General features: G+C 67.6%; 99 protein-coding genes, 1 tRNA gene and 2 riboswitches (2 of these 102 cut by a window edge). Of the genes, 44 read left to right on the forward strand and 56 right to left on the reverse strand.

Going from position 1 to position 115,343, the window contains the following annotated elements; genetic code table 11:
• From QLQ15_RS01510 to QLQ15_RS01535, 6 genes are all read right to left on the reverse strand, one after another.
• Positions 1-703, reverse strand: partial view of an O-antigen ligase family protein gene (locus tag QLQ15_RS01510; protein WP_283211097.1) — the 5' portion only. Its footprint begins 599 nt before the window's first position; 703 of the gene's 1,302 nt are visible here — the first part of the coding sequence; it begins with the start codon at positions 701-703; its stop codon lies beyond the left edge, outside the window.
• Positions 687-1,811, reverse strand: a complete 1,125-nt coding sequence (locus tag QLQ15_RS01515) for a glycosyltransferase (RefSeq protein ID WP_283211098.1) — start codon at positions 1,809-1,811, stop codon at positions 687-689. Before QLQ15_RS01515 ends, QLQ15_RS01510 begins: the two co-directional genes overlap by 17 nt.
• A gap of 48 nt (positions 1,812-1,859) precedes the next feature.
• Positions 1,860-2,060 carry a zinc-finger domain-containing protein gene (locus QLQ15_RS01520; protein ID WP_283211099.1) on the reverse strand — a complete coding sequence of 67 codons (201 nt, stop codon included), beginning with the start codon at positions 2,058-2,060 and terminating at the stop codon, positions 1,860-1,862.
• 70 nt (positions 2,061-2,130) lie between these two features.
• Positions 2,131-2,832 (reverse strand): pirin family protein, encoded by a 702-nt coding sequence (locus QLQ15_RS01525; RefSeq protein ID WP_283211100.1) that lies wholly within the window; start codon positions 2,830-2,832, stop codon positions 2,131-2,133.
• Positions 2,833-2,906: 74 nt separating this feature from the next.
• Complete coding sequence (locus QLQ15_RS01530; RefSeq protein WP_283211101.1) at positions 2,907-3,488, reverse strand: YceI family protein; 582 nt, start codon at positions 3,486-3,488, stop codon at positions 2,907-2,909.
• Between the two features lie 24 nt (positions 3,489-3,512).
• Positions 3,513-4,121, reverse strand: coding sequence for a malonic semialdehyde reductase (locus tag QLQ15_RS01535; RefSeq protein ID WP_283211102.1), 609 nt, complete (start codon positions 4,119-4,121; stop codon positions 3,513-3,515).
• Positions 4,122-4,227: 106 nt separating this feature from the next.
• Between QLQ15_RS01535 and QLQ15_RS01540 the strand changes: the two genes are divergently transcribed.
• A complete protein-coding gene (locus QLQ15_RS01540) occupies positions 4,228-5,238 on the forward strand; it encodes a mitochondrial fission ELM1 family protein (RefSeq protein WP_283211103.1) in 1,011 nt (336 codons plus the stop codon).
• Between the two features lie 27 nt (positions 5,239-5,265).
• Here QLQ15_RS01540 and glnE read toward each other — a convergent pair whose 3' ends face one another.
• The 6 genes from glnE to groES all read right to left on the reverse strand — a co-directional run bounded on the left by glnE (position 5,266) and on the right by groES (position 13,571).
• Positions 5,266-8,109, reverse strand: coding sequence for a bifunctional [glutamate--ammonia ligase]-adenylyl-L-tyrosine phosphorylase/[glutamate--ammonia-ligase] adenylyltransferase (glnE, locus tag QLQ15_RS01545; RefSeq protein WP_283211104.1), 2,844 nt, complete (start codon positions 8,107-8,109; stop codon positions 5,266-5,268).
• 114 nt (positions 8,110-8,223) lie between these two features.
• Entirely contained in the window at positions 8,224-9,588 is a 1,365-nt protein-coding gene (locus QLQ15_RS01550) for a S8 family serine peptidase (RefSeq protein ID WP_283211105.1), read from the reverse strand.
• 356 nt (positions 9,589-9,944) lie between these two features.
• A complete protein-coding gene (locus tag QLQ15_RS01555) occupies positions 9,945-10,553 on the reverse strand; it encodes a DUF6445 family protein (protein WP_283211106.1) in 609 nt (202 codons plus the stop codon).
• Between the two features lie 51 nt (positions 10,554-10,604).
• A complete protein-coding gene (locus QLQ15_RS01560) occupies positions 10,605-11,363 on the reverse strand; it encodes a hypothetical protein (protein WP_283211107.1) in 759 nt (252 codons plus the stop codon).
• A 166-nt stretch (positions 11,364-11,529) separates the two neighbouring features.
• Positions 11,530-13,167: a chaperonin GroEL gene (gene groL / locus QLQ15_RS01565; RefSeq protein ID WP_283211108.1), complete on the reverse strand. Its 1,638-nt coding sequence runs from the start codon at positions 13,165-13,167 to the stop codon at positions 11,530-11,532.
• 116 nt (positions 13,168-13,283) lie between these two features.
• On the reverse strand, positions 13,284-13,571 hold the full coding sequence (groES, locus tag QLQ15_RS01570) for a co-chaperone GroES (RefSeq protein ID WP_158984179.1): 288 nt from the start codon (positions 13,569-13,571) through the stop codon (positions 13,284-13,286).
• Between the two features lie 486 nt (positions 13,572-14,057).
• On the opposite strand from groES, the gene QLQ15_RS01575 reads away from it, so the two are divergent.
• Positions 14,058-14,465: a helix-turn-helix domain-containing protein gene (locus QLQ15_RS01575; RefSeq protein WP_283211109.1), complete on the forward strand. Its 408-nt coding sequence runs from the start codon at positions 14,058-14,060 to the stop codon at positions 14,463-14,465.
• Positions 14,466-14,471: 6 nt separating this feature from the next.
• On the opposite strand, the gene QLQ15_RS01580 is transcribed toward QLQ15_RS01575, so the two are convergent.
• Positions 14,472-14,915: a hypothetical protein gene (locus QLQ15_RS01580; protein WP_283211110.1), complete on the reverse strand. Its 444-nt coding sequence runs from the start codon at positions 14,913-14,915 to the stop codon at positions 14,472-14,474.
• Between the two features lie 105 nt (positions 14,916-15,020).
• Between QLQ15_RS01580 and cutA the strand changes: the two genes are divergently transcribed.
• The 7 genes from cutA (at position 15,021) to QLQ15_RS01615 (ending at position 21,756) form a co-directional block, all read left to right on the forward strand.
• Entirely contained in the window at positions 15,021-15,362 is a 342-nt protein-coding gene (gene cutA, locus QLQ15_RS01585; protein WP_283211111.1) for a divalent-cation tolerance protein CutA, read from the forward strand.
• Between the two features lie 70 nt (positions 15,363-15,432).
• Entirely contained in the window at positions 15,433-17,739 is a 2,307-nt protein-coding gene (locus QLQ15_RS01590) for a protein-disulfide reductase DsbD (RefSeq protein ID WP_283211112.1), read from the forward strand.
• Positions 17,739-18,335: a TlpA family protein disulfide reductase gene (locus QLQ15_RS01595; protein WP_283211113.1), complete on the forward strand. Its 597-nt coding sequence runs from the start codon at positions 17,739-17,741 to the stop codon at positions 18,333-18,335. Before QLQ15_RS01590 ends, QLQ15_RS01595 begins: the two co-directional genes overlap by 1 nt.
• 128 nt (positions 18,336-18,463) lie before the next feature.
• Complete coding sequence (gene aroQ, locus QLQ15_RS01600) at positions 18,464-18,919, forward strand: type II 3-dehydroquinate dehydratase (RefSeq protein WP_283211114.1); 456 nt, start codon at positions 18,464-18,466, stop codon at positions 18,917-18,919.
• Positions 18,920-18,970: 51 nt separating this feature from the next.
• Positions 18,971-19,441, forward strand: coding sequence for an acetyl-CoA carboxylase biotin carboxyl carrier protein (gene accB / locus QLQ15_RS01605; protein WP_283211115.1), 471 nt, complete (start codon positions 18,971-18,973; stop codon positions 19,439-19,441).
• A 75-nt stretch (positions 19,442-19,516) separates the two neighbouring features.
• On the forward strand, positions 19,517-20,884 hold the full coding sequence (gene accC, locus QLQ15_RS01610) for an acetyl-CoA carboxylase biotin carboxylase subunit (protein ID WP_283211116.1): 1,368 nt from the start codon (positions 19,517-19,519) through the stop codon (positions 20,882-20,884).
• Between the two features lie 62 nt (positions 20,885-20,946).
• Positions 20,947-21,756 (forward strand): energy transducer TonB, encoded by an 810-nt coding sequence (locus QLQ15_RS01615; protein WP_283211117.1) that lies wholly within the window; start codon positions 20,947-20,949, stop codon positions 21,754-21,756.
• Between the two features lie 20 nt (positions 21,757-21,776).
• Here QLQ15_RS01615 and QLQ15_RS01620 read toward each other — a convergent pair whose 3' ends face one another.
• Together QLQ15_RS01620 and QLQ15_RS01625 are read right to left on the reverse strand one after the other, a co-directional pair.
• Positions 21,777-22,184, reverse strand: a complete 408-nt coding sequence (locus QLQ15_RS01620) for a hypothetical protein (RefSeq protein WP_283211118.1) — start codon at positions 22,182-22,184, stop codon at positions 21,777-21,779.
• Entirely contained in the window at positions 22,181-23,173 is a 993-nt protein-coding gene (locus tag QLQ15_RS01625) for a hypothetical protein (RefSeq protein ID WP_283211119.1), read from the reverse strand. The genes QLQ15_RS01620 and QLQ15_RS01625 overlap by 4 nt, the downstream gene beginning before the upstream one ends.
• 167 nt (positions 23,174-23,340) lie before the next feature.
• Between QLQ15_RS01625 and prmA the strand changes: the two genes are divergently transcribed.
• From prmA to purD, 8 genes are all read left to right on the forward strand, one after another.
• Positions 23,341-24,261 (forward strand): 50S ribosomal protein L11 methyltransferase, encoded by a 921-nt coding sequence (gene prmA, locus QLQ15_RS01630; RefSeq protein ID WP_283211120.1) that lies wholly within the window; start codon positions 23,341-23,343, stop codon positions 24,259-24,261.
• A gap of 34 nt (positions 24,262-24,295) precedes the next feature.
• Positions 24,296-25,189, forward strand: coding sequence for a DUF3426 domain-containing protein (locus QLQ15_RS01635; protein ID WP_283211121.1), 894 nt, complete (start codon positions 24,296-24,298; stop codon positions 25,187-25,189).
• Between the two features lie 96 nt (positions 25,190-25,285).
• Positions 25,286-25,561 carry a DNA-binding transcriptional regulator Fis gene (gene fis, locus QLQ15_RS01640; protein WP_283211122.1) on the forward strand — a complete coding sequence of 92 codons (276 nt, stop codon included), beginning with the start codon at positions 25,286-25,288 and terminating at the stop codon, positions 25,559-25,561.
• A 162-nt stretch (positions 25,562-25,723) separates the two neighbouring features.
• Entirely contained in the window at positions 25,724-26,911 is a 1,188-nt protein-coding gene (locus QLQ15_RS01645) for a S1 family peptidase (RefSeq protein ID WP_283211123.1), read from the forward strand.
• An 11-nt stretch (positions 26,912-26,922) separates the two neighbouring features.
• Positions 26,923-27,570 (forward strand): hypothetical protein, encoded by a 648-nt coding sequence (locus QLQ15_RS01650; protein WP_283211124.1) that lies wholly within the window; start codon positions 26,923-26,925, stop codon positions 27,568-27,570.
• 72 nt (positions 27,571-27,642) lie between these two features.
• Entirely contained in the window at positions 27,643-29,226 is a 1,584-nt protein-coding gene (gene purH / locus QLQ15_RS01655; RefSeq protein WP_283211125.1) for a bifunctional phosphoribosylaminoimidazolecarboxamide formyltransferase/IMP cyclohydrolase, read from the forward strand.
• Positions 29,227-29,629: 403 nt separating this feature from the next.
• Positions 29,630-30,124: a GNAT family N-acetyltransferase gene (locus QLQ15_RS01660; protein ID WP_283211126.1), complete on the forward strand. Its 495-nt coding sequence runs from the start codon at positions 29,630-29,632 to the stop codon at positions 30,122-30,124.
• Between the two features lie 145 nt (positions 30,125-30,269).
• The gene (gene purD, locus QLQ15_RS01665) at positions 30,270-31,574 is read left to right on the forward strand and encodes a phosphoribosylamine--glycine ligase (protein ID WP_283211127.1); all 1,305 of its coding nucleotides are present in this window, start codon (positions 30,270-30,272) and stop codon (positions 31,572-31,574) included.
• Positions 31,575-31,687: 113 nt separating this feature from the next.
• On the opposite strand, the gene QLQ15_RS01670 is transcribed toward purD, so the two are convergent.
• A complete protein-coding gene (locus QLQ15_RS01670) occupies positions 31,688-31,960 on the reverse strand; it encodes a hypothetical protein (RefSeq protein WP_283211128.1) in 273 nt (90 codons plus the stop codon).
• 234 nt (positions 31,961-32,194) lie between these two features.
• On the opposite strand from QLQ15_RS01670, the gene QLQ15_RS01675 reads away from it, so the two are divergent.
• Positions 32,195-32,866: a hypothetical protein gene (locus QLQ15_RS01675; protein WP_283211129.1), complete on the forward strand. Its 672-nt coding sequence runs from the start codon at positions 32,195-32,197 to the stop codon at positions 32,864-32,866.
• 58 nt (positions 32,867-32,924) lie between these two features.
• Here the strand turns inward: QLQ15_RS01675 and QLQ15_RS01680 are convergent, their stop codons facing one another.
• A complete protein-coding gene (locus QLQ15_RS01680) occupies positions 32,925-33,710 on the reverse strand; it encodes a TSUP family transporter (RefSeq protein ID WP_283211130.1) in 786 nt (261 codons plus the stop codon).
• 279 nt (positions 33,711-33,989) lie between these two features.
• On the opposite strand from QLQ15_RS01680, the gene QLQ15_RS01685 reads away from it, so the two are divergent.
• The 4 genes from QLQ15_RS01685 to QLQ15_RS01700 all read left to right on the forward strand — a co-directional run bounded on the left by QLQ15_RS01685 (position 33,990) and on the right by QLQ15_RS01700 (position 37,477).
• A complete protein-coding gene (locus QLQ15_RS01685; protein WP_283211131.1) occupies positions 33,990-34,184 on the forward strand; it encodes a hypothetical protein in 195 nt (64 codons plus the stop codon).
• Between the two features lie 493 nt (positions 34,185-34,677).
• Positions 34,678-36,582, forward strand: a complete 1,905-nt coding sequence (locus QLQ15_RS01690; RefSeq protein ID WP_283211132.1) for an MFS transporter — start codon at positions 34,678-34,680, stop codon at positions 36,580-36,582.
• Positions 36,583-36,662: 80 nt separating this feature from the next.
• Positions 36,663-37,028, forward strand: coding sequence for a CD225/dispanin family protein (locus tag QLQ15_RS01695; protein WP_283211133.1), 366 nt, complete (start codon positions 36,663-36,665; stop codon positions 37,026-37,028).
• On the forward strand, positions 37,025-37,477 hold the full coding sequence (locus QLQ15_RS01700; protein WP_283211134.1) for a DUF2752 domain-containing protein: 453 nt from the start codon (positions 37,025-37,027) through the stop codon (positions 37,475-37,477). Before QLQ15_RS01695 ends, QLQ15_RS01700 begins: the two co-directional genes overlap by 4 nt.
• Positions 37,478-37,480: 3 nt before the next feature.
• Here QLQ15_RS01700 and QLQ15_RS01705 read toward each other — a convergent pair whose 3' ends face one another.
• The 6 genes from QLQ15_RS01705 to QLQ15_RS01730 all read right to left on the reverse strand — a co-directional run bounded on the left by QLQ15_RS01705 (position 37,481) and on the right by QLQ15_RS01730 (position 41,992).
• Positions 37,481-38,413 (reverse strand): hypothetical protein, encoded by a 933-nt coding sequence (locus QLQ15_RS01705; protein ID WP_283211135.1) that lies wholly within the window; start codon positions 38,411-38,413, stop codon positions 37,481-37,483.
• A 131-nt stretch (positions 38,414-38,544) separates the two neighbouring features.
• Positions 38,545-39,495: an NAD(+) diphosphatase gene (nudC, locus tag QLQ15_RS01710; RefSeq protein WP_283211136.1), complete on the reverse strand. Its 951-nt coding sequence runs from the start codon at positions 39,493-39,495 to the stop codon at positions 38,545-38,547.
• Entirely contained in the window at positions 39,492-39,869 is a 378-nt protein-coding gene (erpA, locus tag QLQ15_RS01715) for an iron-sulfur cluster insertion protein ErpA (RefSeq protein WP_283211137.1), read from the reverse strand. The genes nudC and erpA overlap by 4 nt, the downstream gene beginning before the upstream one ends.
• 78 nt (positions 39,870-39,947) lie before the next feature.
• Positions 39,948-40,739 (reverse strand): DUF6776 family protein, encoded by a 792-nt coding sequence (locus QLQ15_RS01720; protein WP_283211138.1) that lies wholly within the window; start codon positions 40,737-40,739, stop codon positions 39,948-39,950.
• 52 nt (positions 40,740-40,791) lie between these two features.
• On the reverse strand, positions 40,792-41,208 hold the full coding sequence (locus tag QLQ15_RS01725) for a bactofilin family protein (RefSeq protein ID WP_432277762.1): 417 nt from the start codon (positions 41,206-41,208) through the stop codon (positions 40,792-40,794).
• A gap of 49 nt (positions 41,209-41,257) precedes the next feature.
• A complete protein-coding gene (locus QLQ15_RS01730; protein ID WP_283211139.1) occupies positions 41,258-41,992 on the reverse strand; it encodes a DUF6776 family protein in 735 nt (244 codons plus the stop codon).
• A gap of 77 nt (positions 41,993-42,069) precedes the next feature.
• Here QLQ15_RS01730 and QLQ15_RS01735 point away from each other — a divergent pair, with 77 nt between their 5' ends.
• Positions 42,070-42,648: a DUF4126 domain-containing protein gene (locus tag QLQ15_RS01735; RefSeq protein ID WP_283211140.1), complete on the forward strand. Its 579-nt coding sequence runs from the start codon at positions 42,070-42,072 to the stop codon at positions 42,646-42,648.
• Positions 42,649-42,707: 59 nt separating this feature from the next.
• Here the strand turns inward: QLQ15_RS01735 and bfr are convergent, their stop codons facing one another.
• From bfr to QLQ15_RS01750, 3 genes are all read right to left on the reverse strand, one after another.
• Positions 42,708-43,178 carry a bacterioferritin gene (bfr, locus tag QLQ15_RS01740; RefSeq protein ID WP_283211141.1) on the reverse strand — a complete coding sequence of 157 codons (471 nt, stop codon included), beginning with the start codon at positions 43,176-43,178 and terminating at the stop codon, positions 42,708-42,710.
• A gap of 138 nt (positions 43,179-43,316) precedes the next feature.
• The gene (locus tag QLQ15_RS01745; RefSeq protein WP_283211142.1) at positions 43,317-43,520 is read right to left on the reverse strand and encodes a (2Fe-2S)-binding protein; all 204 of its coding nucleotides are present in this window, start codon (positions 43,518-43,520) and stop codon (positions 43,317-43,319) included.
• Between the two features lie 67 nt (positions 43,521-43,587).
• Positions 43,588-44,187, reverse strand: a complete 600-nt coding sequence (locus tag QLQ15_RS01750) for an RNA pyrophosphohydrolase (protein ID WP_432277763.1) — start codon at positions 44,185-44,187, stop codon at positions 43,588-43,590.
• A 119-nt stretch (positions 44,188-44,306) separates the two neighbouring features.
• Between QLQ15_RS01750 and QLQ15_RS01755 the strand changes: the two genes are divergently transcribed.
• Together QLQ15_RS01755 and QLQ15_RS01760 are read left to right on the forward strand one after the other, a co-directional pair.
• Positions 44,307-44,383, forward strand: a tRNA-Met gene (locus tag QLQ15_RS01755).
• Between the two features lie 300 nt (positions 44,384-44,683).
• Complete coding sequence (locus tag QLQ15_RS01760) at positions 44,684-45,496, forward strand: arginase family protein (protein ID WP_283211143.1); 813 nt, start codon at positions 44,684-44,686, stop codon at positions 45,494-45,496.
• Positions 45,497-45,674: 178 nt separating this feature from the next.
• Here the strand turns inward: QLQ15_RS01760 and QLQ15_RS01765 are convergent, their stop codons facing one another.
• The 11 genes from QLQ15_RS01765 to QLQ15_RS01815 all read right to left on the reverse strand — a co-directional run bounded on the left by QLQ15_RS01765 (position 45,675) and on the right by QLQ15_RS01815 (position 73,155).
• A complete protein-coding gene (locus QLQ15_RS01765; protein ID WP_283211144.1) occupies positions 45,675-50,810 on the reverse strand; it encodes an OmpA family protein in 5,136 nt (1,711 codons plus the stop codon).
• Entirely contained in the window at positions 50,807-63,076 is a 12,270-nt protein-coding gene (locus QLQ15_RS01770) for an isopeptide-forming domain-containing fimbrial protein (RefSeq protein WP_283211145.1), read from the reverse strand. The genes QLQ15_RS01765 and QLQ15_RS01770 overlap by 4 nt, the downstream gene beginning before the upstream one ends.
• A gap of 82 nt (positions 63,077-63,158) precedes the next feature.
• Positions 63,159-63,252, reverse strand: a riboswitch (cyclic di-GMP riboswitch).
• A gap of 44 nt (positions 63,253-63,296) precedes the next feature.
• Complete coding sequence (locus tag QLQ15_RS01775; protein ID WP_283211146.1) at positions 63,297-64,682, reverse strand: AgmX/PglI C-terminal domain-containing protein; 1,386 nt, start codon at positions 64,680-64,682, stop codon at positions 63,297-63,299.
• A gap of 28 nt (positions 64,683-64,710) precedes the next feature.
• Positions 64,711-65,196: an ExbD/TolR family protein gene (locus QLQ15_RS01780; RefSeq protein ID WP_283211147.1), complete on the reverse strand. Its 486-nt coding sequence runs from the start codon at positions 65,194-65,196 to the stop codon at positions 64,711-64,713.
• Complete coding sequence (locus tag QLQ15_RS01785; protein ID WP_283211148.1) at positions 65,193-65,699, reverse strand: ExbD/TolR family protein; 507 nt, start codon at positions 65,697-65,699, stop codon at positions 65,193-65,195. The genes QLQ15_RS01780 and QLQ15_RS01785 overlap by 4 nt, the downstream gene beginning before the upstream one ends.
• A 25-nt stretch (positions 65,700-65,724) precedes the next feature.
• The gene (locus QLQ15_RS01790) at positions 65,725-66,354 is read right to left on the reverse strand and encodes a MotA/TolQ/ExbB proton channel family protein (RefSeq protein ID WP_283211149.1); all 630 of its coding nucleotides are present in this window, start codon (positions 66,352-66,354) and stop codon (positions 65,725-65,727) included.
• A 109-nt stretch (positions 66,355-66,463) separates the two neighbouring features.
• The gene (locus tag QLQ15_RS01795; RefSeq protein ID WP_283211150.1) at positions 66,464-66,823 is read right to left on the reverse strand and encodes a hypothetical protein; all 360 of its coding nucleotides are present in this window, start codon (positions 66,821-66,823) and stop codon (positions 66,464-66,466) included.
• Positions 66,823-67,470: a tetratricopeptide repeat protein gene (locus QLQ15_RS01800; RefSeq protein WP_283211151.1), complete on the reverse strand. Its 648-nt coding sequence runs from the start codon at positions 67,468-67,470 to the stop codon at positions 66,823-66,825. Before QLQ15_RS01800 ends, QLQ15_RS01795 begins: the two co-directional genes overlap by 1 nt.
• Complete coding sequence (locus QLQ15_RS01805) at positions 67,454-70,690, reverse strand: tetratricopeptide repeat protein (protein ID WP_283211152.1); 3,237 nt, start codon at positions 70,688-70,690, stop codon at positions 67,454-67,456. The genes QLQ15_RS01800 and QLQ15_RS01805 overlap by 17 nt, the downstream gene beginning before the upstream one ends.
• Positions 70,687-72,630, reverse strand: a complete 1,944-nt coding sequence (locus QLQ15_RS01810) for a tetratricopeptide repeat protein (protein ID WP_283211153.1) — start codon at positions 72,628-72,630, stop codon at positions 70,687-70,689. Before QLQ15_RS01810 ends, QLQ15_RS01805 begins: the two co-directional genes overlap by 4 nt.
• Before the next feature lie 6 nt (positions 72,631-72,636).
• Positions 72,637-73,155 carry a hypothetical protein gene (locus QLQ15_RS01815; RefSeq protein ID WP_283211154.1) on the reverse strand — a complete coding sequence of 173 codons (519 nt, stop codon included), beginning with the start codon at positions 73,153-73,155 and terminating at the stop codon, positions 72,637-72,639.
• A gap of 854 nt (positions 73,156-74,009) precedes the next feature.
• Here QLQ15_RS01815 and QLQ15_RS01820 point away from each other — a divergent pair.
• Genes QLQ15_RS01820 through QLQ15_RS01845 form a run of 6 tightly spaced genes read left to right on the forward strand, consistent with a single transcriptional unit; the run spans position 74,010 to position 81,039 of the window.
• Positions 74,010-74,798, forward strand: a complete 789-nt coding sequence (locus tag QLQ15_RS01820) for a DUF2092 domain-containing protein (protein WP_283211155.1) — start codon at positions 74,010-74,012, stop codon at positions 74,796-74,798.
• On the forward strand, positions 74,795-75,325 hold the full coding sequence (locus QLQ15_RS01825; protein WP_283211156.1) for a hypothetical protein: 531 nt from the start codon (positions 74,795-74,797) through the stop codon (positions 75,323-75,325). The genes QLQ15_RS01820 and QLQ15_RS01825 overlap by 4 nt, the downstream gene beginning before the upstream one ends.
• 42 nt (positions 75,326-75,367) lie before the next feature.
• A complete protein-coding gene (locus tag QLQ15_RS01830) occupies positions 75,368-77,983 on the forward strand; it encodes a hypothetical protein (RefSeq protein WP_283211157.1) in 2,616 nt (871 codons plus the stop codon).
• Positions 77,984-78,028: 45 nt separating this feature from the next.
• Entirely contained in the window at positions 78,029-78,979 is a 951-nt protein-coding gene (locus QLQ15_RS01835; protein ID WP_283211158.1) for a SphA family protein, read from the forward strand.
• 22 nt (positions 78,980-79,001) lie between these two features.
• Entirely contained in the window at positions 79,002-79,820 is an 819-nt protein-coding gene (locus tag QLQ15_RS01840; protein ID WP_283211159.1) for a transporter, read from the forward strand.
• Between the two features lie 7 nt (positions 79,821-79,827).
• Positions 79,828-81,039, forward strand: coding sequence for a BamA/TamA family outer membrane protein (locus QLQ15_RS01845; protein ID WP_283211160.1), 1,212 nt, complete (start codon positions 79,828-79,830; stop codon positions 81,037-81,039).
• A 3-nt stretch (positions 81,040-81,042) separates the two neighbouring features.
• On the opposite strand, the gene QLQ15_RS01850 is transcribed toward QLQ15_RS01845, so the two are convergent.
• Positions 81,043-81,444: a low affinity iron permease family protein gene (locus tag QLQ15_RS01850; RefSeq protein WP_345782410.1), complete on the reverse strand. Its 402-nt coding sequence runs from the start codon at positions 81,442-81,444 to the stop codon at positions 81,043-81,045.
• 63 nt (positions 81,445-81,507) lie between these two features.
• On the opposite strand from QLQ15_RS01850, the gene QLQ15_RS01855 reads away from it, so the two are divergent.
• On the forward strand, positions 81,508-81,819 hold the full coding sequence (locus QLQ15_RS01855) for a hypothetical protein (RefSeq protein ID WP_283211162.1): 312 nt from the start codon (positions 81,508-81,510) through the stop codon (positions 81,817-81,819).
• A 126-nt stretch (positions 81,820-81,945) separates the two neighbouring features.
• Here the strand turns inward: QLQ15_RS01855 and QLQ15_RS01860 are convergent, their stop codons facing one another.
• The gene (locus tag QLQ15_RS01860; RefSeq protein WP_283211163.1) at positions 81,946-82,308 is read right to left on the reverse strand and encodes a BON domain-containing protein; all 363 of its coding nucleotides are present in this window, start codon (positions 82,306-82,308) and stop codon (positions 81,946-81,948) included.
• Between the two features lie 260 nt (positions 82,309-82,568).
• On the opposite strand from QLQ15_RS01860, the gene queD reads away from it, so the two are divergent.
• The gene (gene queD, locus QLQ15_RS01865; protein WP_283211164.1) at positions 82,569-82,922 is read left to right on the forward strand and encodes a 6-carboxytetrahydropterin synthase QueD; all 354 of its coding nucleotides are present in this window, start codon (positions 82,569-82,571) and stop codon (positions 82,920-82,922) included.
• Positions 82,923-82,946: 24 nt separating this feature from the next.
• Here queD and QLQ15_RS01870 read toward each other — a convergent pair whose 3' ends face one another.
• Positions 82,947-85,223, reverse strand: coding sequence for a patatin-like phospholipase family protein (locus QLQ15_RS01870; RefSeq protein ID WP_283211165.1), 2,277 nt, complete (start codon positions 85,221-85,223; stop codon positions 82,947-82,949).
• Positions 85,224-85,412: 189 nt separating this feature from the next.
• Here QLQ15_RS01870 and QLQ15_RS01875 point away from each other — a divergent pair, with 189 nt between their 5' ends.
• From QLQ15_RS01875 to QLQ15_RS01890, 4 genes are all read left to right on the forward strand, one after another.
• Positions 85,413-85,820, forward strand: a complete 408-nt coding sequence (locus QLQ15_RS01875; protein WP_283211166.1) for a phasin family protein — start codon at positions 85,413-85,415, stop codon at positions 85,818-85,820.
• Between the two features lie 340 nt (positions 85,821-86,160).
• Positions 86,161-87,018, forward strand: coding sequence for a DUF2167 domain-containing protein (locus tag QLQ15_RS01880; protein ID WP_283211167.1), 858 nt, complete (start codon positions 86,161-86,163; stop codon positions 87,016-87,018).
• Positions 87,015-87,713, forward strand: a complete 699-nt coding sequence (locus QLQ15_RS01885) for a hypothetical protein (protein ID WP_283211168.1) — start codon at positions 87,015-87,017, stop codon at positions 87,711-87,713. The genes QLQ15_RS01880 and QLQ15_RS01885 overlap by 4 nt, the downstream gene beginning before the upstream one ends.
• Positions 87,710-88,060 (forward strand): J domain-containing protein, encoded by a 351-nt coding sequence (locus tag QLQ15_RS01890; protein ID WP_283211169.1) that lies wholly within the window; start codon positions 87,710-87,712, stop codon positions 88,058-88,060. Before QLQ15_RS01885 ends, QLQ15_RS01890 begins: the two co-directional genes overlap by 4 nt.
• Positions 88,061-88,137: 77 nt before the next feature.
• Here QLQ15_RS01890 and QLQ15_RS01895 read toward each other — a convergent pair whose 3' ends face one another.
• The 3 genes from QLQ15_RS01895 to bioD form a co-directional block, all read right to left on the reverse strand.
• On the reverse strand, positions 88,138-91,308 hold the full coding sequence (locus QLQ15_RS01895) for an efflux RND transporter permease subunit (protein WP_283211170.1): 3,171 nt from the start codon (positions 91,306-91,308) through the stop codon (positions 88,138-88,140).
• A 9-nt stretch (positions 91,309-91,317) separates the two neighbouring features.
• Entirely contained in the window at positions 91,318-92,499 is a 1,182-nt protein-coding gene (locus tag QLQ15_RS01900; RefSeq protein WP_283211171.1) for an efflux RND transporter periplasmic adaptor subunit, read from the reverse strand.
• A 123-nt stretch (positions 92,500-92,622) separates the two neighbouring features.
• The gene (gene bioD / locus QLQ15_RS01905; protein ID WP_283213903.1) at positions 92,623-93,291 is read right to left on the reverse strand and encodes a dethiobiotin synthase; all 669 of its coding nucleotides are present in this window, start codon (positions 93,289-93,291) and stop codon (positions 92,623-92,625) included.
• A 69-nt stretch (positions 93,292-93,360) separates the two neighbouring features.
• Between bioD and QLQ15_RS01910 the strand changes: the two genes are divergently transcribed.
• The 3 genes from QLQ15_RS01910 to btuB all read left to right on the forward strand — a co-directional run bounded on the left by QLQ15_RS01910 (position 93,361) and on the right by btuB (position 96,491).
• Positions 93,361-93,846, forward strand: a complete 486-nt coding sequence (locus QLQ15_RS01910) for a GAF domain-containing protein (protein WP_283213904.1) — start codon at positions 93,361-93,363, stop codon at positions 93,844-93,846.
• Positions 93,843-94,214 (forward strand): TfoX/Sxy family protein, encoded by a 372-nt coding sequence (locus QLQ15_RS01915; protein ID WP_283211172.1) that lies wholly within the window; start codon positions 93,843-93,845, stop codon positions 94,212-94,214. The genes QLQ15_RS01910 and QLQ15_RS01915 overlap by 4 nt, the downstream gene beginning before the upstream one ends.
• Before the next feature lie 43 nt (positions 94,215-94,257).
• A riboswitch (cobalamin riboswitch) is annotated at positions 94,258-94,480 on the forward strand.
• A 139-nt stretch (positions 94,481-94,619) separates the two neighbouring features.
• The gene (gene btuB, locus QLQ15_RS01920) at positions 94,620-96,491 is read left to right on the forward strand and encodes a TonB-dependent vitamin B12 receptor (RefSeq protein ID WP_283211173.1); all 1,872 of its coding nucleotides are present in this window, start codon (positions 94,620-94,622) and stop codon (positions 96,489-96,491) included.
• A gap of 103 nt (positions 96,492-96,594) precedes the next feature.
• On the opposite strand, the gene QLQ15_RS01925 is transcribed toward btuB, so the two are convergent.
• The 11 genes from QLQ15_RS01925 to QLQ15_RS01975 form a co-directional block, all read right to left on the reverse strand.
• Complete coding sequence (locus QLQ15_RS01925) at positions 96,595-98,427, reverse strand: carboxypeptidase regulatory-like domain-containing protein (RefSeq protein ID WP_283211174.1); 1,833 nt, start codon at positions 98,425-98,427, stop codon at positions 96,595-96,597.
• The gene (locus QLQ15_RS01930; RefSeq protein WP_283211175.1) at positions 98,424-100,598 is read right to left on the reverse strand and encodes a hypothetical protein; all 2,175 of its coding nucleotides are present in this window, start codon (positions 100,596-100,598) and stop codon (positions 98,424-98,426) included. The genes QLQ15_RS01925 and QLQ15_RS01930 overlap by 4 nt, the downstream gene beginning before the upstream one ends.
• Positions 100,595-101,761: a BatA domain-containing protein gene (locus QLQ15_RS01935; protein WP_283211176.1), complete on the reverse strand. Its 1,167-nt coding sequence runs from the start codon at positions 101,759-101,761 to the stop codon at positions 100,595-100,597. Before QLQ15_RS01935 ends, QLQ15_RS01930 begins: the two co-directional genes overlap by 4 nt.
• Entirely contained in the window at positions 101,758-102,669 is a 912-nt protein-coding gene (locus QLQ15_RS01940) for a DUF58 domain-containing protein (RefSeq protein ID WP_283211177.1), read from the reverse strand. Before QLQ15_RS01940 ends, QLQ15_RS01935 begins: the two co-directional genes overlap by 4 nt.
• A gap of 10 nt (positions 102,670-102,679) precedes the next feature.
• Positions 102,680-103,675: an AAA family ATPase gene (locus QLQ15_RS01945; protein ID WP_283211178.1), complete on the reverse strand. Its 996-nt coding sequence runs from the start codon at positions 103,673-103,675 to the stop codon at positions 102,680-102,682.
• 151 nt (positions 103,676-103,826) lie between these two features.
• On the reverse strand, positions 103,827-104,528 hold the full coding sequence (locus QLQ15_RS01950; RefSeq protein ID WP_432277764.1) for a DUF4159 domain-containing protein: 702 nt from the start codon (positions 104,526-104,528) through the stop codon (positions 103,827-103,829).
• Positions 104,525-106,150, reverse strand: a complete 1,626-nt coding sequence (locus tag QLQ15_RS01955) for a TldD/PmbA family protein (RefSeq protein WP_283211179.1) — start codon at positions 106,148-106,150, stop codon at positions 104,525-104,527. The genes QLQ15_RS01950 and QLQ15_RS01955 overlap by 4 nt, the downstream gene beginning before the upstream one ends.
• Positions 106,151-106,166: 16 nt before the next feature.
• Positions 106,167-107,501, reverse strand: coding sequence for a TldD/PmbA family protein (locus QLQ15_RS01960; protein WP_283211180.1), 1,335 nt, complete (start codon positions 107,499-107,501; stop codon positions 106,167-106,169).
• 20 nt (positions 107,502-107,521) lie between these two features.
• Positions 107,522-109,150, reverse strand: coding sequence for a TldD/PmbA family protein (locus tag QLQ15_RS01965; RefSeq protein ID WP_283211181.1), 1,629 nt, complete (start codon positions 109,148-109,150; stop codon positions 107,522-107,524).
• A gap of 484 nt (positions 109,151-109,634) precedes the next feature.
• The gene (locus tag QLQ15_RS01970; protein ID WP_283211182.1) at positions 109,635-110,012 is read right to left on the reverse strand and encodes a hypothetical protein; all 378 of its coding nucleotides are present in this window, start codon (positions 110,010-110,012) and stop codon (positions 109,635-109,637) included.
• A gap of 86 nt (positions 110,013-110,098) precedes the next feature.
• The gene (locus QLQ15_RS01975; RefSeq protein WP_283211183.1) at positions 110,099-111,004 is read right to left on the reverse strand and encodes a TolB family protein; all 906 of its coding nucleotides are present in this window, start codon (positions 111,002-111,004) and stop codon (positions 110,099-110,101) included.
• 237 nt (positions 111,005-111,241) lie between these two features.
• Here QLQ15_RS01975 and QLQ15_RS01980 point away from each other — a divergent pair, with 237 nt between their 5' ends.
• From QLQ15_RS01980 to QLQ15_RS01990, 3 genes are all read left to right on the forward strand, one after another.
• Positions 111,242-111,568 (forward strand): hypothetical protein, encoded by a 327-nt coding sequence (locus QLQ15_RS01980; protein WP_283211184.1) that lies wholly within the window; start codon positions 111,242-111,244, stop codon positions 111,566-111,568.
• Positions 111,569-111,684: 116 nt separating this feature from the next.
• Positions 111,685-112,017 carry a DUF6959 family protein gene (locus QLQ15_RS01985; protein WP_283211185.1) on the forward strand — a complete coding sequence of 111 codons (333 nt, stop codon included), beginning with the start codon at positions 111,685-111,687 and terminating at the stop codon, positions 112,015-112,017.
• Between the two features lie 222 nt (positions 112,018-112,239).
• Entirely contained in the window at positions 112,240-112,524 is a 285-nt protein-coding gene (locus QLQ15_RS01990; protein ID WP_283211186.1) for a hypothetical protein, read from the forward strand.
• Positions 112,525-112,583: 59 nt separating this feature from the next.
• On the opposite strand, the gene QLQ15_RS01995 is transcribed toward QLQ15_RS01990, so the two are convergent.
• Complete coding sequence (locus QLQ15_RS01995) at positions 112,584-113,474, reverse strand: pseudouridine synthase (protein ID WP_283211187.1); 891 nt, start codon at positions 113,472-113,474, stop codon at positions 112,584-112,586.
• Between the two features lie 56 nt (positions 113,475-113,530).
• A complete protein-coding gene (locus QLQ15_RS02000) occupies positions 113,531-114,730 on the reverse strand; it encodes a low temperature requirement protein A (RefSeq protein WP_283211188.1) in 1,200 nt (399 codons plus the stop codon).
• 191 nt (positions 114,731-114,921) lie between these two features.
• On the opposite strand from QLQ15_RS02000, the gene QLQ15_RS02005 reads away from it, so the two are divergent.
• A protein-coding gene (locus QLQ15_RS02005) for a hypothetical protein (protein WP_283211189.1) crosses the window boundary here: on the forward strand, positions 114,922-115,343 show its 5' portion. Its footprint extends 106 nt past the window's final position; only the first 422 of its 528 coding nucleotides appear in the window; its start codon is at positions 114,922-114,924; its stop codon lies off the right edge, out of view.

Genomic DNA, 115,343 nt, shown 5'->3' on the forward strand with positions numbered 1-115,343 from the left:
TGATCCACGACGCACGCGAGCCCGCAAGTACCAGCACCACACCGAGCGCCGCCGCGGCGAGCAACCAGCCCACCGTGCCGATCCGCCTTCCGCCTGCGAACAGCAGGAACGGCGACAGGCTGGCCAGCACCGGACCCAGTTTGAGATTGCACGGACCCAGCACACCGCTGAGCCGATCGAGCAGCGCCAGCTCTTCCGGTGTGCACATGCCATGGCCGCTGATGGCGTGCTTGATGCCGTCGATGGCGGCGAACAGCGGACTGGTGCCGGTCACGGCCTGCACCAGCGCGTCGAGTGTCCAGATCGCGACGATCACCGCCAGGCCGGTGAACGTCGTGCGCCGCCCGGCCGGTTCGGCGACCGCGGCCGCGACGAGCCACAGGAACGGCAGGTAGCGCAGGTCGACCGCTGCCTCGCGCAGCGCGCGCGCGGGATCGACCGCGTCGATGGCGGAGACCAGCTCCGGCATCCAGTAGGCGAAGAACAACACGCTGGTGAGCGCCCATGCCGGATGGCTGAGCAGCTTGGAACCGCCGCGGAAACGCGACTGCGCAAGGCGGATGATCGCCGCCAGCGCGCCCAGCACGAGCACGCCTTCCGCATAACCGGGTGCGGGCCACAGCGCGACATAGGTGAGCACCCACGCCGGCGCCCAACGCCAGCCGTGCGCATTGGCGTCCGCCGCGTCAGTGGCGGTGTTCATCGACGAGCTCGGCGTAGACGGCAAGCGAGGCCTCCTGCATCGCACGCAAGGAATCGGGAATCCTAGCCGGTGATAACGCAGGATGCGTAAGAAGTTCGTAGGAGATGCGACGCAGTGCATCGATATCGAACGTCGGCACCGCGCCCTGCGGCTGGTACTGCGCCAGAAGCTCGCCCACGCCACCGTGGTCCCATCCCACCACGGGTCGCCCCACGGACAAGGCCTCCACCACGGTACGACCGAAGGCCTCGGGCTTGCGCGAGAGCTGCAGCACCAGGTCGCTGGCCGCATAGGCCTGCGCGACGGCGTCGGTCGGCGCGGTGAAGGCGACCGATCCGGCAATGCCTGCCTGCACCGCCTCCTGTTCCAGCGTGGCGATGTACGCCTCGCGGCCGGCCTCGCGCGCGCCGGGCAACCACAGCCGCGCGTCCAGACCGTCCGCGCGCAGGCGCGCCAGCAGCACCAATGCATCGGCGTGGCCTTTCAGGCGCGTGCCACGGCCCGGCAGCAGCAGCAGCGGCCCATTGCCTCCCAGCGCCGGATGCAGCGCGGCGACGCATTCGCGCGCGGCGCGGTCGGGCATCGGCGCGCGCGGGAATGCAGTGGGGTCGATGCCGCGCGGGATCACGCGCAGCTTCGCGGCATCGACGTGCGGGTAATGGCGCAGGACGAAATCGCGCACCGTGCTCGACACACAGATGACCCGTTCGCCACGGGTCATCACGGCGCTGTAGCGCGAAGGCGAGTTGAGCCCGTGCACGGTGGTGACCCAACGCGGTCGCGTCGCGTCGGGAAGGCCGCGCAGCGCCAGTTCGCCAACCCACGCCGGCAGGCGCGAACGCGCGTGCACGACATCCACCCCTTCGCGCACGAACAGACGGCGCAGGGCGATGGCGTGACGGAAAGTCAGTAGTGATTTGCGGCCGATGTCGAGCGTGATGTGTTCGGCGCCCATCGCCTGCAGTCGCGGCACCAGACGACCGCCGCGCGAGACGACGATGGCGCGATGCCCCGCCTCGACCAGGGCCTGGGCGATCTCCAGCGTGGAACGCTCGACGCCGCCGGATTCCAGCGCCGGCAGCAGCTGGACGACGGTCAGGCGCGGCATGGGCGGCTCCCGGGCGGCCTCATGCGCGGGTCGTCCGGTGAGGGCCGGTCAGTCTTCGAGGACGAAGTGCGAGCCGCAGTACGGGCACTGCGCTTCCCCGCCTTCGGCCTCGATCGGCAGATACACGCGCGGATGCGAGTTCCACAGCGCCATGGAGGGCAGCGGGCAGCTCAGCGGCAGGTCGGAGCGATGCACGACGTAGCGCTGCTCGGCGTTGGCCTGGGTCGGATGGGCGTTGGCTGCGGTCATGGGAAGGGACGGGTGGCGACGCGGGGACGCAAGTTTACCAGCCCGCGTGCATGCACCGGGCCGCGGAAGCTCAGCGCGGCAGGTCGAACAGCAGCGCGAGCGCCGGCTTGTCGCTGCCGCCCTGCAGCGCGAGGACGCCCGATTCGTCCCGCAAGCCCAGCGCATCGCCGGCCTGCAGGGTCATGGCGCCGTTCACCGTCGCCTCGCCGCGCACCAGGTGCAGCCAGTACAGGCGGGAAGGATCGAGCGGGTGATGGACTTCCTCTCCACGCGCCAGACGCGCCTGGGACAGGCCGATGTCCTGACGGATGGCCAGGCTGTCATCGCGGCCATCGCCGGAGGCCAGCAGTACCCAGCCGCGCACATCGTCCGGCACGGCACCACGGCGTGCGGCCGCCGGTTCGTGGTTCAGGCGCGAGGGCTGGATCCAGATCTCCAGCACGTGCGCCGGCGTGTCGGCGGACGCATTGGCCTGCGCGTGCTGCACCCCGTGGCCGGCACTGAGCCATTGCAGTTCGCCGGCACCGACCACGCTGTCGCCGCCCACGCCATCGTGGTGCGCCAGCGCGCCATCGACCACGTAGGCGAGGATTTCCATGTTGGCGCGACGTTGCACGTCCAGCGCCGCGCCGGGCGCGATGTGCCGCTCGTTGAGCACGCGCAACGGGCCGAAGCCCATCCACGCCGCGTCGTAATGCCCGCCGAAGGAAAAGGTCTGGCGGCTGTCGTGGCCGGAACGGCCGCGTGCGTCGGAGGGTCGTTGAAGGATCATGTGCGGCGGGAAAGCGGGAACGGGCACATTGTCCCCGTTCCCGCGTCGATTTTCCGCCTTGTTTCCGTCCGGCCTTACTCGGCCTTCGGCACCACGGCTTCGGTGGTGATGCGCAGGGTGACGTTGTCGCTCACGTTCGGCGCGAACTTGTCGACACCGAAATCGCTGCGCTTGATGGTGGTGGTGGCGTCGAAGCCGGCGGCCGCGCGCTTGGCCATCGGCTGCTCGCCGATCTTGTTGATCGTGGTGTCGAGCACGACCTGGCGGGTGACGCCCTTGATGGTCAGGTCGCCGAACACGCGCAGCTTCTTGTCGCCGGCGGCTTCGACCTTGGTGCTCTTGAAGGTAATGTTCGGGTACTTCTCGGCGTCGAAGAAGTCGGCGCTGCGCAGGTGCTCGTCGAACTTCTGCACGTGCGAGTCCAGGCCCGACAGCGGCAGGGTCACTTCGACCTTCGAGGTGCCGACGTTGGACGGATCGTAGGTGATCGTGCCTTCCGCGCCGCCGAAGTTGGCGATCGGATTGGAGAAGCCGAAGTGGCTCCAGCTGGCGACCACGGAGGTGTGGTTCGGATCGATCTTGTACGTCACCGGTGCAGCGAAAGTGGCGGAACTGGCGACAGCGAGGGCCGCGACGAGGGCAAGGCGCTTGAACATGGGCGTTCTCCGGAACGGGTGGGGTTACAGGATGGCCGCGGCTTCGTCGAACGACAGGCGCGGAGAGCGTGGGAACAGCTTGGCCGTGTCGCCGTGGCCGAGATTGATGAGGAAGTTCGACTTCACCTTCGTGCCGGCGAAGAAGGTCTCGTCGACCAGCGCGTTGTTGAAGCCGGACATCGGGCCGCAATCCAGGCCCAGCGCGCGTGCCGCCATGAGCACATAGGCGCCCTGCAGGCTGCCGTTGCGCAGGGCGATGGTGTGCAGCGCATCCTCGGGCTTGGTGTCGAACCAGCCGCGCGCGTCGGTGTGCGGGAACAGGTACGGCAGCTTCTCGTAGAAAGCCATGTCGAAAGCGACGATGGCTGTGACCGGCGCGGCCAGGGTCTTGGCGTAGTTGCCCTGGTCCAGGGCCGGGCCCAGCTTGGCCTTGGCTTCGGCGGACTTCACGAACACCAGCCGCAGCGGCGACATGTTGGCGCTGGTGGGACCCCATTTGGCCAGCTCGTACAGCTGGTGCAGGGTCTCGTCGCTCACCTCGCCCGCCAGTTCATTGTGGGTGCGGGCGGTGCGGAACAACTGGTCCAGCGCCGCATCGGACAGGGGCGTGGACGGGGAAACGGTGTGCGACATCGAAAACTCCATGGAACGCCGCACTGCCACCGCGGCTGAGGAACGGAAGTGTAGAGTCTGGCACGATCGCAACAGCCGACTGATCCGGAACGGATTAATCACAAACGTGCAACGAACGAGCCCCGATTTCCCCGCGCAGGCCGCGGTCTGGACCGTCACCGACGGCCATGCCGGCAACGTGCGCCAGGCCGAGGCGCTCGCGGTCGCTCTGGCCGGATCGTTCCACGCCTGGACATTGCAACCGCGCGCGCCGTGGCGCTGGCTCGCTCCGCGACGCCTGCCCGGCGCGACGCAGGCCTTCGGGGTCGACTTCGCGACCGCCTCGACGCGCCCGTCGCTGGCGATCGGCTGTGGACGGCAAGCCGCGCTGGCCACGCGCCTGCTGCGCGACCGCGGCGCACGAACCGTGCAGATCCTCGATCCGCGCATCGACCTGCGCCACTGGGATCTGGTGATCGCACCCGAACACGACGGGCTTTCCGGCGAGAACGTCATCCCCGTGATCGGCAGCCTGCATCCGGTGGACGACCTGTGGCTGGCGACCGCGCGGGGTGCATTCCCCGGTCTCGGCAACCTGCCCGGCCCGCGCACCGCGATACTGCTGGGCGGCGAAAGCGCACACGCGCGTTTTACCGATGACGACTACGACGGCTGGTTGCGCGCCATCGCCCGCATCGTGCGAGCCGAAGGTGGCAGCGCGCTCGCCACGACTTCGCGCCGCACGCCACGGTCAGCGCGTGCGCGACTGCAGCAACGCCTTGGCGACCTGCCCGGCGTGCGCTGGACGGGCGAAGCGGATGGACCGAACCCGTACGCCGGACTGCTCGCATGGGCGGATCGCATCGTATGCACGGCCGACTCGGTGAACATGGTGTCCGAAGCGTCGGCGACGCTGGCGCCGGTGTTCGTCGCCGGACACGACCGCGTGAGCGGCCGGCCGCGTCGTTTCCTCGATGGCCTGCTGCGCAGCGGACGGGTGCGCCCCCTCGACGCCACCCTGACGCCGTACGCAGTCACGCCGCTTCGCGAAACCGCGCGCGTGGCGGCGGAAGTCCGGGCATGGCTGGATGACCGCGCGTCGCGATCCAACGCAACGCAGACCGCGCTCGGGTACTAAGCGCGCACGATCGCGTCGCGCTGACGCTCAGCCGGTCGTACCTACCGACGGCGTGTCGAATACCAGCCCGTGCCGGTGCGCGGACGCGGTGATCGCGGCGCGCGATCGTGCGATCGCCTCGTCAATCGGCAAGCGTCGCGGACGACGGTCCAGGGTGCACGCCAGGCCGCGTTCGAGCAGCACCGCGTGCGCGTCCACCAGTGCCGCCGCTTCACCCGCATCGAGCCAGCCGTCTACGGCGGCCGCTTCGACCAGCGCCGGGGTGTTGCGCGGCACCAGCCACGACACGTGCTGCGCCGAATGCGCCAGCACGGCGTACTGCAGCAGGAACTCCAGATCCACCAGCCCGCCTTCGCCCTGCTTCAGGTCGAACGCGGCCGCGTCGCTGCGGTCGAGCTCGGCGCGCATGCGGCGACGCATCGAGACCACGTCGGTGCACACCGCCTGCGGATCCCGCTCGCGCGAGAGGGTCTGCGCGCGCACCGATTCGAAATCGTCGCCCAGCGATTCGTCGCCCGCGACGAACCGCGCACGTACCAGCGCCTGGTGCTCCCACGTCCACGCGCGTTCGCGCTGGTAATCGCGGTAGCTGGCCAAGCTGGACACCAGCAGGCCCTTCGCACCGTCGGGGCGAAGGCGCACATCGACGTCGTACAGCCGGCCCGCGCCGGTCACCGCGCCCAGCAGTGCGACCACCTTCTGCGCCACGCGTGCGAACCAGCGCGTCGCCTCGATCGTGCGGGCACCGTCGGAATGCGCGTGCTCGCCGCCCGGCGCGTCGTACAGGAACACCAGGTCCAGGTCCGAGCCGAACCCCAGCTCCTCGCCGCCGAGGCTGCCGTAGCCGATCACCGCGAAGCGGGCGCCCGGAACGCGACCGTGGGCACCGGCGACTTCGTGCTCGGCCAAGCGCAGCACGCGCAACACCACGCCGTCGGCCAGCCACGCCAGTTGCTGCGCGCACTCCGTCGCACTCTGGCGTCCGTCTCGCAGCGCCATCGCGATGCGGAAGCTCAGCGCCTGTCGCACTTCGTTGAGCGCCTGCAGCACTGCCTCGGCATCGTCGTCCTGGCCTTCTGCGACGGCGGCGCAGGCGGCGTGCAACTCGTCGCGTCCGGGCAGTGGCCCGGCCACGCGCGCGTCCAGGAGCTCATCCAGCAGCAGCGGATAGGCGGCCAGTCGCTCGGCGAGCAGCGCGCTGTGGCTCACCACCTCCACCAACCGGGCGAGCGCGACGGGCTGCTCGTCCAGCAGCGCGAGGTAGGCACTTCGACGCAACACGTTGTGCAACAGCGCCAGCAACCGGCGTAGCGCGAGCATCGGCTCGCTGGACGCGGCCGCGGCCTGGAGCAATGCGGGCATCACGCGGTCCAGCCTGCCGCGCGCGGCATCGGACAGGCCACGGACCCCGGGGCTGCGTGCGAAGTCGCGCAGCGCGGCGTCGGCGTTGCCGGCCTCGACGAAGCCTGCGTCGGCGAGCACGGCGCTGTCGCCGCCCTCAGGCAGCGCGCGCCAATAGCTGGTGAGCGCGTCGGGTGCATTGCGTTTGCGACGCGGCGCGAGCAGCGCCTCGAATTCGGAGGTCACCAGCGCACGCTGTGCATCGAGCGCGACGCGAAGCGCATCCCAGTCCTCGTAACCCAATCCGTGCGCGATCCGCTGCCGGTCGTCGGTGGATTCGGGCAACGCGTGCGTCTGCGCGTCGCGAAGCATCTGCAGCCGGTTTTCCAGCCGGCGCAGGAACCAGTACGCGCCCGTCAGCGTCGCACCGGCGTCAGGCGTCATCTGTCGCGCATCCACCAGTGCCTGCAGCGAGGGCAGCAGACGGCGGTCGCGCAGGCCGGGCTCGCGGCCGCCGTAGATGAGCTGCAGCGCCTGCACGAGGAATTCGATCTCGCGGATGCCACCGGGCCCGCGCTTGATGTCGTCGGCCAGTTCCTTGCGGGCGACCTCCGCGCTAATGGCCGCCTTCATCGCGCGCAGCCCGTCCAGTGCGCCGAAGTCGAGATAGCGGCGATAGATGAACGGGCGCAGGCTCTCGAGGAATCGCTCGCCCGCGTCGAGGTCGCCCGCGACCGGCCGCGCCTTCTGCCAGGCGTATCGTTCCCAGTCGCGTCCTTCGCGTTGGAAGTACTGCTCCATCGCGTTGAACGACCACGCCACGCGGCCCGCATTGCCGTACGGACGCAGGCGCAGGTCGACACGATGGCAGAACCCGTCGACCGTCAGTTCGTCGAGCAGCTTCGCCAGCTGTTGTCCCAGGCGCGCGAAGTAGTGTTCCGCGTCGAGGGCGCGCGCGCCGTCGGATTCGCCGTCGTGTTCGTAGGCGTAGACCAGATCGACGTCCGAGCTGAAGTTGAGCTCGCCGCCACCCAGCTTGCCCAGTCCGAACACGACCAGACGCTGCGGGTTTCCTTCGCGATCGCGCACCACACCATGGCGTTGCGCGAACTCGATCTCGAGCGCATCCAACGCGAGCTGCAGGCAACGTTCGGCCAGATGCGTGCTTCCGGCAAGCGTCGCGTCGACATCGTCCAGGCCAAGCACGTCGCGCCAGATCAGGCGTGTGGATTCGGCCGTGCGATAGCCGCGCAGCAGCGCGGGCCATTCGCTGCGGTGTTCGGGCGACAGCGACGGCTCGGCCATCGGCTGCGCACCGTCGTCGCCCAGCAGCCTGAGCAGGACGTCCGGCTGGCGGACGAGCGTATCGATGGCGAAGTCGCTGGCGGCGGCCACGCGCTGCAGCCGCTCACGCGCATGGTCCTCGGCGAGGACGTCCGCGTGCGCCGGCAACGCCGTGCGCAGGCGCGCCATCGCGCGCGCGGTGATGGAATGGGAAAGGTCGGAGTGCGCGGGGGATTTGGAACTCATCGCCCCGATTCTGGCACGGGTACGTTCTGGCACGGGCACGCGAGCGTGGCCCGCACCGGCACGGCATGACGGTGTGCGATGGCCGCCCGTGCAGGCGGCCATCGTGCGTGACGCTCAGTCGACGCTGGCGGCGGCGTTCACGCGTCCCTGTCCATAGAAATCGTCCTTGCCCGGCTTGCCGAGATCATCGGCGCCCGCGCGCAGCAGTTGTTCCACCTTCTGCGCCTTGATGCCGGGGTACTTGCCGAAGATGAGCGCGGCCACGCCGGACACGTGCGGTGCCGCCATGCTGGTGCCGGTGGCCCAGAAGTACAGGTTGCCGTTGGGCGGAACGAAGCCACCGGGCGCGAACACGCCATCGAACACCCAGCACGGGCGCACCAGACCGGCGACCGTGCAGTTCTCGTTGCCCGGATAGTCGAAGTCGCCGCCGGGGCCGGCGAGGTGGATCGCCGACTGCCCGTAGTTGCTGTAGCTGGCGGGCAGGTCGAGGTCGGCGCCATTGAGATCATGGCCCCAGGCTTCCGGCGCGGTCGCGGCCACCGCCAGCACGCCCGGCAACTGCGCGGGGAAGGCGATGGTGTTGGCATCGTGGTCGAGATCGCGGGCGTCGTTGCCGGACGAGGCGATGATCAGCACGTTGCGCGACTGCGCGTACTGCACCGCGCGCTTGGTCGCATTGATCAGCTCGGCCGTCTCGGCGCCGCCCTTGGGCAGGCCATCGGTGACGCCCAGGCTCATGTTGATCACGTTCGCACCCTGGTCGGCCGCGTACACGATGCCCTGGATGATGCCGGCGAACTCGCCGCTGCCGGTCACGCCCGACAGCACCTTCACGGCGAGGATCTTCGCCTCGGGCGCGACGCCTATCGTGCCGAACGCGTTGTCGGCCGCGGCGATGATGCCGGCCACGTGCGTACCGTGGTTGAAGGCATTGGGAATGTTGTGGCACACGCTTTCGCCCGGCACGAACGAGGTCGAGTTCGGCAGCAGGTTCGGCGCGATGTCCGAATGCTGGCAGACGATGCCCGAATCGAGCACGGCGACCACCGCGCCGGCCCCGCGCCAGCCCGCATTCCACGCGCCGGCCGCATCGATCGCCTTCATGCCCCACTGCAGGTCGAAGCGTGTGTCGTCCTCGCCGGAGTTGGGTGGATTGGCGAAGTTGGGCGCGCCTTCGTCCTGCACGACCGCATCGGGGATGTCGAACTGCATGCGGATGTCGGCGGTCACCGAACGCAGGCCGGACACGCCGGCTGCGCGTGCCTTGAAGCCGTCGTCGGCATCGACGATGGCCACGCCGATCTGCGGAAGATGCGCACGTACGGTGCCGCCCGCGGCGGCGATGGCATTGAGTTGCGACTGGCTGAGGGCGTTGCCGTGCGTCTGCACGATGTAGCTCGCGGCCTGGACCGAGGCGGTCGAGGCCAATGCGCATACGGCCGCGGCCAGCGCGACCCGCTTGCTCGTCGTCTTCATGATTCCCTCCGGAACAAAGGCGAATGCGCGCGGCGCATCCGCCCCCTGTCCGGCGTCCGCGCACGGCAAACAACGTGCGCACGGCGTGCGGCCGGCCGTTGCTCGACGTCTCTCGCCGACGGACGGCGTGCGCGGGCGATGGAACGGGCAAATAAAAAGCCCGCCCCGGTCGAACCGGTTGCGGGCCTGCTCCCTCCCCCACGTCGGGATGCGCGTTGATCGTGAAGGAACCGTTAGGGGCTTTGCACGCTGCACTGCAAAATAGAACTCAGCGGTTCAAATTGCATGCCAATCAGACCTTTACAGCGATCCCTGTTCAGGTATGGAAGACCGCCATCGCACCGCGAATCGGCGCCTCAGCCCGCTCCGAAGAACATGAGGTAGACCAAGCGCCCGTTCTCCATCCGGTCGCCGAAGGCCGGTCCGGTGGTGTGCCACAACCACGGGCGCAGCAGCACCAGGCGGTTGAAGCGCATCGGGGCCTGCATGGTCATTTCCCATTTGGAGTCGTCGACGCTGTCGCGCTCGATGATGTCGTCGTGCATCTGCTCCATCGACGAATAGCCCATCGCGGCCAGTTCCCGCTCGTCCCAGGGCGCGCGCTCGGTGTTGGTGGGACGGTGGCGGAAGAACTCGGTGCCGCCGCGGCAGTCCTCGGGTCGGCTGAGGTAGAGGATGCCCGACCAGTACGCGCGGTCGATGTGCACCTTCGCGCGGCCGCGATCGGCGGCGAGCGTCATGCGGAACTTGCAGTGCGACTGCAGCGGCGAGATGGGCACGACGCGTTCGCCAACGAGCCTCGATACGGCCTGGTCGAGGCCGTCGATCTCCATGCGTTCGAGTGAATTGCGACCGGGGAACGCGCCTTCCTGTTCGGGATAGGTCAGGCCAAGTCCGACTTCGCGCAGTTGCTGCGCGTCACGCGGGCTGAGGAAGTCGTCGACGATGATGAGTGAGGTAGGCATGCACGGCGAGCTTAGCCGGTAGCCAGCACCCTGCCCAGAAAACACACCGCATCAGGGCGCCGCGAGGGATTCTCCGCTCGTGGCCGATGACACGACGCCGAACAGCGACGCATGGGCGGCGCCGATCCACGGCTTCACGATCGCCACGGGTACATCGACCAGTTCCGTGTCGACGGCACCGGCCGGCGCGGTCGACACGGCCACTGCGTAAACCTCGCCCCGCGAGTTCAGGCGCGGAACCAGCAGATGAGGCGAGCGCACGGTGCGCACCGCCGCGCCCTCGTCGGTGGGCATGTGGAGGTAGGCGTCGATCGCCTTCCATCCGGCGCCGTCGTGGATCAGCTCGTCCGCCGTGAGCAGACGGCCGGCCTGGCGTTCCCAGACGAACGCGTCCTGGCGCAGCCGGCTTGTCGCAGCGCCAATGTAAAGACTGCTGTCGGCCACCACCACGATCAGGCGCGGCGTTTCGGCGGTGACGGCATAGGTCGCGGTCAGTTCGTAGGGCGCGTCGCCGGCCTTGCGCGTGCGCAACGCGGTCGACAGCTCCGACTGCAGGCCCGCGGCGTGCGCTGTCAGGCGTTGCGCCAGGGCGGCCGGAAGCTGCGCGGTGGTCGGATAGCTGATACCGACGATCGACTCCGCATTGCGCTCGAACACGTCCTTGGGCGGAAGGTCGGGCAGCGCCGCTACGGGAGCACCCTGCGTCGTGGTCGTCGGCGCCTCACGCCCACACGCGCACAGCAGCAGCACGAGCGCGATGCCGGCGGCCCGCGCATGCACGGATGCCGGACGGAGAACAAACCAGTGCATGCGACGCCTCAAGCCCAACAAAGAGGTTGCACGCTACCGGCGGCACCCATGCGTGCCTGTCGGAGAATTCCGATTCTCGTATCGAACGATTGGCGTGGCGCACACAAAGAAAAAGGCCCCGCATCGCTGCGGGGCCTTTCCTACTTCGTGACGCTGGAGACCGGACTTAGAAGTCCATGCCACCCATGCCGCCCATGCCGCCGCCCGGCATCGCCGGCTCGTCCTTCTTCGGCAGCTCGGCAACCATCGCCTCGGTCGTGATCATCAGACCGGCGATCGACGCGGCGTTCTGCAGCGCGGTGCGGGTGACCTTGGTCGGGTCCAGGATGCCGGCTTCGAGCATGTCGACGTACTCACCGTTGGCGGCGTTGTAGCCGAAGCTGCCCTTGCCTTCCTGCACCTTGTTGACGATGACCGACGGCTCTTCACCGGCGTTGGTCACGATCTCGCGCAGCGGCGCTTCCATCGCGCGCAGGGCGATCTGGATGCCGTGGTTCTGGTCTTCGTTGGCACCCTTCAGGTCAGCAATGGCCGCCTTGGCGCGCAGCAGCGCGACGCCGCCGCCCGGGACGATGCCTTCTTCCACCGCAGCGCGCGTGGCGTGCAGGGCGTCTTCGACGCGGGCCTTCTTTTCCTTCATCTCGATCTCGGTCGAGGCACCGACCTTGATGACGGCAACGCCACCGGCCAGCTTGGCCACGCGCTCCTGCAGCTTCTCGCGGTCGTAGTCGGAGGAGGTTTCCTCGATCTGCGCCTTGATCTGCTTGATGCGTGCCTCGATGCCGCCGACTTCGCCGGCGCCGTCGATGATGGTGGTGTTCTCCTTCGAGACCTGCACCTTCTTGGCGCGGCCGAGGTCCTTGATGGTGGCCTTGTCCAGCTGCAGACCGACCTCTTCGGAGATCACGGTGCCGCCGGTCAGGACGGCCATGTCTTCCAGCATCGCCTTGCGACGGTCGCCGAAGCCCGGGGCCTTCACGGCGCAGACCTTCACGATGCCGCGGATGGTGTTGACCACCAGGGTCGCCAGGGCTTCGCCTTCGACTTCCTCGGCGATGATCAGCAGCGGCTTGCCGGCCTTCGCGACGCCTTCCAGCACCGGCAGCAGGTCACGCACGTTGGAGATCTTCTTGTCGTGCAGCAGGATGAACGGGTCGTCCAGTTCGGCCTGCATCGACTGCTGGTTGTTGATGAAGTACGGCGACAGGTAGCCGCGATCGAACTGCATGCCCTCGACGACGTCGAGCTCGTTCTCCAGGCCCGAACCGTCTTCCACGGTGATCACGCCTTCCTTGCCGACCTTGTCCATCGCCTGGGCGATGAGGTCGCCGATGTTGGCATCGGAGTTGGCCGAGATCGTGCCGACCTGGGCGATTTCCTTCGAGGTCGACGACGGCTTGGAGATCTTCTTCAGCTCGTCGACGGCGGCGTGCACGGCCTTGTCGATGCCGCGCTTGAGGTCCATCGGGTTCATGCCGGCGGCGACCGCCTTCATGCCTTCGCGGATCAGCGCCTGCGCCAGCACGGTGGCGGTGGTGGTGCCGTCACCGGCGTTGTCGGAGGTCTTGGAAGCGACTTCCTTCACCATCTGCGCGCCCATGTTCTCGAACTTGTCTGCAAGCTCGATTTCCTTGGCGACGGACACGCCGTCCTTGGTGATGGTCGGGGCGCCGAAGCTCTTCTCGAGCACGACGTTGCGGCCCTTCGGGCCGAGCGTGGCCTTGACGGCATTGGCGAGCACATTGACGCCGCGCAGCATCTTGACGCGCGCGTCCTCACCGAAACGGATTTCCTTGGCAGCCATGTTGTTACCTCAAATGCGGAATGGGGAATGGAAAAGCGGAAACACAGACGCGGCGGCAGGAAGGGAGCGGGACTCGCGCGTTGCGCGTCGTTCGCCGCTTCGTTCCCGCCGGGCGATCAGCCGAGGACGGCGAAGATGTCGTCTTCCTTCACCACCAGGAATTCGGTGCCGTCGAGCTTGACCTCGGTGCCGCTGTACTTGCCGAACAGCACCTTGTCGCCGACCTTCACCTTCGGCGCGCGCACGTTGCCGTTGTCGAAGACCTTGCCTTCGCCGACGGCAACGACTTCGCCCTTGATCGGCTTCTCGGTGGCCGAGTCCGGGATCACGATGCCGCCAGCGGACATCTTTTCTTCTTCCATGCGCTTGATGACCACGCGGTCGTAGAGCGGCTTGATATTCATCGCGACTGTCTCCGGGGATTTCGTAAGTGGTTGATACGACGGGGAAAGGAGTGGGATTTTAGCAATCGTCCCCGGTGAGTGCCAACGACCGGGGCGAAGAAAACCCGGCGAACCGGGATGGGCGAGAGATGGGGCGCCGCCGGAGGCTTTCAAGGGTCCGCCGGGCAATCGCGCAAAAAGAAAGAGCGCGTCCCGTGGAACGCGCTCTTTGGTGCGGAGCAGGCTGTCCTGAGCATGGCGCGTCCTTGCACCCCGATCCCCGAACCGACGCCTTGTCACGGCCAACCATCCTTGGCGGCACGAGGTCGATCTTGCCGCTCCGGGCGAGTGGCGGCCAGAGGTCGACTGCTGACTTTGGGTAGCCAAACCCTCGAAAAAAGTGTGAAAAACGTCGGGTTTGACTTGCATCAGCGCGGCGTAACGCTACCCTGAGCGCACAGCATTGGGTGTATTTTGTTCACCAGGTGAGTACAGGTAGCAGGTGCGATGACCCCTCAACAACGCATTCGCCTGGCCCGCCGGCACGCGGGTTTATCGCAAGCCGCGCTGGGCGCCGTCGTCGGGGTGCAACGCAGCGCCGTCGGCCACTGGGAAGCCGCGCGCGGCAAGTTTCCGAGCGTGGCCCACCTGCGCGAGGTGGCCCTTGTCACCGGCGTGCAGTTCGAATGGCTGGCCACCGGGCGGGGCAACATGAGCCTGTCGGCCGACACCGCGCTGGATTCGGTGGCCGCCGCGGAGGCGATGCTGGTCGAGGACCCGCTGGAGCTGCGCCTGCTCGCCGCCTTCCGGGAAGCCCCGACGCGCGCCAAGGCGCCGCTGGTGGAACTGGCGGAACAACTGGCCGAGATGCGCACCGGCCGCGGCCGCACGGCCACGCCGGGTCGCGCCCGGTGAACGGTCTCAGCCGCCCGCCAGGCGCCTGACCGCCGCGGGCGGCAATGTGGCGCAATCGGCCGAGGGCTCGAAACCGGAGGTCGCCGTTTCATCGCCCTGCACCAGCTGGACCTTGTGCGGCGCACTCGGGCCGAGGGCGAAGGTCCATACCGCGCGGATCTGCCCCTGCATCGGCGGCTCGGCCAACAGCGCGCCATCGGGGCCGATATAGACCAGATCGTTCGTCGAAGCGTCGATCCGTTTGCCGGTCTCCAGGTCAAGCACGCCCATCGCCGATGGATCGCGCCAGCAGTCCATCGCCCGCTCGCAGCTGAGGTCGGCCAGCAGGCGCGAGGCCTGGTAGCAGGCGGCCCGCACGCGGATGCCGTGCGCGTCGCCGGGGCCTTCCGCAGCCCCGGCCAATCCGGCCAACAGGCACAGCGCGACAACGACGGCAAGGCGACGGGGCATGTGACCTCCTGGGGGGAGCGGACGTCCGGCGCGGGCAGCCTACGACAATCGAACGGCCGCTGCGCGAGCGTCCGTCGGGGCCGGTGCCCTACACTGGCGCCCCTCATGGCCGCCACTTCCCCGTCGCCGGTCCGGCTGGTGCTGAGCACCTGCCCCGACCCGCAAACCGCCGACGCCCTCGCCCGTGCGCTTGTCGAAGAGCGCCTGGCGGCATGCGTCAACGTGCTGCCCGGGGTCGTCTCGACCTACCGCTGGCAGGGCGTGATCGAACGTGACGCGGAAGTGCTGCTGCTGATCAAGACCACTGCGGACCGCCAGGACACCCTGATCGCGCGGCTGCAGGCCCTGCATCCCTATGAACTGCCCGAGGCCATTGCGGTCGAAGCCGTTGGCGGCCTCGCCGCCTACCTGGCCTGGGTGGCCGAACAGACCCGAGACGATGACTGACGCTCCCCGCTTCCGCCTTTTCGACCGGCTTCGTTCCCACGCCCAGCAGCTCCTTCTCGCGATCCCGCTCGTGGCGGCTGTCATCGCGGCAGGGCCCGCGAATGCCGCGATCGATCCGGACGATCTGCTGCCGGTGGACGAAGCGTTCGCGCTTCGGGCCGAAGCGGCCGGACCGGACCGCATCGAGATCCATTGGCAGATCGCCGACGGTTATTACCTGTACCGACACCGCATCGCCGTGCAGGCCGACGATGGCTTCGCCGCGCAGGCGCTGCAGTTGCCCAAGGGCGACGCCCACGAGGACGAGTTCTTCGGCAAGGTCGAGACCTACCGCCAATCGCTCACCGCCGTGCTGCCGGGCGAAGCCCGTGGGCCGCAGGTCACGCTGAAGATCAAGTACCAGGGCTGCGCCGACGCGGGCATCTGCTACCCGCCGCAGACGCGCAGCCTGACGGTCGCGTTGCCGAAGGCCGGAGCGGCCGGTGGCGATCGTCCGCTCGCGGAGTTCGGTGCGGGACGCAGCGGCGCGCCGCTGGGCGGCGGCCTGCTCGGCAGCGCGGACAACGCGGAAGCGCTGCCGCTGCCACCGGAACAGGCGTTCGGATTCGAAGCGATCGCTGGCGACGGCAACACGCTGTTGCTTCGCTTCACGCCGGCGCAGGGCTATTACCTGTATCGCGACCGGACCACGCTGAAACTCGACGCGGCCGCGGCGCGCGCTGGCATCGCGCTGGGCGCGCCGCGCTGGCCGAAGGGCGTCGCCCACCGCGATGAGCACTTCGGCGATGTCGTCGTCTTCTTCGACCAGGTCGAGGTGCCGGTGCCGCTGGTTCGCTCGCGCGCCGATGCAGCGCCCCTGAACCTGACCGCCATCTTCCAGGGCTGCCAGACCGACGGCATCTGCTACCCGCCGATGACCCGCACGGTGGAGATCGCCGTGCCGGCCGGCAAGGTGGGCGCCGCACCGGAGGGCAACGCCTCCGGTACCGCCGCGCTTCCGGCTACCGACACTTCCTCCAGCGTTTCATCGCCCGTCGCGACCGCACCGACCGCGGCAACCACCGCGAGCGACGACGAGTCCAATCTCGCCGAGGACAGTCGCCTGGCGCGGGCGCTGTCGGGCCCGAACCGCTGGTGGGCGCTGGCGAGCTTCTTCGGCTTCGGCCTGCTGCTGGCATTCACGCCGTGCGTGCTGCCGATGATTCCGATCCTGTCGGGCCTCATCGCCGGTCACGGCCCGGGCCTGGGCGCGCGGCGCGCGTTCTCGCTGTCGTTCGTCTACGTGCTGGCCAACGCGCTGGTGTTCACCGTGGCCGGCGTGGTCGCCGGACTGGTCGGCGCGAACCTGCAGGTCGCCTTCCAGACGCCGTGGGTGATCATCGCCTTCGCGCTGCTGTTCGTCGTGTTGTCGTTGTCGAGCTTCGGGCTGTACGAACTGCAGCTGCCCAACGCCCTGCGCAACCGGCTCGGCTCGCTCAGCGATCGCCAGCGCAGCGGTTCATGGGTGGGCGTGGCGGTGATGGGCGCGCTGTCGGCATTGATCGTCGGGCCGTGCGTGGCGCCGCCGCTGGCGGCCGCCGTGCTGTACATCGGGCAGACGCAGGACCCGGCCTTCGGCGGTGCGGCGTTGTTCCTGCTGGCCATGGGCATGGGCGTGCCGCTGCTCGCCTTCGGCGTGGCCGCGGGCAAGGGCCTGCCCACCAGCGGTCCGTGGATGGTCGGCGTGCAGCGCGTGTTCGGCTTCGTCTTCCTGGGCCTGGCGGTGTGGATGCTCTCGCGCATCCTGCCGCCGCCGGCGACGCTGGCACTGTGGGGCGTGCTGCTGCTCGCCGCCGCGGCCGCCACCGCGGTCGCAATCCGCGCCGCGCGCGGCAACGGCGTGCGCGCGGTTGGCTGGACCATGGCGCTGCTGCTGGGCGTGGTCGGCGCGGCGCAGGTCGTCGGCGCGATGGCCGGAAGCCACGACCCGCTGAAACCGCTCGCCGGCCTGCGCGCCGGCGGCGTGCGCGAAGCCGAACTGCCGTTCCGCAAGATCAAGTCGTTGGCCGACCTGGACCGCGAGGTCGCGGCCGCGAAGGCCGCCGGCAAGCCGGTGATGCTCGATTTCTATGCCGACTGGTGCGTCTCCTGCAAGGAGATGGAGAAGTACACCTTCCCCGAGCCCGCGGTACAGCAGGCACTGTCCGGATTCGTGCTGCTCAAGGCGGACGTCACCGCCAATGACGATGACGACCAGGCGCTGATGAAACGGCTGGGCATCATCGGCCCGCCGGCGACGCTGTACTTCCACGACGGCGCCGAACGTCGCGAGCTGCGCCTGTTCGGTTTCGAAGACGCCGCCAAGTTCGCCGAACGCGCAGGGCGCGCGGCCCGCTGATGGGTTCGACCGGCAAGATCCTGCTGGTCGCGGCCATCGCCGGTGTGCTCGGCGCGGCCGCGGGCCTGTTGCTCAACGGCCCGGGCCCGCTGCTGCGGACCGAGGTCGGGCAGCGCGCGCTGCAATCGGCGATGGAGGCCTCGGCGCCGAAACCGCCTGCGGACCTGCCCATCGCCCGGCGCGGCGAGGTCATCCCGACCCTGCAGCTGCCCGCGCTCGACGGCGCCGCCGTGAAGCTTCCGGGCGCCTATGTCGGCCGGCCGATCCTGATCAACCTGTGGGCCAGCTGGTGCGGCCCCTGCATCCAGGAGATGCCTGAGCTGGACCGCTTCGCGGCCGCCCAGGGCGCGAACGGCACGCAAGTGGTCGGTATCGCGCTGGACGACGCCGACGCCGTGCACGACTTCCTGAAGCGCATTCCGGTGCGCTACCCCATCCTGCTGGACCAGGCCGGGCCACGCGACGCAGGCGTGCAACTGGGCAATCCCAAGGGCGTACTGCCCTACACGGTGCTGGTTTCGGCCGACGGACGGCTGCTGAAGCAGAAGATCGGCCCGTTCGAGCACGGCGAAATCGACAACTGGGTCTCAGATTAGAGCGTCCACTCAAACAACTATTTAAATTCCGCGAACTTCGCCGATACGGCACCGAACGTCTGGACACCCTTTCAGGCATGGCGCACACTGCCGGCCTTCCGATCCCGTTCGAGTCACAACGGCCCCCGATGGCGAAGCTGCTGGTCCTGCACGGCCCCAACCTGAACCTGCTCGGCACGCGCGAGCCGGAGGTCTACGGCCGCACGACCCTGGCGGACATCGAAACCGACCTGCGCGCGCGCACCGAGGCCGCCGGCCACGACTACGACAGCCTGCAGGCCAACGCCGAGCACGCGCTCGTCGACCGGGTGCAGGCCGCGCGCGGCGACGGCACGGGCTTCATCGTGATCAACCCGGCCGCCTTCACCCACACCAGCGTCGCGCTGCGCGATGCGCTGGCGGCGGTGGCCATTCCCTTCATCGAAGTCCACCTGTCCAACCCGCACCGCCGCGAAGCGTTCCGCCACACCAGCTATTTCAGCGACCTGGCCGTGGGCGTGATCTGCGGTTTCGGCGCGGACAGCTACCGCTACGCCCTCGACGCCGCGCTCGCCCGACTGGCCGGCGCCGCCGCGGCGCACTGAATTCCAACCGACCTGCCCGCGCCAAGCGGGCGCATCACCTAGAGGCCCACCATGGACCTGCGCAAAATCAAGAAGCTGATCGACCTGCTCGAGGAGTCGAATCTCGCCGAAATCGAGATCAAGGAAGGCGAGGAGTCGGTCCGCCTGGCCCGCACGCCGAAGGGCATCGCCGTTGCCGCGCCCGTGGTGCAGGCCGCGCCGGTTGCAGCGGCGCCGGTGATGCCGATGCACGGCCCGACCGAGGCCGCCAGCGGCGGCTCGCCCAAGCCGCATGCCGACCTTCCGCCGGGCCACGTCGTGCGCGCACCGATGGTCGGCACCTTCTACGCCTCGCCCTCGCCGGACAAGCCGGCATTCGTCAGCGTCGGCCAGTCGGTCAAGGCCGGCGACACGCTGGGCATCATCGAAGCGATGAAGATGTTCAACCCGATCGAGGCCGATGTCGCCGGCACCGTGCTCAAGGTGATGGTCGAGAGCGGTCAGCCGATCGAGTTCGACCAGCCGCTGTTCGTCATCGGGTAAGCGCGCCGGAACGCGGCGCGGTTTCCTGCCGCTGCGTTCCCCGCTTTCCTCGTCCCCGCTTTCGAGAACAGCCTCATGCTCGACAAAGTTGTCATTGCCAACCGCGGTGAGATCGCGCTGCGCATCCTGCGCGCGTGCCACGCGCTGGGCATCCGCACGGTCGCGGTGCATTCCACCGTCGACCGCAACCTCAAACACGTCGCCATGGCCGACGAGTCGGTCTGCATCGGCCCGGCACCGTCCACCGACAGTTACCTCAACATGGCGCAGATCATCGCCGCCGCCGAGGTCACCGACGCGCAGGCCATCCACCCCGGCTACGGCTTCCTCTCCGAGAACGCCGACTTCGCCGAACGCGTGGAGCAGTCCGGTTTCATCTTCATCGGTCCCAAGGCCGACACCATTCGCCTGATGGGCGACAAGGTCGAGGCGATCCGCGCCATGAAAGCCGCCGGCGTACCGTGCGTGCCCGGCAGCGGCGGCCCGCTGGGCGACGAGGCGGCCACCAACGTCAAGATCGCGCGCGAGATCGGCTATCCGGTCATCGTGAAGGCGGCTGGCGGCGGCGGCGGTCGCGGCATGCGCGTGGTGCATACCGAGGCCCACCTGACCGCGGCCATCCAGACCACCAAGTCCGAAGCCAAGGCCGCGTTCGGCAACGACATGGTCTACATGGAGAAGTTCCTGGAGAACCCGCGCCACGTGGAGATCCAGGTGCTCGCCGACGGTCAGGGCAACGCGATCCACCTGGGTGAGCGCGACTGCTCGATGCAGCGCCGCCACCAGAAGGTGGTCGAGGAAGCACCGGCACCGGGCATCACGGTCGAGCAGCGCGCCGAGATCGGCAAGGTGTGCGTGGAGGCCTGTCTGCGCATCGGCTACCGCGGCGCCGGCACGTTCGAGTTCCTCTACGAGAACGGCCGCTTCTACTTCATCGAGATGAACACCCGCATCCAGGTGGAACACCCGGTCACCGAGATGGTCACCGGCATCGACCTGGTGCGCGAACAGCTCAACATCGCCGCCGGCCACAAGCTGTCGATCAAGCAGAGCGACATCGTGCTGGAAGGCCACGCCATCGAGTGCCGCATCAACGCGGAAGACCCGGAGACGTTCATGCCGTTCCCGGGCCTGATCCAGCACTTCCATGCGCCGGGCGGCCCCGGCGTGCGCGTGGACAGCCACATCTACGAAGGCTATCGCGTGCCGCCGAACTACGACTCGATGATCGGCAAGCTGATCGTGCACGGCCCCGACCGCGAGACGGCCATCGCGCGCATGCGCGTGGCGTTGTCGGAGATGGTCGTGGACGGCATCAAGACCAACGTGCCGCTGCAGCAGCGCATCATGTCCGACGCCGGCTTCCAGCAGGGTGGAATGAACATCCACTACCTGGAAAAGCGCCTGAAGGAACAGAAAGAAAAGGCGCTGTCGATCGTCTGACCGTCACGTGCCGCGGCGATGCGCCGCGGCTTCGTGCGCGGCCCATCCTCCACGGAGTTTTCATGAAGTCGCGTCTGCTGCTTGCCCTCGTTCTGGGCCTGGCGTCGTCGCAGGCCATCGGCGCGAAAGCGCGCACCGCCAGCGACTGGCTGCAGGTGGAGATGGCCGGCCCCTCGTCCGCCCTCGTCGGCAGGGTGTATCGCGAGCAGTTGCTGGCCTGGTACCGCGACAGCGGCACGATGGACGAGGCCGAACTCAAGACGTTGCCGGAGGCGGAGTACTTCGCCTTCCGGCCCGATCTCACCCGCTTCGCCATCGATCGCGGCGACATGGCCGGGCAATGGACATTCTCGGCGCCGCAGACGGGCCAGTGGCCCGACAGCGCGGTCCAGATCGTCGACCGATCCGACACGATCAACTACCGCATCCTCGTCCGCATCTACTGCGATCCCGCGCAGGCGGCATGCCGCAAGCTGCGCGATGACACCGCGGCGATGGCCCCGCCGGAACCGCCCACGCATCCGGACACGGTGAGCTACGCGGCATGGCGTGCGCTGGTGGAGAAGGAAGCCTGCACGCCGGGGCCGAAGGCCATGCCTGCCCCGCCCTATCCCGTTTCGATGGCGCGTGCCGGCGAAGGCGGGCGTGTGCAACTGCAACTGCTGGTCAATGCCTGCGGCGAGGTCCGCGCAGTGCGACTGAGCGAGTCCTCCGGCTATCCGTTGCTGGACCAGTCGGCGATCACCACCGCGTGGCGTTGGCGCACCCAGTCCGAACGCCAGCCGTCGGGTGCGACGGTCAAGGTGCCGGTGGACTTCGTGCCTCCGCCGGAAGCGGTGCAGGCACACCGGACCGAACGTCCCGGCCGCTGAGGCCGGAGACGACTACGGCTTTACCGGGGGCGTGCATCGCCGCCGACGTTGCCGGAAGAAACACCGGCCGCGGCGGCCGGAGCGCTCTGCGAACCCGGGATCGGCGCCACGCCGGCAGCGGACGACGGACTGACCACCATCACGTACTCGCTCGATCCATCGGGCCACACCACCTTGAAGGTGCTTCCCGGTGGCAGCGTGGAGAACGGTGCGCCACTGCTGGCGCGGTACACCGCCGCCACCTGCGAGGCACCCGACATCCGCACGTCTTCCGAGGAGTGCACCGTGGTCACGGCGACCTGCGATAGCTGACGGTACTCGTCGCCCAGCACGTCGATCATGACGCCTGCAGCGCCGACCGAGTACGTGGCGAACAGCAGTACCCAGAAGTACCGCCCCGCCTTGCTTGCCCAGCGTTGGTTCTTCATTGCCTGGTCCTCTTCTCGCCCATCAGCGAGTCGATCATGTCGTTGATTACGTCTGCGCCCTGGCGCGGGACTGCGGCGTCGAACACGAAACGCTCGAAGTCCTGTTCCGGATCGCGTGAGCAGATGCCGCCATTGGCGCAGTAGGAAGTCATCAGCGCGCTGTTCGGGCCGCAGTCCAGCCCGAGCCGGCAGGCGGAGAGCTGCCACGCGAGTTCGGCGAACTGCGTGCCGGCCACCTGGTCGGCCAGTGCGGTCTGCCCGCTCGCGGCGATGCCCATGCCCGGCGACAGCGCCGAGTACGCTTCCGGATCGGCCGAGCGCTGCACGCGCTGCACCAGATCGCGCTTGTATTCCGGGGTTTCATGCAGCGGCTGGCCCGAGGCCATCAGCGACGCCTCCGCAGCGAGGCTGCCGGCCTCCGCGGCCTCGGCGCGCTTGAGCACGATCATGCGCGGCGTCAGTTCGTCCTGCGGCACGAAGCGCGCGCAGCGCTGGCTGATGCGCTCGCGCGCGGCGACCATCGCGCGCGATCCGCGCATGGCCATGTCCTGGATGGTGCGCGTGTCGCGGTCGTAAGCCGCCGGCGCCATCGCGAATGGCGAGCAGTAGTCGTACACGCGGCTGATCATCCAGATCGCATCGGCATCGTTGTCGCGTGCGGCCGATTCCAACGACTGGACATAGGCGTACAGATCGCTGCTGGCTTCGAAGCGCGCGCGGATACCGGGGGCGGTCGGCACACGCACCGGCACGGCTTCGATGCCGCTGGAACGCGGATGATCGATGCTCGCGCCCTGGCTTGCCTGCATCGCGGCGTCGACTGCGGTGACGATGGCGACCGGCTCCACGTGCGCGACCCGGTTGCGGTACACCGCCCAACCGGCGACCGACACGATGCCAAGCACGACAATGGCTGCCCACGCGAGCGCACGCGGTCCCGGCGCCGAAGGCGGCCGTCCTCGCAACCCGGTTTGCAGAATGTCGGGCATGTGTGCCGGAATCGAAGAATGGCGGCCATTCTAGGGCAATCGGCCGGCCAGCCTGAGCGAAACGGCCTGAATGCGACACCGCTCACGGCGGGCTGCGGTGCGCGCGCGCTTTACGCGACGGGCATCCCGGCCCACCATGGCCGCCCGGCCGCCCCCATCCGACGCCCATGCCGTTCCTCGAACTCACCCTGCCCTGCACGGAAGCCCAGCAGACGCGCTATGAGCGCGCGCTGGAGGACGTCGGCGCGCTCGCGGTCACCCTGGCCGACGCTCATGCCGACGCGCCCGACGAACAGGCCATCTTCGAACCCGGTGTCGGTGAGATGCCGTTGTGGAACGAACTGACCCTGACCGCCCTGTTCGAGGAAGGCACGCCGCCGGAACTGCTGTTGCATGCCCTGAGCGCGATCGACGAAGGCCTGGACTGGTCGCGCGCGAGTTTCCGCGACGTGGCCGACCAGGACTGGGAACGCGCGTGGATGGATCAGTACGAACCGCTGCAGTTCGGTCGCCGTACCTGGATCGTGCCGTGGAACCATGAGCTGCCGCCCGGAGCGGATGCGCCCGACGCGGCCGTGGTGCGACTGGACCCGGGTCTGGCGTTCGGCTCCGGCACGCACCCCACCACCGCCCTGTGCCTGCAGTGGCTGGACACGCTGGCCGATGAAGGCCTGCTGCAAGGCAAGCGCGTGCTCGACTTCGGTTGCGGCTCGGGCATCCTCGCACTGGCTGCATTGAAACTGGGCGCGGCGCAGGCCATCGGCGTGGACAACGATCCGCAGGCGCTGCTCGCCACCGCCGACAACGCCGAACGCAACGGCGTGGCCGATCGCCTGGTGGCCCACGCGCCGGAAGCGGAGCCGGCCGACACCTATCCGGTCGTGGTCGCCAACATCCTGGCGTCCGCGCTGGTGTCGCTGGCCGACACGCTTGCCGCCCGGGTCGCGCCGGGTGGCCGCATCGCCATGTCGGGCATCCTCGCCGGCCAGGAGGACGAGGTCATCGCGCGTTACGCGAAGGACTTCGAATCGCTGCAGGCCGACCGCCAGGAAGACTGGATGCGTGTCACAGGCGTGCGTCGCCCCTGACATGCCGCACGGTGTGCATGGTTGAATAGCCGCCATGTTCGTTTCGTGCCCGCACTGCGGTTTCCTGGTCGCGCTGATCGTCCGCGAGGACGACCAGCCGCAACGCTGTCCGCGCTGCGACGGCATCGTGCAGGCAACGCCCGGGGACGCATCATCGTCCGCGGACGATGTCCCCGCCGACACAGCGCCCATGGAAATGGCGGAGGACGCGGCGGCCGCTGACGCGGACGCCGATGCATCCGCGCCCGGGTCGGTTACCGATGAAACGACAGCAGACAACGCCGATGAGGCGTCGGCTGTGCCGGACGTCGAGGCGATACCCGACACCGCCGCACCGAGCTACGAAGAGGCCATTGCCGCGGCAACCGCTGGCAGCGCGCCCCCTCGCGCACGACGTGGCGCACGTCCGCGCCGCAAGGGTGGACCCAGCTTCGCGCGCCATACCGTCGCGCCCGCGCCGCGACGCACGTCGTGGCGCGCCATCGCCGCGATCGCCGCACTGACGTTGCTGCTCGCATTGCAGCTGCTGCTCGCGCAGCGACAGGAACTGGCCGCCGATCCGCGCTGGCGACCGTTCGTCGCCGGCATGTGCGGCGTGCTGCGTTGCCAGCTGCCGCCCTGGCGCGAACCGGCCGCCTTCACCATGCTTCAGCGCAGCGTGCGACCCAAGCCCGGCGACGCTGGCGTGCTGTCGATCGAGGCCAGCTTCCGCAACGATGCGCGGTGGGCGCAGCCCTGGCCGGTGCTGATGCTCAGCCTCTCGGATGTCGATGGCCGACAAGTCGGCCTGCGCGCGTTCGAACCCGGGGAGTACCGCCGCGAACACCACCCGGGCGACGAGTTGCTGCCGGGGCAGAGCGCCACCGTTTCGATGGACGTGATCGAGCCCGCACCACGCATCGTCGCCTTTACTTTCGACTTCCGCTGAAAGCGACCGCGATCACATTGTGGCCTGCGACGGACGCGCGCTAGACTCCGCTTCCCGTCGACCGGACCCCGGACGACTGCCGCATTGGGGAACCCGTTGAACGCCGCCACCGACCGTACCGACGCCGCCGCACGCACCGCACCCCGCGTGCCGCTGCGCGACCACGTCGCCACGTCGATCCGCCGTTTCCTCGGCGACCTGGACGGCTGCGGGACCGAGAACCTCTACGAGATCGCGCTGCGCGAACTTGAAATCCCGCTGTTCGTGGAAGTGCTTCAGCACTGCGACGGCAACCAGAGCCGCGCCGCGGCGATGCTCGGCATCCATCGCGCCACGCTGCGCAAGAAGCTGCGCGAGTACGGGCTGGACTGAGCCCTCGGGCCTTCCTCCCACTACACCCGAATCCGATAGACTCCGCTGGACCGGCTGGGGAGCTTCGCCAGAAGCGGCCGGTCAATACGTCCATGCCATGTGCCGGCGTCATTCGTCGGAAGTCGTGGCGCAGCCGGGGGAAGCTGTCCAATGCGAGTCGTCATGTCCTTGCCTGCGCGCATCGCGCCGGCACTGGTGCTGTTTGCGTGCGTCCTGCCAGCGGCCCAGGCCGCGACCAGCAAGACCATTCCGGTCGTCTCCAATCCGACGGAGATCGCGGTCTACGTGCCGCCATCCTCGCTGACCGCCCGCACTTATGTGCCGATCAGCAACCTCTGGATCGAGCCGGGCAAGGCCTTCGCCGATGCGCTCGACGAAGTCGGCAAGAAGTACTTCCCCGCCATGCACCTGGTGCCGTCCACCACCGATGCGCACTACGGGCTGATCGTCGATCTGGCGCCGAAGTGGTCGCGCGAGACGGGCAAGCCGATGCTCACGGTGAAGTACCAGGTCTACGGCATCGACGGCAAACAGCTGCTCACCGGCAGCGCCGAACAACCCATCCGTGGCAGCAACCTCAACGCAGGCGCGGCCACCGCATCGGGCCTGGCCGTGCAGCAGATCATGTACACGGTGCAGCAGCGCCTGGCGCCGGATCCCACGAAATTTCCGGCCAGCGGCTCGACGTCGAAGATCGACCTGTCGCTGCTGGTGGACCGCGAGAAACCGCTGCGCACGGGCACCGCGTTCTTCGTCAACAAGACCGGCCAGCTGCTCACCGCCGCGCACGTGTCGCGCGACTGCACGGCGATGGAAGCCCACCAGGACGGCAAGACCTTCGCCGTGAAACCCAGGGCCTCCAGCGACCTGCTCGACGTCGCCGTGCTCGATTCCGGCATGCCGCGCGCATCGTCGATCGCGTTGCGCCAGAACCACGAGATCGTGCTGGGCGAATCGGTCACCAGCGTCGGCTTTCCGTTGCAGGGCCTGCTGGGCGATTCGCCCAACGTCACGCGCGGCAACGTCAGCGCCAGCAAGGGCCTGCGCGGTTCGCTGGGGATGTTCCAGTTCTCCGCACCCATCCAGCCCGGCAACAGCGGCGGCCCGATCGTGTCTGACAACGGAGAGCTGCTGGGCATGGCCGTGAGCACGCTCAACGCGGAGATGCTGGCCAAGCTCGGGCAGATCCCGCAGAACGTGAACTTCGCCCTGGACGCGCGCTATGTCGCGATGTTCCTGCAACGCGAGAAGGTGCCGTTCGACGTGATCCAGCCCAAGGGCCCCGGTGGTTTGCAGACGGCCAACCAGGCCGCGCTGACCAACACCGTCCAACTCAACTGCTACCAGTAAGGCAGCGCGCCATGAACCGCATGATCCGAGATTCGATGCTCGCCCTGCTCCTGTTGCCGCCGCATGCGATCGCCGCCGAACCGGCGACGACCGCCGCGCCCGTCATCACCCCGCCCATTCCCGTTACCGCACCGGCCGTGCAACCGCCGGGCACCGTGCTGCCGCCCATGAAGTTCCTGGCGTCGGTGGCGCAGGACGACATCCTCAAGGCGCTCAAGGCCGACCCCGCCTTCGCCAACCTCGACAAGGAACTGGCCGGCAGTCCGCTCACGCTGGTGGTCACCCACACCGTGCGACCGACCGCCGCGGGCACCGCCGCAGGCCTGCTGAGCGCCGTGCTGTCGGGCGGCTCGCTGGGCATCCTGCCGATGGTCACCAACGACCGGCTGGTCGTGCGCTACGAAGTGCTGCTCAACGGCAAGACCGTCACCTCGTACACCTTCGAGCGCACCGCCACGCGCGCGCAGAGCATATGGACCGCGGGCAGCGACAACACCGACGGGCTCGGCAAGGGCGGCGTGGAGTGGGTGAAGTCCACCGCGGCCGAGGTCACCGCCAAGATCCGCCAGGACCCGGCCATGCTCGCCGTACGCGACGAAATCGAGTTCTACTTCCCGGCCCAGGCGGTGGCGAGCGCCACGGCCGACGCGAAGCCCTGAACCCGCACCACGCGCCGGCCCCGGCGGGGGCCGGCGTATAATTCCGGGGCTTTCCGCTTCCTCAAGCCCCCCATGAACATCGATGCCGCCGCCACGCCGGTGAAACTCCGCCGCGCGCTGCTTTCCGTTTCCGACAAGACCGGCCTGATCGACCTGGCCCGCGCGCTCCACGACCACGGCGTGGAACTGCTCTCCACCGGCGGTACCGCCAAGGCCATCCGCGAGGCCGGCCTGCCGGTCAAGGACGTCAGCGACGTCACCGGCTTCCCCGAGATGATGGACGGCCGCGTCAAGACGCTGCACCCGATCGTGCACGGCGGCCTGCTCGGCCGCGCCGGCATCGACGATGCGGTGATGGCGCAGCACGGCATCGGCGCGATCGACCTGCTGGTGCTCAACCTGTATCCGTTCGAGAAGGTCTCGATCGACCCGTCCAGCACGATGGACGACATCATCGAGAACATCGACATCGGCGGCCCGGCCATGTTGCGTTCGGCGGCGAAGAACTTCGCCCGCGTCGCGGTGGCGACCGACCCGGCGCAATACGCAGGCCTCGTCGAGGAACTCGCCGCCAACGACGGCGCCTTGTCGGCGAAGACGCGCTTCGCGCTCTCGGTGGCCGCGTTCAACCGCGTCGCGCAGTACGACGCGCGCATCAGCGACTACCTCTCCTCGCTCAACGAAGACGGTAGCCGTGCGCTGTTCTCCGCGCAGTCCAACGGCAACTTCGTGAAGGTGATGGACCTGCGCTACGGCGAGAACCCGCACCAGCAGGGCGCGTTCTACCGCGACCTGTGGCCCGTGCCAGGCACGCTGGCCACGTTCACGCAGCTGCAGGGCAAGGAGCTGAGCTACAACAACCTGGCCGATGCCGACGCCGCGTGGGAATGCGTGCGCCAGTTCGAGCGCCCGGCCTGCGTGATCGTCAAGCACGCCAACCCGTGCGGCGTGGCCGAGGGCGTGGCCTGCGGCGACGCGTACGAACTCGCGTACGCCACCGACCCCACCTCCGCCTTCGGCGGCATCCTCGCCTTCAACACGACGCTGGACACCGCCACGACCAAGGCCATCCTCGACCGCCAGTTCGTCGAGGTGCTGATCGCACCGGACTACGAGGAAGGCGCGCTCGACTACGCACGCAAGAAGGCCAACGTGCGCGTGCTGCGCATCCCGCACGGCGACGGCCGCAACAACGTCGACGTCAAGCGCGTGGGCTCGGGCCTGCTGATGCAGACCAGCGACATCCGCGAAGTCACGCGCGACGAACTCAAGGTCGTCACGAAACTCGCGCCGACGCCGGAACAGATGGACGACCTGCTGTTCGCCTGGCGCGTGGCGAAGTTCGTGAAGTCCAACGCCATCGTCTACGCCAAGAACCACCGCACCATCGGTGTCGGCGCGGGCCAGATGAGCCGCGTGTATTCGGCGCGCATCGCCGGCATCAAGGCCACCGACGCGGGCCTGGTCGTGCCGGGCTCGGTGATGGCCAGCGACGCATTCTTCCCGTTCCGCGACGGCATCGATGCGGCAGCGGAAGCCGGCATCAAGGCCGTGATCCAGCCGGGCGGCTCGATGCGCGACAGCGAAGTCATCGCCGCCGCCGACGAACACGGCCTGGCGATGGTGTTCACGGGCGTGCGGCATTTCCGGCACTGATCCAGCTCCGTCGTCCCGGCGAAGACCGGGACTCGGGCCTGCAGCCTCGCCGCACCATGTCGTCATCCCCGCGAAGGCGGGGATCCAACCGCCAGGCCCATCACGCTCTCCGGAGAGGGTGATGCACTCATCCTTGGATTCCCGCCTGCGCGGGAATAACAGCATCAGTAGCCTGAAGGTTTCAGCCGTCATCCCCGCGAAGGCGGGGATCCAACCGTCCGGCCCATCACGCTCTCGAAGCGTGATGCGCCTGCCCGATGGAGTGCCGCCATTCGGCGGCCCAGAGACCCCGCCTTCGCGGGGACGAACGCTCTGAAGTCACCGGCGGCCTGCACCGGGCACTAGCCGCCGACACCGCCATAACCGCCCCGTCGGCACACTCGCGCCAGACCCCGGAGGCCGTATGTGGATCCGTACCGAAAGCCAGGACGATCACGCCGCCATCCACGATCTGCTGGCCGCCGCGTTCGCCGATGTTCCTGGCCATGGGCGCGTGGAACAGCGCATCGTCGACGCGCTGCGCAGCGACGAGGCACTGGCCCTGTCGCTGGTCGCCGACATCGACGGCCGCATCGCCGGGGTGGCGGTGTTCTCGCCGGTGACCATCGCCGGCGTCGAACGCTGGTACGGCTTGGGCCCCGTGGCGGTATCGCCGCAGGACCAGCGCCATGGCGTCGGTGGCGCGCTGATCCGCGCCGGTCTGGCCGAGCTGGCCGACACCGGCGCCGCCGGCTGCGTGGTGCTGGGCGAACCCGCGTATTACGACCGTTTCGGCTTCCGCGCCCACCCCGGCCTTCGCTATGCCGACGTGCCGCCCCCGTATTTCCAGGCCCTCGCCTTCGACGACGTGATCCCGCAGGGCGAGGTGCAGTACCACGCCTCGTTCTCCGCGGCCTGAGCGCACGCGGCGCCACGCATTCAGGCCGATCGCCGGCCACCGCGCCGTTCTCCACAGCAGAACGTGACCACCGCGGGTCGCGGTGTTACGTCCCGGCCCGTAAAATCGTGGGCCCACGTTTTCGAACCATCGCAGGAGCGCGCGCATGAAGGTCCTCGTCATCGGTTCCGGCGGTCGCGAACACGCCCTGGCCTGGAAGCTCGCGCAGTCCGCGCGCATCAGCGAGGTGCTGGTGGCGCCGGGCAATGCCGGCACCGCGACCGAACCGAAGTGCCGCAACGTGGACGTGCCCGCGTCCGACATCGACGCACTGCTGAAGCTGGTGGAGCGCGAAGGCATCAGCGTCACCGTCGTCGGCCCCGAAGGCCCGCTGGTGAACGGCGTGGTCGACCGCTTCCGCGCCGCCGGCCACCGCATCTTCGGCCCGACGCAGGAGGCCGCGCAGCTGGAAGGCAGCAAGGCGTACGCGAAGAACTTCCTCGCCCGCCACGGCATTCCCACCGCGCACTACGCCGTGTTCACCGAGGCCGAGGCCGCGCTGGAATACGTGCAGGAGAAAGGCGCGCCCATCGTCATCAAGGCCGACGGCCTGGCTGCGGGCAAGGGCGTCATCGTCGCGATGACGCTGGCCGAGGCCGAAGCCGCCATCACCGACATGCTGTCCGACTACGCCTTCGGCGCCGCCGGCGCGCGCGTGGTGATCGAAGAGTTCCTCGAAGGCGAGGAAGCCAGCTTCATCTCGATGGTGGACGGCAAGACCGCATTGCCGATGGCCACCAGCCAGGACCACAAGCGCGTGGGCGACCGCGACACCGGCCCCAACACCGGCGGCATGGGCGCGTACTCGCCCGCACCCGTCGTCACGCCGGACGTGCACGCACGCATCATGCGCGAAGTGGTGGAACCCACCGTGCGCGGCATGGCCGCCGACGGCATTCCGTTCACCGGCTTCCTCTACGCGGGGCTGATGATCGACAAGAGCGGCGCGCCGAAGGTCATCGAATACAACGTGCGCTTCGGCGACCCGGAAACGCAGCCGGTGATGCTGCGCCTGCGCTCGGACCTGCTGGATCTGGTCGAAGCCGCCATCGACGAACGCCTGCACACCGTGAAGGCGCACTGGGACCCGCGTCCGTCGTTGGGCGTGGTGATGGCCGCCGAGGGCTATCCCAATACACCGCGCATGGGCGATGTGATCGGCAGCTGGGACGCGCCCGAAGTGGACGACGTGAAGGTCTTCCACGCCGGCACGAAGGTGGAAGGCGAGCACGTCGTTACCTCAGGCGGCCGCGTGCTGTGCGTGTGCGCCCTGGGCGACAGCGTCGCCGACGCGCAGCACAAAGCCTACGAAGCCGTCGCCGGCATCTCCTGGCACGGCGAATTCCACCGCCACGACATCGGCTGGCGCGCGATCGAACGCGAACAGGCCGAAGCGGGCGAACCGGCGTAAGTCTTTTGAGCCCCTCTCCCACCGGGAGAGGGGTTGGGGTGAGGGGCAACGAAGGGGCCACATCGAACACCCCATGCCGCACAAGCCCTGCGCGGCTCAAGCACGAAAGCGCCTTACGCGGCACCCTCCTCCGGCGCCGGCGTCAACTCCACCGCCAACGCCTCCAGCTCCGCGATCGCGGCCTCCACCCCATCGTAGAACTGCGACTGCTTGGTCATCAGATCCTCGATGACCGACGCCTTCTTCAACTTCGACAACTCCCCGTCGAACATCAGCCACTGCGTCGTCAGCAGCTCCACGTTGTTCTTCGAGTAATGCCGCATCTCCTTGAGCTGCAGCACCGTGTCGTTGACATGCTCCAGCGGCGACTTGGTGTCGGCGGTCATGGCGACCTCCTTTCGGGAAGGACGGCCGCAGCGTACCGGGGCGAAGCTGGCTCGCTTGTGAAACACGATGCGTCCGCCCGGAGCTGAGTGAAGGCGACGTCAAGGACGTGGCGTTGCGTGCCGTCTTCACGGCCCTCAGACTCATACGCAGGCGATGCCCGGGGATGGGCGGCATCGCGACGGGGAACCATGTCAGGCAGACATTCCAGAAGAAGGTTCAAAGGCGCACGGCCAGTGCCGACGCTCTTCACCGCGGCAACGATCGTGCTCGCCTGCACTGTCGTGCTTGCCTGGCCCCTGTTGAAGCACCGAATGGCGCAGTGGAATGCCGACCGCTCCATCGTGGCCGCCGACGACTCCACGCAGTGGGATCTCATCCGCACCTATCTGCAGCACCTCCACCCGTACGACTCCTCCCGAAACGCACACCTGTACTTCGATACGAAGAGTGCAATGCTGTGCGCGGACGAGCGCCCCGAGCCCTGCGACCGGTACGAGTTCCTTGTCGTCGGGCGTGAAGATGCATTGGTAGACCGGACGTACACCGCCGTCCCGCTCGACCTCCAGCGCAAACTCGACCGGATGGCACTGGCCAGGACGTACAACCCGGATCCGCGCCTGTCCAACGTGCAGACCCTCACGGATGCCGAGAAAGGCGCGTTCGACCGCATATGCCGCCAGGCGGCACCGAACGAATGGCCGCTGCTGATCCGCATGAGCCGGGCCGCGGTGGACGACGCCGGTGGCCATGCCCTTGCCATGGTGCTGGTGCGGAACTGCGAGGCCTACGAGAGTGCAAGCCACGGCGTCGCCAGCTTCACTCGCACCGGCGACGGCGGCAGCTGGACCATCGTGGAGAGCAATGTCGCCATGCGCAGTAGCGACTCGCTTCTAACGTCGCGGTGAATGCAGTCCGGGTAAGCCAAGCACAGCCGTAGTCCGTCGCCTTCCTCGCCGAAATCGGCTAGTACAGCCCTGCCAGCCACACGCGCAGCGGGTTGGTCGGGTCCCACAGCAGCTTGGCGGTGAGCGCCAGCGACATCACCACCAGCAGCGGGCGGATGACCTTGCCGCCCACGCGCATGGCCAGGTGTGCGCCGATCTGGCCGCCCAGCACGCTGGAAAGCGCCATCAGCAGGCCGAGTGTCCACAGCACTTTGCCGCCAATGATCAGAGCGATCAGCGCGGCGATGTTGCTGGAGAGGTTGAGCAGCTTGGTGTGCGCGGTGGCCGAGACCAGGCCCATGCCGAACAGCACCACCAGCGCGGTGGCGAGGAACGAGCCCGTGCCCGGGCCGAAGAAGCCGTCGTAGAAACCAATCGCCGCGACGATGAGCAGCAGCGCCGTCGTGCCCAGTCGGCTGTGGCGGTCTTCCTCGCTGGGCTTGGGGCCGAACAGGAAGTACGCGGCCATCAGCACCAGCATCACGGGGATCAGGCCGGAGAGGAACGCGGGGTCCAGCCGCTGCAGCGTCCACGCACCCAGCACGGAGCCGACGAACGCGCCGACGGCGGGCCAGCGGAAGCGGCGGAAATCGATACGCCCCTTGCGCGCGAAGGCCACCACGGCGCTCGCGGTGCCGAAGCTGCTCTGCAGTTTGTTGGTGGCGATGGCGTGGACCGGCGGTAGGCCCACCGACATCAGCGCCGGAATGGTCAACAGCCCGCCGCCACCGGCGATCGCATCGATGAGACCTGCCACGAACGCTACTCCCATGAGCAGCGCGATTACTTCCACACCGAATTCCATGTCGCCTCGTTGCCGGCGGATGGAGCCGGTTTGGGGTGGGGATTATTTCATTTGGGGGTGGGGGAATGGGGCCGTGGGGGGCGGTTTGCGCTGCCGTTCCGTGTCGCCTCAGGCGCGAGATTGGCGCGCCCTTCGATTGCCTCTCCCCTCTCCCCTTGTGGGAGAGGGACAGGCCGCGGAGCGGCCAGGGAGAGGGGGCGACTGCGCGCTTCGCGCGCCCCCTCTTCCGCCCTTCGGGCACCTTCTCCCGCGAGGGGAGAAGGAGCAGCGCAAGCGCTATTGCTGTTGCTGTTGCTGTTGCTGTTGCTGTTGCTGTTGCTGTTGCTGTTGCTGTTGCTGTTGCTGTGGCTGTTGCTGTGGCTGTTGCTGTGGCTGTTGCTGTGGCTGTTGCTGTGGCTGTGGCTGTGGCTGTGGCTGTTGCTGTGGCTGTGGCTGTTGCTGTGGCTGTTGCTGTCGCCGTGCTGTTGCTGTTGATCTTGCGACTTCGGAGCGAGCCGAGCACCGGAGCCCGGCAGGGGGCGAAGAGTCGCCCATGTTTCAGCGCAGCGAGTTTGGGCGACGTCCCCCTGACGGGCGAGGAGCGCAGGGGACCGCTGCGAAGCAGCGGATCGCGTAGGGAGCGGATGGTTTTGGTTACTTTTGCCGAAACAAAAGTAACCCGCTCGCTTGCGAGCGGAAGCTGTTGTTCTTGAGCTTGATGCTGTTCGAGATCGTCATTCCCGCGAAGGCCGGGAATCCAACCTTCAGCCGTCACACTCTTTTCGAAGGCCGTGATACGTCGGACACGTGGATTCCCGCCTTCGCGGGAATGACGGCAACCGGGCAAACCGCAACTGCAGAGCAACGGCACCAGCAACGGCAACGGCAACGGCAACGGCAACGGCAAGCATGCCGCCCACACCCAGGGTGACGCCCCCACCACCCGATTTGCTAGGCTCGCGCGAACCCTTCGGGACCACATCGGCGCATGGCGTACAGTCAGTTCGACCTTCTGCGGCAGCGCCGCTTCCTGCCCTACTTCTTCGTGCAGGCGCTGGGCGCCTTCAACGACAACGTGTTCCGGCAGGCCATCATCGGGCTGCTGGGTTACATGGCAGTCAGCCCGGAAGAAAAGACGCTGTATGCCAACCTCGCGCCGGCGATCTTCATCCTGCCCTACTTCCTGTTCTCCGCCACGGCGGGACAGATCGCGGAGAAGCTGGAGAAGTCGCGGCTCATCCGCATCACCACGACGATGGAAATCGTCATCATGTCGCTGGCGGCGGTGGGCTTCCTGACGCAGAACATGACGGTGCTGCTGGTCGCGCTGTTCGCCACCGGCGTGCAGTCCACGCTGTTCGGGCCGGTGAAGTATTCGATCCTTCCCTCCGTGCTGAAGCCGGAGGAACTCACCGGCGGTAACGGCCTGGTGGAGATGGGCACGTCGATCTCCATCCTCATCGGCATGCTTTTCGGCGGGCTGATCTTCGCCGTGGCCGGCACCGCGGGCCCGGTGGTTGCGGCGGTGGCGGTGATCGCCCTGGCCGTGCTCGGCAACCTCGTCAGCCGCGCCATTCCGCCGGTGGAAGCCGGCGCGCCAGACCTGCGCATCAACTGGAACCCGATTCCCGAATCGCTGGCCATCCTGCGCCTGGCACGCCGACAGGTGGCGGTGCGCAATTCGATCCTGGGCGTGTCGTGGTTCTGGTTCGTCGGCACGGTGCTGACCTCCAACCTGCCGACCTACGCCGAGGTGAACCTGGGCAACGGCGACGGTGCGCTCTACATCTTCGCGCTGGCGCTGTTCTCCATCGGCACCGGCGTGGGCTCGATCCTGTGCGAGAAGCTGTCGGCGCGCACGGTGGAAATCGGCCTGGTGCCGCTGGGCGCGTTCGGCATCAGCGCGTTCGTGCTGGACCTGTATTTCGCGCGACCGGGCGAGGCGACGGCGCACGTGGCGACGGTGGGCGCATTCCTGCAGCAGAGCGGCAGCTGGCGCATCACGATGGACCTGACGCTGATCGGTCTGTTCGCCGGCTTCTTCGTGGTGCCGTTGTTCGCGCTGATCCAGAGCCGCACGCCGCGCGGTGAGCTGTCGCGCGTGATCGCGGGCATGAACATCCAGAACGCCATCTTCATCGTGCTGGCCGCGGGCATCGGCATCGCCACGCAGCGGCTGCTGGACTGGTCGATCCCGCAGCTGTTCCTGGGGCTGGCCATCGCCAACGTGGTGGTGGCGCTGTACATCTTCACGATCGTTCCCGAATTCCTGATGCGCTTCCTCAGCTGGCTGCTGGTGCGCGCGATGTACCGGTTGCGCGTGCATGGCATCGAGAAGCACGTGCCGGACGAGGGTGCGGCGGTGATCGTGTGCAACCACGTCAGCTACATGGACGCGCTGATCCTGGCCGCGAGCATTCCGCGGCCGGTGCGCTTCGTCATGTACTACAAGATTTTCAACATCCCGGTGATGAGCTGGATCTTCCGCACTGCCAAGGCCATTCCCATCGCCGGCGCGAAGGAAGACCCGGCGCTGATGCAGCGCGCGTTCGACGAGATCGACGCGGCGCTGGCCGAAGGCGAGCTGGTCGGCATCTTCCCGGAAGGCGGGCTGACGAAAGACGGCGAGATCGCGCCGTTCAAGTCCGGGGTGGAGCGCATCCTGGCGCGCGCGCAGGAGAACGGACGGCCGGTGCCGGTGGTGCCGATGGCCCTGCGCAACATGTGGACCAGCATGTGGAGCCGCCGCGACGATCGCCTGGGACGCATGCGCGTGCCGCGGCGTTTCCGGGCGCCGGTGGAAGTGATGGCCGAAGCCCCGGTCATCGGCGATCAGGTGGATGCGCCGATGCTGGAAGCCAGGGTGCGCGCGCTTCGCGGCGACGCCGCCTGACACTCACAACCCCGCTACGGCGCGCTGCCTAGGATCGGGCGCGCCGCCAGCCCTGGCGGCGCATCCGACGAGGGATCGCCATGAGTGTGCCGCCGTTCCCACCGCCGCCGTCACCGCCTTCGGGACCGCTGGCGCCACCCGTTCCAACGTACCTGGTGTGGGCGATCCTGATCACGGTCGCCTCACTGTTCTTCTGCTGCATCGTCGGCACCATTCCCGGCATCGTCGCCATCGTGTTCGCCGCGCAGGTCAATCGCCGCTGGGATGCGGGCGATGAGTACGGCGCGCGGCGTGCGTCGAGCAACGCGAAGCTGTGGTGCTGGATCACCACGGGCCTGTGCATCGTCGGGCTGCTGTGGTCGATCTGGTTCATCAGCAGCGGCGGCATGGCGCAGTACCAGAAGATGATGGAAGAACTGGAACACGTGCAGCGGCTGAATCAATGAGCGGTATGCATGCCCTGATGCGCGTTCGCGTGCGCACGTGGGACGACATCGCCACGCGACGCTGGTTCGCGTTGGCGCTGGCGCCGATGGGGGCGTTGGGATTGTGGTTGCTACGCGACTTCGATCCGTCTTCGCCGCACAGCGTGTTTCCGCCGTGCGTGTTCCATCTGCTCACCGGGCTGTACTGCCCGGGTTGCGGCCTGACGCGTGCGTTGCACGCGCTGGCGCACGGCGATGTCGCGCGTGCGTGGGCGATGCATCCGCTGTTGCTGCTCGCGCTGCCGGCGGTCGTCGCGATGATCGGACAATGGCTGTGGGGGCGCTCCGTGCTGCCAGCGTGGGCGAACCGGTGGCTGCACGATGGGCGCGTGTGGATCGCGGTGCTGCTGCTGTTCGGCGTGCTGCGCAACCTATCGTGGGCAGGTGTGGCGTGGATGGCGCCCGGTTGAGGCTCAGCTCACCCAGCCGGCGATGACGAACAGCGCCAGTACCGCCAGCCAGACCAGCAGGCTGCGCCAGACCATGCTCATCGCATCGCGGAGTTCCGGCACTTCGCCCGATACCGCGGGCACCGGCGGCGGCACCAGGCCTGCTTCGCCGACGGCACTGGTGTCGTCGGCGTAATCGGCGGCCTCCTCGGCCAGTTCGCATTTCACGCTGGCCTGGGCCACCGCACCGAGGAACGGCTTGCGCGCATCGAACGAGGCGCCGCCCGATTCACGCCATGCGCCCAGCACCGTATCGAAATTACCGACCAGCGCCAGGGCGAGCGTCATCAGTTGCGCCACCGGCCAGTCCAGCCAGGCCATCAACGTGCGTGCGCCATCGCGCGTTTCGTTGGGCAATGCAGACGCGGCCTCGCCTTCGGCCGACACCGCGACGAGGCGATACAGCAACGCGCCGACCGGCCCCAGCAACAGGAACCAGAACAGCACGCCGAACCAGCGGTGCTGCGCGTTGCGGAAAACGGCGGCCACCAGGCTGGGGCCATCGAGCGCGGCAGGCATCGCGCCTTCAGGCCACAGGCGCGCGGCGGCGTTGCGTCGTGCGATGGGATCGGGCGCATCGGCCACCGCATCGACATCGAGGTCGAGGTCGCGCGGGCCCCATGCGTAGAACAACACGGCGATGCCGAACACCAGCGTGGTCAGCCCGAACAGGGCATCGCGCAGGGCGAGCTGGAACAGACTCACCGCGAGCAGCGGCGGCACCAGTGCGATGAGCAGGCCCCATCGGCCACGCCAGAAGCTGCCTTCGGGGAATCGTGCGTCGAGCCAGCGCACCCAGTCGCGGTACCAGCCGTAATGGCGCACCGACGCGGCCAGCGACTGCGCCATGTGCCCCAGCACCAGGGCGACAACGACGGCGATCAGGGTGATGGACATCGCGCGGATGACTCCGGCAGCTGGGCTCACCGGATTCTAGCCTGTGGCTCCGGCGACGGTGCGATGCGGCGTGGCCGGTTTGCCACGCGGACCGCAGGCTGACGGGGTGGAGCGGTTTGGGGGATCGCGCGTCAGCTTGCGTCGGGCTGCGCGGCAAGCCAGTGCTCGATCAGCCAGCGCGAGATGGAGATGCTGGGCGAAAGCACCGGGCCTTCACCGTCGTCGCGAGCGCTGCCCCATTCGCCGCGTTCGCACGCGCGGCGCACGTCTTGCGCGGTGAACCAGCGTGCGTCTTCCAGTTCGTCGCCCACGTGCGGTTCGTCCGACTCGGCGTCGGCACTGAAGCCCAGCATCAACGCACCGGGAAACGGCCACGGTTGCGAAGCCAGGTAACGACAACGGTGCACGCGCACGCCGGTTTCCTCCAGCACTTCGCGCGCGACGGTCTGCTCCAGCGTTTCGCCCGGCTCGACGAATCCGGCGATGACCGAGTAGCGACGCGCGGGCCATGCCGCCTGACGACCGAGCAGCAAACGTGCACCGTCGCTGACGGCGACGATCACCGCCGGATCGGTGCGCGGGTAATGTTCGGCGCTGCACTTCGTGCAGGTGCCCTGCCAACCGGCGCGGGAAATCGCGACTTCACCGCCGCACACACCGCAATGGCGATGACGGCTGCGCCAGTGCTGCAGCGCGCGCGCCTGCGCGAACACGCTGGCGTCGAACGCGGGCCACAACGCGGCGGCGCTGCGCAGGTCGACGCGGCGTGGCGCCGTGAAGGCGGTCAGCGCGGCTTCGAGTGCGAACCAGCCGGTGCCGTGCGTATCGAGGCCGAGGAAGACCGCAGCACCCACGCCGCCGGGGCCTTCGCTGATCTCATGGCCGTGCGGCGCGCGCAGGCGACCGTCGTCGTCGGCATAGGCGTGCCCGTGTTCGTCCAGGAGGATGACGCGCGCGTGCGACCACAGGGCATTGAGGGCGTCCGGGTCGTCGCGCAGGCGGTCGGCACGATCGACCGCGCCGCGGCAGGCGGCATCCGCACCGGCTTCGACGAAGGCGAAAGGAGCCGCGAGGTCGCTCACACGGCGAACGAGGAGCCGCAGCCGCAGGTGGTCTTCGCGTTCGGATTGCGGATCACGAACTGCGCGCCGTGCAGGCTTTCGGTGTAGTCGACTTCTGCGCCCATCAGGTACTGCAGGCTGAGCGGATCGACCAGCAGCGTCACGCCATCGGTCTGGATGGCCAGGTCGTCCTCGCCCTGCTGCTCGTCGAACTCGAACCCGTACTGGAAGCCCGAACAGCCGCCGCCCTGGATGTAGACGCGCAGCTTGAGTGCATCGTTGCCTTCTTCCGCGATCAGCTCGCGGACCTTGTTGGCAGCCGCGGAGGAGAACTGGAGGGGGCGGTCGAGCGACTGGTAATCCGGCGTCGCGGCGGAGGGGATGAGCGATTCCATGCGAAAAGGATGGGGGGCGAGGCGCTCTGGTTCAAGCCGCACGACGATCCGGTGTGTCCCGCAGGCGTTCCCGGGCGCTCACTGCGCGGGCGGCGCGGTCGCCGGGGCGATGTCGCGCGTCGCATCGGCCCAGGTGAACGACTCCTCGATCGGCGCACCCGCGCGCGGCACCAGCCGGACGGACACGCGCACCGGCGTGAATCCTTCCGGCAGGAAGATGTCGCCCTCCACCTGCTGGAAGTACTTGAACGAATACGCCAGTCCCGGCGCGTTGGGCTGCTGGCGCAGGTCCGCCCAGGCCAGCTTCTCCAGCTTGCCGCCGCGGGTGCCCTCCAGCGTGAGACTCAACTGGCCCGTGCTGACGGCGCCGCGGTTGAGGTTCTGCGTGAGCGTGGTGGTGAAGTGCCAGGCGGTGTTGTTCTGCGGCTGCAGCTTCAACGCGTGCACGGTCAGGCCGCGGCGCTGCGCGGTGCTGCCGACAAGGCGCTCGTAGAAGGCGACGTCGGCCCGCAGGCCGGCGATTTCCTCGTCGCGCTCGGCCAGCGTGCTCTGCAGGTCGCGGTTGGCGTCGCGGCTGATCTGGTCGGACCGGGTCAGGGTGGCGACGCGCTGCTGGAGCTGTTCGAGCTCGCGCTGCTGGCCACGGGCCTCGCGACGGCTGTCCTCGATCTGGCCGGTCGGGCTCCGGGAGGGCGACAGCACGCGCCAGACGCCCCACAGCCCGAACAGCATCGCCACGGCCACCACCGCGGCCAGGATCGCCGTCCGGTCGGGCACGCGGGTCGGCGGCACAGGGGGCTGCGGCGCGTCCGCGGACTGCGCGGGGGCGGGCTGCTCGGGAGCGGGCCGTTCGGAACTGGGTGTGCTCATGCCGGTCGCCGGTGGAAGCCGGCGCCCAGCCTACCGCGACGGACTGTGACGGTCAGCCCACTGCGGGGTGGGCGTCCAGATGGCCTTCAGACAGCGCATGGGACGCGTGGGCGTCGGCGTGGATCAGGCGGCCCGTCAGCACCGAGCCGGCCAGCATCTCCACGACCTGGTAGTGCACGTTGCCGGTCACGCGCGCCTTGGCGGCCAGTTCCACGCGCTCGGAGGCGTACACGTCGCCATCGAGACGGCCGTTGAGGATGACCACCGGCGCGCGCACTTCACCCTCAATGCTGCCGTTCTCGGCCAGGGTGATGGTGCCGCGCTGGCCTTCCTCGGCGATGACCTTGCCGATGATGCGGCCTTCGACGTACAGGCCGCCGCTGAACAGCAGATCGCCGCGCATGACCACCTGCGGTCCGATGAGGGTGTCGACCTGGCCGTCGTGCTGGAGCGGTTTGTTCTTGAACATCCGTGGGTACTTCCGGTTGCGTGGCCGGCGGGGGCCGGCACAGTGGGTGTCAGGTGGTGGCGCCGCGTCCCCAGCCCAGGGTCTGCTCGACCGCGACATCGCCGCCGTCCAGCGAAACACGCACGCGCTGCGGAGTGAAGCCGGCCGGCAGCATCACACTGCCATCAAGTTGCTGGAAATAGCGGAACGAATAATCCTGGGCCGGCGCGCCACGGCGCTGGTGCAGCTCGTCCCAGCCGATCGTGGCGAGCTTGCCGTCGCGCACGCCCTCAACGGTGAAATGAAGACGGCCGCGACTGATGGCGCCCTTGTTGAGGCTCTGGGTCAGCACGATCTGGTAGCGCCACGTGCCGCCGGTCTCCGCATCGAAGCTGGCCGAATGCACCGTCAGCCCCTTGCCCTGCCCGGTCGCGCCGACGAGGCGTTCATAGAAGGCGATGTTGGCGCGCAGGTCGGAGATCTCCTCTTCCCGCTCCGACAGCGCACTCTGGATTTCCTTGTTGGCGGCGCGGCTGATCTGGTCCGACCGTGCCAGCGTCGCTTCACGCTGGGCCAGCGATTCGGCCTGGGAGCGCCAGCGCCTGAGTTCGGCCTGGGCGTCGTCCAGCGCGGCGCTGATCGCCGGCAGGCGCGGTGCCGCGTGGCGCTCGGAACCGATCCAGACGGCGCCCAGCGATGCCAGCCAACCCAGCGTCAGCACGATCGCGATCAACGGCCGGCGGTCCGGTCGTTGCTGGATGATCGTGAAACGCGGCGGCGGCGCCTTGCGCGGCGGCTTGTTCATCAGCGTGTGTTCCGGCGGTGCGGCCGCCGGACTCCCCAGCCCCTATACTCCAGTGGACAGTCTAGCGAGGGAGCGACATGACGGATGCGCACCTGTTCGCAATTGGCGTAGTTCTGGCCTGGCTGGCCGGCATCCGCGTCTATCTGACGGTTTTCGGCGTCGGCCTGGCCGGTTTCTTCGGCTGGCTGGACCTGCCGCAGGCGCTGCAGGTTACTGCCTCGCCCTGGGTGCTGGGCGTCTCGGGCGTGCTGGCCGCGGCGGAGTTTTTCGCAGACAAGATCCCCGGTGTCGATACCGGCTGGGACCTCCTCCACACGCTGCTTCGGGTGCCCGCCGGTGCTTTCCTGGCAGCCGCCACGCTGTCCCCGGACGGCCAACTCGGGGCAGGCGCCCTGGCGGCCGGAGCCGGCGTCGCGCTGACCAGCCACGCGCTCAAGGCTGGCTCGCGGGCACTGCTCAATACCTCGCCGGAGCCGGTCTCCAACTGGACGGCTTCGATCACCGAGGACGTCACCACCATCGGCGGCCTGGCGCTGGTGTTCGCCCACCCGTGGATCGCGCTGTCGATCGTCCTGGTGATCAGCCTGACGATGGCGCTACTGCTGTGGTGGGTGTGGCGGACGCTGTTCCGCCGGTCACCGCGACCCGTGGCCTGAAGCGCAAACGAAAACGCCGCCGGAGTCCGGCGGCGTCGGAGCGCGCGAATCGATGCGGCCTACTCTTCGACTTTGGTCAGCAGGTAGTTCTGCTCGCCGAGGCGATCGATGAGCGACAGCTGCGTTTCGATCCAGTCGATGTGCTCTTCCTCGGAATCGAGGATGTCCGCGAACAACTTGCGGCTCACGTAGTCGCCGACCGATTCGCAGTATTTGATGGCCTCGCGCAGCAGCGGCAGGCCTTCCATCTCCAGCGCGAGGTCGCAGGCGAGCAGTTCCCGCGGATTTTCGCCGATTCGCAGCTTGCCCAGCGCCTGGAAGTTCGGCAGCCCATCAAGGAAGAGGATGCGTTCCGACAGCTTGTCGGCGTGCTTCATCTCGTCGATGGACTCGTGGTACTCGTGCTCGGCGAGTTCCTTCAGGCCCCAGTTCTTCAGCATCTTGGCGTGCAGGAAGTACTGGTTGATCGCGGTCAGCTCGTTGTAGAGCGCCTTGTTGAGGAATTCGATGACCTTGGGGTCGCCCTTCATGGCCGTGTTCCGTATGGCAGCAACAAGCGGACACTGTAGCCCGTTCAGGCGAGCGGTGACGGAACGCGAATCGAGTGCGTCCGCGGATGCGAATCAGTGTCGATTGGTCGAAGCGAACCGCGCGAACCAGGGAACCGCTCAGGCGGCCTGCTGCATCACCGGGAACGGGAGGTCGCGGACCGTGTGGGCGGCGTCGAGCAGCGAGGAGGCCATGTCCAGGCAGCTGCCGCAGTTGGCGCCGGCGCCGGTACGCATGGTCAGCTCGGTCACGCTGCGACAGCCCGCATCCGCGGCCTGGCGGATGTCGTGATCGGTGACCCCATTGCAGATGCAGACGTACATTGCGGCGTTATCGGACCAGGCAGCCGGATCGGCTGCAGGGCCATTTCGCCACGAATGAGAATGATTGTCAATTAACTGGATCCTGACCGCGTGCCGACCCGGGGCTTCGCCAGCGCGGGCGGCGATTCCGGCCGCCCGGACGCTCCTGACCCCGGAAATCCGGCCCTGGCGGCGGCACGGCCAACGCCCCGGCCACTTCCCGGGCCACGGGAGCGAGATGCCACAGCGCGCGGGCGTACACCCCGCGCTTGAACATGACCACGTGTTCCACGGGGTACCAGAAGTCGACCCAGCGCCAGTGGTCGAACTCCGGTTTATCGGTGAGGTCCAGGCGCAGGTCGGATTCCTGGCCGGTCAGGCGCAGGAGGAACCACACCTGCTTCTGGCCGATGCAGACCAGCCGGTCGTTGCGGCGGATGGCGCGCTGCGGAAGGCGGTAGCGCAGCCAGCCGGGGGTCGCGCCGAGGACCTCGACGTGCTCGGGCAGCAGGCCCGTCTCCTCCCGGAGTTCGCGGTACATGGCCTCCAGCGGCGTCTCGTCGCTGTTCATCCCGCCCTGAGGGAACTGCCAGCCGTCGCGATGCACGCGGCGCGCCCAGAACACACGACCGTCGGGATGCATCAGAACGATGCCGACATTGGGTCGGTAGCCGTCCGGATCGATCACGATGCGGACTCCTGAATTCACTGCCCCCGACTCTGCCACGCCCTCGCCCGCCAGAACAAGCCGGCCGCGGACGATTGACGAGGGGGCCTTGGGCATGAATAATTCGCGGTTCTCCGCGCGGCTATGTAGCTCAGCCGGTTAGAGCACAGCACTCATAATGCTGGGGTCGGTGGTTCGAGTCCACCCATAGCCACCACCGCGTCGAGATCGAAAAGCCCCGCCCCGCGCGGGGCTTTTTGTTTTCAAGGACTTCGCGCTCGACTGCGGACGATCCTCATCCGAACACGCTTCGCAGACCTTCCTAAATTGGCTTATCGGCCACTTACGGAAGAACCATCGATGCGGACAGCCCTCACGAAGAGAATTGTCGCTACGGCCCAGCCCAGGGAGCGCCCCTACGAGCTCAGGGACGCGCAGGTGCGCGAGCCTACTGCTCAGGGTGCAACCAGTGGGGGATGGCGGGCCTATAGTGGCTGCCTGACAGGAGCGCAGAACCATGCCGTTCGATCTCAGTCTCTCTTACCCGCAATGGCAGGGATCGGGACGACACGAGAACCTGCCGCGCGGCGCCGAAGCGGTCTCGGAGATCTGCAGCCGGTTCGCCCCGCTGGCCCGGGTTCCGCCTGCGCATGGCGATGCCGATGACGAATTGCTCCACGGCATTCACCGCTGGCCAGCGATCTTCACGCAGTTCCGCAATGCGCAGGGCATCCTCGTCAGCTCGGGCGCCAGGCGCGTCCTGACCGCCGGCGGCGATTGCGCCGTGGATGTCGCGGTGATCGACTATCTGCAGGGCGTGCATCCGGATCTTCGGGTCATCTGGATCGATGCGCACCTCGACGCCAACACACCGGAAACCTCGCCCAGTGGCAACTTCCACGGCATGCCCGTCAGCGCGATCCTGGGGCGCGCGCCTGGACCGATGCGACCCTACCTGGGAATGCCGCTCGAGCCGACCCGCTTCCGCTACGTCGGCATCCAGGTGGGTGACGACGGCGATTGGGAGCTGCAACGCGAGCTGGATCTGCAGCAGCTGGATCCGCAGGCAACCATCGACGGACCGGTGCACATCCATTTCGACCTGGACGCACTGGATCCGCGTGAGTTTCCCTACGTCGCCTATCCCGACGGCAAGCTGCGCATCGACGATGCGATCGCGCTCGTGAGGCGCATCGCGCGCGAAGCGGATCTGGTCGGCTTTACCGTGACCGAGTTTGCTCCAGCCGACGAAGACGAAGCCCGCGCCGGTAGCCGCGTGATAGAACGCCTCTGCGAGGCGGCAGCCGCTCCGCCCTCTCAAGTTGACTGAGCCGCTCCTCCATTCGCGACGCAGGCTCACGAAGCCTTCCTCCGATGACGACGATGTCTTCGGCGTGGCGATGACCTCGTGCCAGACGTTGGCGCGGACCCTGCAGCCCCCCCAGCGCCCCGGATAGGAGCGCTTCCATCGCCTGCGGCGCTGCGGCCGGCGCCGGGGTTCGCCGACGCTACATCGCGCCGACGATGTTCACGAACACACCCTGGTGGCGGTAGCTCAGGTCGGTGAGGTTTTCCGAGAAGTCGGTGAAGTTGTAACCCACGCCGGCCTTCACGTTTTCACCGAAATACCGGTACACGCCCAGCAGAATGCCGCCGCGGGATTCGTCCAGGTCCGGCAGGTGCAGCCTGCGGGCTTCCAGCAGGCCCTCCCACTTCTCGAACAGGCGCACGTCGGTTCGCAGGATGAACAGTTGCGCGGTGTTGTCGAAGAACTCCGGCCGCTCGCGATCCAGGCTCACCGAACCCACGCGGTAGGCGTACTTACCGCCCACCGACCACGACGGGGTCAGTTCATAGCCGACATCCAGCGAAGCGATGTGACTCTTCTGGATGAACTGCGCCGCCGTGCCGGTCAGTGTCACCTGATCGGTGGTGGGCACGTTGTAGAAGTAGGTGTACTTGGCCAGCGCGTTCAAACGGTTGTCGAGGACAGGGCGATAGCCGAAGCCCACCACGCCCTCGGTGAACTCGCCGTCGTAGAACTGGCCCTGCGAGCTTTCACTCATCGAGTGGTCGAGCTTGCCGACCAGGCGCCAGTCTTCCGACATCTGGAACTTGAAGTTGTTGCGAAGCAGCCAGGTGGTGCGCTGCGCGCGCGTCGCGTCGGGTTGCTCGGCATCGTCTGCGCGGTATTCGATACCGCTGGATATCTGCGTCGGCCCCGACGAGTACGCGGCACGCACGCCGCCCGCGCGTCGCTCCGTTTCGGCGGCGGTTTCACTGTCCTGCAGGGTGCCCAGTTCGGCGTTCGCGCCCACGGTCCAGCCTTCGCCAAGGTTCATCGACAGGCCGGCGGCATGGGTCAGCCCGCGCGTCTGTTCCGCGTCCTGATGGCGCTCTTCGACGTAGACGCTGCTGCTGTCGGACAGGCGACGCTTCATGCCACCGACCAGGCTGCCGCGCTGGCCGTCCACGCCGGTGCCGTCGAGGCCGATGCCGGTTTCGTTCTCCAGCGCATAGTTCAAGTACAACGTGGTCTTGTCCGACACGATGTAGTTGGTGCCGAGGCGTCCGCCCGGTCCGAGGTCGCCGGCCGATGCTTCGGCCTCCATGCGCAGTTTCTTGCCCAGGCGCAACGCGGCGCCCAGGCCGAAGCGGCCGTTGTCCTGGCGGTCTCCATCCTTCGACATCGTCTGCTGGGCAAAACCCCAGGCATTCCAGGTGGTGCCGGCGTCGAAACCCACCTGCACCACCGCGTCGGTACGCTTGCCCTGCTCCTGGGTCAGCGGGACCGTCGTGCGCAGGTCTTCGCGCTCGTCGCTGCGAACGCCGGTCGCCACGCTCCAGTGTTGACTGACCTGGTACTTGACGTTCACCTCGGTGGATTCAAGCGTGAGGCCCGAATCCTGCTCGCGATGGTCGGTCTTGCCGGTCAGGCCGAACTTCGAGCCGATGGGCAGGTCCAGCGTGCCGCCGTAATAGGTGCGATCGGACAGCGTGCCCAGGCCCGGCGCGGAATACCCCGCGTCCTGCGCCTGCGTGTACAGGCTCACCCGGCCCTTGCCGTTCTTGAACAGATCACCGATGCCGAGGCTGACATCGGCGCGATAGCCACCCGCGCTCGCGTCTTCGAACGCGGCCGGGTCGGTGCCGGCGAATCCGAAGCCGCCGTCGTACGAATACTGCGACTGCGACACCATGCCGGTGGTGCGTCCACCCTGCAGCTTCAACCAGGTGTCGGCGGTCTTGCGCAGGGTCAGGTCCGCACCCGCCACGCTGTTTTCGGCATCGTCGCCACTGCTGCGGCTGCCGGTCACTCCGACGCCGATGTAGTCGTTGATCCAGACATGTCCCTGGCCGCCCGTGGTCAGCGTGTCGATCTCGTCGAAGCCCGGTGTGTACTCGTAGCGCGCGACCAGCCAGGCTTCCTCGCCCGACAGGCCGGCACTGCGCACCAGCATGCTGCCGGCGCCAGTGGACGAAAGCGCTTCGTTGAGCAGGATGCGACCCTGCAGGTAATCGATGTCGTAGTCCAGGCCCGGGCGCAGTTCCACTGTGCCGGTGACCAGCTGCGAGTCGCGGTCGCGCATTTCGATGCGCAGTCGCTCGGAGCCGCCGAGGATGTCCTGGTTGCGAAGGTAGAACAGCGAACCACCGGTGCCGCGGAATTCATCGCGACCGGCGATCGTGCCAGGTTCGGCGGCGAAGCCGTTCACGCTGACGCGGCGTTCGCCGAACGCGGTGGTCGAATCCGCCGTCCACACCGCGTTGGCGCCGTACAGGCCGCGATCGACCTGGGCCAGTTCATTGCTCGCCAGGTCGGTCTTGAAGTTGCCCCACATCGCGTAGTCGTCGCCATGTTCGGCGCGCACGTAGAACTTGCCCAGCGTCGGCGCCATCTCCTCGACGACGCCGTCGTCGCCGAAGGTCGGATAGTGGTAATCCGGGTCGATGCGGCGGAACAGCGCGTCCGGCGCCTTGTCCAGCAGGTTGCCGAAGATGTCCTGGACCGGGCCTTCGCGCGTGTCGGCGCTGGCGGTCAGGCGCCAGCCGTTGCCGAACTTCTGCGTGCCGAAGAAGGCCAGGCGTCCGTCGAACGAGGAACTACGCTCGAATGCGCTGTTCTCTCCCTCCAACAGATCGGCCGGGCCGCTGGTCTTGTCCGTCGACGCGGTCACGTCGGCGATGGCGACCAGGAAGCGGTCGCGCTCGCGCATCTCCAGGTCGCGCAGGTAGAGATTGCCGTTGCCTTCGGGGTCGAGCACGGCGACTTCGACGGTCTGCAGGCCATCGGGCAGGATTTCCTCGGCGATGAAATCGCCATTGGCATCCACCGCAACGGGACGACCGGCCACCCACACGCTGTGTTCCTGGGGAATGCCTCCGCCGCGCACCGCGATGGAATTGGCGCCGATGCGGATGTTGCGCACGGCAAGCTGGTTCTCGCCGTAACCGGCCAGCGGCGGCGGCGCGCCTTCACCGGTGGCCGCTTCCGCGGCCGCCGCGCTTTCGCCATTGCCATCCGTGTTGACCACCCACAACGGACGCGGGCTGGTTTCGTCGAACCGGCCTTCCGCATCGTAGGCGCGCACCACGTATTGCAGCTCGCGACCGGCGGCCGGAAGGGTCATCTCCTGCGCCTGCCATTCGCCCTCGCCGTTCGCGTCCAGCGCGACCACCGCCAACGGCGTGGCCTGCGCGGACTGGCCCTTCTCGTGGACGCGCACTTCGGCGCGCTGGAAGAAGGCGCTGTAGTTCGAGTACATGCGGAACCGCACCGGCTCGCCCACCACCGCCACCTGCGGCGACGCCGACACGGCCAGCCGCGCCGCGGCGTTCAGGTCATCGAACTGGAAGCGGATGCCGGCGTCGTCCAGCGCCACGTCGGTGCAGCGCTGCACGTCGGCGGAGCTGCGGCCCGGGTCGTCGATGGGCTGTCCGTCCACCGAGATGTGCATCGGGTTGAGGCCGAATGCATTGGCTGGCGCCAGCTCTTGGGTCAGCCGCGTGATGTCGACGCCTTCGAGGTCGTCGCGCGGCGCGGGTTCGTCGTACACCACCTGCACTTCGACATAGGAGTTCTCGCCCTGGACGAAGCCCTCGTTGGGCACGTCTGCGGACTGCACGAAGCCGCGGCCCTCGTGCTCGACCTGCTGCGGCATGAGTCGCATCTGCGTGGCGATCGTTTCCATCGCCCGGCCCGCACGTGCCGCCGACAGACCGATGTCGTCCTCGTACACGGCGCTGGTGCGGCGGTCCAGGCGCTCGTTGCCGGTGTAGCCGATGAAGCGCAGGCGTGCGTGGTCACGAGTGCCCACTTCATCCAGCGCACTGCGCAGGCGGTCGGTGAAGCCGGCCGGGACAACGGCCTCGCCCGATTCCAGCATCAGCACGGGAAGCGGGCCGCCGGCAGGCTGGTGGACGCGGGTGATGATTTCCTTGCCCGAATCGGCCGGACACATCTGCGGCCCTTCGGGGAGCTCCTGCAGCGGGTCGTCGTACCAGAACTGCACCTCGATGCGGCGATTGAGTGCGCGTCCCTGCGGGGTGTCGTTGGCGGCGAGGAAGGTGGTGGCGCCGCGACCATCGCTGAGCACCGCCGCCGACGGCAGGCCCAATGCCTGCTGCACGGCCAGCGCGGTGCGGTGCGCGCGCGCCTTCGACAGCGCGACCGCATCGCCGTAGATGCGTGCGTTGCGGTCCGACAGCGCCATGTCGTCGGAGTAGCCGACGAACTTCACGGTCACGTTCTGCTTGCCCTGCAGGTTCGCGAACGCCTTGCGCACCTGCTCGACGAACGCCGGCGTGACCTCCACGCCTTCCTCGCCGTAATGCAGTGCCGAGACCAGGTGACTCACCCGCGTACGTCGCGCGTGTCCGTCCTGGAATCGCATCTGGCAAAGTTCCTGCACCCGGCAGACCTTGATCTGGCGGAAATCCGCCTTGACCAGGACGTCCTGCTCCTTCGTCGCGGCCTTGGGTTCGTCGTACCAGACTTCCACTTCGACGCGACGGTTCCGCGCGCGGCCCGCGTCCGAGGCGTTGCTCGTCATCGGCTGCGAATCGCCCCTGCCTTCGAAGGCGATCGCTTCCGGCGGCAGGGTGAGTGCGCGCTGCAGCAGCTCCGCCACTTCACCGGCTCGCTCGCGCGACAGGCCCTGGTTGTCGCCATAGCGGGCGGTCAGGTCGGGCGACAGTTGCTGGTTGTCGGCATGACCGATCAGGTGCAGGCGCACGTTGGCCTTGCCGCGCACCGATTCCAGCGCGCTGCGGATCTTCTCGATGTCCTCGTCACGGATGCGGATGGCGCCCGAGTCGAAGTGCAGCGGGGCGATGATGCCGCCCAGCTTCACGGTCTCCATCACCTGGCCGTCGACCTGCTGTTTCTCCATGCGGTCGCCGTTCTGCTGTTCGAGCACGCTCGCATCACGCATCGCCGGACGGAACGTCTCGTCACCGGTCAGATGGCGCTCGACGGAAGCGCCCATCGGCACGTCCTTCGTGACCTGGCCGTTGGCGACCGCTTCCTCTGCAGGCGGACTACCGGCCGTCTGCGCCACCGCCGTGGCGGTCATCAGGCCCAGGGCCAGCAGCGGCAATCGAATACGTTTGGTCAGCATGTTGTTCTTCAGCGTGGTCTTCACTTGCTCGCCCCCTGGTCATCCACCGGGCGTTGCACTGGCGCGCCGCGGCGCCAGAACGTCTGCTGCTCCACGGTCAGCGGGTAGTCGGCGCCGGCGTCCGGCCACGCCTTCGTGACCTGCGCCTTGATGGCGGCGAGGCGGGCCTCGACCAGCTTCGGGTCCTCGAGATCGGCCAGGTACGACAGGCGCAGCACCGACGGTTCCTTCGCCAGTTCGTCGATCAGCGTCTGCATGCGCGGCTGCCAGTGCGGACGCAGTCCGGCCTCGCCGCGCTCGAACACTTCGTCCGTGAGGTCAAGGCTGACCACGCGGAACAGCGATGCACCGAAGTCGATGCTCAACGCCTTGCCTCGGGTGGCACGTGCGATCACGGTCTGCCGGGTCGACAGGCGATAGCCGCTGGGCAGGCTGCGGTCATCGAGCTTGAGCACGAAGTTGCTGCCGCGGTCCTCGTTGGGGATCACCGCACAGGTCAGGTGGTAGCGACCGTGCTTGTCGGTGATGGCCGCCAGGCCGCGCGCACTGATCACGCGCACACCGCCGAGTCCGCCTTCGCCCTCGTTCTGGCGACCGTCGCGGTTGGCGTCGTCGAACACCTTGCCGATGATGTCGGTGCAGTCGAAGGTCGGGTCCGGCACCACGCGCACGGTGGCGGTGGCTTCGCCGGACAGCGGACGCTCGGTGAGGCCGTTCCACACGCGGGCGCGGTTGGTGAACTCGGCCTCGCCCACGCCGGCGCCAACGGCGAGCAGCAGGGTGATGACGTGTTCGTCGCTGGCGCCGAACGCGACACCGCTCCAGGTCAGCTGACGGCCGCCCTGCACCGGCTCGGTCGCCACGTTGTCCACGCGCGCCGAACCCGGCACGTAACGGAAGCCCGCCGGGTAGTAGTCGACCACGCGCACATCGCGCAGCTGCAGGCCCGACAGGTTGCGCAGGGTGATCGTGTACGGCACCAGTTCGCCGCGAATGACATTCTTCTTCGGCGTGGTCTTGCTGATCGCCAGCGCTTCGCCCAGGTCGAGGTCGAGCGGGATGTGGTTGTCGAAGATCTGGCTGCTGCCAGGCATGCCGTTGTCGTCCAGACGCAGGTGCAGGTAGTAGGTGGTGCCGGCCGAACGCGCCGGGACGGAGACGGGCGGAGCGAACTCGGACGGCTGCGCCTCGCAGCGGTTGGTCGTGCCGGGAATCGCGTCGCTCATGCCCGCCGGGCACGTGGGCACGTCGAAGGCAGCGGTGGCGACGTTCGTCGTCGGCGGGATCAGCGCCGACACGTCGCTCAGGTAATCCGCCGAAGGCGGAGCCACCTGGACCACGTAGGCACCACCGGCCGGGCATGCCGGATCGGCGAAGTTCAGGTCGAAGCGGTAGTAGCCGTACGCGAGCGTGGTCTGGTCCTGCTGGACCGGATCGTTGAAGCAGGCCGACGGCAGCGCCGTACCACCGGCATCGAGCAGGCGCACGCGTGCGCCGGCGACGTTGCCGCGGTTCATCGACTCGTAGACCACGCCGTTGGGCTCGATCGGCAGGTTCAGGTTGCCCAGCACGCCGCCTGGCTGCACCACCATGTCGTGGATGCGTTGCAGCTCGTTGGTGAACGACGAGTCGGCAATGCCCAGCTTGGCCGTGGTCGCGACGGCGCCCGGCGCGGTGAAGCGCAGTTCCAGCTGATCGCCGGCGGCGGCCGCGGTGATCGTGCCGATGCGCGGCGCACCCACGTTCGGAGACACGCCGCCCATCTGCCAGTTGCCGTCGGCGTCGGTGGTGACGGTGCGTTCGCTGCGACCGTTGCGCACCAGTTCCACGCTCCAGCCCTGCAGCAGGCGCTCGCCCGCCCCTGCGATCTTGTTGAAGTCGGCGTCGTGCCAAACGCGCCCGCCGAGCGTGCCTACGCCGGGCATGCCGCCGATGTCGAAGGCGACGCTGGCGCTGGCGGCCTGCGCCGGATCGTTCCAGCTCACGGTGGCGATGTTGTTCACCCGCAGGCCGATGGCCAGGCCATTGGCGATGCGCGCGCGCAAGCGCACGGTCGCGGTCGCGCCCGGGTTGAGCGGACCGTTCACCCCGCTGAAGTCGACCGCAATGCTGTTGCCGGTGACGGTGACGCCGGCGGTGCTGCCGTTGAGCGTGGCCGAACCGGGGACATACGCCAGCTGCACCGGCAGGTCATCGACGATGCGCACGTGGGTGGCAGCCACCGTGGACACGTTGCGCACGCTGATGAGGTATTCGATCTCCACGCCGGGCAGCGCCGCGCCACCGCCGACCACGGCGACCTGCTTGCCGATGGTCAGCGCCTGCGACGGGCCGACCACGACAACGGTCGGTTCGGGACCGGTCGAGGGGTTGCCGTCGCCATCGGTCAGCAGGTCGGGCAGCTCGGCGCTGCGCACGTTGGCCTGGTTCTCGATCAGCGTGCCGTTGGCGGTGCCCGCATCGACGGTCACGTTGAACTGCACCGCGGCCATGCCGCCGCGCGGGATATCGCCGATGGCGACGCCAGGCAGCAGCGGCGAACCACCGGCCACGTCGTTGACCATCGCGCCGTTCAGGCGGGTACTGGCGGCGACATACGTGGTATGCGGCGGCACTTCGTCCTGCAACACCACGCCAGTGGCCGGCACCGCGCCGGTGTTGTGGATGCGCAGGGTGTAACGCAGGGTGTCGCCCGGATCGACGGCACCGTTGCCGTTGGCATCGATCTGCAACGCCACCGCCTTCTCCGCGTACAGCAGCGGCGCGTTGCCGACCACGTCGCGGGTGGGGTCGTTGGCGACCGGCGTGCGCGGATCGTCCGAAGGCACTTCGCTGGTCAGCGTATCGGCCATGACGAAGGCCTGGTTGGCGATCACGGTGCCGTCGGCCGCGGTCGGCGACACGATGACTTCGAAGCTCAGCGTGGCCACGTTGGCGGCGGCATTGGCGGGGTTGTCGACACGAACCACACCGGCCACGGTCTCGACCGGTGAACCGACCGCGATGCCGCTCTGCAGCGGCAGGCCGTTGGCCGCGTCGGCCAGTGCCGCACCGTTGAGCGTCGTGGTGCCGGCCACGTAGCGGGTGTTGGCCGGCACCAGGTCGCGCAGGACCACGTTGCGGGCGTGGTCGGTGCCGGTGTTGCGGACGGTGAGGGTGTAGCGCAGGCGATCACCGGCCATCAGCAGCGCGGGATTGGCGCCGAGGTAGGTCGAGGTCTTCTCGACCACCAGCTGCGGTGCGGATTCGATGGGCAGGCGGGTCGGGTCTTCGTCTCCCGCCGTGTCCGGGTTGGCTGCGCCGTTGATCGACGGATCGTCGGACAAGGCCAGCACCGTGCTGCCGGACTGCGCGCGCGCCTGGTTGAGCACGACGCTGCCGTTGGCGATCGCCGGCACCAGCTGCGCGCGGTACTCGATCACCAGGGTTTCGTTGCCGGAACCGGCTTCGCCCAGGGTCAGGTTGCCGATGTCGAGCAGGCCGGTGCCCTTGGCGCCGCCACTGGTGTTGCTGTTGTTCACGGCGCCGGTCGGCAGTGCACCGACGATCTGCAACGTGCCGGGCACGAACGCGGCCGTGGTGTTGAGCGCGTCGATCTCGTCGACCAGCTGGAAGGCGCTGACGCCGACCGTGCTCAGGTTGGTGATTTCCAGGCGATAGCCCGCGAACTCACCCGGATGCGCGGGCGTGGTGCTGGTGACGGTCTTGGCGAAGGTCAGCTTCGGCGGATTGGTGACCACGGCGAAGCTGGCCGGCCCGGCGCAGTAGTCGTTCGGCGCGGTGATGGACGGGCAGCCGTTGCCGTGGCGTTCGTACGTCGAATCGCCATCGAGGCCGGTCCATTCGGCGGTCACCCGGTTGGGCAGGCTCTGCAGGGCGGGCACGCCCCTGCGCACGCGCACGTCGTAGGCGATGGCGACGGTTTCGCCCTTGGCCACGTCGATGTCGGTGCCGCCGGCCAGGCTCCAGGTCAGTACGTAGGGCGTGGCCGCGCTGCCATCGCCGCTGATCGTCGGCGCGGCGATGGTGTTGCCGGTGCCGCTGACGGTCGGGTTGCCGACGTACTCCAGGCCCGGGGCGAGCGTGTCGACCAGCTTGAAATCGAACGCGTCGGAGTTCTCCGCCGCATTGGCCGCGGCCAGGTTGACGGTGTAGCGCACGATGTCGCCGCCGGTGACCGCGGTCTTGTCGCCGGTCTTGGCGACGGTGGCGACGGGTTCGACAAGGGTGAAGTTCACCGCCTCGCTCTGCAGCGGCGCGACGCGGTTGCCGCCGGCGTTGATGGCGTAGCTGTAGGCGGCGATGTTGCCGATCACCGTGCCCGCGTTGGCGCTGTCGAGGTTGCGCACGCGCGTGCGCAATTCGATCACCGCCTGCTGGCCGGCCGGGATCCGCGCGATGGCCAGGTTCATCTGCGCGGCGGTGCTGTTGTTGGTCACGCCGGCCACGCCGGTGACCGTGGCGGAAACGTATTCCAGGTTGGCGTCGAGCGCGTCGAGCACCTGCACGTCGTACAGCGTGCTGCTGCTCGGCACGCCGGGCACGGTGAGGGTGTAGACCACTTCCTCGCCGATGGTGGCCAGGCCGGATGCCGGCGCGGTCAACGCCTTGCGCGGCGGCGAGCCGGGCGTCGTCACCGTGGCGACCGCCGGTGCGGTGACGTAGTCGTTCAGTCCACCGACGCCATCGACGCCGGTGCGCTCGTTGGTGTTGTTGCCGTCCAGGCCGGTCCAGCGCGCGATCACGCTGTTGTCCATGACCTGGTCGGCACCCGCGTTGCCGGCGACGCGTACGTCGTAGGCCAGCACCACGCTCGCACCTTCGGCGATGTCGCCCAGGTTGCTCCAGGTCAGCACGCTGCCGTTGATGACAGGTGCGGCCACGGGGTTGCCGTTGAGGGTGGCATTGCCTTCGTAGCCCAGCCCCGGGGCCAGCGTGTCGACCACGTCGATGTCGAACGCACCGGACGCATCCGTGCCGCTCGCGGCGGTCAGGGTCACCGTGTAACGGACCACCTGGCCCGCGGACACGGTGGCGGCACTGGCGCTCTTGGTGATGGTGAGGCCCGGTTCGACGAGGTGGAAGTTCACCGTGTTGGTGTCCAGCGGGCTTTCCTGCGCGCCGCCGTCGGTTTCGGCGTAGGTGAAGCGCGCGGTGTTGGCCACGTCCATGCCCTGCTGCACGCCGACGACATTGCGCACGCGGGTGCGCAGCTCGACCACGACCTGCGTGTTGGCCGGGATTTCGTCGATGACGATATCCAGCTGGCTGGCGGTGCTGTTGTTGCTCACGCCGGTGCCGCCGGTGACGGTGGCACCGACGTACTGGAGGCTGGCGTCGAGCGCGTCGGTCAGGTGCACGTCATGCATCGGCGTGCTGCGCACCGCACCCGGCAGAGTGATGCGATAGACGACATCCTGGCCGGGGGTGGCTTCGCCATTGGTGGGCGACAGCAGGATCTTGGTGGCCGGATCGGGTGCGACCGCGATCGGCAGCACGGTGGGATCCTCGTCGCCGGCCACGGCCGGATCGGCCTGGCCGTTGACGTTCGGGTCGTCGCTCAGCGCCAGCGCATTGGCGTTGACCGCCAGCGTCGCCTGGTTGGCGACCCGGGTGCCGTTGGCGAGGTTGCCGGCCAGCTGCACCTCGAACACGATCTGCACCGAACTGCCCGGTCCGCCCAGCGCGATGCCGCGCATGTCCAGCAGGCCGGTGCCGCGCGTGCCGCCACTGGCAATGCTGTTGTTGGTCGCACCTGCCGGCACCGTGGTCACGACCAGCGAACCGGGCACGAAAGCGGGCTGCGCCGCATTGAGCGCGTCGAGTTCGTCGCGGATGTCGAACGTCGGCACCGCCGCGCTGCCCAGGTTCTCCACGCGCAGGGTGTAGCGCAGGCGGTCGCCCGGCATCGCCAGCGTGGCCGGGGATTCGCCGCGGCTCAGGTTGGCCACGGTCTTCTCGAAGCGCAGTACGGGATAGCGCGCCTGCAAGGTGAGCGCGTCCTGGAAGTCGGCAACGCTCGGCGTGCCGTCGGTCAGCACGTTGCTGTAGGTGAGCGGCACGTTGCCGGTCGTGGACGGATTGGCACTCAGCCAGCGGGTCGCGCCGGCAACGTTGGTCAGCGCAGCGTCCTGCGGCGTGTCGGTATCGACCGAGGCCTGATAGGTCACGCGCAGGTGCTGGCCGGGGCCGATGCCCGTCGTGGTGTCGAGGGTGAGCGCGCAGGTCGTGCCGGCGCCCGCCGCGGTGAAGTTGGTGCTGTAGCCGCTGCCGGCGGCCAGCGTGGCGACCAGGGTCGTGCCATCGGCGGCGAACAACTGCACCGCCGTGACCGTCGGCGCGGCCGCGCACATGCCGCCGGCGCCGCCGCCATCGGCGGTGGCGGGCAGGCGGTCGATGATGCGCGCGTTCCACGCGGTCGCGGCGGAGCTTCCCGACGTGGTGTTGACCACATCGAGGACGAACGTGCCGACCTCGCCGATCTGCAGCGAGGCCGGGCCACGCTTGTCCATGACCAGCTGCGGCGCGACCACGGTCATCTGCTGCGACGTCGCAGGCACGCCGACGCCGGCGACGCTGCGATCGTTGTCGACGTGGTTGAACTCGTAACCGGCGGTATTGGTGAAGGTGTCGCCGACCGCGTTGGCCGGGTCGTTGGCCAGGCGCACGCGCACTTCGATCACGGCCTGCTGTCCGGCCGGGATGTCGATGCCGCCGTTGCTGATGTCTTCGATGACCAGGTTCTGGCCGCTGCCGGTGTTGACCGGGACCCAGCTGCCGCCGCCGGACACCTTGCTCACCGACACGAATTCCAGCACCACGCCGGTGGCCGAGGCCAGGTTGTCGCTGATGCGAACGTCGTACAGCGGGCGCGTGCTCGGAGCGGCCGGCACGGTGATGCGGTAGGCGAAGGTTTCGCCAATGGCCGCGGTCGGCTGGGTGATCGCCTTGGTCAGCGCGACGGTCGGCGACGGATCGGGATCGCCCTGCTCGACGGCCTGGATGAAGTAGTTGTTCAGTGCGGCGGCGTTGGGTGCATCGGCGCCGGTGCGCTCATGGATGCTGGTGCCGTCGAGCGACGTCCAGTCCGCCACGATGGTGTTGTCGATGTTGGCGCCGGCCGCCGGCGAAGTGGCGACCTGCATGCGATAGGTCAGCACGAGGGTCGCGCCCGCGGGCAGGTCGAGGCTGCCGTCGTTGTTGCCGCGCCCCCACACCAGCGGACCGTTCGGCGCGCCGCCGGGCATGGCGACGAAGCCGGCCACCGGCACGCCGCCGATCACCGCCGTCGGAGCAACGCCGGTGCCCAGGCGCAGTTCGGTCGCGGGCGTATCGACGATGTTGAGGTCGTACGCTGTCGATGAGCCGCTGTTGCGGACCGTTACCACGTACTGCGCGATGTCGCCGGCGGCCAGCGGTGCGTTGGCGGGCTTGCCCGGGGTGATGTTGCTCAGCACCTTGGTCGCGATGAACGGCTGCGGCTCGCTCACCTCCACGGCCACTTCGCCGTAGGTGCGGGTCTGTTCCGCGCCCGCCGCGTCCTGCCAGCGCAGGATCGTGCCGCCGTTGCGGGTGCCGCCGTTGTACAGGGTGACGCCGTCCTGGTTGGCCAGCGTGTTGTCCACGCGCGCGACGAACTGCAACGGGAAGGTGAAGGTGGTCTGGCCGCTGTCGGCCTTGGTCAGGACAACGTCGCCGAAACTCCACGTCACCACCGTGCCGTTGCAGTACGGCGTGACCGCCGGCACCGGACTGAGGTCGGGACGCTTGAAGCCGGCTGCCGCGTAGACGCCGCTGCTCAGGTCGACCACCGGCACGTTGGCGCAGGTCAGCCCGACGGGCAGGTTGTCGGTGATGGTCAGTCCGCGCAGGCGGGTCACCGGAAGCGACGCGGTCAGGCGGTAGGTGATCTCCTCGCCGATCACCACCGGCTGCGCGCCCGCGGGCACGCGCTGCGACTGCGACAGCGCAATGATTTCCTTGGGCCGGGTCTGCGGCTGTATCAGCGTCAGCGACACCGTGTCGTTGAGGTTCGGGTCGGCGCTGGTGGTGTTGATGCCGTACACGCGCGCACCGGCGATGTCGCCGCTGCCGCGCTGCGCGGTCATCTGCTGGCCGTCGTCGTCGGCACTGCCGGCCAACGAGTCGTAGCGGTCCAGTTCGACCTGGTTGCCGATGGTCTGGTCCGGCGCGAGGCGATCGTCCAGGTCCACGACGTAGTACAGCCACGCGCTGCTGCCGTTGTTGATCCGTCGCAGGCCGGTGCCGTCGACGCCACGCAGGTGCGAGAACGTGATGACGCCGGGCGCGCCGTTCATCGGCGCGTTGTCGCTGATGTTCTGTGCGTTGGCTTCGTCGGCTTCGTCGATCTGGCCGTCGTTGTCGTTGTCGAGCCCGTCGCTGGCCATCTCGGTCACGACCATCAGGTCGCTGGCGTCGAGTCGGTCCTCCACCACCGCGTCGTACGCCGGCGCGCGCGGCTGGCCGGCATCGTTGTTGGCGGCGCAGGTGGGGCTGCCGCCATTGATGTTGCCGATGTTGCCGTTGCACGCCATCAGCCGGAACACGTAGTTGTGCGTGGTGTCGGCGTTGGCGATCGCGGTCTGCCAGCCGCCGGCGCAGGTGCCGCCGTTGGGACCTGCGCTGAAGTTGTTGTCCTGGCAGGCGTGCTTGGCGATCTGCACGCGCGGCTCGGTCACCACCACGTCGCTGCGGCGGATGCGCTCCCACGGGTAACCGACCGTCTTGCCCGTGACGAGGGCCGGGGTCGGCAGCAGCATGCCGACCTGGCCGTTGCCGAAGGCATAGGTTTCCGGACGGTTGGCGTTGTCGTTGTAATAGACCGCCTTGAAGTTCGAGTTCAGTACGTTGTTGCGGTCCTCACCCTGCAGGTCCGGCAGCCCGCGCTGGTTGATCGCCTTGTTCTGCAGGCGCGTGACTGCGTTGATGTGGAACCACTGGTCGATGTCGACGATGTAGTCGTTGCCGGTGTTGCTGGTGCTGTCGGGCTGGTTGCCGGTGAAGCGCCAGCCGAAGAGCTGCTCCTGCAGCGCCGCCCTGACCGGGTCGTTCGGCGCCTGGGTCGCGCCGGCGAGCTGCGTGCCGATCTGCGGCACGGTGCTGGCCACGTACACCAGGCCGTCCTGCACTTCGTCCTGCACCTGCACGTCGCGCACGCCGATGAAGCGGAAGCCGCGCGACTTGAAGCCGAACCAGCCGCCGGCCTGGATGCGGTTGCTGCACTCCTCGCCGATCTGCACGTGCTCACGCAGCTTGCGCGCGAGGTTGGGCATCGCGTCGGACATCGAGGCGTCCGGCAGTGCGGCGACGCGGGTCGCGCCGGCCACGTTCTCGTTGCACGCGCCCAGCGCCGGCACCGCGCCCATCAGGGTGCTGGTGTCGCCGCCGGCGACGCTCCACGTCACCTGGTCCTTCATCAGGTTGAAACCGATGCCGCGCGACCAGTGCGCGTCCAGCGAATACAGGTTGCCGCGATCGACTTCGCCGTCGCTGCGCCGGTTGTAGTGGCTGGGGTCGGTGCTTCCGGGCGCCGGGAACCACATCGGTGCGTGGTTGTCGATCTGGCTGACGTCGTGCAGATCGACGGTGTTGCGCAGGCTCACCGTCAGGTTGTCGAGGTTGCCGCCGCTGTCGGCCTTGTCGATGTCCAGCAGCGGCGTGGTGATTCCACTGACCGTCCAGATCTCGCCGACCACGTCGGCGCGGAAGGTCACGTCGTCAGCCAGGATGCGCGCCGCGTCGTCGGTCTTGTTGACCTGGAAGGCGAACTGCACGCTCGCGTTCGGCGCCAGCACCCGGTTGAAGGCGTCGACGTGGTTCGGATAGCAGCGGTACACCGTGCCGTTGGCCGGCAACGGCAGGTGCGGCACGTTGGGCGCGTCCGGCGGCGGGTTCACCACCCAGGCCTTGTACGGCGCCGGTTGCGGCACAGCGGCACCCGACAGCGGAACGACCTGGCAAACCCAGTTCGGCGGCGCGGTCACGCTGGTCACGTTCAGGGTCGGGCCGAAGCTGATCAGCGCGCTGAAGTCGCGCGCGTTGACGCCACCGTTGTTGCGCAGGGTCACCGACAGCGGCGTGGTCTGGGTGCGGTCGTTGGTGACGATGAAGGTCGGCTGGTCGACGCTGATGTCGAGGTCTTCGGGATCGAACGTGATCGCCGCGCCGGTGTGGCTGCCCGTGCTGGTGCCGTTGTCGACCAGGGAGTAGGTCTGGAGGCCCTGCGCGGCGCACAGCGTCTTGAAGCGCACGTCCAGGGTGTTGTGCAGGCCCAGCAGGCCGCTCTGGTCCGGGTCGGTGGGTTCGGGGCGCTGGAACAGCGGGATGGACGGGTCTTCGGTCAGCACGTCCAGGTCGGCGGCGCGGTCGAAGTCCTTCGGATCCTTCAGCACGATCGCGAAACGGATCACCACCACGTCGCCGTGGCGCATCAGGTTGGCGTAGGCATGCCCGTTGCCATCGGGCGCGCCACCGTAGGCCGAATCCGGGTTGCGGTCGGTGTAGCTGGTGGTACTGGACAGCTTGAATTCCGGTGCGCCGTTGGCCAGGTAGCTGGTGCTGTCGCCGGTATTCGCCGGGATGGCGCCGTTGCGGTTGCTCCAGGTCAGCGTGTCGATGCGTCCCGGATAGGCGCCGTAGAACGAACGGTCGCCGATATCCGCCGGATCGATCAGGCGCGGTGCGTAACCGGGGTCGATGACGTAGCCCGTCGGCAGCGTGTCTTTCAGGTGGTAGGCCATGGCCGGATCGAGCCAGACCGTGCCGCCGCTCTGGTTGCTCAGCACCACGGTGACGAAGCCGCGCATGCCCACGGTGGCACTGCCGTCGATGCCGGTCAGGGTGCGGCTGACCTGCAACGCGGTCTGCGCCGGGGCGTTGCTGCCGCCCTGGCCGTAGTAGGTCTTCAGCGTGGCGTTGTCGGTCAGGCCGGCCGATTGCAGGATGCCGCCCGGCGGCGTCTGCACCGCGCAACCGAACTGGATGTCGCGCATCTGGTTGGTCAGGGGCGTGCCGCTGGAGCACGACGCGTTGCGCTGCACCTTGCCGACCACGTACAGGTTGATGTTCGCGCCAGCCGCGATATCGACGGCATCCACCGAGGTGCCCGCCCTCACCGCGTCGACCGTGTTCGCATACGGCGCGGGAATGTCGCCGTTGAGTCCGAACGGCGCAGACACGACCCAATCGGCGAGCACGTCGCCGGTCAACGCCATCGTGGTCACGCAGACCGAGCCCGCCGGCAGCACGCCGTCGGCGGCCGCGATCGCGTCCGCCGCCACCTGCGTCGGGCAGACGTAGTGCGCGTTCATGACATCGGCGCGCGACAGCACGTCGTCGATGCGCAGGTCCTGCAGCGGCGCGTCACCCGCGTTGGCGATGTTCAGGCGCCAGACGATGTCGTCGTCGTTGTGTCCATACACCGTGTCGCTGCGGGTCGCCTCGGTCTGGCCGGCGTCGTGGTTCCAGCCCTGCTTGTAGATCTGCAGGTTGGGCTGGCGCACGTCGATGCTGCCGGTGTCGTCCAGCACCGGGGCGAACGCCGTGGTTCCCGGCGGAAAGCCATTGCGCCAGTTGGTGTCGTTGTTCGGCAACTCGCGCGAGTTGGCGATCGAGCAACCGTCGGACGTCGAGGCGATGAAGATCTCCGCCAGCGCGGTCGGGTTGGTGTTGTACAGGCTTTCCGGGGTGTTGGTCGGCTCGCGATGGATCGGGATGCGGATGTCGCGCGTGTTCGGATTGCCGCGCGTTCCATTGGTCAGCGCGCCGAGGTTGCGGATGGTGATCTGGTTGCCAGCGGCGTTGACCGTGAAGTTGGTCCAGTTGGCGCCACCGACGGTGACGTTGGCGCCGGGGTAGTACACCAGGCCGTTGTTCGGCAGGGTGACGACCACGCTGTTGGCCGAGTAGTTGATGTCGGGGTTCGACGTGCCGTAGTCGGGATCGACCCGCCACTGGTCGACGGTGTTGTTGCCAACGTCGATCGTGCGCTGTTCGAACGGATTGTTGTTCTGGCTGCCGGTGATGAACGGGTTGCTCAGGCGCACGGTCACGTAGCCGTAGCCGCACATCTCGCAATAGCTGTTGTTGCCGTTGTTCAGCACCTGCACCAGCGCGTCCGGGTTGACGTTGCTGGCCACGCATTGCTGCGCGAAGGCCGTGGAAGTGAAGGCGAACGCGAACGCCGCGAAGGCCCACAGCGCGAAGCCGCGCAGCACGCGCCGTGCCCGCCCCCTTCCCGCCTTCGTCCCGTCGTTCGCGTTCGTATCCATGCGCTTCTGTGTCCTCGTGGTTTGCCTTGATCGCAAAGCCGACGGGCCCACAGGAACGCGCGCAGGAAGATCCTGCGCTTCATCCGGCGGTCCCGCTGCCATGGGGCGCGTCAAACGCGCCCGACAGGCCGGTGACTTTGCGTCGCCACCTTTCGATGGCTTTGCCTTTGTCGTTTTGTTGCTGGTTGCTTGCTGCGTTGGGCGAAGCGAAGCGGCGGCGTCAGCCGGCCGGCAGGAAGTTCATCGGGTACACGATCGTCACCGCCGGCACGTCCTTCGCGCCGAAGTTGAAGCCCTTCACGCGCGCCACGATGTCCGAGGTCAAAGTCGGCGCTTCCATCTCCGAGGACTTCACCTGGACCATCGACACGCTGCCGTCCGGCTCGATCGTCAGGCGCAGGATGACCTTGCCCTGCAACGTCGCGTCGTTGCGCAGCTCACGCTGGTAGAGCCGGTAAAGCGCGGACTTGTAGCGGTCGAAGACGATCTGGATTTCCTCGTCGGAACGTCCGCCGCGTCGCGAGCTGCCGACGGCCGCGCTCTCGGCCGCCTTCGCCTCGATGCCGCTGGAGGCGCGTGTGAGCGCGACGCCATTGATCGCTGCGCGCTCGCCACCGCCCTTGTTGCCGAAACCGCGACTCTCGGCGGCCAGGTTGATGCCGCTACTGGCGCCCGGCGCGCTGCTGCTCAGCATCGCGCGCTCCGGACGCGCGGCGCCGGAGTCGTTGCTGAGCTTGGCGGCCTTGCCGAGATTGGCCACGGCCGGCATGTCGTCGACGGCGAGGCTTTCCTTGAACGCCAGGATGCCCTGCGGCTTGGCCACCGGCAGCGGCGCTTGCACCGGCTTGGGTTCGATCTTCGCGACTTCGCGTGTCGGCGTCGGCGTCGGCTTGCGCTCGACCTTCTTCTCCACCGGCCGGGTCAGTTCCGGCGGCGGCGGCGGTGCCTCTTCCAGCTTCTTGGCTTCCGGAATCACGGTGACCACGCGCTCGGGCAGTTCCTCCGGCACGAGCACGGGCCGCTCGGGAATCTTGATGAAGGGGAACACGATGGCGATCACCAACCACAGGCACAGCGCGATGGCGAAGCCCTTGCGCGAACGCTGGTCCTCCTCGCCACGCATCCACAGCATGAGGTGAGGACGGACGCGACCGGCCTCGAGTTCGCGCTCGACGACCCACTCGTTGCGCTGGCGCTCGCGTTCTTCCTCGATCTCGAAGGCCTCGTCTTCGAGCAGGAACAGTTGTTCATTGTGTTCGCCGATGCTCGCCGCCACTCCGCCGCGGCGTGTCTCCAGCGCTTCGATGGCGGCGCGCACGGCCTCGGTGCGGCCACGTGCGCCGGCAAGGTGTCCAGGCCATTCGTCCGGGGCGACGAGACCGTCCCAGAACAGGTCCGCGCCGCCGGCCTGGTGCAGTTCCTCCAGCGCCTGGCACGCCTGCTCGAGCAGGCGGTGACGAATGCGTTCACCAGCGAAGGATTCGATCTCGCCGTCGATGGCGGCCAGGTCGCGCGCCAGTTCGTCGAGCCGCGCACGCAGTTCCGCGATCCGCTGGTCGAGCGCCGCCTGCGCGGCGTTTGCGTCGTGGTGGGTTCCGGGTTCCATGGCGTTTGTATCGGTCACGTGTTCTGCCTCAACCCTGCTCGAGCACGGCAAGCGACAACTTGTCGTAGGACGCCGCCGTGCAGGTCGTCATCACCTTGCGGATCACCTCGTAGGGCAGGCCGCGATCGGCCAGCACGGTGATCTCGCGATGCGCCAGCGCCGCCTGCTGGACGGCGCCGCCCTTGGCGGCGAGCGGACGCGACAGGTACTCGCGCAACGGCTCGATCAACGCGGTGCCCGGGTCGCGGACCTGGTCCATCGTGGCGACCACGTCGCCCTGCACGAGCAACATGTCCTTGGTGATGGTCACCACGACGGTCTCGGCGGGCTTGGCCTCGGCGGTGGAGAGCGGGATCTCCACGTTCTTCGCGTTCTGGACCACTTCGACCTCGGTCGAATAGATCAGCAGGAACGCGACCATCACCGACATGATGTCGATCATCGGGATCAGGTTGAGTTCCGGATCTTCGTGCTTCCTGCGCGCCGCACGGAACGGGTTCATCGACATCCTCATGGTGCATCTCCCACGGCGATCTTCGGGAACATGGAGATACGGCCACGCGCATCGGGGGCACCGGTGAAACCGTTGCTTTCAGCGGTGGCCACGTCCGTGCTGCGGATGGCGTCCATCACCTGCACCAGGTGGTCGTACTCCACGTCCGGTGCCATCAGCACCGACGCCGTGTCGACCGTGACGTGCTGGCCCTTGAGGTTGGCCGCCAGCTGCATCAGCTGCTTGAGCGGATACGCCCCGTTCTCCAGTGGCAGCGCGGCGATCGTGTCGCGGCCGTTGGTCAGCTCCAGGCCCTCCTTGCGCACCATCACTTCGAGGCGGAACTCCGGTTCGACCGGATTACCCGCAGCCGAACTGGGCAGGTCGAGCTGGATGATCGAGATGCGCGAGAAAACGGCCGTCATCAGCAGGAAGGTGATCATCACGCTGAAGATGTCGATCATCGGAACGAGCATCAGCTCGACCGGCTTGGCCGGCGGCTTGCGACGTGGCATCAGGCCCATGGCGTCTCTCCTGTGCTCTTGCTGGTCAGGCGGCGTCGCGGATGTTCTGGACCGCGCCCTGGGCCATGCGGGCCGTGCGCAGCGAGAGGACGTTGAGGTACTTGATCGCGGCCATTTCCAGGCTCTCGACCACGTGCTGGGTGCGCGAGGTCAGGAACGCGTGCAGGAACAGCAGCGGCACGGCGGTGCCGAGGCCGAACGCGGTGCAGTTCATCGCCTCGGAGATGCTGGCCGACAGCATGTTGGCCTTCTCCGCCGGGTTGGCCGTCGCCACCGCGCTGAACGCGCCGATCAGGCCGGACACGGTGCCGAGCAGGCCGACCAGCGTCGCCAGGTTGGCGAAGGTGCCCAGGTAATGCGTGCGCTTTTCCAGACGCGGCACGATTTCCATGATGCCTTCCTGCATCGCCTTCTCGACATCGTCGCGGCGACGCACCGCACCCTGCATGGACAGGCCCGCGCCGAGCAGGCGCCCGAGCGGGTTGTTGTCGTTGCCGACGATCTTTCGCGCCTTCTCGAAGTCGCCTTCGGTCAGCGACGGCTCGACCTTCGCCCACATGGCCTTCGTGTGCGACTGCGCGCGGGCGATGGTCACCCAGCGCTCGACGGCGATCGCCAGGCCGATGAGACCGACCAGCAGGATCGGAAACATCATCGCGCCGCCGGCTTTGAAGAATTCCGCAATTGAATGGATGAAACCCATGGCACTGCCCTCACTGAGATGACTGGAGAATTCCGCGGATGAAACGGGTTGATGCCTGGACTCAGTCGCCGTCCGGGTCGGCCGACTGAAGTCCGTAAAATGCGAGCTCACGCAGGAACACGTCCTTGTCGACCGGCTGCGTGCTGTCGTCGAGCAGGCGCGAGATGCCCGGCGCGTCGGCGAGCTGCGAGCTCTTCCAAGGCACGATCACCAGCTCCTTGGGCGACTCGTCGTTGCCGACGATGGACAGGCCGGACAGCACCATGTCGCCGGCAGGCGCGGACGCGCGCTTCGCGTCCGCGGAGGCGGTGGCCCGCGCGTCGGCCTTGGCGTCCTTCTTCGCCGGCTCGGCGGCGAACGCCGTTGCGGTGGTCGCGAACAGGGCCAGCGACAGACCGATGCATCGGTGGGTGCGCAGCATCACTTCGTCTCCTTTCCGGCCCGGGCGCGGGCGTTCGCGATCCAGCCGGCGGCCTGCTTGTCGTCCGGGACGGCCTGCTGGTAGAGGAGGTAGTTGTCGAGCGCGCAGGCCGCGTCGCCCAGGTACAGGTCGCACAGCACGGCGAGGTTGAGCCGGGCGAAATGGAATCCCGGCGCGGCGGCCAGCGACTTCTCATAGGAGGCGCGCGCCTCGGCCAGCTTGCCCAGCCGACGCTGCACCAGGCCCAGCTCGTTCCATGCGATCGGATGCCGCGGCTGCAGTTCCAGCGCGCGCTTCAGGCTCGCTTCGGCCTGCTCCAGTGCATCGGTCTTCGCGTAGGCAATGCCCAGGTCCACGTGCGCGGCGGTCAGCGTCGGATGCTTGGCCGTGATCTCCTGCAGCAACTTGATGCCGTCGGCGTAGCGCTGTTGTGCCAGCAGTTCCGCCGCGCGCGCGTAGTCGGCGCGCGTGGCGCCATCGACCTTGGTCGGCTCCACGATGGTGAAACCGGTCTGCGTCACCTGCACGCCGGGCGGTTCCTTGCGCGCGGCCATCGCGGTGGCGGCCACGTAGACCAGCGCGATCGCGCCGAGCCGCATGGCATGACGCCGTGCACGCCGGAAGTTCTGGTCATTGCGAGCTGGCATCGGCGTCTCCTTGGGTGTCGGGAGTGGCGGGGGCATCGGCCCCGGTAGCGGGTGCGTCGCCTTCGGCGGCAGGCGCATCGCCCTCGGTCGCTGCGGCACCGCCGGCCTGCGCGGGCGCGCCGGCGACCACCTGCGGCACCGGCCGGATGTACTCGTAGCGATCGGCCTGGCCGAGGAAGCCGCTGCTCGCTTCCGGTCGCGCATAGCGCGCCGGCACCAGTTGGGCCAGGCTGCCCAGGCTCTTCTCGATCCAGGGGCTGTGCACACCGGCTTCCATCAGCTCGAGGTTCTTCTCGTGCAGGCCGATGGCCTTTTCCTCGAACGGGAACGCCATCTCGTCGAGCTGGTCGTTGTAGTCCTGCAGGTCAGCACCGGCGAGGCCGCCCGGCCGCTCCGATGCGTTGAGCGATCGGCTGAAGTCGGCGTACACCTCGGCCATGTAGAAGGTGGCGGCGGCGGTGACGTCGGCCACTTCGTAGGGCACCAGCGCGTTGAAGCCCTTGATCGCTTCCGCCATCGCCTTCTGCTTGGCGGCCATGCTCTTCTCGAACGGCTGCTTGAGCTGGATCGACGTGAACGTGTCGAACAGTGGCTGCGCCAGCACCAGCGCGGCGCGACCGGCCAGCGAGCGCGTGCGGCTGGTGCGCTCGGAACCGGCGCCGGCATCGGTACGCACCACGCTCTGCAGTTCGGCGCGGTAGCGCGCATCGTCACCGCGCGTCTTGTGGATGTCCGCCATGCGCTGATGCGCTTCCAGCGCGTCGGCGACCGGCTGTGGGAACTCGCCGACGTAGCGGGTGTAGACCGCCAGCGCGCGCTCGAGGTCCTTCGCGTCCTCGTGCAGCTTGCCGGCCAGCAGCAGCGCTTCGGCGCGCAGCTTCGGATCGGCGGCCTCGTTGGCGACACGCTCGTACTCGCCGGCCGCGCCACCCAGGTCGCCGGCCTGCTGGAAGGCGCTGGCGATCTGCTTGGTCGCCTCCTTCACCAGTTCGTGCGTCGGGTTGTCGCGACGGAATTCGTCGAGCACCTGCGCGGCAGCCTTCCAGTCCTGCAGGCGCATCAGCGCGGCGCCCGCGTCGTACTGCGCGCCACCGCGGATCTTCGACGTCGGTGCCGCCTGCTTGATGCGCAGGAAATGGTCTGCGGCCGTGCGGTAATCGCCGGCGGCATTGGCGGCCTCGCCCTGCTTGTAGATCGAAGCCGCGAGGTTCTCGACCAGGTTGGCGCGGGCTTCGTCGGTGGCCGGCGTCGCCGCCAGCACCTGCATGTAGGCCTGCTCGGCCACCGGATATTCCGCCAGCTCGAACGAGGAATGCGCCACCACGATCCACGCCGTGCGACGCAGTTCCGGCGTCGCGGACGGGAACTTCTCCAGCAGCTTGCGTCCGGCATCGCGCGCGGCCGCATGGTCCTTGAGGTCGTACAGGTCCTGTGCGGCGGCCACCAGCACGATCGGCGCCTGCTCGTGCTGCGGGAAGGTATCGGCGAAGCGCAGCGAGCTGGCCACGGTCGCGCGCCTGGCTTCGGTTTCGTCCGCCGGCGCCACCACCTTCAGGTTCTCGCGGTGCGCGAAGATCGCCGCATAGCCCGCGGCCGCGGCCTTCTCGTGTGCCGGGTATTCGTAGGCGGTGCGCTCGTACTGCGTCGCGGCGCGTCGGAAATCGCCGTTCTCGCGCAGCAGGTCCGCGAACTGGTAGTTCGCGCCGGGCGCGGTCGGATCGTCGTGGAAGGAATCGAGGAACTCGCCGTACCAGCGCGCGGCTTCGGTGAAGCTCTCCGGCTTGTCTTTGGCCAGGCTCTTGTCCTGATAGCGCGCGTGGTAGTAGTTGGCCAGGTCCATCAGGTTGGACTTGAGCGCCGCCACGACTTCCGCGCGCTCGCCGATGGGCTGGTGCTTCCAGTACTCGGACTTCAGTGCGTAGTGGGTGGCGAACTCGCGCTTGGCTTCCACCACGAGCAGCGGGAAGCCGCCCTTCTCGTACACGTCGATGACGCGCAGGCTGAAGTCCGGCGATGTGGCATGGAACGGGTAGAGCGCGACGAAGTCCTTGTAGACCGTCGCGGCATCCTGGTAACGCTGCTTGGACAGATAGAACTCGCCCAGGTAGCGATACGCGTGGTCCTCGTAGTTGCGATGGCCGAACTGCGCGAAGTACTCGCCGATGACCTCCGGCCCGCCGAGGTTGGAGAACGACAGCGCGACGACCTGGAAGGTGTCCTCGACGCGGCGATCCTCGGCCGCCGTGTGCTTCTCGCCCAGGACGTAGCCCTTGGACACCTTGTGGTCGATCAGCGCGAAGTAGCGGTGCAGCGCTTCCTCGAATGCGCCCTGCTTGTAGAACGACCAGCCCAGCTTGAACAGCGACGGCTCGAAGAACTCGGATGCGCCGCCCTTGGCCACGACGCTCTGGTACGCGCCTTCGGCGTCGTGGTACTTGCGCTGTGCGAAGAAGCTCTCGCCACGGCGGAACTGCACTTCGTCGACCAGCTTGGAGTCCGGGTTGCCCTTGACCAGCTGCTCCATCACCGCCATCGCGTCGTCGGGCCGGCCCAGTTCGTCGTAGGCGCGGGCCTTCTGGTAAAGCACCTGGTCGCGGAAGGCGTAGTTCGGGAATTCGGCCAGCAGCTTGTCGTAGAGCTGGATTGATTCCAGCGGGCCGGACGCCGCGGCCTGGACACCGGACGTGCTTGCGGTGGCGATGGCCTGCCCTTCGGTGGCGCGCTGTTCGACCTGGCGCTCGATGTCGCTCGGCGTGCCCGCGGCGGCGCTCGTCTTGCCCGAGGTCGTGGCGTTCGCGGAAATCTTCGCGACCGTTTCCGGCGCGGCCAGCTGCATCGGCTTGGCGCCGGCGGTCGGCGCGGAAGCGATCGCGGCCGCCCCGGAGGCTGCATTCGTTACAGACGCGATGGTTGCGGGCATCGCCGCGGGCACGCGGTCGACGACGATCTCGGTCGTGCCGCGCACGCCGTATTCCTTCTCCAGCTGCAGGTCGGCCAGGCGGCGCATTGCCTCCGGGGTCAGATCGCTGGCCGGTGTTTCCTGCAGGAAATGGCGGTATCCGTCGACCGCCTTCTGCAGGCCGTTGTCGACGCGGACGTCCTTGGTGTCGGGCTTCACACGGTGCAACGAAGCCAGCGTGTTGGCGCGCTCGGTGTGGGCACAGGCCGTGAGCAGCGCGAGCTGCACCGCCACCACGACATGGCGAAGACGAAGCCTCATTTGCCCTCCTCGGCTGCGCCCGGCGTGCCCGACGCATCGGTCGGGGCATCGCCGCCCTGCGCCTGGGAGGCGCGGTCGTAACTGTCGGCCACGGCATAGCGCGCCTGGGTCTGATAGCCCTTCAGGCGCTCGGTGCGTGCATTGAGCTCGGCGACGGCAACCGCTTCGATCAACGTGCCCTGCTGCTTCTGCAACTGGCCCACGCGCTCCAGCGAGTCGCGCACGCGGTTGCGCAGGTCGCGGATGCCATCGTCGTAACCCATGTAGCTGTGGACGCTCGCCTGGCGCGTGCGGACGAAAGACTGGTAGCGGTCCTGCAACGTGGCCAGTTCGATGTCCAGCTCCGCCAGGTGTTCGTGGGCCACGGTCAGCCGGTCGGCGTATTCGGTGCGCAGCTGCCAGGCGATGACGCCGCGCAGGCGCTCCAGGCGCTGCGCGTGTTCGGCGCGAGCAGCTTCCGGAAGCCGGGCCACGGCTGCTTGCGTGGCATGGATGTGATCCAGCGCGATGCGCTCGTCGGCCGTTGCCAACAGTTCCGGCCGCGGCGCGGTCAGCTGGTCATTGAGACGGCGTGCCAGCAGGTTGCGCTGCTCGCGCCGCAGCTTGTACTGCGCATCCAGCTCGCGGAACGTCGCATCGATGCCGGGCAGGAGCGGTTCGTAATAGGCGCGACGCTGGCCGATGAGGTCGTCGTAGGCGTCGAAGCTCGTCTGCCAGGACTCCAGCTTGCGGCGCAGATCCTCCAGGTCGAGGTAGTTCTGCAGGGCCGTCTGGAAATCGTGCGAGGCCATCAGCTTGGTCAGGTAGAACGTCTCGGGCGCACCCGGCAGATCGCGCAACTTCACCACCCACAGCGCGTCCTGATGGATCTCCTCGCGCACCAGCGCTTCGAGGAAGCGGCCTTCCTGCACGCTGCGCGTGGACGCATCGAGCTTGACCAGCTCGGCGCCGAAGGAGTTGAGCGCATCGTCGTACAGCACCGCGGCGCGACCGTGAAGGTTCAACTTGCCGTAGGCGTGCGGCAGGGCGAGCTTGGCTTCCTGCACGGCGCTGTCGGTGGAATCGCGCGTGGCCAGGAGGTTCCAGGGCACGAGCGCGCGCTCGAAATTGCCGGCCATCGCATCGGCCCAGCCGGCACTGAGCAGCGCCTGGTTGGAGTACGGCCCGTCAAGGCTCACGCGATCGAAGTAGCGCTGCGCGTTGCCGTAGTCCTTGGCCTCAAGCATCAACCGCCCGAGCACCATGTTGGCCTTGTCGCGGATGCCGACGACGGCCGCCGTGTCGCTACGGTTGGGCTCACCGGCCTTCGCCAGTTGCTGCTGGCCTTCGGCGGTCTTGCCGTCCTGCAGCAGCGCGATGCCGTAGTTGTAGCCGGCGAAGCCCTGCAGGCCGTCCGCATCCAGCAGCTTCTTCAGCACTGCCGCCGCTTCAGCCGGCTGGCCCATGGCGAGGAAGGCGTTGGCGCGAAGGAACTCGATCTCGTCGCGGATGTCCTTCGGCACCTCGCCGTGGATGCGCCCCAGTGCTTCCATGGCGTCCTGCGGCTGGCCCTTCTGGAAGTGGATGCGCGCCAGACGGAACGCCGCCTCGTTGCGCACCAGGTCTTCCACGTCCGCTTCCAGCACCGCCTTGATAGCGCGGCCCGCGCGGTGGTGCATGCGGTAGTTCAGCTCGAAATCGCCAACCGAGAACTCGGCATGTCCGATCAGCGGATACAGCGAATCCAGCCGCTGGTCGTCCACGCGGTAGTGCTGCGCCAGCTCGGTATCCAGGCGCTGCAACGCTTCGAACCAGTGCCCCTGGTAGGCGTTGTACAGCGCTTCGCCGAAGTACGGATCCTGCGCGCCCACGGCGGGCTGCGCATCGGCTGCCGCGCAGGGGCGAACCCCCGGCAACACGACCAGTGCCAATCCCAACACGATGATGGACGCGCAGCGCATCGGGCCTTACCAGTCCTGGACGCTGGTCGAACTGCTGGACACGGTCAGGCCGAGGAGCTTGGGCTTGATCTCCTTGGTGAACGCCGCCGTCTCGGTGTGGGTGTAGTCACTGCCATTGGCAAGCTTGCCGGTCACCGACACTTCGAGCTGGTGTTCGCCGCTGGCGATGTTGCCGGTGTGCAGGCGCTGCACGCCGCCCTTCTGCAGGGCTTCGAGCTCCTTGAAGCTGTAGATGTATTGCGCCGCTGGCTTGCCGTCGACGCGCACCGCCACGGAGTCCAGTCGCAGCGTGTCGCCCTTGGCGAGCTGGATGAAGATCGCGAATTGGGTTTCGGACGGATACAGCAGCTTTTCTTCGAGCTGGCTCAGTTCCGCGGCGATGGACAGGGCATCGGACTTCACCTCCTGCACCTGTTCGTCCAGTCCCTTCATCTGCTCGCGATAGCCGTTGTCCTGCGCCCACGCAGTCGCGCTGGCAAACGCCAGCACGAACGGCAACGCCGCACACAAGAAGACCTTCTTCATGGAATCCCCTTCACTGTCCACTGACCACGAAGGCGCAGCGCTCCATGCAGCCCACACGAAGGCAGGCAGGCATGCGGCGGTCCGCTGGCGTGGATGCGTTGTCCCCATGACCGGCGACTTCGCGACGCAACCTTTCGATTGCCTCGCGCCCCTGCCGGTCAAAACGGCGGCGATTAGAACAGGCTGAATGCGCCATACATTGAGATGGTCATTGCAGAACTGTCCGCAACGAGTCGATAACTGCGCATCTTTGTCAGAAGCCGACGCGATCTCTCAACGGAAACGTGATGGTGATTCCTCGTCGATGTGTGACGCAGCGACGTCGGCCGATGCAAACATCGTCGATGCCGCACCTCCCGCGCGTGGAACGCCTGGATCAGTCGAGTGCATCGCTGCGAGCGTCGTCACGCTTCGACTGGAACGGGTTATCGAATGGCGTGGCTGCGCGATGTTCCTTTCGACGCTCGACATCGTCGATGGCCGCGATGCCGTCACGCGGTGCAGTGATGCGTCATCACTCCCCGATGGAGACGACGGTCCGCTTTCCCTGCGTCCGAACCAAGTTGCGAGCTGGACATAAAGGGGATCGGTCCAGGGCGATCTGGAAGTACTCATCGACGCCGATGCCCGGCGGGCACGACGTCGATCCACCCTCGCTGTTCCTGAGCGGCGAGAGGACCGTGACGAGCGGATTCACGACGCGCTTGACCCGTTGTCAGCCAGGTATGTAAGTGGCCGCCCTGAGCGGCGCCATCTGGATTGAGACCGGCATTCGATGCGGCGTGTATCCATCACGGGTCTTTCACGCGCTCAGGGCAGAAATGCATAGCTCGTGGAACGGAAGGAGGTGCGAGATGCGTCACGCAATCTGCCTGGCCCTGGGACTGCTGCTGCCCGCCACTTCCGCCGCGCAAAGCGACGCTCCTCCTTCTGCCGCAGCAGCCAGCGCGGCCGCCGCCGTTCAGCCCGAAGCCGTAGCGGCGCTGGAACGGATGGGCACGTACCTGCGCAGCCTGAAGAACTTCACCGTGCACGGCGACACCACCATCGACCTGGTGATGGACGATGGGCAGAAGCTGGAGTTCCCCGGCACCGTGGACTACAAGGTGCGCGCGCCCAACGGCCTGCAGCTGGATATCCGCAGCGACCGGAAGGAGCGCCAGCTCTTCTACGACGGCAAGACGCTCACGGTCTACGGCCCGAAGAACAAGCTCTATGCGAGCACCGACGCGCCGCCGACCATCGGCGCCCTGCTCGACGCCGCCAGCGACAAGTACGGCATCGAGCTTCCGCTCGCCGATCTCTTCCTGTGGGGTACGGACAAGGCACCGACCGCGTCGCTGCAGTCGGCGGTGTTCGTCGGACCCGCGCGTATCGGCAACTCACCCACCGAGCACTATGCCTTCCGCCAGGAAGGGGTGGACTGGCAGGTCTGGATCGAGCCCGGTGCGAAGCCGCTTCCGCGCCGGCTGGTGATCACCACCACCGACGATCCCGCGCAGCCGCAGTACGCCAGCACGCTGACGTGGAACACCAACGCCGCATTGAAGGATTCGGCGTTCACCTTCACGCCGCCCAAGGATGCCAGCCGGATCCGGCTGGTCGAGGTCGATGCGGTCGCTGTCGGGGGGGCCACGCCATGAACACGCTTCGTCACCCTGTTTCGCTGGGCCTGTGCCTGTGTCTGCTTACCGGCACTGGCGCCCTGCTCGTGAGTTCCGACGCCGAAGCCGGTCCACACGCACGCGGCGGCGCGCGCACCAGCGTCAACCATGCAGGAGGCGGCGCACGCGCCGCCAACGTGAATCGCGGCGCGACCGCCAACCGCTCGGCGAACGTCAACCGGAACACCAACGTCAACCGCAACACGAACGTCAACCGCAACACCAACATCAACCGCGACGTGAACATCCACAACGACATCGACGTCGATGTGGACAACCGCTGGCACGACGGCTGGTACGACCATCCGGTCGCGGCTGCCGCAGCGGTGACGACCGCGGCTGCGGTCACCGCCGCGGCGATCGGTTCGATCGTGTACTCGGTGCCGCCCAGCTGCGTGACCACGGTGGTCAACGGCATGGCGTACCAGCAGTGCGGCAGCACCTGGTACGAGCCGCAGTACGCCGGCACCACCGTGCAGTACGTCGTGGTCAACCCGCCGAACTGATCCCCTCAACCCGCGTTGCTCCTACCCCCGCAGGAGTTCTCCATGCGTCTGACATCGGCGTTGTACACCGGACTGGTCGTGGCGGTGCTGGGCGCGGCAGCGTCGTCACCCGTTTCCGGCGGAACGCCGGTGCCCATCGCGATGCAGGCAGCGAAGAACGCGCCCGCGGTCAACATCGACGCGCGCCCCTTCCCGCGCGAGTTCACCGTTCGCGGCACCACCTTCAGCGTGCATCAGCCGCAGTACGAGAGCTGGGAAGGCAACCAGCTGAAGGGCAGTTTCGTCATGTCGGTGAAGAGCGGCACCCGCAGCGGCCCCGACGGCAAGCCGCAGGACATGACCGACTACGGCGTCGTGCATTTCCAGGCGCGCACGCAGGTGGACAAGGAAGCGCGTGCGGTGGTGCTGACCGACCTTTCGCTGCCCAGCGCCAGCTTTCCCACCGCGACCGACAAGCAGGCGCAGTACCTGGAACTAGCGCGCGAGCAACTGAAAACCAAGTCGACACTGACCGTGTCACTCGACCAGCTGGAATCGGCGATGGCCATCGCCGCCGTGGATGCGAAGACGCCCGAGTCGCTGCCGGTTCGCAACGACCCGCCGGACATCATCTTCAGCACCAACCCGGCGGTGCTGATCCTGGTCGATGGGCAGGCGATGCTGAAGCCCAGCGGTGTCGCCGGCGTGCAGCGCGTCATCAACACGCGTTCGCTGCTGCTGCAGCAGGGCAACACCTTCTACACCTCCATCGACGGCCACTGGGCCAGCGCGCCCACGCTCAAGGGGCCGTGGTCGGCGATCGGCACGGTGGATCCTGCATTGGCGAAGGCCAAGGACCAGGCCGTGGCGAGCAAGCTGGTCGATGCGCTCGACCAGCCGCCGGAGGCGCTGAAGCAGGACTACGCCGCCGGCCGTGTGCCGGAGATCCACGTCAGCACGGGGCCGGCCGAACTGATCTCGGTACAGGGTGAACCACAGTTCGTGGACATCCCCGGCACGAAGCTGAGCTACATCGACAACACCGGCGCCGACGTCTTCGTCGACGGCGCCGCGGACAACGCCTGGTACGCACTGGTTTCCGGTCGCTGGTTCACCGCGCCGGGCGCGAAGGGTCCGTGGACCTATGTCGCACCGTCGCGGCTGCCGGCCGACTTCTCGAAGATCCCGCCGGACAATTTCAAAAGCGGCGTGCTGGCTTCGATTCCCAACACGCCCGAGTCGCGCGAATCGCTGATCGCCAACAGTATTCCCCAGACCGCTACCGTGAACCGCGGGGAGGCCAAGCTCACCGTGCAGTACGACGGCGCTCCGCAATGGCAGCCCATCGGCGGCACGCAACTGCAGTACGCGCACAACACGGCCGTGCCGGTCATCCGCGTCGCGGCCGACAGCTACTACGCGGTCGACAAGGGCATCTGGTTCACGTCGGCCTCGCCCACCGGCCCGTGGGCCGTGGCCACCAGCGTGCCCGCGGAAATCTACGCGATCCCCACCAGCTCGCCGCTGCACTACGTCACCTACGTGCGGGTGTACGGACAGAGCGGAGACGACGTGTATGTCGGTTACACGCCTGGTTACTACGGCACCGTGGTGAGCGACAACGTGGTTGTCTACGGCACCGGCTATGTCTGCGACCCGTGGGTCGGCGCGTACTGGTACGGCTGCCCCGCGACCTACGGTATGGGCGCGTATTTCGGCTGGAACCCGTGGGTGGGCTGGAGCTTCGGCTGGGGGTATGGCTGGTACGGCGGCTGGTACGGCCCGTACAACCCGTGGTGGGGTCCGTGGTATGGCCCGGCGTATCCATGGGGCTGGTGGGGCGGTGGCGCTGCGGCGTGGAACGTCTACGGCCAGTGGGGCAATGCCGCGGTGCGCGGCACCGCGGGCGCCTGGGCGAATCCGTGGACCGGCAACGTCGGGCGCGGCGGGCGCGGCGGCTACTACAACCAGGCCACGGGCGGACGCGGCGTGGGGCGCGCGGCCGTCAACACCAACGTGTACACCGGCACCACGCGCGCCGGCGCGCAGGGCATCCGCTACAACCCGCAGACCGGGCGCGTCGTCGCCGGCGGTGGTGGCGTTGCGGTGAACCCGTATACCGGGCAGGCCGCAGCAGGCGGACAACGTACGACGGTGAACACCAACACCGGACGCGTCACCCAGAGCGCCGGCGGCGCGGTCGCCGGACCGGGCGGCGCCGCGGGTGCGGGCGCATTCAACAGCGATGGCAAGGCCGTCGATGCGCGTGGCGCGGGCGGCTTCCACTACAACGCGGACACCGGAACGATGCACCGCGGCGGCGTGGTGGAAGTGAACGACAACGTCTATGCCGGGCGCGACGGCAACGTCTACAAGCACGACGAAAACGGCTGGAGCCAGGTCGATCGTCCGGATCGCACGCAGAACCTCAGTGGCGCCACGCGCGAGAACCTGCCGCCCGGACTGGAAAACGACCGTTTCGCGCGCGAGCGCGGCAACGAGCGCATCGAGGGCGGCTTCGACCGTTCGATGAACACCAACCGCGCGCAGCGACCTACGGGCGGATACAACCGGCCTGCCGGCGGATACAGCCGGCCCGCCGGTGGATACAGCCGGCCCGCGGGCGGCTTCCGCCCCAGCATGGGTGGCGGCTTCCGCGGCGGCGGTCGTCGCCGCTGATCGCGACACGCCGGAAACGACACGGATGACGCTGGAGAACAGCCGATGATGAAACGCACGCTGCTCGCACCCGCACTGGCCCTCGCGGTGTTGCCTCTTACTCCCGCACTGGCCACGGAAGGCGCGCTCGGGCGCACCATTACCGGAACCAACATCACCTCGTACGCAGGAGTCGTACCGCCGGAGCCGGGATTCAACGCACTGATCGGCTATGCGCACTACTCCGGCGATATCGGTACCGAGCGCCAGGTTCCGATCGGCAACCAGCTCACTCTGGGCCTGGATGCAACGTTCCAGATGTTCACCTTCGTCGGCGAGTACGTGTGGGATACCGGCGAAGGCCGCTGGAACTTCGCGTCGATGGCGACGCTGCCCATCGCCGAGGTGGACGTGGATGCGAACGTGTCGATCGGCCAGGTCACTGGCACGCGCAGCGACAAGGCCGACTGGGACGTGTTCGATCCGTTCTTCGCGCCGATCATCGCCGGCTACCACTTCGACCAGACGCACCACATGACGCTGGCGCTGTACATCTACAGCGACTGGGGCAGTTACGACCCGGATCGGCTGGCCAACCTCAGCCTCAACACCTGGACCTACTCGCCGACCATCGGCTACACCCAGCTGATGCAGAAAGGCACGCTGGAATTCAGCGCACTCGCGGCCGTCGACTTCTATACGAAGAACGATGCCACCGACTACCAGAACGGCGCGGTGTTCCGCCTCGACACGCTGCTGGTCAAGCGCTTCCCCAACGGCTGGGGCGTCGGCGGTGCGGGCGGCTGGATCCAGCAGCTGGAAAAGGACGAAGGCCCCACCGCGGACCTGCTCAACGGCTTCAAGGGACATGCGCTCGCACTGGGCCCCATCGTCAGCTACAGCAGGAAACGGGACGGCGGCAGCGTGGAGTTCGAAGCGCGCTGGCTCAAGGAGTTCGACGTGAAGCGTCGCCTCGAGGGCGACCCGGTGATGGTCACCGCCACGATCGCGTTCTGATCCAACGTTGCCGAGGAATGGCATGAACCGACCCGCGAAGCACGTACAGCCCTTCCTGGTACCGACCGCGCTGATATGCCTTGCGACCGCACTCCCGGCATCCGCACAGGACAGCGCCGACGAGCTGGCCAAGAAGCTCTCCAATCCGGTCGCGTCGCTGATCAGCATTCCCCTGCAGTACAACGCCGACTTCGGTTACGGCAGCGAGGACGGCACGCGCCACACGCTGAACATCCAGCCGGTGATCCCCGCCTCGATCTCGGAAGACTGGAACCTGATCTCGCGCATCATCGTTCCCGTCATCTACCAGGACGACATCTCGGGCGATTCGAACAGCCAGTTCGGACTGGGCGACATCAATCCCACGTTCTTCTTCTCGCCGAAGCAGCCGACCGCGGGCGGGATCACGTGGGGTATCGGGCCGGTCTTCCTGCTGCCGACCGCCAGCGACGACCTGCTCGGCCCCGACCAGTGGGGCGCAGGGCCGAGCGTGCTGGTGCTGAAGGAATCGAAGGCGTGGACGGTGGGTGTGCTGGCCAATCACATCTGGTCCGTCGGCGGCTCGGGCAACGATCCGGACATCAGCAATACCTTTCTGCAACCCTTCCTGGCGCGCCATCTGGCCGGCGGTCGGACGCTGACCTTCAATGCCGAGTCGACCTACGACTGGGAGAACCAGCAGTGGACGGTACCGATCAACGTGACGTATTCGAAGGTCGCGCGCGTGGGCAGCCAGATGATGAGTTTCGCCGGCGGCGTGCGTGGCTATGCCGAAGCGCCCGCGGGTGGACCCGACTGGGGCGTCCGCTTCGTCGTCACGTTCCTGGTACCGCAGAAGTGACCGGTCGATGCGGCGCCACGGGCTGACTGTCGCCAGCGTGCTGGGCATGGCATGCCTGTCAGGCGTGTTCGCGTGCGATGTCGTTGCGCAGGAGACGGACGGAACCACGGCGGCAGCGGACCCGGACGCCACTGCAACCCATGGCGGCCTGCTTCACGACCAGCAGGACGGCGAGTTCGACATGTCGCGCTGGCTGCTCGAACACAAGGGCTTCCTGCCGGTGCCGATCGTCATCAGCGATCCGGCCGTCGGCTACGGCGGCGGACTCGCGGCGGTGTTCTTCCAACGCCCCAAGGGCGCGGCGACCACGCGCAAGACCACCGACGGTCGCGAGCAGCAGATCGCACCCAACATCTTCGGCGCGATGGCGCTGAAGACCGAGAACGGCAGTTACGCCTATGGCGGCGGCGCGATGCTTCACTTCCGCGACGACCTCTGGCGTTACACCGGCGGTGTCGCCAAGTCCTCGTTCAACCTCGATTTCTATACCTCCGGCGAGATCCTCGAACCGGTGGCGATCGGCTACAACGCCGACGGCGTGGTGTCGCTCCAGAAGATCGCGCGGCGGCTCGGCGAGCAGGACCTGTTCCTGGGCCTGCAATGGACCTACATGGATCTGGAACTCGGGTTCGACGTCGATTCCGATCGCGATCGGTTCAACGACAGGGAGCTGGCGGAGCGCACCTCGGGACTGGGCCTGTCGCTGCAGTACGACCAGCGCGACAATTCATTCACGCCCAACAGCGGTTGGCTCGGCAAGATCGAAGGCAACTTCTACGACGGTGCGATCGGCAGCGACTCCGATTTCCAGAGCTATCGCAGCAGCGTCTACGCCTACCTTCCATTTGGCGACGACCGCTTCGTGCTCGGCGGCCGCGCCGACGTGCGCTGGGCCAATGGCGACATCCCGTTCTACCGGCTTCCCTTCATCGACCTGCGCGGCATCGGTTCGGCGCGCTACGCCGATACGCGCGCGGCAGTGCTGGAAACCGAATTGCGCTGGAACATGACGCAGCGCTGGGCGCTGGTCGGTTTTCTCGGAGCGGGCCGCACCTGGGGCGAGCATGCCGATTTCGGCGATGCTCAAAGCCAGGTCGCGAAAGGAACGGGCGTGCGCTATCTCATCGCACGCATGTTGCGCCTGTACGTCGGCGCGGATTACGCCTGGGGCCCCGAGGACGAGACGGTGTACATCCAGGTCGGCAGCGCCTGGCGCTGAGGTTCATCGACGCGGATGCTTTGCCGCGTGCGAACGCGCCTCACCGTGCTCGCGCGCGCGACGTGCCAGCTCTTCGTAACGCATACGCATGCGATCCAACTCCTCCTGGTCCAGCTCCTCCAGGTCGAGCAGCGCGTTCTGCGCACGGTGCGTGGTGCGGATCAGCTCATCGAGCTTGATCTGTATGGCTTCGGTGTCGCGGTTCTGCGTGTTCTGGATCAGGAACACCATCAGGAAAGTGATGATGGTGGTGCCGGTGTTGATGACCAGCTGCCAGGTGTCGCTGAATCCGAATAGCGGCCCGGTCACCAGCCACACCACCACAACCAGCACCGCCAGCCCGAAGCACGACGCGCGACCGGTCCAGCGCGACGCCCGCTTGGCCAGATTGCTGTGCCAGTCCATACGTGCCATCCGCTTGCGGCCGGGGCCGGGACCCGAACATCCGCCGCCGCGCGAAAAAGCCACGTGAATGCGCGTGCCGATGTTTCCGCCGCGTTCATGCGTGCAGGTTTGCCGTCACGCGGTTTTACCCGGGCGCAGCCGTATCGTCGGGACGTCGATTACATCGCCGTTCGGGAGCGCAACATGACGCAACAGGATCGCAAAGACCCGCCCCTCGACAAGGACGGAAAGCCCGCGAAGGGAAAACCGGAAGACGCTCGCGAGCGCGAGAAGCGCAAACAACACGAGAGCGAGAACCAGGACCAGGCGCTGGAGGAAACCTTCCCGGCCAGCGACCCGGTCTCGCCGTTCGTGCCCGCGAAGGCACCGGACTGACGCAGGATCCTGCGCCCGATCAGGGCGCGATCGCAGGCGCGATGCGATCGGCGAGCTTTCCGCCGCGACGATGCTCCAGTGCCGACGCCCGGGAAGGGAAACCCGGGCGTCGCATCGCACCACTCCTTACTTGTGCGCCTTGGCGACCGTCAGCGCACTGGCATCCACACTCTTCACACCCTTGATCTTCTTCGCGACCGCGACGGCCTTGTCGGCCTTCGCCTTGCTGTCGACCGCACCCGACAACTTCACGGTGCCGTTGACGGTCTCCACGCCGATCTCGGTGCCCGGCACGTCGGAGGTCGCCATCAGGTCGGCCTTGACCTTCGTGGTGATCCAGGTGTCGTTGACCGGCTGTGCCGAATCTTCTTCCTCGGCTTCCGTAGTCTGTGCACGATCCTGCGCGACCACGGACATCGGCAGCGACACGGCCACGACCAGCGCGCCCAACAGCGCGACACCCAGCTTGGCATTCGAACGAACCTTCATTGACGCACTCCCGTTGCGGATGACGCAGGGAGCTTTGGCGAGATGCAGGTATCGCCGCGTGAAATCGGCGCTAGCGCGTCGTTCGACAGGCAGGCGCCGTTCACTGTCGCGAATCGGATGTGGTTCCGGTACGCGCTCGGCTCGGCAGGTGGCTCGCCGCGTGCGCGGGGCCAACCCCGGGGCCGGGCCTCCTGCGTGGCAGGTGTGCCCAGCGGCCGCTCCGGGGCCCTGCACCGCGCCGGCGCGGTAAACTGCACGGCATGAAGATCTTCAAGGCATTCACCCTGGAAGCGGCCCACCGGCTGCCCAACGTCCCACCGGGCCACAAGTGCGCGCGCCTGCACGGCCACAGCTTCCGCATCGAGATCCACGTCGAGGGCGACCTGGATCCGCAGCTGGGCTGGGTGATGGATTTCGCCGACCTCAAGGCCGCCTTCCAGCCGCTGTACGACCGGCTCGACCATCACTACCTCAACGACATCGAAGGCCTGGAGAACCCCACCAGCGAGCGCCTCGCGGTGTGGATCTGGGACCGGCTCAAGCCTGCGCTGCCGCTGCTGTCGGAAGTGGTCGTGCACGAGACCTGCACGTCCGGCTGCCACTACCGCGCGTAAGCGGATTCGGATCGGTCACACCGATCACTTCACCTCGGGCCGCAACAGCGATCCGAACGTGAGGTACCACGAACTCTCGCCGTCGTCGTTTCCGCCATAGGCCAGGAACATCGGGCCCAGCGGCGTGCTGAATCCGATGAACAGGCTGCCGGCGAGGATCAGGTCGTCGGCGTCGACGTCGTCCTTGCTCTGCCACACGTTGCCGGTCTCCAGGCTGGCACCGACGTACATCGGCAGCGAGAACAGACGGCTGGTGTTGCCGGTGCGGCGATACATCACCGCACGCGCCAACGCGGTCTGGTTGCCGAACAGCGCGCGTTCGTCGAAGCCGGAAAGATTGAGGAATCCGCCGAGGAACCCCTGTGTCTGGAAGAAGTTGTCGTCGTCCAGCGCGCTGGTCAGGCGCGCGCCCAGCAGCAGGTGGTAGCGGCCCCACGCCTGCGCCCAGTCGCCCGTGACGCGCATGACGTCGCCTTCCACGTTCGCGCCCAGAGCGTCGTAATAGGTCTCGAAATCGGCGCTGAGGCGCACGCCCCGGGTCGGGAAGTTGATGCTGTCCAGCGTGTCCCAGGTCGCGTTGTAGATGACGCCGGCGTACTCCTCCTTGTCGCCGCTGAAGTCGTTGGGATTGCCGATCAGCAGGTCGCCCCGATCACGGCCACGCACCAGTTCGGCGCTGATGCGCCATTCCGGTTGCGGTGTGAAGCCCGCCTGCAGCGCCACGCCGCGTCGGTTGACGCGGAATTCCGCGAGCTGGTTTCCGTCGCTCCACAACGGCAGCGATTCGTTGCGCAGTTCCAGCGATGGCTGCAGATAGAACGCGCCACTCGCGCCGAAGGGCTGGTAGAACTCCGAACGCAGTCCGGTGATGCGCCCCAGCCGCAGCACGTTGCGCCATTCCGCGCCGAGGTCGTTGACGTCGTTGAAGGTCAGCTCGGCCGACACCATGTAGCTGTTGCGGCCGTTGAAGTTGTCGTCCAGCTGGAAACCCAGCTTGCCGAACGCCGACCACGGTTTCTCGGCCGGGAGGATCTCCAGCCCGTGCTCCCCATCGCGTTCGACCAGCCGGTAATCGATCTGCTGGAAGCGCCCATCGCCGTAGGCGGTGCCGATGGTCTTCTCGACCCGTTCGGGTTCGAACGGCTGACCGAGGTTGCTGGCGACGGCGCGCTCAACCTGTCGCGTCGCCGATGGCGAACGGCCGTGCAGGACCTCGAGGAACGACACCAGCTTCGGATCGAAGTCGCGCCGCTGCTGGCGCGCACGGTAGGCAGCGTAGGTGGCCTCGTCGACCGACAGCGCGCGCAGCTTCGGCAATGCGGCTTCGGCGGCGCGCTCGCCGATGGCGATGGCCTCGGCACCGCGGTTGAACTCCGCCGCCGTGATGTCGCCCAGTTCCGGCGTGATCAGCACGTCGCCCTCGCCGAGCGTGGCCAGCTGTGCGCGCGTCTTCTCGGTCATCAGCGCCGAGATCATCTGGTCCATGATCACGACCGGATTGGTCAGCGCCTCTTCCTTGTGTAGCGGCGATCCCACGTCGACCACGATCATCCGGTGCGCGCCCATGCCGCGCACGACATCGACCGGCACGTTGTCGGCCATGCCGCCGTCGACCAGCAGGCGGTCGCCCACGCGCACCGGCGCGAACGCACCCGGCACCGACATGCTCGAGCGGATCGCCAGCGCGAGATCGCCTTCGTCCCACACCACCTTGTCGCCGGTGATGATGTCGGCCGCCACCGCGCGGAACGGGATCGGCAAGCGGTCGAAGTCGTGCACGTCCCAGGTCGAAATGGTGAGACGGCGCAACAGCATCAGCAGCTTCTGGCCCTGCACGATGCCCACCGGCAACACGACGCGGCCGTTGGCGTAGCCGATCTCGAGGTCGAGCAGGTAGCGGAAGTCGGCGTCCTTGCGCCGCATCGGCTGGCCCGGACGCGGCGGGTCGTCGACGAACATGTCGGCCCAGTCGATGGTGCGGATCAGGTCTTCCATCTCCGCGGGCGTGTAGCCGGCCGAGTACAGGCCACCGACGATCGCGCCCATGCTGGTGCCGGCGACGCGGCAAACGGGGATGCGCTCGCGCTCGAGCACCTTGAGCACGCCGATGTGGGCCGAGCCGCGCGCGCCGCCACCGCCCAGCACCAGGCCGACGCAGGGTTCGCCGTCCGGCGGCGCCGGGGCGACCGGCGCCGGTGCCTGCGCCCGGGCCACCGACAGGAACGGAAGGACGGCGGCCAGCGCGAGCGAGGCCAGTACGCGTCGCGGGCTACTGCGGCGGCCAACGGGGGAAGCGATCATCGTCTGGTCATCCTTCTGCGCGATCGTTGTCCGTGGAGGCAGCCAGGGACGGCTTGATTCTGCCATCCGTCGTACGTTCCCCGACCGTGGACTGAATAGGCCTTTGGGGCATGTTGCATTGCAACATTGACCGGGTTATGCTGCACCGCACAATCCGACCCCTCCCCCGGATTGATCCAGGAGACCACCATGTACCAGCCGTTCAACGAACAGTTCGCCGCCGCGACGCGCCAGTTCGCGGACACGGCCGCACAGGTCAACCGCCTCGCTCTCGACAACGCCGAGGCCGTCTTCGGCCTGCAGCTGTCGGCGATCGAGGACCGCGTCAACGCCACTTTCGCCTTCCTGGGCGAAGCGGCCGAAGCGCGCGATTTCGAAAGCCTCAAGACCCTGTGGCCGAAGGGCGCGCAAGTCGCCCGCGAGAATGTCGAGCGTGGCATCGCCACGGGCCAGGAAGTCTTCGGCCGCACGCTGAAGGCGCAGGGCGCGATCACCGAACTGGCCAAGTCGCAGTTCGAAGCCGCTGCCCGCGGCGTGCAGGCCAACGTCGAGAAGACGGTGAAGGCCGCCGCCCCGAAGGCCCCGGCCGCGAAGTAACGCACCGACGCAAGCTATCGCTTCTTTTCTCTCCTTTTACTTTCCGACTCTCTCCGCCACCCCTCCCGGCGGTATGGAAGGCCCGGCAGCCCTGCTGCCGGGTTTTTTGTTTTCTGGGCCTGGCGTCGCGCCACGCATCCTCTCGGAAGAATCCCATTCCCGATGGATCGCTCTCCCCGTGTAATGCCCCGCTCGTAGTCCGAACCTCCCCGCCCGCCGGTTGCGTCTCACGCGGCGTGAAACTAGGCTTCGCGTGCCGCCCCGTCCGTCGGGCGCGGTGAACGATGGGGATCGTTCGGACACTCCGCAGAGTGTCCTCATCACAATTCAGGGGAAGAGCATGGGAAAGCGTTGGTGGTTCCTGTTGGCTGCGTTCGTTCTCGCCTTGGCGACGGCGCTGCCCGTGGCCGCGCAGGAGGGCGATGACGTATCGCAGTTGCCGTGGCAGGTGGGCCCGACCAAGGGGCAGATCGGCAATCGCGCTACGATCGACGTGCCGGACGGATACGCGTTCCTCGGCGCCGATGGCGCACGCAGGCTCAATGAGCTGACCGAGAACCCGCCCGCTGGCGTCGACGAGTACGTCATCGCGCCGAAGGATCTGTCCTGGTTCGCATACTTCAGCTTCGAAGACGTCGGCTACGTGAAGGACGACGAGAAGCTGGATGCGGACGAGATCCTGACGTCCATCAAGGACGGCACCGAAGCGTCCAACGAGGAGCGCCGCAGCCGCGGCTGGGACACGCTGGTCATCGATGGCTGGAGCTTCAAGCCGCAGTACGACAAGCAGGTCAACCTGCTCGAGTGGGCCGTGCTCGCCCACGCCGACCCGTCCAAGCACAAGGTCGTGAACTACAACACCCGCATGCTCGGCCGTCGCGGCGTGATGCAGGTGGTGCTGGTGGCCGCGCCGGAAGACCTGGACACGGCGGTGAGCCAGTTCAAGGGCCTCCTGCCCGGCTACACCTACAACAGCGGCGAGAAGTACGCCGAGTTCAAGGACGGCGACCACATCGCCGAGTACGGCCTGGCGGCGCTGGTCACCGGCGGTGCGGCCGCCGTGGCTTCGAAGAAGGGCTTCTTCGCCGCCATCGCGCTGTTCCTGGCCAAGCTGTGGAAGCTGGTGCTGGTCGGCCTGGTCGCGATCGGCGCGGGCATCCGCAAGTTCTTCGGCGGCAAGGACACCTCCGCGGAATGAACCTGCCGATGGACGTCCTGCTGGTGGTGGGCGTGATCGCCCTCTACCTGCAGGACTCCGCGATGCTGCTGCATTACGACGAGGTCGTGCTGACGCGCGACGCGTCGCGCTGGCATGCCACGGCAGGTGGCACGCTGGAATTCCGCGGACGTCGCCTGTTCGTGCCGGATGCGTGGCGACCCACCCGGGCCGCCTTCCGCACGAGCTGGTTGCAGGCGCGTAACGAACGTCCACGCACCCAGCTAGGGCATTTCATCGGCGGCCTGGCCGCGGTGCGGCGTGGATGCCGCTGGTTGTGGGCGCTGCTGCTGGTGGGGTTGCCGGTGCTGCTGTGGGTATTCCCGCATCCGCTGGCGCTGCTCGCGCTCACCGTCCTGGTGTACGCCACCACGGCATGGCTGGGCTGGCGCGTATGGCGCTTTCGTCGCGTGCTCGAACTGCAGCCACGCGAGGCGCTGTCGATGGGCTTCGAGCTGCTGTGCTGCCCACCGCACGCGATCAACCTGGTGCGGCGGCTTTCGCTGCGCCGCGGACTGGACGGCGATGCCATCGTCGCGGTGCAGCGCTGGTTGAACGACGACGAGGCGCGGCAGGCGCGCGAATGCATGCGCGGGCAGCTCGCCTACGCGATGGATTTCCACGGCGAACAGGCCAGCCTCGTGCAGGCACGCCAGCGACTGGAGGAAACGCAATGAACTGGAACGAATGGGCCGTCGTGATCGGCGGCGGCGCACTGGGTTACTGGCTGGTATCGGTGATGTGGCCGCACCTGCGCGAGAAGCGAGTCCCGGCCACGGCGCCACCGCCGGTGCCGGACGCACGCGTGCCGATGTGGCACGAGGCGCTGGGCGTACCGCCCAATGCAGACCGCGACACCATCGAAGCAGCCTTCCGCGCCAAGTTCGCCGAGTACCGACCCGAGCGCATCGCACACCTGCCGCCGGATGCACAGGCGTACGCCCGCGCGCGCGCGACGGAACTCGAACTGGCCTACGACGCGGCGCGGCGCGACCTGGAATGGCTGAGGCCGCGACGCGACTGAGCGCCCGTCTTCGATGACCCAAACGAAACAAGCCCGCCGGATGGCGGGCTTGTTTCGTTGTACGACCGTCGCGGACGTCAGGTCGCCGGTCGCGGCGTGGCTTCCTCGTCGTCCTCGTCACGCACGAGCACCGGCTTTTCGTCGAGCTTGTCGCCCAGCAGGCGACGCACCGCAACGTAGAACACCGGGATCAGCAGCAGGCCCAGGAACGTGGCGAACATCATGCCGCCGATCACGCCGGTACCGATGGCGTGACGCGAGTTGGCGCCCGCGCCGGACGAGATCGCCAGCGGGAACACACCCATGATGAAGGCGAACGAGGTCATCAGGATCGGGCGGAAACGCAGGTGCGCCGCTTCGATCGTGGCGTCGCGCAAGGTCTTGCCGTGCTGGCGCTGCTCGATGGCGAACTCCACGATCAGGATCGCGTTCTTGGCCGCCAGACCGATCACCGTGATCAGGCCGATCTTGAAGTAGATGTCGTTGGGCAGCCCGCGAAGCAGCGAGAACAGCACCGCACCCAGCGCACCCAGCGGCACCACCAGCAGCACCGCCACCGGCACCGACCAGCTCTCGTACAGCGCCGCAAGGCACAGGAACACCACCAGGATCGACAGCGCCAGCAGTGCCGGCGCCTGGTTGCCGGAGAGGATTTCCTGGTACGACTGACCCGTCCAGTCGTAACCGAAACCTTCCGGCAGGTCGTTCTCGACGATGTTCTGCATGGCCTCCATGGCTTCGCCCGAGCTGTGGCCCGGTGCCTGCGAACCCACGATCTCGACCGAGGCATAGCCGTTGTAGCGCGTCAGCGACGGAGAGGCGGTGATCCAGCGGCTGTGCACCACGTTCGACAGCGGGATCATCGACGGCGTGTCGGCGTCCGACGCAGTCAGCGGGCTGGGCGTGAAGAAGCGCTGCAGCGATTCCGGCCCCGTGCGGTACGGCGCGTCGGCCTGCATGGTCACGCGCTTGACGCGACCGGACTCGACGAAGTCGTTGACGTACACCGGCGCCAGCATCAGCTGGATGCCGCTGTAGATGTCGCCCACCGACAGGCCCATCGACTGCGCCTGCACGCGATCGACATCCAGGCGCAACTGCGGCGATTCCTCCAGCGCGTTCGGACGCACCGCGGTCAGCGCCGGCGTCTGGTTGGCCTTGCCCAGCAGCGTGTTGCGCGCCTGCGTCAGCGCGTCGCGACCCTGGCCCTGGCGATCCTGCAGGTACATGTCGAAGCCGCCGAACTGGCCCAGGCCCGACACCGTCGGCAGGTTGATCACGAAGATCTGCGCATCGCGGATGCCGAACAGCGCGCCGTTGGCTTTCTGGATGAACTCCGACGCCGTGACCTTGCGCTCGTCCCACGGCTTGAGGCGGATGAACGCGATGCCGACGTTCTCGCCCTGGCCGACGAAGCTGAAGCCGGCGACGGTGAAGATGCCGTCGAAGGCCTCATCCTTGCTCATCGTCTCGCGCACCTGGTCGAGCACGGCGTTGGTACGCGTGATCGATGCGCCCGGCGGCAGGTTGATCAACGCGATCGCATAGCCCTGGTCTTCCTCGGGCAGGAAGCTGCCCGGCATGCGCGTGTACAGGAAGCCGCACAGCACCACCAGCACGCCGAACACCGCCATCCACCGCGGCGTGTGCTTGATCGCGCTGCCGATGTGGCCGATGTACGTCTTGGCGACCTTGTCGTAATACTTGTTGAAGGTGCGGAAGACGATGTTGTCGCGGTGGTGGTCGGCCGTGGGCTTGAGCAGCGTCGCGCACAGCGCGGGCGTGAAGCCCAGCGCGAGGAACGCCGAGAAGAACATCGCCATGGCGATGGTGATGGCGAACTGCTTGTAGATCTCGCCGGCCGAACCGCCCTGGAACGCCGACGGGATGAACACCGCCGCCAGCACCACCGTGATCGCCACGACTGCGCCGGAGATCTGCGTCATCGACTTGCGGGTGGCCGCCTTCGGCGACAGGCCTTCCTCGGTCATGATGCGTTCGACGTTCTCGATCACCACGATCGCGTCGTCCACCACGATGCCGATCGCCAGCACCATGCCGAACAGGCTGAGCTGGTTGATCGTGAACCCGATGAAGTACATGCCCAGGAACGTGCCCAGCAGCGCGATCGGGATGACCAGCGTCGGGATCAGCGTCGCCCGGAAGTTCTGCAGGAAGATCAGCATCACCAGGAAGACCAGCACGATCGCCTCGAACAGCGTCTTGATCACTTCCTTGATCGAGACGGCAACGAAGGTCGAGCTGTCGTACGGCGAGAACCAGGTCACGCCCTTGGGGAACGTGGACTGCAGTTCGTTCATGCGCGCGGTGACGGCCTCCGCCACGCCCAGCGCATTGGCGCCCGGCGCCAGCTGGATGGCGAAACCGGCTGCGGGCTTGCCGTCCCAGCGGCTGTCGAAGCCGTAGAACGTGGCGCCCAGGCCGATGCGCGCGACGTCGCGCAAGCGCACGCTGGTGCCGTTGGCGTTGGTGCGCAGGATGATGTTGCCGAACTGCTCGGGCGTGCTGAAGCGACCCTCGGCGGACACCGTGGCGGTGAAGCCCTGGCCTTCCGGGGCCGGGTCGGCGCCGATCTTGCCGGCCGCGAACTGCACGTTCTGGCCGCGCACCGCCTGCAGCACTTCCGTCGCCGACAGGCCGAAGCCGCGCAGCTGGTCGGGGTTCAACCAGATGTTCATCGCGTATTCGCTGCCGAACAGCTGGGTGCTGCCCACGCCTGGAACGCGCGCGATCTGGTCGAGCACGCGCGAAGCGATGATGTCGCTGAGCGCGTCGCGATCCATCGACTCGTCTTCCGAGCGCAACGCCACGACCTTCAGGAAGCCGGCGTTGGCCTTGGCCACGACGACGCCCTGCTGCGTCACTTCGGTGGGCAGGCGCGGGGTCGCCAGCGCGACCTTGTTCTGCACCTGCACCTGCGCGATGTCCGGGTCGGTGCCCGGTTCGAACGTCAGGGTGATGTTGGAGCCGCCGCTGGAGCTGGAGGACGAGCTGAAGTAGACGAGGTTGTCGATGCCTGTCAGCTGCTGCTCGATCACCTGCGTGACCGCGCCCTCGGCCGTCTCGGCGCTGGCGCCGGGATAGGACGCGGACACCGTCACCTGCGGCGGCGCGATGCTCGGGTAGGACTCCACGCCGAGGTTCATGATCGCGAGCACGCCGCAAAGCGAGATCAGGATCGCGATGACCCAGGCGAAGACCGGGTGGTTGATGAAGAATCTGGACATGGCGGGGGATTAGTCCTTCTTCTGGGCCTGGCCCTTGTCGGCCTCACCCTTGCCGGCCGGCGCCTGCGGAATCTGGCCGGTGGCGTCCACGGGTGTCGCCTTGGCCGGCTGGCCCGGCTGCGCGCGCTGCACGCCGGACACGACCACCTGGTCGCCCGGAGACAGACCGCTGGACACGACCCAGTTGGCGCCCTGCTGGCGATCGACGGTGACGTCCTTGCGCACGACCTTGCCGTCGGCGCCGACCACCAGCACGTAGGCGCTCTTGGCATCGCGCTGCAGGCCGACCTGCGGCACGAGGTACGCGTTGGACTGCTGGCCCAGCGTGGCCTTCAGCGTCACGAACGTGCCCGGCAGCAGGGTCTTCTCGGGATTCGGGATGCGTGCGCGCAAGGCGATGGCGCCCGTCGCCGGATCGACGATGTCGCCGGAGAAATCCAGCGTGCCCAGGTGCTCGTACGGCGTGCCATCGGGCAGCAGGACCTGCACCTTGCCCGCATTCGGGCCGGTCTGCGCACGGCGCACCTGCTCCAGCTCGGTCACGCTGAGGGAGAAGTTCACGAACAGCTGATCAATCTGGTCGACGGTGGTCAGCAGGGTCGCGGTGCCCTGCCCGACCAGCGCGCCCTCGGTGACCTGCTGCTTGCCGGCGCGACCGCTGATGGGCGCGGTCACCGTGGCGTAGCCCAGGTTGATGCGGGTGTTGGCCAGTGCGGCCTCGGCCTGCTTCACCGATGCGCCGGCACTGCGTTCGGCGGCGAGCGCATTGTCCAGGTCGGACTGCGAGACGAACTTGTCCGGCGCCAGGCGGCGCGCGCGGTCGGCGGCGGCCTTGGCGTTGGCGTAGTTGGCCTGCGCCGACGCCAGCGAGGCCTGCGCCTGGCCCACTTCAGCCTGCAGGGGTGCCGGATCGATCCGGAACAGCACCTGCCCGGCCTTCACGTCGCTGCCTTCCTCGTACACCCGGCGCTGCAGCACGCCGGCAACGCGTGCGCGCACGTCGGCGCTGCGGAATGCGGCCAGGCGGCCGACCAGATCCTTCTGCAGGGGGACATCGGACGGCTGCAGCTTCACGACGCCGACTTCCGGCGGGGGCATGTCGCCCTGCTGGGCCTGATCCTTGCCGCCACAGGCGGACAGTACGAGGGCCAACGCGGCGGCAAGCGCCACCGTGCGCGGGTTCTTGACCATGGGGGAAGACTCCGGTTCCGTCATGTACGAGCGTTGCAGCTCAGATTGGTTCTAATTCCTATACCGCCCAGTCTAACATTGTCGATGAACAGCCCATCCCCCATTGGTCACGGGATGGGGCGATCACGCCGGTTCAAGCAAATGCGCCAGCTTTGCCGGATCGGGTGAGTTGTGGAACGGAAGACGACCCCAGCACGGTACCGGCATCCGCTGCCTGAGCAGGGTGAAGTTGTCGTCGGCGCGCGCCATCGCCGGATCGATGTCGTTGGCGATCCAGCCCGCCAGACGAAGCCCATCGGCCTCGATGGCGCGGGCGGTGAGCCGGGCGTGGTTGATGCAGCCCAGGCGCAACCCGACGATCAGCACCACGGGAAGCTTGAGCGCGCGCACCAGGTCGCACTGGTCCAGGTCCGCCGACAGCGGCGCGGCCCAGCCGCCGACGCCCTCCACGACCACCGCATCGGCCTGCGATGACAGGCGCGCGAACGCCGCCTCGATCGGCGCAAGGGTAACCCGGATGCCGGCATCGGCAGCCGCCAGCTCCGGCGCCAACGGAAGGGGCAGCGCGAACGGATTCACGTCGTCGTAGGCCGGGCGCGGATCGCTTGCGGCCTGCAGAGCGAGCGCGTCCTCGTTGCGCCATCCCCCGGGCGTGGCATCGCAACCGCTCGCCAGCGGCTTCATGCCGACCGCGCGAAGCCCACGCAATCTCAACGCGTGCAGCAACGTCGCACTGGCGACCGATTTGCCGATGCCGGTGTCGGTTCCGGTGACGAACCAGCCGCGGGTCACGGCGCGCACCGGTTGGGACCGGCCGGGCCGCCCCCATTTACGCTGATAGACTGCATGAAAGAGGCGCTCATGTTCACCAGCGAAAGTCTAAGCGGCACCAAGACCGAACAGTACGCACAGCTGCTCGCGCAGGCGCGCGCGCTGCTCCATGGCGAGCGCGACCGCATCGCCAACGCGGCCAACCTGTCGGCGCTGGTCTACCACTCGCTGCCCTCGCTCAACTGGGTGGGCTTCTATTTCTACGACGGTACCGAGCTGGTCGTGGGCCCCTTCCAGGGCCTGCCGGCCTGCGTGCGCATTCCGCTGGACAAGGGCGTCTGTGGCGCGGCCGCTTCGACCCGCCAGACGCAACGGGTGACCGACGTGCACGCATTCCCGGGCCATATCGCCTGCGATTCGGCCTCCAATTCGGAGCTGGTGGTTCCGCTGACCCACGCCGACGGCACGCTGGTCGGCGTCTTCGATCTCGACAGTCCTGAATTGGGCCGTTTTGACGTTGAAGACCAGCACGGCCTGGAGGCAATCGCAAAGGCCTTCATGGAGTCACTGGAATGACGACGAGCACCGACAAGCTTCGCAACATCGGACCCAAGTCCGCCGCCTGGCTCCGCCAGGTCGGGCTTCGCACCCGCGAAGACCTCGCCGCGGCCGGCACGGTCGAGGCCTTCATGCGCGTCAAACGCGCCGGCTTCAAGCCCACCCTCAACCTGCTGTACGCCATCGAAGGCGCGCTGCAGGACTGCCATTGGCAGGAGATCTCCGAAGCACGCCGCGGCGAACTGATCGCCGCCGCTGAAGCCGCCATCGCCCTGCTGCCCCCGCCGCGCTACAAGCCCGCGGCCGCGCCTGTCACCACGACGCAGATGGGCGAAGACACGATGGCCATGCCCACGCTGTTCGACGAGCCCGCCGAACGCGAGTGACACCCTGAGCGGCCGCACGTCGCCGCCGACCGACCGATCGCGTAGACTGCGCGCGCCAGCAGGTGACCCCGAGGCATGACGCCAACGGGTTGAAACGGGAAGCCGGTGACGCCACGCATTCGCGCGGCCATTCCGGCGCTGCCCCCGCAACGGTAAGCGAGATCAGGCACGGCACACCGCCACTGTGCGATTGCATGGGAAGGCGCCGCGCCCGAGGGAAACCTCCACTCGCAAGCCCGGAGACCGGCCTGCAGGCAAGGGTCGTCACGGCCCGACACTGGTTGCGATGCGGAGGGCGTCGCGGCGGCGTTGCCGGCGCGCATTCCGTCCCCGTCACGCAGCCCGGTTCTCTCCACGACTTTCCGTCATGCCGACGCGGCACGTCCGCGCGCTGGAGAACCCACGATGTCCCTGCGTTGTTCCGCCCCGATCCACGCCCTCGCGCTTGCCTGTTCGCTCGCGCTGCCGTCCCTCGTCCACGCGCAGGCGCCCGCCACCGACCTCGACGAGGTGGTGGTCACGGCCAATCGCACGGCTGTCAGCGTCAATGACGCGCTGACGCCGGTGGAGGTGATCGACGCCGAAGCGATCCGTCGCAGCCAGGCGCGCTCGCTGCCGGAACTGCTGCAGGGCCGCGCCGGCATTTCGATGTCCAACCAGGGCGGACAGGGCAAGCTGACCACGCTGTTCCTGCGCGGCGCCGAATCCGACCACGTGCTGGTGCTGGTCGACGGCATCCGCATCGGTTCCTCGACCTCGGGCCTGGCCTCGTTCCAGGACCTGCCGGTGGAGATGATCGATCGCGTGGAAATCGTGCGCGGCCCGCGCGCCAGCCTGTACGGCAGCGACGCCATCGGCGGCGTCATCCAGGTGTTCACGCGCCGGGACCGCGGCGGCTTCGTGCCGCGCGTGCGCGTGGAAGGCGGCAGCAACGACAGCTTCGGCTACGGCATGGGCTTCGGCGGTGCGAACGAACGCGCTTGGTACGGCGCCGACTACCAGCACAGCCGCACCAGCGGCATCAACGCCTGCAACGGCTACTTCGATCCGGACACATTCGACGGCGCGGGCTGCTTCATCCTGCCCGACTCGCAACCCGACCGCGACGGCTACACCAAGGACGCGTTGTCGTTGCGCGGTGGCGTGACGATCAACGAACAATGGACGCTTGAAGGCCACGCGCTGCGCAACGAAGGCGACAACGAATACGACGGCGACTTCGCCGACCGTTCCGAGACGGTGCAGCAGGTCATTGGCGGCAAGCTGCGCTGGCGTCCGAGCGAGCGCGTTGACCTGCACCTCACCGCGGGCCGCAACGTCGATGCCTCCGACAATTTCCTTGGCGATGCATTCGTCGACTTCTTCAGCACCGACCGCGATAGCGCCACGCTGCAGGGCGATTTCGGCCTGGCCAGCGGCCAGCTGCTGACGCTGGGGCTGGACTGGCTGCGCGACAGCGTGGACGCCACCACGCAGTACGACGAGACCGAACGCGCCAACAAGGCCGCCTTCGTACAGTACCAGGGCCACTTCGGCGCGCAGTCGCTGGAAGCCAGCGTGCGCCGCGACGACAACGACCAGTTCGGCGGCCATACCACCGGCAGCGGCGCTTGGGGACTGACCTTCGCCGAGCACTGGCGCGTGCGTGCCGGTGTCGGCACCGCGTTCAAGGCACCGACCTTCAACGAACTGTATTTCCCGTTCTTCAGCAATCCGGATCTCGACCCGGAAGAATCGGAGACCTGGGAGCTGGGCCTGGCGTGGCTGGGCGACGGAATCACCGTCAACCTCGACACCTTCACCACCGACGTCGACGACCTGATCGCGTTCGATGCCAGCCAGAACCGTCCCAACAACGTCGACAGCGCGCGCATGCGTGGCGCCGAACTCGGCGTGCAGGCCACGGTGGAGCAATGGGACATCGCCGGCTCGGTCAGCTGGCTGGACACCGAGAACCGCAGCGGCGTGTTCGAAGGCAACGAGCTGGCGCGTCGTGCACGCAACAGCGGGCGCATCGACATCGACCGCGCCTTCGGTGATTTCCGCGTCGGCGTCACCGCCAGCGGCGAGGGCCCGCGTTTCGACGACGTCGCCAACACGCGACGCCTCGCCGGGTACGGCACGCTGGACCTGCGCGCGGAGTACGCGCTCACCCCGGCACTGACGCTGCAGGGCCGCGTCTCCAACGTATTCGATCGCGAGTACGAGACCGTGTCGTTCTACAACCAGCCCGGCCGCGAGTGGTGGCTGACGCTGCGCTACGCGCCCGCCGACTGAAGCGGCGAGCGAGCACCACGCATGAAGAAGCCCGGCGCCAGCCGGGCTTCTTCGTTTCGCACGCAGGCGCGGCGCATCGCGCTGGAGCCGCGCCCTCAAAGACTCAACGGCGACCTAGGCGCGATCGCTCCAGCCACCACAACACGCCACTGAGCAGCAACCAGGCCAGCCACCACGGCCATCGCGCGGTGGGATGGCGCGGCGCGGCCACGTCGGACACGGTCGTCGGCGCGGACGCCATCAGGCGCATCGTCGTCGTGCGGATGTCCTCGCTCGCCAGGCCGGTGGCCTCGCTGGCGCCGCGAACGAAGAACGCCTGCGTGCGCTCACCGGAACGCAGCAGATGCCAACCCTGCGATTGCGGCCAGAACGCCGCACAGGCACGCGTGCCCGTTGCCGGATCGCGCAGCACCGGTGCGATCGAGCCATCGGGCGCGATCACGCTGGCCGTGGCGTCGACGCCGCACAACGCGATGCGCTGTCCCTCGCGCGCGTCGCCTGGAATGAGGAAGCGCTGTCCGGACTGCGCCCGCGCAAGCGTGGAGACCAGCGAGGACCAGAGTTCGCCGTGCAGGTCGCTGCGTCCGGCCAGCACCCAGCGATAGCTGTCGGTCACCGGCCAGACGCCGACGCGCCCACGCCCCACGGCACGCCATGAACCCAGCGCGGTGCCGTCCTGTTCGGTCGTCAGCGGCACGGCGTCGCCAGCCTGCAGACGCAGCGTCCGGCGCGTCAGCTCAGGTACGTCCTCGACCTGCGCATCGTGCGCGCGCGGCGCATCGCGCGAACCCGGACCGATGCGCGCGCGTGTCGCGTCGTCGTCGCTGATCGCCACGCGTGGACGCGCGGCCGTGGTATCGCCGCCACCGCTGCTGTCGAACCCCAGCGCCCGCAAACGGCGGCGCTCGGCATCCGACGGCGTCGCCGTCATGCGGACCAGCAGTCCCATGCCGTTACGCACCGCCTCGTCCAGCGCGGCACGCGATGTTTCGCCCAGCGCCGACCAGGCGCGCTCATCAACGATGGCCACGTCGAAGCGGGCAAGATTTCCCGCGTTCACCACCAGCGGCGCATCGCCAAGTTGCACGCCGCCGCCAGCCGTGAGTTGTGCATGCGACGGCAATCCGGCATCGCGCAGCCAGCGACGCAGGTACTTCACTTCCGGTCCGGGCGCACCGGCGAGCAGCAGGACGCGCGGCGGTGCGACCGCTTCGACCTGCAACGGCAAGGCGACCGAATCGATGGTTCGCTGGCGTGCATCGACCACGCGCACGTTGAACGCGGCCGCGCCGGGCGTGCGCACGGTGGCCGACAACGAGAAGCGGCCATCGGCCGGCAAGGCAACGCGGTCGACGCGGCGGCGCGCAGGATCGAGCAGTTCGGCGAATCCATCGGAGACGCCCTCGGCGCGACCACTCACGCGGAACGCGGTGCCCGCGGCAGCGCGATCGGGCCCGTCGAGTTCGACCAGTCCACGCGGCAGCGGCGCCGCATCGAAGGTGAGCGCGATGCCGCTCACCGCGTCGCGATCGCGCGGCACCAGCCCCTGCCCCACCACGCGCACGCGCTGCGTGCCGGGGTGCTGGCGCAACGCGGTGGCCAGGTCGGGCACGCGCGCGACACCCGACAGCGCGGGCGCCTCAGGCAAAGCGAGCTGTGCGTCGCCGGGCACGGCCTCCATGCGCGCCGCCGTGGCACCGGCGGTCGCCACGACCAGCGTGCCCGCCTCGCCGGGCACCGTCGGCGGCCACAAGGCGAAGTACAGCAACGCCGCGCAGACCGGTTGTGCGATCAGCAACAGCGCGACTCGCCACGCGCGCGAACGCGCAGCATGCTCCGCGCCACGCTGTCGCAACAACAGGCGCGTGCAGGCAATCGCCACCACGAGTATCAGGACCGCGATGGTCGCATTCTGCGGTGTGAGCATGGAGGTCATCGCGCCGACTCCCCGCGCAGCGCATCCAGGTAGCGACGACCACTCGCATCGCCATCGTCGCGCCGCGGCACGGACGTCGCCGGTCGCGGAAGCAGCGGCCACAGCTGGGCGCGCAGGTCGTCACGGCAACGCGCGCATTGCGGGTCGGCGCGCAGTGCTTCAACCGCGGCGATGAATGACAGGGGATCGGCGATGCGGGACTCGTTGGCGCGCAGCCAGCGTTCCAGAGCAGGGAAATCGACCGGGGGTTGCGCGGTCGTCGACGGCGAATCGTCCAGCGCGCGCCACAGCGCGGACAGCGTGGGGTCCGGCGCGGTCGCCGACGCCATCACCTCGGCGCGGTTGTCGATGCCGGCACGGTCGCCGCCCATGCGCCGGCTCTCGTCGATCGGCGGCAGTTCCGGCCCCACGCGCGCCAGATAGATGCGGCTGGCCTGCTGCACTTCCTTGATCCGTGCCAACGCGCGATAGGCGTGCGGCAGCGCCTGCTTCGGATCGCCCTGGCGCAGGTGCAGTTCCGATTGCCACATCGCGTCCAGCGCGGCCTTCAGGATCGTGCGCGTCTCCGGATCGAGCAGTGTCGCTGCCTCGGCATGGTCGTGCGTGTGTCCGTATTCCTCGAGCACCGAGCCTTCCTGACCGAACGTGGCCGAGGGCGCTTCGCTCGCGACGTGATCATGGTCGTCGTGACCGGATTCCTGCGCCGTGCCGTCCTGTTCGTGGTCGCCCGTTGCCGCATTCGCATCGCTCGTCGGCGGCGGTTTCGGTGCACCCTCGGCTTCCTCGCCCAGGAACTGTCCATAGCGCAGACGCAGGATGCGCTGGTCCACGCCGATCGCGTCGCTGCGCTGGAGGAAGCGTTCGGCGGGAAGCGTTCGCTTCTCCTTCAGCAGCGCTTCGGCGTCGATGATGATCTGGCGCTGACTCCGGAAGTACGCCGGCAGTACTTTCTTGACCATGCCTTCCAGGCCGCTGGTTTCCGTGCCCAGGTCCGACGGCCAGCGCAGGATGAGACTCGCGCTGCGGACGTTCTGCGGCGACGGCGCACGGTTGTCGTTGACGTCCAGCTGCACGATCAGGTCATCGCCGGCCGCCAGCCCCAGCGCGGCCAGATCGAGTCGATGCGTGTAGCGCCGGGTGGTGGCGTTGCCGGATCCGGCGAGCGTCGCGCTGTGCTCGCGGAAGGTGATGTTCTCTCCGCTGCCCTGGGCCAGCGTGATGCGCAGGCGCGCGGACGGCGCGATGCCGTAATCGTCGCTGGCCTCGAACGCGACATTCCAGCTGCGCTGGCCGGGCGTGATCAGGCTGAGGCTTCGATCGGGTTCAAGCACCCGCACCTGTGGCGGACGGTCGGCGATGGCATCCAGGCGATGCGCCTTCGATTCGCGCAGCGGCAGCGAATCGCGCAGCTCCAGTCGATACAGCGCCGACTTCACCAGCACGTGTTCCCCGCGCCAGACATCACCGTCCCGGTGCAGCGCCACGCGACGGCCGTCGTGGAACACCAGCTCCGCGGCGGTCGGCTGCGGCGCGAAACGGTAGGCCCACTGCAGGCGCGTGCCCTGCGGCGCCTTCGCATCCAGCGTGGGTTCGTCGCGCGCGGCCTGGCGCGTGTATGCGGGCGGCGTGACGTGCAGTTGTTGATCGAGCACGCGCGTGTGCGTGGGCCGTGCCACTTCACCGGTGACCTGGGCGACCACGTCTTCGAACGCCGCACGCGGTCGCACCGGCCACAACACGATGGCCGCGATGGCCAGCGCACCGAGCACTGTGCCGATGACGTGCGGCCGCGTGGACCACGCCGGACGAAGATCGGGCGCGGGCGATTCCTCCAGGCGCTCAACCAGGCGGGCGCGCTGCAGGCGCTCCAGTCCGCTGAGTTTCGCGTCGGGAGCAAAGAGGAGGTCCGCGCTGTCGTCCAGATCGCGACGGCGGCGATCGAGTTCACGCACCAGCCACGCCGTATCGAGCGCACTCGATGCGCGAAGCGCCCATGCGCTGGCGACGACAGTGCACACCAGCAGGACCACGACGGCGGTCGGCACGCCGGAGATCCGCCACGCCAGTGCCGTGGCGACGACCACCCAAGGCAACGCGCGCAGCGCAGTATCGGCACCGAGACGGAAGCGCGCGCCCGCAAGGCGTCGGTTCAGTGCGGCAATCACGTTCACGGCGCCACCGCCCGTCGCGATGCGGTCGCGAGCCAGCGTTCCACCGCGAACACCAGGACGATCAACAGGATCAGCCACGGCTGCAGATCACGCGGTGGCGGTGCGTAGACGGCGCTACCCGTGACCGGCGCGTGCGTTGCCGACGCGACCCGCGCCGGTGCGGTCGACGGAGGCGCGAACAGCGCGCGCAGGTGTTGTGGGAAACCGGGGTCGAGCAGTTCCGGCATCGCCTCCGGAACCATGGCGCCCCGCAGGCGCATCACGCGTCCCCGACCGTAGGCGGCGCCCTCGACCAACGCGACACCGATGTCGTTGCGCCACAGGGGCGCCATCGCCGGCGCATCGGGCAGGCGCGCCTGCGTGTCGATCAATGCCACGCCGCCTTCGCGTATCCAGTCGCGCACGGCGGCCGGCACGTCGCCGGGCACCAGCCAGACCAGCTGGCGTGCGTCATGCGGCAGGGGCGTGGTGTGCGGGGCGATGTCGAACGCGGTCGCCGGCGCGTCTGCGGGTCGCCATGCGACGAACGCGGCGCGCAGATACCTCGGCGATGCTTCACGCTCCGGCGCGTGACGGACGATCGGTGCGGACACGGCTGCGACGGGCGCTGGCGAAACGTTCGCTGCGCGCGATGGCAACACGTGCCAGTCGACCTTGCGCGCCAGCATGATGCGCTGCGCATCCATGCTGTCCAGCTGCGACGGCACGAACACGGTCACCGGCACGTCGATCGGCAGGCTCGCATCCAGCTCGCGAAGCAGACTGGAGACGGACGCCGTCGATGCAGGTGCTTGGGCGGTCAGTTCCGGAAAACCCGGCGCCAGCCAATGCCAGCGCGCGTTCGCCACCTTCAGCGCGGCACGCGCCTGCGAGGCATCCGCACCGGGCGCGACCGCCACGTAGGGTGCGTGGCTCTGGCTGCCGAACAGCACCGGCCGCGCCAGCAACAGGGCGAACAGCACCAGCAGCAGAAGGCGCACCAGCAGCAGCGGCCATTCGTCGAAGCGGATGCGATGGCGCGGCTTGGGCTTCTGGCGCAGCCAGCGCAATGCGGCGAATTCAGTCGGCCGTTGTTCGCTGCGTCGCGCCAGATGGATCAGCAGCGGCAACAGCAGTGCGGCAAGTGCGGCCAGCGCGGCCGGAATCAGGAAGGCCAGGCTCACGCGTACTCCGCGGCATCACGCGAACCGAACAGCCGTCGCAGCGGCAGGTCCAGCGGCTGGTCGAGGACGTACTCGGCATGGCGGATGCCGCTGGCATCCAGACGTGCATCGAGTTCGCGACGCGCCTGCGCGAAGCGGGCGACGAACTCGGCGCGCATCGCGGCGCCGTCGCCCAGCAGTTCCTCACCGGTTTCCGGATCATGGAAGCGATGTCCACCCTGGAACGGGAAGTCGCGTTCCTCGGCAGTGAGGATGCGGATCGTCAGCGCCTCGCGTCGCGCGGCCGCCAGGCGCGTCATGACGTCCACCGCGCCTACGTCGAATCCGTCGCTGAGCAGCACCACCAGATCGCCCGCACCGATGCGTTCCCACAACGGACGCAGTTGCTCCGGCGCCGGCCAGCTTCCGCGCGCCTTCAGGCCGTGCAGCTCCAGCAGGAAACGGTCGCGCTGGCGCGCACCCGCGCCTGGCGCGAGCAGTCGCACGCCGTCGTCGCGCAAGGCCACCAGGCCGAAGCGGTCGCCCTGACGGAGCGCGAGTTCGGCGATGCAGGCGGCCAGTCCCTTCGCCGCGGCGAGGCGCGACCAGCCGGGACGCGCCGCATCCTCCTGCGCCATCGATGCGCTCGCATCGATCAGCAGCCATACCGCCAGCGGGCTTTCGCGTTCGGCTTCGCGCACGAAGAAGCGGTCCGAGCGCGCGTAGAGCTTCCAGTCGATCTGGCGCAGTTCATCGCCCGGTTCGTACGCGCGGTACTGCGCGAACTCCAGGCCGGCACCGCGACTGCGGCTGTGATGCAGGCCAAGCCCCTGCAGCCCGACCGCGCGGCGCGAGGTCAGGCGCAGGTCCTTCAACCGCGCGCGTACCTGCGGCGGAATGAAGTCGGCGATGGAGGCCGGCGTCGTCACGGACGTTGGATCAACCCGCGAACGGCACGCTGCGCAGCAGGGCGGCGATGACGTCGTCCGCGCTCTTCTGCTCGGCTTCGGCGGCGAACGACAGCAGCAGGCGGTGGCGCATGACCGGCGCGGCCAGCGCGACGATGTCTTCGCGCGTCGCGGCCAGACGACCATGCAGCAGCGCGCGCGCCTTGGCCGCGAGCACCAGCGACTGTCCCGCACGCGGGCCCGCGCCCCACTTCACCCACTGCCGCACTTCCGCCGGCGCGTTCTCGCCCGGACGACTTGCGCGCACCAGTCGCGTGACCCACGACAGCAGGTCCTCGCCGAAATGCACTTCGCGCACGCGCGCCTGCAACGCCAGGACTTCCTCTCCGTGCATCACGCTGGGCACTTCGGAATGGCGCGTGCCGGTGGTCTGCGCAAGGATGTCGCGCTCCTCGTTCTCGGTCGGGTAATCGACGCGGATATGCAGCAGGAACCGGTCCAGCTGCGCTTCCGGCAACGGATACGTGCCCGCCTGCTCCAACGGGTTCTGCGTGGCCAGCACGAAGAACGGCGCGGGCAGCGTATGCGTGACGCCGGCATAGCTGACCGTGCGCTCCTGCATCGCCTCCAACAACGCGGCCTGCGTCTTCGGCGGCGTGCGGTTGAGTTCGTCGGCCAGCAGCAGGTTTGTGAAGATCGGGCCCGGCTGGAAGCGGAAATGGCGATGGCCGGTGCCGTGGTCCTCTTCCAGCAGCTCGGTGCCCAGGATGTCGCTGGGCATCAGGTCCGGCGTGAATTGCACGCGGCGGAACTGCAACTCCAGCGCCTGGCCGAGCGAGCGCACCAGCAGCGTCTTGCCCAGGCCGGGCACGCCTTCGAGCAGGCAATGACCGCCGGCGAGCAGGCCGATCAGCAACTGCTCGACCACGGCTTCCTGGCCGACGATGGCCTGTGCGATGGCGTTGCGCAGCGTGCCGAGCTTGGCGAGCTGGTTCTGGATGGCGGCTTCGGTGAGGGTGTCGTTCATGGGGTTTCCGCGTCTTTGCTTCGAAGCTGTCATCCCCGCGAAGGCGGGGATCCAACTCTCCGGTTGCCATGTCGCCGCGGATGCATGGATTCCCGCCTTCGCGGGAATGACAGCATTGCGCGGGGTGGTTGTCACATCAACTCATCGCACATCAGCTATTCAACGCATACATCACGATGTTGACCGCGAACTTCGTGTTGTCCTCGGCGAGGAAACGCTTGTTGCGCCAGTCGTAGTCCCACTCGCAACCGTAGTCCTTGTTGCTGTAGAGCACGCCCAGGCGCCCGTCGATCTCGATGCCCTTGAGGTAATCGTGCACCAGATCGTCGCCCCAGCCGTTGAGTTCGAAGCCGGTGGCCGGCGGACCTTCCTTGAACTCGAAGAAGCTGCGGTACAGCGGATGATTGTTGGGCAGCTTCTTCAGCGCGCTCGGCCCGAAGATGGATGCCATCTGCGACTCGAACGACTTGGCGAACAATCCGTCGATGTCGTGATTGCAGTCGTCCACGAACACGAAGCCACCATTGCGCACGTAGCGTTCGAAGTTGCGCCGCTCGGCCGGATTGAACTCCACCAGCTTGTGGCCGGCCAGGTAGCAGAACGGCGCGGTGAGCATCTTCGGATCGGCCAGCGCCAGCACGTGTTCCTTCGGGTCCACGCGCAGGGTCGTGTAGTCGATCAGCGACGTGATCAGGTTCGCCGGCATGCGCTGGTCGACGTCCCAGTCGCCGGAGTCGTACTTCAGGCGGGTCAGCCAGAAGTCGTACTCCGCGCCGGCCGCTCGCACGACCGGCGACAGCAGCGCCCCCGCCGCGCCTGTCAGCATCAGGCGGAGGAACTGCGCGCGGTTCATATCGACCGCGCGGTATTGATGATGTTGACGCCGTTGAACCTCGTGGTGGCTGCGCCGTGCGTGACCGCCGACACCTGGCTCGGCTGGCCCTTGCCGTCGAAGAACGAACCGTTGAGGCGGAAGTCGCGTTCGTCGCAGATCGCGACGCATGCGTTCCAGAATTCCGGCGTGCGAATCTGGTACGCGGCGTCCTCGACCAGGCCGGTGACCTCACCGTTCTTGATCTCGTAGAACAGCTGGCCGCCGAACTGCGCGTTGTAGCGCTGCTGGTCGATCGAGTACGAACCGCGGCCATGCACGTACAGGCCACGCTCCACGTCCTTGACCATCTGCGCCACGGTGAGCGGCTTCTTGCCCGGCATCAGCGAGACGTTGGCCATGCGCTGGAACTGCACGCTGGACCACGAGTCGGCGTAGCTGCAGCCGTGCGATTCCGCGTGGCCGAGGATGTGCGCTTCATCGCGCGTGGCCTGGTAGTCGACGAGGATGCCGTCGCGCACCAGGTCCCACTGCCTGGTCTTCACGCCTTCGTCGTCGTAGCCCACCGCACCCAGGCTGCCCGGACGCGTCTTGTCGGCGACGAAGTTGACGATGTCGCTGCCCCAGCGGTAGCCGGCGTCACGCTTGTCGAGCGTGGCGAAGCTGGTGCCGGCGTAGTTGGCCTCGTAGCCGAGCACGCGGTCGAGTTCGAGCGGGTGGCCGACGTTCTCGTGGATGGTGAGGAACAGGTTGGTCGGGTCGACCACCAGGTCGTACTTGCCCGGCTTCACCGAAGGCGCCTTGAGCTTGGCGCGCGCATCGCGTGCGGCAGCGACGGCGTCTTCCATCACGTCGTAACTGTTGCCGTAGCCGGTGAGGCCACCGGGCAGGCGGAACTTGCCCGACTCCGCACCGTCCAGGTATTCGTAGCCCATGCCCATGGGCGCGGACAGGCCGTTGCGCGTGCGGAACTTGCCGCTGGCCTTGTCCACCGCGGTCGCCGTCACCGGCAGCCAGATGCGATGGATGTCCTGGTCGATGTAACTGCCGTCGGTGGACGCGAAGTACTTCTGTTCGTTGATCAGGAACAGCGTGGAGTTGAAGAAGTCCGCGCCGGCCTTCATCGCCGCGGCGTTTACCGACAGCAACAGGTCGACCTTGTCCTTGATCGGAACCGCCATGCCGTTCTTGCGGATCGGCGTGGCCCAGCGCACGTCGCCGACGCCCGGCGTGGGCGCCAGCTCGACCTTGCGCGTCTGGTTCTTCGCGTTGGCCTTGGCGATGGCCAGCGCAGTGCGCGTGGCCTGCGCTACGGCTTCGGGCGTCTGCACGTGGGTAGCGGCGAAGCCCCACGCGCCGTCGGTGAGCACACGCACGCCGACACCGGAGGATTCGCCATTGACCACGTTCTCCACGCGCGCTTCGCGCGTGATCACGGACTGGCGCAGGTAGCGGCCCACGCGGACGTCGCAATACTGCGCGCCGCCGCTGCGGGCCGTGGTAAGCGCGGCGTCGGCAAGCTGCCGGCGGCGCGCGGTATCGACCGGTTCCAGCAACGCTTCGGCGGCGATGCTGCGCCCGTAGGGGAGCAGCACGCCGGCAAGGCCGAGGCCGGTCAGACTGAGGAAATCACGACGTTGCACGAGCCTTCACTCCAGATCAGACGGCATCCGAAAGCGAAGTGAACGTGAAGTCGCGCAGCTTCATCGGCGGGATCATCATCACGAACGAGGACTCGTCGCCGGCCACGCGCACCGGCTTGCCCAGCTCTTCGATGTTGTTGAGCATGATCACCGGCGACTCGTTGAAGCGGAAGTTCTTCACCGGGTGCTTGATCTGGCCGTTCTCGATGTAGAAGGTGCCGTCGCGGGTCAGGCCGGTCAGCAGCACGGTCTGCGGATCGACCATGCGGATGTACCAGGTACGCGTGACCAGGATGCCCTTCTGCGTGGAGCGCACCAGGTCGGCGGTGGACTTGTCGCCACCGGCCACCAGCAGGTTGCCCGGCTCGCCCACGGCGCGCTTGCCCTGCTTCTTGGCCCAGTAGCGCGAGTAGTTCAGCGCGACGACCTTGCCGTTCTCGACGATGGCCATCTTCTCGCGCGGCATGCCTTCGCTGTCCCACGGCAGCACGGGCGCCCGTTCGTCCCACGGGTCGGCGCTGATGTTCACGCGCGGGTCGTAGACCTGCTCGCCCAGCTTGTTGCCGCCGCCCTTCTTCGACAGGAAGCTGCGGCCTTCATCGGCCTGGCGCGCGTCGAAGAAATTCATCATGAACGAGATCAGGCCCGCGGCCGCGGCCGGCTCCAGGATCACCGTGTACTTGCCCGGCTCCAGCGCCTTGGCCTCGACCGACTCGGTCGCCTTGCGCATGGCGGTCTGGATGTCGGCGTCGGCGTGGAAGTCGGACGCGTCCTTCAGGTTGCGGCCCACCCAGCCCGAACCGCGGCCGTCTTCGGTGCGCACGGTGCAGGTGTAGTTGAAGTTGCTGCCGCGCTGGTAGGCGAAGTTGCCCTTGCTGTTGGCGATGGCGACGAAGTTCTGGCCGTCTTCCAGGAAGCCGGCCGCGATCAGCTTGTCGCCACGGCACGGCGCGATGGAGTCGGACGCGACCTTGGCGCGGTACTCCGGCGTGATCGCCGCGGTGGACGGGCTGAACGTCGGGCTGGACTTGTAGGTCTGCTTGTCGATGGCCGGCATGAACTCCGGATTTTCCGGCGCCAGGCGGGCCAGGTCCTCGGCACGGCGCACGACGCGCTCGAGCGCGGCGTCATCGAACTCGTTGATGGTGGCGGTGCCGACGCGGTTGCCGAACGCGACTTCGACCGCCAGCTCGGTGTTGTCGACGATGCCGCTGGTGGAGATGTTGTTCAGCGCGAAGCGGATGTTGCCGTCGATCGAACCGGCCAGCGTGGCCGTGCACTGGTCCGCCTTGGACAGCTTGATGACCTTGTCCAGGATGGCCTTGGCCTGTTCTTCGGTGAAGATGCTCATGGGTTATTTCTCCAGCACGATCAGCCGAGGCTGCGGGCGGTGTTGATGACGTTGATGCCGTTGAAGCGCGCCGTGCTCGAACCGTGCGAGACGGCCGACACCTGGCCCGGCTGGCCCTTGCCGTCGAAGAACGAACCGCCCAGGCGGTAGTCGCTTTCGTCGCAGACGGCGGCGCAGGCGTTCCAGAATTCCGGCGTGCGGATCTGGTAGGCGACGTCCTCGATCTGGCGGGTGATCTGGCCGTTCTTGATCTCGTAGAACAGCTGGCCGCCGAACTGCGCGTTGTAGCGCTGCTGGTCGATGGAGAACGAACCGTCGCCGATGATGTAGATGCCGTTCTCGACGTCCTTGATCATGTCGGCCACGGACAGCTTGTTCTTGCCCGGCGCCAGCGACACGTTGGCCATGCGCTGGAACTGCACGCTCGACCACGAGTCGGCATAGCAGCAGCCATCGGATTCGGTCTTGCCCAGGATGTGGGCCTGGTCGCGGATGGTCTGGTAGTCGACCAGCTTGCCTTCGCTGATCAGGTTCCACTTCTTGGTCTTCACGCCTTCGTCGTCGTAACCGACGGCGCCCAGGCTGCCCGGCTGCACCTTGTCGGCGAAGATGTTGACGTTGCCGCTGCCGTACTGGAAGCGTTCCTTCTGCTTGTCCAGCGTGGCGAAGCTGGTGCCGGCGTAGTTGGCTTCGTAGCCGAGCACGCGGTCGAGTTCGAGCGGATGGCCGACGGACTCGTGGATGGTGAGCCAGGTGTGCGACGGGTCCAGCACGAGGTCGTACTTGCCCGGCTTCACCGACGGCGCGGTGAGCTTGGCGCGCGCCTGCTTCGCCGCGGCGACGGCGTCTTCCATCATGTCGTACGACAGGCCGTAGTTGACCACGCCGTTGGGCGAGACGACCTTGCCGGCCTGTGCGCCGTCGAGGTACTCGAAGCCCATGCCCATCGGCGAGGACAGGCCTTCGCGCGTGCGGAACTTGCCGGTGGTCTTGTCGATGGCGGTGACCGTCATCGGCGCCCAGATGCGGTGCACGTCCTGGTCGATGTAGCTGCCGTCGGTGGAGGCGAAGTACTTCTGCTCGTTCACCAGGAACAGCATCGAGTTGACGAAATCACCGCCGGCCTTGATCGCTGCGGCGTTGACGCCCAGCAGCAGGTCGACCTTGTCCTTCAGCGGGACTTCCATCGCGTTCTTGCGGATCGGCGTCTTCCAGCTCACCTCACCCACGCCCGGCGCCTTGGCCAGCTGCACGGGGGACGTCTGCGTCTTGGCGTTGGCGCGGGCGATCGCGGCGGCCTGCTGGGCGGCCTTCACCACGCCCTGGGTGCTCAGGTCGTTGGTCGCGGCAAAGCCCCACGCGCCGTTCACCAGTACGCGTACGCCCACACCGGTGGATTCGGTGTTGACCACGTTCTGGACCTTGTCCTCGCGCGTGATCACGAACTGGCGCAGGTAGCGGCCGATGCGCACGTCGCAGTAACCGGCTCCGGCCGCGGTCGCGGCCGCCAGCGCGGCGTCGGCCAACGACTTTTTCTTGGCCACGTCGATCGTGGTGACCAGTTGCTCGGCGGCGATGGTGCGGCCGAACGGCAGCATCAGGCCGGCCACACCGATACCCGACATCGTCAGGAATGAACGTCTATCCACTGTGGTATTTCCCCCGGATGGGCCCGCAGGACGTCGCAACGACGCCCCGGGCAAACGAACGAATCAAAGCGTTCGGACTGTGGCCAGAGGGATCGACTGGCGTCAAGTGACGTTCGGGCTACACGGGCATGACCGGCATGCCCGCAGTGGCGAAAGTGTGGATTGCGTCGTTTCGAGCCGGAAAGCCGGCATCACGGGACTGTGCCGAGTCGGGCGGAAGCGCAGGGGTGAGGCGTGCTGGCCTGCCCGCCGGGGTGGCTTCGTTGCCTGTGGAGGACACGCGATCCGGAGGTGCCACATGAAGACGAAACGGCCCGGCGGCAATCCCCCTCCACCCGCCGAGGGAGCTCCCACCCCGCTGGAACGGCGGCGCAGGTCGGCCGAGTACGACCACGAGTACGGCCTGCGGCTGCGTGGGCGCAGCGAGGATCGGAAGCCGGCCGTTCCGCCCAAGCCGCGCGGCCGAGGCTAGGCGCGCTTCGAACTAACTGCCCGAAGGCGGCGCTTCACCGGTCGGCGGCGACACGGCAGGCGGGATCGCCGCTTCCGTCTGGCCCGGGACCAGGGTGAAGGAAATGATCAGGCTTCCGCCGGTCGGCTTTGCATCCACCAGGCGGGCGCGTCCCTTGAACCAGTTGTCGAGGAAGGCTTGCGGCGTGACCCAGGCGTTGTCGCACTCGAGCTTGGGGCCCCAGACGGTCTTCTTCGGCGGCAGGAAACGGGTGCACGCGACGGGCTGTCCATCGTCGCCCTTCTTCCACAGACCGGGGGTTACCTGCACGGACTGTACTTTCGGTGACTCCTGCGCGAACGCGGGAGCCACGGCCAACAGCAGGGCGAGCATCGACATCGTGCGGATCATGGCGCGTCCTTTCCGTCCGGGATGAGTGGTATTCAAGGATAGTGGCGCCGACCGCGCCTGAAGTGCCTCACTGCCTGCGGCGCGCATCACCCGCCGCAGCGCGGTGGCCAGTTCGGGTCGGCGTTCTTTTCCAGGTCGATCAGGAACCATTCGCCCGAGCGTGCCTCCGTGTCGGCCTGCGAGAACAGCAGGCGACGACCGTCAGGCGAGAGCAGCGGCCCCACCTGGAAGACATCCGTTCGCGCCGGCACGCGGCCGCGTTCGCGCCAGGTCGCGCCGTCTCGCACGTAGACATAGAGCTGGGACCTGGTTCCACGGTCCGCGACCGTCACCAGCACGTTCCCGTCGCGCGCCAGTTCGGCTTCGTACTCGTTGGCACCCGTGCTGATGGGCGGCCCCATGTTCTCGACACGCCAATGTCCGTCCGTGCCCGGCGTGGCCAGATGGATGTCGCCCTGCCCCATGCCGCCGGGCCGACTGGACCCGAAGAGCAGACGGCCGTCCGGTTGCGGTCGCGGCAACAGTTGCGAGTCCGTGGAGTTGACCGGTTCAGGCAGGCGTTCGGGCTCACTCCATTCGCCTTCGGCGTTGCGCTTCACGCGCCAGATGTCGAGTCGCTCCCCGGCGGGATCGGCGCGGGCGGAAACGTAGTAAAGCCAGCGGCCGTCCGCGCTCAGGGCGGGGTCGGCTTCCGACACGCCCGCTGTGGCGAAGGAGGGCGGGACAGGCTCCGTCCAGCGACCTTCGACGCACCGCGAGGTCAGTAGTCGGTAGCGTCCGAAGCCGCGATCGGCACGGAAGAAGTACACCTCCTTGCCGTCCTGCGAGAACGTCGGCGAGGAGTCGTACTCGCCACTGGACAGCGCATCGGGTGTCACGCGAACGGCCGCGGCGGTATCGATGTCTCCGGCGCGGCCATCCGTGGTGGCACACGCCAGCGCAAGCCATACCCATGCCTGCATCGTCGCGCTGATACGGAGCTTGGAGATCATCCGGTGTCTCCCGATTGTCGACTGGGTTGAAGGCGCGGATTCGAATGCCGAATCGCCACGGCCGAAGCCACGTTATATCGGTCGGCAACGCAGATCTGAAGTGCCAAACGCGATGCGGTGCGGGACGCTGGACGGATGCTGATGTTCGCTGCCGACACTCGGGCGGGGGCGATGCGGCCTGCGGTGCTAATGTCTGCTTTTGACCCAAAGCGGACATCGGCTTTCCGACTGAAGATGATGAGCAAGTACCTTTCGTTCCTGCTGCTCGGACTCACAGCCTTGACCGCTTGCGACAGGCACACGACTTTTAGAGGCACGGTCGCTGCACTGGATGGGCAGCCGTTGAAGAACTGCACTTACGAGTTTGAAAGCCGGGGAAGGCGAATGTCTGGTGCGTTCGACGCACCGCGCTTCGACGAAGGCTATGCGGTGGGCTTTCAAGCCGTGGCGATCACGTTTGCTTGCGAGGGGTATGCACCAGTGACGGTCAAGGAGAGGTCAGGGGGCGATCTCGGCAGATTGGTTCTTACGCCAGTGGCAGCGAGGTTGCCCCAGCGTCAGTAGGAATGACCGCTCCTGGCCGTTAGCGGACCTTGGTCGGGGCGCAGGTCGATCATCAGTACCTTGACCGTGGACCGGTTGGGGCCGCGCGTCAGGTTCGAATCCAGGGGCAGGTAGTGATGAATGCCGAAATACTGAGTCTTGACACGAATCTCACCATAGTCCGCTTGCCCACAAGGGGGACGCCGGCAGTTTGCCTGCATGGCGACACACTGAGTTCCTTGGCTAGCATCGCAAATGACAACGCGAAGCTATGGATGCGGAATATCGACAATCCGCAGTTTCCTGATGAACTGCTCGATCAAGTGGTCTACTTGAACAATGTGCTTGCGCGCATGGTTGAGCACTACAACGAGCGGTGCGCACGAGGAGCCCTAGGCGCAACTCGACCACTGCAAGCCGATGGGATTGGTGTCATTCATTTCGATGATGAAGATGAAGCATCCAAGTAGACGCTTTAGAGTTCTTCTGTTCGTGGCCAGGAGGCACCTTGGCAAGCTGGGTAACGCCGAAGCCGCGTCGCGATCCGGCCAAACTTAGGCGCTCGGGAATGTCCGCTCCTGGCCGAAAGCAGAAATTGGGGAGGTCGGCGGCCTGGTGCGGGTGCCAAGTCCCGCCGTCTACTTTGGCAGAGGCAGGTTGAAGCGTCGCGGCGATTGGGATGCGGGGAACCCATGGAGAGTTCCGAAGAGTTCAAGCAGGCATTTGCGTTCCTGGAGCGCAGCTTCGCAATGAAGCTGATCGGCTTCGCATATGACGAAACTCACTTCGGCAACATCGTGGCTGAGTACGGGGGGCGCGGCATTACAGTCAAGATTGTTCGTGATCGAGGCATCGCGGAGATTCACCTGTCCAAGGATGGAGCCACTTGGATGCACCTGCCGCTCGAAGCGGCCGGATCGCCGGCCGATGCATTGCTCCAATGGCTGTGTTCCCACCAGGGCGACGCGCATTCCTGACAGCGGGCCAGCCGTAGCCCGGATAAGCGAAACGCACCCGGGCGGCTGGCAGCTCTCGATCAACCCAGGAGCTGGCGATGGCTCGAGAAGCTGCGACGTACGCCGCTGATCGGATCGACGAACGAGAGCCGCTTGGCCAGCAGCTGCAGTGGCGCCGAGTAGTCCCCAGCGGCGCGATGGGACAGTGATGGATAGAGCGCGTCGTTGACGATCGGTGCTCCCAGCGCGGCCATGTGGACGCGCAGCTGGTGCTTGCGCCCGGTGATGGGCGTCAGCGCATAACACCAGCGGAGTTCGCCGCGCGCGACCACATCGATGCGGGTTTCGCTGTTCGGCGGCCCTTCAACTTCCTGCGTGCGGAAGAACGGCTCGCCGGCGACCATGCGGCTGGTACGTACGCAGGGGAATGCGCTGCCCGGAAACGCCGGTGCAATCGCTTCGTAGTCCTTCTCGATCCGCCGTTCGCGAAACAGCGCCTGGTAGCGCGCACGACTGTCCGGATTGGTCGAGAACAACACCAGACCAGCGGTCTCGCGATCGATCCGGTGCAGAGGCGCCAGCGCATGGTTCCCTGTGCGGCGGATCAGGCGTCCCAGCAGGGTTTCATGGACGTGTGCGCCCGCAGGCGTGACCGGGAGGAAGTGCGGCTTGTCCGCCACGAGCACGTCGGCATCGGCATGCAGGATGACTTCATCGAACGGGATCAGCGATTCGTCCGCCACTTCACGGTAGTAATGGACCTCGAGACCAACGCGATACGGCGTGTCCGGCGCCACCCACTCCCCGGCGCCATCCACCACCCGCCCTCGCGCCATTCGCTCCAGCCACTGCGCGCGCGCCACCGCCGGGAACCGTTCGCACAGGCAGTCCAGCACCGTCGACCACGTACCCCTCGGCAACTGCAGCGTGCTGGCAGCCAGTCCATCGATGCTGGGCGGACGTTTGCGCATGCAGCCAGTGTGCCACCCGCCACAGGAGACGTCAGCTGCCGAAACGTTCCCTGGCACTACCCCGCCGTCTCCTTAACGCGACGTAGCGCGATGGTCTCCCAGATGGCCACGAGCATCAGGATCGATGTCGTCGCCATTCCCAGCGCCAGCGGAGAAAGCAGGTGCGCGATCGTCACCGGAACCAATCCGGTGAGAAGGACGATGCCTGCGCAATGCGAGAGCGGCGGCCCGCGACGTTCGTTGCAGACCCATTTGAACAGCGCGACTCCCAGCAGGTAGAGCATCGGCCCGCCGATCATCGCCGCCATCGCTGCGCGGCCAATGTCCGCGAAATGGTCGGGATGCGCGAGCGTCAGTTCGTCCGCCACCGCACACACGATGATGCCGGCGATGATCAGCAGGTGCAGGTAGGTGTAAGCCAGCCGCGCCTGGCGTCCGGGGTCGTCCGAGTGCTCGATGCGATGGCTGGCGCGCTCGGCGCCCGTATCGAAGTAGATCCACCACATCGCCACACTGCCGAGGAAGGCCACGACGAACGCGGTAACCGTCGGCGTGGACCAGGCCTGCCCGGCGAACGTGGCGCCGGTCACCAGGATCGACTCACCCAGCGCGATGATCACAAACAGCGCGCAGCGCTCCGCCATGTGGTGGCCGTCGACATCCCAGTCGGTGGTGTTTGAACGCCCCATGCCCGGCACGTAGAAGTAGAGCGCAGGCGCGAGGTACTCGATGGCGACCGCGCCAACCCACAAGGCTGCACGCGTCGCGCCTTCGGCCAGACCTCCGGCCACCCACAGAACGCCCGACATCGCCAGCCACAGGGCGATGCGTACGAAGTTCTCGTGGAGCACGCGATGGTGGCGCCGCGTCGTCACGGCGACGAACACGGTCCGGCCCACCTGCATCGCCGCGAACACCACGCCGAACATCAACCCACGTTCCGCGAACGCGTGCGGAATCGAGGACGACAGCAGCAGTCCGCCAAGCATCAATGCGAACAGCATCACCCGCATAGGCGTGCGGTCGGGATCCAGCCAGTTGGTGACCCACGAGGTGAAGATCCATAACCACCACACCGCCAGGAACAGCAGCAGTGTCTGCAGCGCCCCCTGCAGGTCCAGGTGTTCGAGAAGCGTGTGCGATAGCTGGGTAACGGCGAACACGAACACCAGATCGAAGAACAATTCGACCATGGCGACGCGGTTGCTCTCCGCGGTGCCACGCTGGCGCAGGAGGGAGGCGGCGGGCTTCGTCATTCGGGCTCGGGTGCACGGGGCCGGCCGGCGACCGGGAGACCCAAGGGTGGCACAAGCGATGGGCTGGCGGGTCAACGTTGCGCGCACCGCAGGCCTTCCGCGAGCGGGTCTTGCTGATAGTCTTGCCCTGCGTCGAAATGACCGGCGCAGGACGTCGCCCGAGACGTCCGCTTCACATCAGGGGACAAACGATGGTTCGCGCGCTACTCCTGCTTGTGCTGCTTGTTCCGTTCCGCTCGCTTGGGGCCGAAATGCCACCTGAAGTAGAGAAGCTGCAACAGGCCATCGAGTCCATTCCCGGCATTACCGATGCAACGGTAGGCAAGGTTGATCTATCGGACATCCCTGAAAGCGATTTTGGCCTGGTTCCCTACGGTGACCTGCCCCTCGGCGCGCTGAGGCGCACCAAGGGCGGATTGGCCAACGAAGTTGTCATCTCGATCAACTTCGGCATCACGCCCAGTCCGAAGGGACTCGAGGCGCTCGAGTTCATTTCCTGGTGGGTGCGCGATGCGGCGCGGGCCCGTGAACCCATGCAGGTCAGGAGCCTTGCTCTCCCGCCTGTAGGTAATCAGTTCGGCAAGACACTCCGGTTCACCATCGACTACTTCTA

This window comes from Lysobacter stagni, from assembly GCF_030053425.1.
Classification (GTDB): Bacteria; Pseudomonadota; Gammaproteobacteria; order Xanthomonadales; family Xanthomonadaceae; genus Lysobacter_J; species Lysobacter_J stagni.

Bases quoted from the DNA above. Each gene is read 5' to 3' on its own strand.
- QLQ15_RS01515 (WP_283211098.1), bottom strand. From the start codon at position 1,811: ATGCCGCGCCTGACCGTCGTCCAGCTGCTGCCGGCGCTGGAATCCGGC.
- QLQ15_RS01520 (WP_283211099.1), bottom strand. From the start codon at position 2,060: ATGACCGCAGCCAACGCCCATCCGACCCAGGCCAACGCCGAGCAGCGC.
- QLQ15_RS01525 (WP_283211100.1), bottom strand. From the start codon at position 2,832: ATGATCCTTCAACGACCCTCCGACGCACGCGGCCGTTCCGGCCACGAC.
- QLQ15_RS01530 (WP_283211101.1), bottom strand. From the start codon at position 3,488: ATGTTCAAGCGCCTTGCCCTCGTCGCGGCCCTCGCTGTCGCCAGTTCC.
- QLQ15_RS01535 (WP_283211102.1), bottom strand. From the start codon at position 4,121: ATGTCGCACACCGTTTCCCCGTCCACGCCCCTGTCCGATGCGGCGCTG.
- glnE (WP_283211104.1), bottom strand. From the start codon at position 8,109: ATGAGTTCCAAATCCCCCGCGCACTCCGACCTTTCCCATTCCATCACC.
- QLQ15_RS01550 (WP_283211105.1), bottom strand. From the start codon at position 9,588: ATGAAGACGACGAGCAAGCGGGTCGCGCTGGCCGCGGCCGTATGCGCA.
- QLQ15_RS01555 (WP_283211106.1), bottom strand. From the start codon at position 10,553: ATGCCTACCTCACTCATCATCGTCGACGACTTCCTCAGCCCGCGTGAC.
- QLQ15_RS01560 (WP_283211107.1), bottom strand. From the start codon at position 11,363: ATGCACTGGTTTGTTCTCCGTCCGGCATCCGTGCATGCGCGGGCCGCC.
- groL (WP_283211108.1), bottom strand. From the start codon at position 13,167: ATGGCTGCCAAGGAAATCCGTTTCGGTGAGGACGCGCGCGTCAAGATG.
- groES (WP_158984179.1), bottom strand. From the start codon at position 13,571: ATGAATATCAAGCCGCTCTACGACCGCGTGGTCATCAAGCGCATGGAA.
- QLQ15_RS01575 (WP_283211109.1), top strand. From the start codon at position 14,058: ATGACCCCTCAACAACGCATTCGCCTGGCCCGCCGGCACGCGGGTTTA.
- QLQ15_RS01580 (WP_283211110.1), bottom strand. From the start codon at position 14,915: ATGCCCCGTCGCCTTGCCGTCGTTGTCGCGCTGTGCCTGTTGGCCGGA.
- cutA (WP_283211111.1), top strand. From the start codon at position 15,021: ATGGCCGCCACTTCCCCGTCGCCGGTCCGGCTGGTGCTGAGCACCTGC.
- QLQ15_RS01595 (WP_283211113.1), top strand. From the start codon at position 17,739: ATGGGTTCGACCGGCAAGATCCTGCTGGTCGCGGCCATCGCCGGTGTG.
- aroQ (WP_283211114.1), top strand. From the start codon at position 18,464: ATGGCGAAGCTGCTGGTCCTGCACGGCCCCAACCTGAACCTGCTCGGC.
- accB (WP_283211115.1), top strand. From the start codon at position 18,971: ATGGACCTGCGCAAAATCAAGAAGCTGATCGACCTGCTCGAGGAGTCG.
- accC (WP_283211116.1), top strand. From the start codon at position 19,517: ATGCTCGACAAAGTTGTCATTGCCAACCGCGGTGAGATCGCGCTGCGC.
- QLQ15_RS01615 (WP_283211117.1), top strand. From the start codon at position 20,947: ATGAAGTCGCGTCTGCTGCTTGCCCTCGTTCTGGGCCTGGCGTCGTCG.
- QLQ15_RS01620 (WP_283211118.1), bottom strand. From the start codon at position 22,184: ATGAAGAACCAACGCTGGGCAAGCAAGGCGGGGCGGTACTTCTGGGTA.
- QLQ15_RS01625 (WP_283211119.1), bottom strand. From the start codon at position 23,173: ATGCCCGACATTCTGCAAACCGGGTTGCGAGGACGGCCGCCTTCGGCG.
- prmA (WP_283211120.1), top strand. From the start codon at position 23,341: ATGCCGTTCCTCGAACTCACCCTGCCCTGCACGGAAGCCCAGCAGACG.
- QLQ15_RS01635 (WP_283211121.1), top strand. From the start codon at position 24,296: ATGTTCGTTTCGTGCCCGCACTGCGGTTTCCTGGTCGCGCTGATCGTC.
- QLQ15_RS01645 (WP_283211123.1), top strand. From the start codon at position 25,724: ATGTCCTTGCCTGCGCGCATCGCGCCGGCACTGGTGCTGTTTGCGTGC.
- QLQ15_RS01650 (WP_283211124.1), top strand. From the start codon at position 26,923: ATGAACCGCATGATCCGAGATTCGATGCTCGCCCTGCTCCTGTTGCCG.
- purH (WP_283211125.1), top strand. From the start codon at position 27,643: ATGAACATCGATGCCGCCGCCACGCCGGTGAAACTCCGCCGCGCGCTG.
- QLQ15_RS01660 (WP_283211126.1), top strand. From the start codon at position 29,630: ATGTGGATCCGTACCGAAAGCCAGGACGATCACGCCGCCATCCACGAT.
- purD (WP_283211127.1), top strand. From the start codon at position 30,270: ATGAAGGTCCTCGTCATCGGTTCCGGCGGTCGCGAACACGCCCTGGCC.
- QLQ15_RS01670 (WP_283211128.1), bottom strand. From the start codon at position 31,960: ATGACCGCCGACACCAAGTCGCCGCTGGAGCATGTCAACGACACGGTG.
- QLQ15_RS01680 (WP_283211130.1), bottom strand. From the start codon at position 33,710: ATGGAATTCGGTGTGGAAGTAATCGCGCTGCTCATGGGAGTAGCGTTC.
- QLQ15_RS01690 (WP_283211132.1), top strand. From the start codon at position 34,678: ATGGCGTACAGTCAGTTCGACCTTCTGCGGCAGCGCCGCTTCCTGCCC.
- QLQ15_RS01695 (WP_283211133.1), top strand. From the start codon at position 36,663: ATGAGTGTGCCGCCGTTCCCACCGCCGCCGTCACCGCCTTCGGGACCG.
- QLQ15_RS01700 (WP_283211134.1), top strand. From the start codon at position 37,025: ATGAGCGGTATGCATGCCCTGATGCGCGTTCGCGTGCGCACGTGGGAC.
- QLQ15_RS01705 (WP_283211135.1), bottom strand. From the start codon at position 38,413: ATGTCCATCACCCTGATCGCCGTCGTTGTCGCCCTGGTGCTGGGGCAC.
- erpA (WP_283211137.1), bottom strand. From the start codon at position 39,869: ATGGAATCGCTCATCCCCTCCGCCGCGACGCCGGATTACCAGTCGCTC.
- QLQ15_RS01720 (WP_283211138.1), bottom strand. From the start codon at position 40,739: ATGAGCACACCCAGTTCCGAACGGCCCGCTCCCGAGCAGCCCGCCCCC.
- QLQ15_RS01725 (WP_432277762.1), bottom strand. From the start codon at position 41,208: ATGTTCAAGAACAAACCGCTCCAGCACGACGGCCAGGTCGACACCCTC.
- QLQ15_RS01730 (WP_283211139.1), bottom strand. From the start codon at position 41,992: ATGAACAAGCCGCCGCGCAAGGCGCCGCCGCCGCGTTTCACGATCATC.
- QLQ15_RS01735 (WP_283211140.1), top strand. From the start codon at position 42,070: ATGACGGATGCGCACCTGTTCGCAATTGGCGTAGTTCTGGCCTGGCTG.
- bfr (WP_283211141.1), bottom strand. From the start codon at position 43,178: ATGAAGGGCGACCCCAAGGTCATCGAATTCCTCAACAAGGCGCTCTAC.
- QLQ15_RS01745 (WP_283211142.1), bottom strand. From the start codon at position 43,520: ATGTACGTCTGCATCTGCAATGGGGTCACCGATCACGACATCCGCCAG.
- QLQ15_RS01760 (WP_283211143.1), top strand. From the start codon at position 44,684: ATGCCGTTCGATCTCAGTCTCTCTTACCCGCAATGGCAGGGATCGGGA.
- QLQ15_RS01770 (WP_283211145.1), bottom strand. From the start codon at position 63,076: ATGGATACGAACGCGAACGACGGGACGAAGGCGGGAAGGGGGCGGGCA.
- QLQ15_RS01775 (WP_283211146.1), bottom strand. From the start codon at position 64,682: ATGGAACCCGGAACCCACCACGACGCAAACGCCGCGCAGGCGGCGCTC.
- QLQ15_RS01780 (WP_283211147.1), bottom strand. From the start codon at position 65,196: ATGAGGATGTCGATGAACCCGTTCCGTGCGGCGCGCAGGAAGCACGAA.
- QLQ15_RS01785 (WP_283211148.1), bottom strand. From the start codon at position 65,699: ATGGGCCTGATGCCACGTCGCAAGCCGCCGGCCAAGCCGGTCGAGCTG.
- QLQ15_RS01790 (WP_283211149.1), bottom strand. From the start codon at position 66,354: ATGATGTTTCCGATCCTGCTGGTCGGTCTCATCGGCCTGGCGATCGCC.
- QLQ15_RS01795 (WP_283211150.1), bottom strand. From the start codon at position 66,823: ATGCTGCGCACCCACCGATGCATCGGTCTGTCGCTGGCCCTGTTCGCG.
- QLQ15_RS01800 (WP_283211151.1), bottom strand. From the start codon at position 67,470: ATGCCAGCTCGCAATGACCAGAACTTCCGGCGTGCACGGCGTCATGCC.
- QLQ15_RS01805 (WP_283211152.1), bottom strand. From the start codon at position 70,690: ATGAGGCTTCGTCTTCGCCATGTCGTGGTGGCGGTGCAGCTCGCGCTG.
- QLQ15_RS01810 (WP_283211153.1), bottom strand. From the start codon at position 72,630: ATGCGCTGCGCGTCCATCATCGTGTTGGGATTGGCACTGGTCGTGTTG.
- QLQ15_RS01815 (WP_283211154.1), bottom strand. From the start codon at position 73,155: ATGAAGAAGGTCTTCTTGTGTGCGGCGTTGCCGTTCGTGCTGGCGTTT.
- QLQ15_RS01820 (WP_283211155.1), top strand. From the start codon at position 74,010: ATGCGTCACGCAATCTGCCTGGCCCTGGGACTGCTGCTGCCCGCCACT.
- QLQ15_RS01825 (WP_283211156.1), top strand. From the start codon at position 74,795: ATGAACACGCTTCGTCACCCTGTTTCGCTGGGCCTGTGCCTGTGTCTG.
- QLQ15_RS01830 (WP_283211157.1), top strand. From the start codon at position 75,368: ATGCGTCTGACATCGGCGTTGTACACCGGACTGGTCGTGGCGGTGCTG.
- QLQ15_RS01835 (WP_283211158.1), top strand. From the start codon at position 78,029: ATGATGAAACGCACGCTGCTCGCACCCGCACTGGCCCTCGCGGTGTTG.
- QLQ15_RS01840 (WP_283211159.1), top strand. From the start codon at position 79,002: ATGAACCGACCCGCGAAGCACGTACAGCCCTTCCTGGTACCGACCGCG.
- QLQ15_RS01845 (WP_283211160.1), top strand. From the start codon at position 79,828: ATGCGGCGCCACGGGCTGACTGTCGCCAGCGTGCTGGGCATGGCATGC.
- QLQ15_RS01850 (WP_345782410.1), bottom strand. From the start codon at position 81,444: ATGGACTGGCACAGCAATCTGGCCAAGCGGGCGTCGCGCTGGACCGGT.
- QLQ15_RS01860 (WP_283211163.1), bottom strand. From the start codon at position 82,308: ATGAAGGTTCGTTCGAATGCCAAGCTGGGTGTCGCGCTGTTGGGCGCG.
- queD (WP_283211164.1), top strand. From the start codon at position 82,569: ATGAAGATCTTCAAGGCATTCACCCTGGAAGCGGCCCACCGGCTGCCC.
- QLQ15_RS01870 (WP_283211165.1), bottom strand. From the start codon at position 85,223: ATGATCGCTTCCCCCGTTGGCCGCCGCAGTAGCCCGCGACGCGTACTG.
- QLQ15_RS01875 (WP_283211166.1), top strand. From the start codon at position 85,413: ATGTACCAGCCGTTCAACGAACAGTTCGCCGCCGCGACGCGCCAGTTC.
- QLQ15_RS01880 (WP_283211167.1), top strand. From the start codon at position 86,161: ATGGGAAAGCGTTGGTGGTTCCTGTTGGCTGCGTTCGTTCTCGCCTTG.
- QLQ15_RS01885 (WP_283211168.1), top strand. From the start codon at position 87,015: ATGAACCTGCCGATGGACGTCCTGCTGGTGGTGGGCGTGATCGCCCTC.
- QLQ15_RS01890 (WP_283211169.1), top strand. From the start codon at position 87,710: ATGAACTGGAACGAATGGGCCGTCGTGATCGGCGGCGGCGCACTGGGT.
- QLQ15_RS01895 (WP_283211170.1), bottom strand. From the start codon at position 91,308: ATGTCCAGATTCTTCATCAACCACCCGGTCTTCGCCTGGGTCATCGCG.
- QLQ15_RS01900 (WP_283211171.1), bottom strand. From the start codon at position 92,499: ATGGTCAAGAACCCGCGCACGGTGGCGCTTGCCGCCGCGTTGGCCCTC.
- QLQ15_RS01910 (WP_283213904.1), top strand. From the start codon at position 93,361: ATGTTCACCAGCGAAAGTCTAAGCGGCACCAAGACCGAACAGTACGCA.
- QLQ15_RS01915 (WP_283211172.1), top strand. From the start codon at position 93,843: ATGACGACGAGCACCGACAAGCTTCGCAACATCGGACCCAAGTCCGCC.
- btuB (WP_283211173.1), top strand. From the start codon at position 94,620: ATGTCCCTGCGTTGTTCCGCCCCGATCCACGCCCTCGCGCTTGCCTGT.
- QLQ15_RS01925 (WP_283211174.1), bottom strand. From the start codon at position 98,427: ATGACCTCCATGCTCACACCGCAGAATGCGACCATCGCGGTCCTGATA.
- QLQ15_RS01945 (WP_283211178.1), bottom strand. From the start codon at position 103,675: ATGAACGACACCCTCACCGAAGCCGCCATCCAGAACCAGCTCGCCAAG.
- QLQ15_RS01950 (WP_432277764.1), bottom strand. From the start codon at position 104,528: ATGAACCGCGCGCAGTTCCTCCGCCTGATGCTGACAGGCGCGGCGGGG.
- QLQ15_RS01960 (WP_283211180.1), bottom strand. From the start codon at position 107,501: ATGAGCATCTTCACCGAAGAACAGGCCAAGGCCATCCTGGACAAGGTC.
- QLQ15_RS01970 (WP_283211182.1), bottom strand. From the start codon at position 110,012: ATGATCCGCACGATGTCGATGCTCGCCCTGCTGTTGGCCGTGGCTCCC.
- QLQ15_RS01975 (WP_283211183.1), bottom strand. From the start codon at position 111,004: ATGATCTCCAAGCTCCGTATCAGCGCGACGATGCAGGCATGGGTATGG.
- QLQ15_RS01980 (WP_283211184.1), top strand. From the start codon at position 111,242: ATGAGCAAGTACCTTTCGTTCCTGCTGCTCGGACTCACAGCCTTGACC.
- QLQ15_RS01985 (WP_283211185.1), top strand. From the start codon at position 111,685: ATGAATGCCGAAATACTGAGTCTTGACACGAATCTCACCATAGTCCGC.
- QLQ15_RS01990 (WP_283211186.1), top strand. From the start codon at position 112,240: ATGGAGAGTTCCGAAGAGTTCAAGCAGGCATTTGCGTTCCTGGAGCGC.
- QLQ15_RS01995 (WP_283211187.1), bottom strand. From the start codon at position 113,474: ATGCGCAAACGTCCGCCCAGCATCGATGGACTGGCTGCCAGCACGCTG.
- QLQ15_RS02000 (WP_283211188.1), bottom strand. From the start codon at position 114,730: ATGACGAAGCCCGCCGCCTCCCTCCTGCGCCAGCGTGGCACCGCGGAG.